118 protein-coding genes, 4 tRNA genes and 5 pseudogenes (2 of these 127 only partly in view) are annotated in these 110,389 nt (G+C 73.7%); 76 read left to right on the top strand and 51 right to left on the bottom strand.

From position 1 onward, the window contains the following. A protein-coding gene (locus tag ACQPYN_RS12545; protein ID WP_433037249.1) for an LLM class flavin-dependent oxidoreductase crosses the window boundary here: on the bottom strand, positions 1-407 show its start. It extends 775 nt beyond the left edge of the window; the window shows 407 of its 1,182 coding nt (coding positions 1-407); the start codon lies at positions 405-407; its stop codon lies beyond the left edge, outside the window. Positions 408-502: 95 nt separating this feature from the next. On the opposite strand from ACQPYN_RS12545, the gene ACQPYN_RS12550 reads away from it, so the two are divergent. From ACQPYN_RS12550 to ACQPYN_RS12560, 3 genes are read left to right on the top strand one after another with little or no spacing between them, the layout of a single operon-like run. Further along, positions 503-2,344 (top strand): thiamine pyrophosphate-requiring protein, encoded by a 1,842-nt coding sequence (locus ACQPYN_RS12550; protein ID WP_433038859.1) that lies wholly within the window; start codon positions 503-505, stop codon positions 2,342-2,344. Positions 2,345-2,376: 32 nt separating this feature from the next. Continuing rightward, the gene (locus tag ACQPYN_RS12555) at positions 2,377-3,687 is read left to right on the top strand and encodes an MFS transporter (RefSeq protein ID WP_433037251.1); all 1,311 of its coding nucleotides are present in this window, start codon (positions 2,377-2,379) and stop codon (positions 3,685-3,687) included. 10 nt (positions 3,688-3,697) lie between these two features. Next, positions 3,698-4,096: an FKBP-type peptidyl-prolyl cis-trans isomerase gene (locus tag ACQPYN_RS12560; protein WP_274192091.1), complete on the top strand. Its 399-nt coding sequence runs from the start codon at positions 3,698-3,700 to the stop codon at positions 4,094-4,096. On the opposite strand, the gene ACQPYN_RS12565 is transcribed toward ACQPYN_RS12560, so the two are convergent. The 6 genes and pseudogenes from ACQPYN_RS12565 to ACQPYN_RS12590 form a co-directional block, all read right to left on the bottom strand. Further along, the gene (locus ACQPYN_RS12565; RefSeq protein ID WP_433037254.1) at positions 4,083-4,325 is read right to left on the bottom strand and encodes a hypothetical protein; all 243 of its coding nucleotides are present in this window, start codon (positions 4,323-4,325) and stop codon (positions 4,083-4,085) included. The genes ACQPYN_RS12560 and ACQPYN_RS12565 overlap by 14 nt on opposite strands. Next, positions 4,322-6,442 carry an alpha/beta fold hydrolase gene (locus ACQPYN_RS12570; protein ID WP_433037256.1) on the bottom strand — a complete coding sequence of 707 codons (2,121 nt, stop codon included), beginning with the start codon at positions 6,440-6,442 and terminating at the stop codon, positions 4,322-4,324. Before ACQPYN_RS12570 ends, ACQPYN_RS12565 begins: the two co-directional genes overlap by 4 nt. A 29-nt stretch (positions 6,443-6,471) precedes the next feature. Further along, positions 6,472-7,527 carry a methyltransferase domain-containing protein gene (locus ACQPYN_RS12575; RefSeq protein WP_433037258.1) on the bottom strand — a complete coding sequence of 352 codons (1,056 nt, stop codon included), beginning with the start codon at positions 7,525-7,527 and terminating at the stop codon, positions 6,472-6,474. A gap of 79 nt (positions 7,528-7,606) precedes the next feature. Continuing rightward, the gene (locus ACQPYN_RS12580) at positions 7,607-8,839 is read right to left on the bottom strand and encodes a hypothetical protein (RefSeq protein WP_433039189.1); all 1,233 of its coding nucleotides are present in this window, start codon (positions 8,837-8,839) and stop codon (positions 7,607-7,609) included. Between the two features lie 692 nt (positions 8,840-9,531). After that, a pseudogene (locus ACQPYN_RS12585) lies at positions 9,532-10,779 on the bottom strand (AAA family ATPase); the annotation flags it as partial. A 92-nt stretch (positions 10,780-10,871) separates the two neighbouring features. Beyond that, entirely contained in the window at positions 10,872-12,200 is a 1,329-nt protein-coding gene (locus ACQPYN_RS12590) for an ATP-dependent 6-phosphofructokinase (RefSeq protein ID WP_433037260.1), read from the bottom strand. A gap of 182 nt (positions 12,201-12,382) precedes the next feature. Between ACQPYN_RS12590 and ACQPYN_RS12595 the strand changes: the two genes are divergently transcribed. Next, positions 12,383-12,838, top strand: a complete 456-nt coding sequence (locus tag ACQPYN_RS12595) for an SRPBCC family protein (protein ID WP_433037262.1) — start codon at positions 12,383-12,385, stop codon at positions 12,836-12,838. A 4-nt stretch (positions 12,839-12,842) separates the two neighbouring features. Here the strand turns inward: ACQPYN_RS12595 and ACQPYN_RS12600 are convergent, their stop codons facing one another. Together ACQPYN_RS12600 and ACQPYN_RS12605 are read right to left on the bottom strand one after the other, a co-directional pair. Continuing rightward, positions 12,843-13,160 carry an STAS domain-containing protein gene (locus tag ACQPYN_RS12600; protein WP_433037264.1) on the bottom strand — a complete coding sequence of 106 codons (318 nt, stop codon included), beginning with the start codon at positions 13,158-13,160 and terminating at the stop codon, positions 12,843-12,845. Beyond that, positions 13,157-14,758, bottom strand: coding sequence for an ATP-binding SpoIIE family protein phosphatase (locus tag ACQPYN_RS12605; RefSeq protein ID WP_433037265.1), 1,602 nt, complete (start codon positions 14,756-14,758; stop codon positions 13,157-13,159). The genes ACQPYN_RS12600 and ACQPYN_RS12605 overlap by 4 nt, the downstream gene beginning before the upstream one ends. Before the next feature lie 83 nt (positions 14,759-14,841). Here ACQPYN_RS12605 and ACQPYN_RS12610 point away from each other — a divergent pair, with 83 nt between their 5' ends. After that, the gene (locus tag ACQPYN_RS12610) at positions 14,842-15,693 is read left to right on the top strand and encodes an exodeoxyribonuclease III (protein ID WP_433037267.1); all 852 of its coding nucleotides are present in this window, start codon (positions 14,842-14,844) and stop codon (positions 15,691-15,693) included. Positions 15,694-15,699: 6 nt separating this feature from the next. On the opposite strand, the gene ACQPYN_RS12615 is transcribed toward ACQPYN_RS12610, so the two are convergent. Continuing rightward, positions 15,700-16,563 (bottom strand): NmrA family NAD(P)-binding protein, encoded by an 864-nt coding sequence (locus ACQPYN_RS12615; RefSeq protein ID WP_433037269.1) that lies wholly within the window; start codon positions 16,561-16,563, stop codon positions 15,700-15,702. 146 nt (positions 16,564-16,709) lie between these two features. Between ACQPYN_RS12615 and ACQPYN_RS12620 the strand changes: the two genes are divergently transcribed. Together ACQPYN_RS12620 and ACQPYN_RS12625 are read left to right on the top strand one after the other, a co-directional pair. Further along, positions 16,710-17,705: an AraC family transcriptional regulator gene (locus ACQPYN_RS12620; RefSeq protein ID WP_433037271.1), complete on the top strand. Its 996-nt coding sequence runs from the start codon at positions 16,710-16,712 to the stop codon at positions 17,703-17,705. 140 nt (positions 17,706-17,845) lie between these two features. Continuing rightward, positions 17,846-18,403 (top strand): MarR family transcriptional regulator, encoded by a 558-nt coding sequence (locus tag ACQPYN_RS12625; protein WP_433037273.1) that lies wholly within the window; start codon positions 17,846-17,848, stop codon positions 18,401-18,403. On the opposite strand, the gene ACQPYN_RS12630 is transcribed toward ACQPYN_RS12625, so the two are convergent. Continuing rightward, entirely contained in the window at positions 18,404-20,929 is a 2,526-nt protein-coding gene (locus ACQPYN_RS12630; protein WP_433037276.1) for a DEAD/DEAH box helicase, read from the bottom strand. It lies immediately after the preceding gene. 113 nt (positions 20,930-21,042) lie between these two features. On the opposite strand from ACQPYN_RS12630, the gene ACQPYN_RS12635 reads away from it, so the two are divergent. Next, entirely contained in the window at positions 21,043-21,690 is a 648-nt protein-coding gene (locus ACQPYN_RS12635; protein ID WP_433037279.1) for a TetR/AcrR family transcriptional regulator, read from the top strand. Here ACQPYN_RS12635 and ACQPYN_RS12640 read toward each other — a convergent pair. Beyond that, on the bottom strand, positions 21,687-22,514 hold the full coding sequence (locus tag ACQPYN_RS12640) for an alpha/beta fold hydrolase (RefSeq protein WP_433037282.1): 828 nt from the start codon (positions 22,512-22,514) through the stop codon (positions 21,687-21,689). The genes ACQPYN_RS12635 and ACQPYN_RS12640 overlap by 4 nt on opposite strands. Positions 22,515-22,630: 116 nt before the next feature. Here ACQPYN_RS12640 and ACQPYN_RS12645 point away from each other — a divergent pair, with 116 nt between their 5' ends. Further along, positions 22,631-23,029 (top strand): hypothetical protein, encoded by a 399-nt coding sequence (locus ACQPYN_RS12645; protein ID WP_274192107.1) that lies wholly within the window; start codon positions 22,631-22,633, stop codon positions 23,027-23,029. Here the strand turns inward: ACQPYN_RS12645 and ACQPYN_RS12650 are convergent. After that, complete coding sequence (locus ACQPYN_RS12650) at positions 23,008-23,259, bottom strand: hypothetical protein (RefSeq protein ID WP_328308651.1); 252 nt, start codon at positions 23,257-23,259, stop codon at positions 23,008-23,010. The two genes, ACQPYN_RS12645 and ACQPYN_RS12650, sit on opposite strands and share 22 nt — an antisense overlap. Before the next feature lie 143 nt (positions 23,260-23,402). Between ACQPYN_RS12650 and ACQPYN_RS12655 the strand changes: the two genes are divergently transcribed. From ACQPYN_RS12655 to ACQPYN_RS12670, 4 genes are all read left to right on the top strand, one after another. After that, positions 23,403-24,026 (top strand): class I SAM-dependent methyltransferase, encoded by a 624-nt coding sequence (locus ACQPYN_RS12655; protein WP_433037285.1) that lies wholly within the window; start codon positions 23,403-23,405, stop codon positions 24,024-24,026. Positions 24,027-24,093: 67 nt separating this feature from the next. Continuing rightward, positions 24,094-25,068, top strand: a complete 975-nt coding sequence (locus tag ACQPYN_RS12660; RefSeq protein ID WP_433037288.1) for an NADPH:quinone oxidoreductase family protein — start codon at positions 24,094-24,096, stop codon at positions 25,066-25,068. Positions 25,069-25,074: 6 nt separating this feature from the next. Further along, positions 25,075-25,875 carry an alpha/beta fold hydrolase gene (locus ACQPYN_RS12665; RefSeq protein WP_433037290.1) on the top strand — a complete coding sequence of 267 codons (801 nt, stop codon included), beginning with the start codon at positions 25,075-25,077 and terminating at the stop codon, positions 25,873-25,875. A 13-nt stretch (positions 25,876-25,888) separates the two neighbouring features. Next, a complete protein-coding gene (locus ACQPYN_RS12670) occupies positions 25,889-26,566 on the top strand; it encodes an AAA family ATPase (RefSeq protein WP_433037293.1) in 678 nt (225 codons plus the stop codon). Between the two features lie 21 nt (positions 26,567-26,587). On the opposite strand, the gene ACQPYN_RS12675 is transcribed toward ACQPYN_RS12670, so the two are convergent. The 6 genes from ACQPYN_RS12675 to ACQPYN_RS12700 form a co-directional block, all read right to left on the bottom strand. Then, positions 26,588-27,370, bottom strand: coding sequence for an IclR family transcriptional regulator (locus ACQPYN_RS12675; protein ID WP_433037296.1), 783 nt, complete (start codon positions 27,368-27,370; stop codon positions 26,588-26,590). A gap of 104 nt (positions 27,371-27,474) precedes the next feature. Then, the gene (locus ACQPYN_RS12680) at positions 27,475-27,615 is read right to left on the bottom strand and encodes a hypothetical protein (RefSeq protein ID WP_433037299.1); all 141 of its coding nucleotides are present in this window, start codon (positions 27,613-27,615) and stop codon (positions 27,475-27,477) included. Between the two features lie 85 nt (positions 27,616-27,700). Beyond that, positions 27,701-27,772: transfer RNA gene (locus tag ACQPYN_RS12685), tRNA-Val, on the bottom strand. Position 27,773: 1 nt separating this feature from the next. Beyond that, positions 27,774-27,845, bottom strand: a tRNA-Cys gene (locus ACQPYN_RS12690). Positions 27,846-27,903: 58 nt separating this feature from the next. Next, positions 27,904-27,976, bottom strand: a tRNA-Gly gene (locus ACQPYN_RS12695). A 96-nt stretch (positions 27,977-28,072) separates the two neighbouring features. Continuing rightward, positions 28,073-28,498 carry an SsgA family sporulation/cell division regulator gene (locus ACQPYN_RS12700; RefSeq protein WP_433037302.1) on the bottom strand — a complete coding sequence of 142 codons (426 nt, stop codon included), beginning with the start codon at positions 28,496-28,498 and terminating at the stop codon, positions 28,073-28,075. 301 nt (positions 28,499-28,799) lie between these two features. Between ACQPYN_RS12700 and ACQPYN_RS12705 the strand changes: the two genes are divergently transcribed. The 5 genes and pseudogenes from ACQPYN_RS12705 (at position 28,800) to ACQPYN_RS12725 (ending at position 30,823) form a co-directional block, all read left to right on the top strand. Further along, positions 28,800-29,372, top strand: coding sequence for an RNA polymerase sigma factor (locus ACQPYN_RS12705; protein WP_433037305.1), 573 nt, complete (start codon positions 28,800-28,802; stop codon positions 29,370-29,372). Next, positions 29,369-29,494 (top strand): annotated as a pseudogene (locus tag ACQPYN_RS12710) (hypothetical protein); the annotation flags it as partial. The gene ACQPYN_RS12705 and the pseudogene ACQPYN_RS12710, both read left to right, overlap by 4 nt. Before the next feature lie 263 nt (positions 29,495-29,757). After that, the gene (locus ACQPYN_RS12715) at positions 29,758-30,240 is read left to right on the top strand and encodes an anti-sigma factor domain-containing protein (protein ID WP_433038861.1); all 483 of its coding nucleotides are present in this window, start codon (positions 29,758-29,760) and stop codon (positions 30,238-30,240) included. Beyond that, positions 30,237-30,725, top strand: coding sequence for a TIGR02611 family protein (locus ACQPYN_RS12720; protein WP_433037307.1), 489 nt, complete (start codon positions 30,237-30,239; stop codon positions 30,723-30,725). Before ACQPYN_RS12715 ends, ACQPYN_RS12720 begins: the two co-directional genes overlap by 4 nt. Positions 30,726-30,751: 26 nt before the next feature. After that, positions 30,752-30,823, top strand: a tRNA-Val gene (locus ACQPYN_RS12725). Positions 30,824-30,917: 94 nt separating this feature from the next. Here ACQPYN_RS12725 and ACQPYN_RS12730 read toward each other — a convergent pair. From ACQPYN_RS12730 to ACQPYN_RS12760, 7 genes are all read right to left on the bottom strand, one after another. Further along, on the bottom strand, positions 30,918-32,138 hold the full coding sequence (locus ACQPYN_RS12730; RefSeq protein ID WP_433037309.1) for a tyrosine-type recombinase/integrase: 1,221 nt from the start codon (positions 32,136-32,138) through the stop codon (positions 30,918-30,920). Beyond that, positions 32,138-32,317 (bottom strand): excisionase family DNA-binding protein, encoded by a 180-nt coding sequence (locus ACQPYN_RS12735; protein WP_433037311.1) that lies wholly within the window; start codon positions 32,315-32,317, stop codon positions 32,138-32,140. The genes ACQPYN_RS12730 and ACQPYN_RS12735 overlap by 1 nt, the downstream gene beginning before the upstream one ends. Positions 32,318-32,320: 3 nt before the next feature. After that, positions 32,321-32,680 (bottom strand): hypothetical protein, encoded by a 360-nt coding sequence (locus ACQPYN_RS12740; RefSeq protein WP_433037314.1) that lies wholly within the window; start codon positions 32,678-32,680, stop codon positions 32,321-32,323. Next, positions 32,677-32,901, bottom strand: a complete 225-nt coding sequence (locus tag ACQPYN_RS12745) for a hypothetical protein (RefSeq protein WP_433037317.1) — start codon at positions 32,899-32,901, stop codon at positions 32,677-32,679. The genes ACQPYN_RS12740 and ACQPYN_RS12745 overlap by 4 nt, the downstream gene beginning before the upstream one ends. Beyond that, complete coding sequence (locus tag ACQPYN_RS12750) at positions 32,901-34,154, bottom strand: hypothetical protein (protein ID WP_433037320.1); 1,254 nt, start codon at positions 34,152-34,154, stop codon at positions 32,901-32,903. The genes ACQPYN_RS12745 and ACQPYN_RS12750 overlap by 1 nt, the downstream gene beginning before the upstream one ends. 205 nt (positions 34,155-34,359) lie before the next feature. Next, positions 34,360-34,728 (bottom strand): WhiB family transcriptional regulator, encoded by a 369-nt coding sequence (locus ACQPYN_RS12755; protein ID WP_433038863.1) that lies wholly within the window; start codon positions 34,726-34,728, stop codon positions 34,360-34,362. Then, a complete protein-coding gene (locus tag ACQPYN_RS12760) occupies positions 34,728-35,132 on the bottom strand; it encodes a hypothetical protein (RefSeq protein WP_433037323.1) in 405 nt (134 codons plus the stop codon). Before ACQPYN_RS12760 ends, ACQPYN_RS12755 begins: the two co-directional genes overlap by 1 nt. Positions 35,133-35,343: 211 nt before the next feature. Here ACQPYN_RS12760 and ACQPYN_RS12765 point away from each other — a divergent pair, with 211 nt between their 5' ends. From ACQPYN_RS12765 to ACQPYN_RS12780, 4 genes are all read left to right on the top strand, one after another. Then, positions 35,344-36,426 (top strand): hypothetical protein, encoded by a 1,083-nt coding sequence (locus tag ACQPYN_RS12765; RefSeq protein ID WP_433037325.1) that lies wholly within the window; start codon positions 35,344-35,346, stop codon positions 36,424-36,426. Next, complete coding sequence (locus ACQPYN_RS12770) at positions 36,410-37,165, top strand: class I SAM-dependent methyltransferase (protein ID WP_433037328.1); 756 nt, start codon at positions 36,410-36,412, stop codon at positions 37,163-37,165. The genes ACQPYN_RS12765 and ACQPYN_RS12770 overlap by 17 nt, the downstream gene beginning before the upstream one ends. Before the next feature lie 1,258 nt (positions 37,166-38,423). Further along, positions 38,424-39,131, top strand: a complete 708-nt coding sequence (locus ACQPYN_RS12775) for a hypothetical protein (RefSeq protein WP_433037331.1) — start codon at positions 38,424-38,426, stop codon at positions 39,129-39,131. 219 nt (positions 39,132-39,350) lie between these two features. Continuing rightward, on the top strand, positions 39,351-40,040 hold the full coding sequence (locus tag ACQPYN_RS12780) for a hypothetical protein (protein WP_433037333.1): 690 nt from the start codon (positions 39,351-39,353) through the stop codon (positions 40,038-40,040). 35 nt (positions 40,041-40,075) lie between these two features. On the opposite strand, the gene ACQPYN_RS12785 is transcribed toward ACQPYN_RS12780, so the two are convergent. Next, positions 40,076-41,326, bottom strand: a complete 1,251-nt coding sequence (locus ACQPYN_RS12785) for a hypothetical protein (protein ID WP_433037336.1) — start codon at positions 41,324-41,326, stop codon at positions 40,076-40,078. Positions 41,327-41,959: 633 nt separating this feature from the next. Between ACQPYN_RS12785 and ACQPYN_RS12790 the strand changes: the two genes are divergently transcribed. From ACQPYN_RS12790 to ACQPYN_RS12810, 5 genes are all read left to right on the top strand, one after another. Beyond that, positions 41,960-42,202, top strand: a complete 243-nt coding sequence (locus ACQPYN_RS12790) for an ANTAR domain-containing protein (RefSeq protein ID WP_433037338.1) — start codon at positions 41,960-41,962, stop codon at positions 42,200-42,202. A 339-nt stretch (positions 42,203-42,541) separates the two neighbouring features. Then, positions 42,542-42,892 carry a hypothetical protein gene (locus ACQPYN_RS12795; RefSeq protein ID WP_433037341.1) on the top strand — a complete coding sequence of 117 codons (351 nt, stop codon included), beginning with the start codon at positions 42,542-42,544 and terminating at the stop codon, positions 42,890-42,892. A gap of 583 nt (positions 42,893-43,475) precedes the next feature. After that, positions 43,476-43,688: an ANTAR domain-containing protein gene (locus ACQPYN_RS12800; protein ID WP_433037343.1), complete on the top strand. Its 213-nt coding sequence runs from the start codon at positions 43,476-43,478 to the stop codon at positions 43,686-43,688. 377 nt (positions 43,689-44,065) lie between these two features. After that, positions 44,066-44,794, top strand: coding sequence for an ANTAR domain-containing protein (locus ACQPYN_RS12805; RefSeq protein ID WP_433037345.1), 729 nt, complete (start codon positions 44,066-44,068; stop codon positions 44,792-44,794). Positions 44,795-45,376: 582 nt separating this feature from the next. After that, a complete protein-coding gene (locus tag ACQPYN_RS12810; protein WP_433037347.1) occupies positions 45,377-46,129 on the top strand; it encodes a GAF and ANTAR domain-containing protein in 753 nt (250 codons plus the stop codon). Positions 46,130-46,419: 290 nt separating this feature from the next. On the opposite strand, the gene ACQPYN_RS12815 is transcribed toward ACQPYN_RS12810, so the two are convergent. Together ACQPYN_RS12815 and ACQPYN_RS12820 are read right to left on the bottom strand one after the other, a co-directional pair. After that, positions 46,420-47,115: a hypothetical protein gene (locus tag ACQPYN_RS12815; protein WP_433037350.1), complete on the bottom strand. Its 696-nt coding sequence runs from the start codon at positions 47,113-47,115 to the stop codon at positions 46,420-46,422. Next, a complete protein-coding gene (locus ACQPYN_RS12820) occupies positions 47,112-47,330 on the bottom strand; it encodes a hypothetical protein (RefSeq protein ID WP_433037352.1) in 219 nt (72 codons plus the stop codon). The genes ACQPYN_RS12815 and ACQPYN_RS12820 overlap by 4 nt, the downstream gene beginning before the upstream one ends. A gap of 335 nt (positions 47,331-47,665) precedes the next feature. Here ACQPYN_RS12820 and ACQPYN_RS12825 point away from each other — a divergent pair, with 335 nt between their 5' ends. Then, positions 47,666-48,148, top strand: a complete 483-nt coding sequence (locus ACQPYN_RS12825) for an ANTAR domain-containing protein (protein ID WP_433037354.1) — start codon at positions 47,666-47,668, stop codon at positions 48,146-48,148. Positions 48,149-48,280: 132 nt separating this feature from the next. After that, positions 48,281-48,589, top strand: a complete 309-nt coding sequence (locus ACQPYN_RS12830) for a hypothetical protein (protein ID WP_433037357.1) — start codon at positions 48,281-48,283, stop codon at positions 48,587-48,589. A gap of 51 nt (positions 48,590-48,640) precedes the next feature. Here the strand turns inward: ACQPYN_RS12830 and rox are convergent, their stop codons facing one another. Both rox and ACQPYN_RS12840 read right to left on the bottom strand, forming a co-directional pair. Then, entirely contained in the window at positions 48,641-50,080 is a 1,440-nt protein-coding gene (gene rox, locus ACQPYN_RS12835; protein WP_433037358.1) for a rifampin monooxygenase, read from the bottom strand. A gap of 134 nt (positions 50,081-50,214) precedes the next feature. Next, positions 50,215-50,661, bottom strand: a complete 447-nt coding sequence (locus ACQPYN_RS12840) for a winged helix-turn-helix transcriptional regulator (RefSeq protein ID WP_433037360.1) — start codon at positions 50,659-50,661, stop codon at positions 50,215-50,217. A gap of 101 nt (positions 50,662-50,762) precedes the next feature. Between ACQPYN_RS12840 and ACQPYN_RS12845 the strand changes: the two genes are divergently transcribed. From ACQPYN_RS12845 to ACQPYN_RS12855, 3 genes are read left to right on the top strand one after another with little or no spacing between them, the layout of a single operon-like run. Continuing rightward, positions 50,763-51,152 carry a tautomerase family protein gene (locus ACQPYN_RS12845; protein ID WP_433037363.1) on the top strand — a complete coding sequence of 130 codons (390 nt, stop codon included), beginning with the start codon at positions 50,763-50,765 and terminating at the stop codon, positions 51,150-51,152. 41 nt (positions 51,153-51,193) lie between these two features. Beyond that, positions 51,194-51,484 (top strand): ArsR/SmtB family transcription factor, encoded by a 291-nt coding sequence (locus ACQPYN_RS12850; protein WP_433037366.1) that lies wholly within the window; start codon positions 51,194-51,196, stop codon positions 51,482-51,484. Continuing rightward, on the top strand, positions 51,481-51,873 hold the full coding sequence (locus ACQPYN_RS12855) for a VOC family protein (RefSeq protein WP_433037368.1): 393 nt from the start codon (positions 51,481-51,483) through the stop codon (positions 51,871-51,873). The genes ACQPYN_RS12850 and ACQPYN_RS12855 overlap by 4 nt, the downstream gene beginning before the upstream one ends. A 9-nt stretch (positions 51,874-51,882) precedes the next feature. On the opposite strand, the gene ACQPYN_RS12860 is transcribed toward ACQPYN_RS12855, so the two are convergent. Continuing rightward, on the bottom strand, positions 51,883-52,455 hold the full coding sequence (locus ACQPYN_RS12860) for a hypothetical protein (protein WP_433037370.1): 573 nt from the start codon (positions 52,453-52,455) through the stop codon (positions 51,883-51,885). 297 nt (positions 52,456-52,752) lie between these two features. On the opposite strand from ACQPYN_RS12860, the gene ACQPYN_RS12865 reads away from it, so the two are divergent. After that, a complete protein-coding gene (locus ACQPYN_RS12865) occupies positions 52,753-53,535 on the top strand; it encodes a GAF and ANTAR domain-containing protein (RefSeq protein WP_433037373.1) in 783 nt (260 codons plus the stop codon). Here the strand turns inward: ACQPYN_RS12865 and ACQPYN_RS12870 are convergent. Both ACQPYN_RS12870 and ACQPYN_RS12875 read right to left on the bottom strand, forming a co-directional pair. Next, positions 53,532-53,708, bottom strand: a complete 177-nt coding sequence (locus ACQPYN_RS12870) for a hypothetical protein (protein ID WP_433039190.1) — start codon at positions 53,706-53,708, stop codon at positions 53,532-53,534. The two genes, ACQPYN_RS12865 and ACQPYN_RS12870, sit on opposite strands and share 4 nt — an antisense overlap. An 83-nt stretch (positions 53,709-53,791) precedes the next feature. After that, positions 53,792-54,295, bottom strand: a pseudogene (locus ACQPYN_RS12875) (VOC family protein); the annotation flags it as partial. Between ACQPYN_RS12875 and ACQPYN_RS12880 the strand changes: the two are divergent. Further along, a complete protein-coding gene (locus ACQPYN_RS12880; RefSeq protein WP_433037376.1) occupies positions 54,285-54,524 on the top strand; it encodes a hypothetical protein in 240 nt (79 codons plus the stop codon). The pseudogene ACQPYN_RS12875 and the gene ACQPYN_RS12880 sit on opposite strands and share 11 nt — an antisense overlap. A gap of 10 nt (positions 54,525-54,534) precedes the next feature. Here ACQPYN_RS12880 and ACQPYN_RS12885 read toward each other — a convergent pair whose 3' ends face one another. Further along, positions 54,535-54,891 carry a MarR family winged helix-turn-helix transcriptional regulator gene (locus ACQPYN_RS12885; protein ID WP_433037379.1) on the bottom strand — a complete coding sequence of 119 codons (357 nt, stop codon included), beginning with the start codon at positions 54,889-54,891 and terminating at the stop codon, positions 54,535-54,537. A gap of 292 nt (positions 54,892-55,183) precedes the next feature. Here ACQPYN_RS12885 and ACQPYN_RS12890 point away from each other — a divergent pair, with 292 nt between their 5' ends. Continuing rightward, positions 55,184-55,834 (top strand): maleylpyruvate isomerase family mycothiol-dependent enzyme, encoded by a 651-nt coding sequence (locus ACQPYN_RS12890; protein WP_433037381.1) that lies wholly within the window; start codon positions 55,184-55,186, stop codon positions 55,832-55,834. Between the two features lie 13 nt (positions 55,835-55,847). On the opposite strand, the gene ACQPYN_RS12895 is transcribed toward ACQPYN_RS12890, so the two are convergent. The 7 genes from ACQPYN_RS12895 to ACQPYN_RS12925 form a co-directional block, all read right to left on the bottom strand. Continuing rightward, on the bottom strand, positions 55,848-56,684 hold the full coding sequence (locus ACQPYN_RS12895) for a hypothetical protein (protein ID WP_433037384.1): 837 nt from the start codon (positions 56,682-56,684) through the stop codon (positions 55,848-55,850). 41 nt (positions 56,685-56,725) lie between these two features. Continuing rightward, a complete protein-coding gene (locus ACQPYN_RS12900; protein WP_433037387.1) occupies positions 56,726-57,907 on the bottom strand; it encodes a hypothetical protein in 1,182 nt (393 codons plus the stop codon). Further along, on the bottom strand, positions 57,904-58,416 hold the full coding sequence (locus ACQPYN_RS12905) for a CvpA family protein (protein ID WP_433037390.1): 513 nt from the start codon (positions 58,414-58,416) through the stop codon (positions 57,904-57,906). Before ACQPYN_RS12905 ends, ACQPYN_RS12900 begins: the two co-directional genes overlap by 4 nt. Positions 58,417-58,544: 128 nt before the next feature. Continuing rightward, entirely contained in the window at positions 58,545-60,017 is a 1,473-nt protein-coding gene (locus tag ACQPYN_RS12910; RefSeq protein ID WP_433037393.1) for a lanthionine synthetase LanC family protein, read from the bottom strand. Next, positions 60,014-60,838, bottom strand: a complete 825-nt coding sequence (locus ACQPYN_RS12915) for a polysaccharide deacetylase family protein (RefSeq protein WP_433037396.1) — start codon at positions 60,836-60,838, stop codon at positions 60,014-60,016. Before ACQPYN_RS12915 ends, ACQPYN_RS12910 begins: the two co-directional genes overlap by 4 nt. A 6-nt stretch (positions 60,839-60,844) precedes the next feature. After that, the gene (locus ACQPYN_RS12920) at positions 60,845-61,024 is read right to left on the bottom strand and encodes a hypothetical protein (RefSeq protein WP_274197092.1); all 180 of its coding nucleotides are present in this window, start codon (positions 61,022-61,024) and stop codon (positions 60,845-60,847) included. A gap of 39 nt (positions 61,025-61,063) precedes the next feature. Beyond that, on the bottom strand, positions 61,064-62,359 hold the full coding sequence (locus ACQPYN_RS12925) for a glycosyltransferase (protein ID WP_433037399.1): 1,296 nt from the start codon (positions 62,357-62,359) through the stop codon (positions 61,064-61,066). Positions 62,360-62,630: 271 nt separating this feature from the next. Between ACQPYN_RS12925 and ACQPYN_RS12930 the strand changes: the two genes are divergently transcribed. Together ACQPYN_RS12930 and ACQPYN_RS12935 are read left to right on the top strand one after the other, a co-directional pair. After that, the gene (locus tag ACQPYN_RS12930) at positions 62,631-63,257 is read left to right on the top strand and encodes an MOSC domain-containing protein (protein ID WP_433037401.1); all 627 of its coding nucleotides are present in this window, start codon (positions 62,631-62,633) and stop codon (positions 63,255-63,257) included. A gap of 25 nt (positions 63,258-63,282) precedes the next feature. Then, positions 63,283-64,467: an MFS transporter gene (locus ACQPYN_RS12935; RefSeq protein WP_433037403.1), complete on the top strand. Its 1,185-nt coding sequence runs from the start codon at positions 63,283-63,285 to the stop codon at positions 64,465-64,467. Positions 64,468-64,499: 32 nt separating this feature from the next. On the opposite strand, the gene ACQPYN_RS12940 is transcribed toward ACQPYN_RS12935, so the two are convergent. Both ACQPYN_RS12940 and ACQPYN_RS12945 read right to left on the bottom strand, forming a co-directional pair. Next, complete coding sequence (locus ACQPYN_RS12940; protein ID WP_433037406.1) at positions 64,500-65,213, bottom strand: IclR family transcriptional regulator; 714 nt, start codon at positions 65,211-65,213, stop codon at positions 64,500-64,502. Then, entirely contained in the window at positions 65,210-65,677 is a 468-nt protein-coding gene (locus tag ACQPYN_RS12945; RefSeq protein WP_433037408.1) for a hypothetical protein, read from the bottom strand. The genes ACQPYN_RS12940 and ACQPYN_RS12945 overlap by 4 nt, the downstream gene beginning before the upstream one ends. A 74-nt stretch (positions 65,678-65,751) precedes the next feature. Between ACQPYN_RS12945 and ACQPYN_RS12950 the strand changes: the two genes are divergently transcribed. The 4 genes from ACQPYN_RS12950 to ACQPYN_RS12965 all read left to right on the top strand — a co-directional run bounded on the left by ACQPYN_RS12950 (position 65,752) and on the right by ACQPYN_RS12965 (position 69,582). Further along, complete coding sequence (locus ACQPYN_RS12950) at positions 65,752-66,837, top strand: mandelate racemase/muconate lactonizing enzyme family protein (RefSeq protein WP_433037410.1); 1,086 nt, start codon at positions 65,752-65,754, stop codon at positions 66,835-66,837. A 94-nt stretch (positions 66,838-66,931) separates the two neighbouring features. Continuing rightward, the gene (locus ACQPYN_RS12955) at positions 66,932-67,075 is read left to right on the top strand and encodes a hypothetical protein (protein WP_433037413.1); all 144 of its coding nucleotides are present in this window, start codon (positions 66,932-66,934) and stop codon (positions 67,073-67,075) included. Positions 67,076-67,086: 11 nt separating this feature from the next. Further along, positions 67,087-68,319, top strand: a complete 1,233-nt coding sequence (locus ACQPYN_RS12960; RefSeq protein ID WP_433037416.1) for an iron-containing alcohol dehydrogenase family protein — start codon at positions 67,087-67,089, stop codon at positions 68,317-68,319. Between the two features lie 111 nt (positions 68,320-68,430). Beyond that, on the top strand, positions 68,431-69,582 hold the full coding sequence (locus ACQPYN_RS12965; protein ID WP_433038865.1) for a fatty acid desaturase family protein: 1,152 nt from the start codon (positions 68,431-68,433) through the stop codon (positions 69,580-69,582). Between the two features lie 73 nt (positions 69,583-69,655). Here the strand turns inward: ACQPYN_RS12965 and ACQPYN_RS12970 are convergent, their stop codons facing one another. After that, positions 69,656-70,864 carry a PucR family transcriptional regulator gene (locus tag ACQPYN_RS12970; RefSeq protein ID WP_433037418.1) on the bottom strand — a complete coding sequence of 403 codons (1,209 nt, stop codon included), beginning with the start codon at positions 70,862-70,864 and terminating at the stop codon, positions 69,656-69,658. 150 nt (positions 70,865-71,014) lie between these two features. Between ACQPYN_RS12970 and ACQPYN_RS12975 the strand changes: the two genes are divergently transcribed. The 22 genes and pseudogenes from ACQPYN_RS12975 (at position 71,015) to ACQPYN_RS13080 (ending at position 92,544) form a co-directional block, all read left to right on the top strand. Continuing rightward, the gene (locus ACQPYN_RS12975; RefSeq protein WP_433037421.1) at positions 71,015-72,280 is read left to right on the top strand and encodes an alpha/beta hydrolase fold domain-containing protein; all 1,266 of its coding nucleotides are present in this window, start codon (positions 71,015-71,017) and stop codon (positions 72,278-72,280) included. A 38-nt stretch (positions 72,281-72,318) separates the two neighbouring features. After that, positions 72,319-74,409 (top strand): threonine--tRNA ligase, encoded by a 2,091-nt coding sequence (gene thrS / locus ACQPYN_RS12980; RefSeq protein WP_433037423.1) that lies wholly within the window; start codon positions 72,319-72,321, stop codon positions 74,407-74,409. Further along, positions 74,409-74,981 (top strand): HIT family protein, encoded by a 573-nt coding sequence (locus tag ACQPYN_RS12985; protein WP_433037425.1) that lies wholly within the window; start codon positions 74,409-74,411, stop codon positions 74,979-74,981. Before thrS ends, ACQPYN_RS12985 begins: the two co-directional genes overlap by 1 nt. Then, positions 74,978-75,634: a phosphatidylinositol phosphate synthase gene (gene pgsA, locus ACQPYN_RS12990; protein ID WP_433038867.1), complete on the top strand. Its 657-nt coding sequence runs from the start codon at positions 74,978-74,980 to the stop codon at positions 75,632-75,634. Before ACQPYN_RS12985 ends, pgsA begins: the two co-directional genes overlap by 4 nt. 59 nt (positions 75,635-75,693) lie before the next feature. Continuing rightward, a pseudogene (locus ACQPYN_RS12995) lies at positions 75,694-76,553 on the top strand (phosphatidylinositol mannoside acyltransferase). 121 nt (positions 76,554-76,674) lie between these two features. Then, positions 76,675-76,794: pseudogene (locus ACQPYN_RS13000) on the top strand (hypothetical protein); the annotation flags it as partial. 125 nt (positions 76,795-76,919) lie between these two features. Beyond that, positions 76,920-77,879 (top strand): ROK family protein, encoded by a 960-nt coding sequence (locus tag ACQPYN_RS13005; RefSeq protein WP_433037427.1) that lies wholly within the window; start codon positions 76,920-76,922, stop codon positions 77,877-77,879. Between the two features lie 324 nt (positions 77,880-78,203). Then, on the top strand, positions 78,204-78,980 hold the full coding sequence (gene otsB / locus ACQPYN_RS13010) for a trehalose-phosphatase (protein WP_433037429.1): 777 nt from the start codon (positions 78,204-78,206) through the stop codon (positions 78,978-78,980). Positions 78,981-79,044: 64 nt separating this feature from the next. Beyond that, the gene (locus ACQPYN_RS13015; protein ID WP_433037432.1) at positions 79,045-81,777 is read left to right on the top strand and encodes a glycoside hydrolase family 65 protein; all 2,733 of its coding nucleotides are present in this window, start codon (positions 79,045-79,047) and stop codon (positions 81,775-81,777) included. Further along, positions 81,774-82,523 (top strand): HAD family hydrolase, encoded by a 750-nt coding sequence (locus ACQPYN_RS13020; protein WP_433037435.1) that lies wholly within the window; start codon positions 81,774-81,776, stop codon positions 82,521-82,523. The genes ACQPYN_RS13015 and ACQPYN_RS13020 overlap by 4 nt, the downstream gene beginning before the upstream one ends. Beyond that, entirely contained in the window at positions 82,520-83,497 is a 978-nt protein-coding gene (locus ACQPYN_RS13025; protein WP_433037437.1) for an ROK family glucokinase, read from the top strand. The genes ACQPYN_RS13020 and ACQPYN_RS13025 overlap by 4 nt, the downstream gene beginning before the upstream one ends. Further along, positions 83,494-84,954: a sugar porter family MFS transporter gene (locus ACQPYN_RS13030; protein ID WP_433037440.1), complete on the top strand. Its 1,461-nt coding sequence runs from the start codon at positions 83,494-83,496 to the stop codon at positions 84,952-84,954. The genes ACQPYN_RS13025 and ACQPYN_RS13030 overlap by 4 nt, the downstream gene beginning before the upstream one ends. 32 nt (positions 84,955-84,986) lie before the next feature. Beyond that, complete coding sequence (locus ACQPYN_RS13035) at positions 84,987-85,256, top strand: hypothetical protein (RefSeq protein ID WP_433037443.1); 270 nt, start codon at positions 84,987-84,989, stop codon at positions 85,254-85,256. 164 nt (positions 85,257-85,420) lie between these two features. Further along, positions 85,421-86,611 carry a glycosyltransferase family 4 protein gene (locus ACQPYN_RS13040; RefSeq protein WP_433037446.1) on the top strand — a complete coding sequence of 397 codons (1,191 nt, stop codon included), beginning with the start codon at positions 85,421-85,423 and terminating at the stop codon, positions 86,609-86,611. Next, the gene (locus tag ACQPYN_RS13045) at positions 86,608-87,660 is read left to right on the top strand and encodes an NUDIX hydrolase (RefSeq protein ID WP_433037449.1); all 1,053 of its coding nucleotides are present in this window, start codon (positions 86,608-86,610) and stop codon (positions 87,658-87,660) included. Before ACQPYN_RS13040 ends, ACQPYN_RS13045 begins: the two co-directional genes overlap by 4 nt. A 120-nt stretch (positions 87,661-87,780) precedes the next feature. Further along, positions 87,781-88,683 carry a pyridoxal 5'-phosphate synthase lyase subunit PdxS gene (gene pdxS, locus ACQPYN_RS13050; RefSeq protein WP_328308553.1) on the top strand — a complete coding sequence of 301 codons (903 nt, stop codon included), beginning with the start codon at positions 87,781-87,783 and terminating at the stop codon, positions 88,681-88,683. Between the two features lie 312 nt (positions 88,684-88,995). Continuing rightward, positions 88,996-89,352 carry a hypothetical protein gene (locus ACQPYN_RS13055; RefSeq protein ID WP_433037452.1) on the top strand — a complete coding sequence of 119 codons (357 nt, stop codon included), beginning with the start codon at positions 88,996-88,998 and terminating at the stop codon, positions 89,350-89,352. 22 nt (positions 89,353-89,374) lie between these two features. Further along, positions 89,375-89,800, top strand: a complete 426-nt coding sequence (locus ACQPYN_RS13060) for a hypothetical protein (protein WP_433037455.1) — start codon at positions 89,375-89,377, stop codon at positions 89,798-89,800. A gap of 24 nt (positions 89,801-89,824) precedes the next feature. Beyond that, entirely contained in the window at positions 89,825-90,442 is a 618-nt protein-coding gene (gene pdxT, locus ACQPYN_RS13065) for a pyridoxal 5'-phosphate synthase glutaminase subunit PdxT (RefSeq protein WP_433037458.1), read from the top strand. A 44-nt stretch (positions 90,443-90,486) separates the two neighbouring features. Then, positions 90,487-90,996: an SRPBCC family protein gene (locus ACQPYN_RS13070; RefSeq protein ID WP_433037460.1), complete on the top strand. Its 510-nt coding sequence runs from the start codon at positions 90,487-90,489 to the stop codon at positions 90,994-90,996. A 1-nt stretch (position 90,997) separates the two neighbouring features. Then, on the top strand, positions 90,998-92,041 hold the full coding sequence (locus ACQPYN_RS13075; RefSeq protein WP_433037462.1) for an LLM class flavin-dependent oxidoreductase: 1,044 nt from the start codon (positions 90,998-91,000) through the stop codon (positions 92,039-92,041). Next, positions 92,038-92,544, top strand: a complete 507-nt coding sequence (locus ACQPYN_RS13080) for a winged helix-turn-helix transcriptional regulator (protein ID WP_433037465.1) — start codon at positions 92,038-92,040, stop codon at positions 92,542-92,544. The genes ACQPYN_RS13075 and ACQPYN_RS13080 overlap by 4 nt, the downstream gene beginning before the upstream one ends. Before the next feature lie 7 nt (positions 92,545-92,551). On the opposite strand, the gene ACQPYN_RS13085 is transcribed toward ACQPYN_RS13080, so the two are convergent. The 3 genes from ACQPYN_RS13085 to ACQPYN_RS13095 all read right to left on the bottom strand — a co-directional run bounded on the left by ACQPYN_RS13085 (position 92,552) and on the right by ACQPYN_RS13095 (position 95,038). After that, a complete protein-coding gene (locus tag ACQPYN_RS13085) occupies positions 92,552-93,025 on the bottom strand; it encodes an SRPBCC family protein (RefSeq protein WP_433037468.1) in 474 nt (157 codons plus the stop codon). A gap of 53 nt (positions 93,026-93,078) precedes the next feature. Next, complete coding sequence (locus ACQPYN_RS13090) at positions 93,079-94,473, bottom strand: PQQ-dependent sugar dehydrogenase (RefSeq protein WP_433037471.1); 1,395 nt, start codon at positions 94,471-94,473, stop codon at positions 93,079-93,081. Between the two features lie 70 nt (positions 94,474-94,543). Next, on the bottom strand, positions 94,544-95,038 hold the full coding sequence (locus tag ACQPYN_RS13095) for a PaaI family thioesterase (protein ID WP_433037474.1): 495 nt from the start codon (positions 95,036-95,038) through the stop codon (positions 94,544-94,546). A 195-nt stretch (positions 95,039-95,233) separates the two neighbouring features. Here ACQPYN_RS13095 and ACQPYN_RS13100 point away from each other — a divergent pair, with 195 nt between their 5' ends. The 3 genes from ACQPYN_RS13100 to ACQPYN_RS13110 are packed head-to-tail and all read left to right on the top strand — an operon-like array spanning position 95,234 to position 97,492. Then, positions 95,234-95,995 (top strand): YebC/PmpR family DNA-binding transcriptional regulator, encoded by a 762-nt coding sequence (locus tag ACQPYN_RS13100; RefSeq protein WP_274191823.1) that lies wholly within the window; start codon positions 95,234-95,236, stop codon positions 95,993-95,995. A 4-nt stretch (positions 95,996-95,999) separates the two neighbouring features. Next, positions 96,000-96,500 carry a GNAT family N-acetyltransferase gene (locus ACQPYN_RS13105; RefSeq protein WP_433037476.1) on the top strand — a complete coding sequence of 167 codons (501 nt, stop codon included), beginning with the start codon at positions 96,000-96,002 and terminating at the stop codon, positions 96,498-96,500. 2 nt (positions 96,501-96,502) lie between these two features. Then, positions 96,503-97,492, top strand: coding sequence for an endonuclease/exonuclease/phosphatase family protein (locus ACQPYN_RS13110; protein WP_433037479.1), 990 nt, complete (start codon positions 96,503-96,505; stop codon positions 97,490-97,492). Here the strand turns inward: ACQPYN_RS13110 and ACQPYN_RS13115 are convergent. Together ACQPYN_RS13115 and ACQPYN_RS13120 are read right to left on the bottom strand one after the other, a co-directional pair. Beyond that, positions 97,476-98,579 carry a winged helix DNA-binding domain-containing protein gene (locus ACQPYN_RS13115; RefSeq protein WP_433037481.1) on the bottom strand — a complete coding sequence of 368 codons (1,104 nt, stop codon included), beginning with the start codon at positions 98,577-98,579 and terminating at the stop codon, positions 97,476-97,478. The genes ACQPYN_RS13110 and ACQPYN_RS13115 overlap by 17 nt on opposite strands. Continuing rightward, entirely contained in the window at positions 98,576-98,842 is a 267-nt protein-coding gene (locus ACQPYN_RS13120) for an acylphosphatase (protein ID WP_433037483.1), read from the bottom strand. The genes ACQPYN_RS13115 and ACQPYN_RS13120 overlap by 4 nt, the downstream gene beginning before the upstream one ends. Positions 98,843-98,886: 44 nt before the next feature. On the opposite strand from ACQPYN_RS13120, the gene ACQPYN_RS13125 reads away from it, so the two are divergent. Further along, positions 98,887-99,495, top strand: coding sequence for an alpha-ketoglutarate-dependent dioxygenase AlkB (locus tag ACQPYN_RS13125; protein ID WP_433037486.1), 609 nt, complete (start codon positions 98,887-98,889; stop codon positions 99,493-99,495). A gap of 7 nt (positions 99,496-99,502) precedes the next feature. On the opposite strand, the gene ACQPYN_RS13130 is transcribed toward ACQPYN_RS13125, so the two are convergent. Continuing rightward, positions 99,503-99,970 carry a nuclear transport factor 2 family protein gene (locus ACQPYN_RS13130; protein WP_433037489.1) on the bottom strand — a complete coding sequence of 156 codons (468 nt, stop codon included), beginning with the start codon at positions 99,968-99,970 and terminating at the stop codon, positions 99,503-99,505. Positions 99,971-100,136: 166 nt separating this feature from the next. Between ACQPYN_RS13130 and ruvC the strand changes: the two genes are divergently transcribed. From ruvC to ACQPYN_RS13175, 9 genes are all read left to right on the top strand, one after another. After that, the gene (ruvC, locus tag ACQPYN_RS13135) at positions 100,137-100,703 is read left to right on the top strand and encodes a crossover junction endodeoxyribonuclease RuvC (protein WP_433037492.1); all 567 of its coding nucleotides are present in this window, start codon (positions 100,137-100,139) and stop codon (positions 100,701-100,703) included. A gap of 319 nt (positions 100,704-101,022) precedes the next feature. After that, a complete protein-coding gene (locus tag ACQPYN_RS13140) occupies positions 101,023-101,517 on the top strand; it encodes a hypothetical protein (protein WP_433037494.1) in 495 nt (164 codons plus the stop codon). Positions 101,518-101,709: 192 nt separating this feature from the next. After that, complete coding sequence (gene ruvA, locus ACQPYN_RS13145; protein WP_433037496.1) at positions 101,710-102,315, top strand: Holliday junction branch migration protein RuvA; 606 nt, start codon at positions 101,710-101,712, stop codon at positions 102,313-102,315. Next, the gene (ruvB, locus tag ACQPYN_RS13150) at positions 102,312-103,397 is read left to right on the top strand and encodes a Holliday junction branch migration DNA helicase RuvB (RefSeq protein ID WP_433037498.1); all 1,086 of its coding nucleotides are present in this window, start codon (positions 102,312-102,314) and stop codon (positions 103,395-103,397) included. Before ruvA ends, ruvB begins: the two co-directional genes overlap by 4 nt. Before the next feature lie 67 nt (positions 103,398-103,464). After that, entirely contained in the window at positions 103,465-103,911 is a 447-nt protein-coding gene (gene yajC / locus ACQPYN_RS13155) for a preprotein translocase subunit YajC (protein ID WP_433037500.1), read from the top strand. A 730-nt stretch (positions 103,912-104,641) separates the two neighbouring features. Next, on the top strand, positions 104,642-105,790 hold the full coding sequence (gene secD / locus ACQPYN_RS13160) for a protein translocase subunit SecD (RefSeq protein WP_433037502.1): 1,149 nt from the start codon (positions 104,642-104,644) through the stop codon (positions 105,788-105,790). Continuing rightward, positions 105,787-107,268 (top strand): protein translocase subunit SecF, encoded by a 1,482-nt coding sequence (gene secF / locus ACQPYN_RS13165; RefSeq protein WP_433037504.1) that lies wholly within the window; start codon positions 105,787-105,789, stop codon positions 107,266-107,268. Before secD ends, secF begins: the two co-directional genes overlap by 4 nt. Then, positions 107,265-107,837 (top strand): adenine phosphoribosyltransferase, encoded by a 573-nt coding sequence (locus ACQPYN_RS13170; protein ID WP_433037506.1) that lies wholly within the window; start codon positions 107,265-107,267, stop codon positions 107,835-107,837. Before secF ends, ACQPYN_RS13170 begins: the two co-directional genes overlap by 4 nt. Before the next feature lie 158 nt (positions 107,838-107,995). Beyond that, positions 107,996-110,389, top strand: partial view of a RelA/SpoT family protein gene (locus ACQPYN_RS13175; protein ID WP_433037508.1) — the 5' portion only. The gene runs 105 nt beyond the window's last position; the window shows 2,394 of its 2,499 coding nt (coding positions 1-2,394); the start codon lies at positions 107,996-107,998; its stop codon lies off the right edge, out of view.

Here is a 110,389-nt window from a genome sequence, read left to right on the forward strand (position 1 = left end):
TCGAGGTTGACGTCGAGCAGCTCACGCGTGTCGGTGGGGTTCAGGCCGATCATCGCGGAGTCCGACGGCAGCGAGCCCGGCCCGACGCCGAGCATCGTGCGGCCGCGCGTGAGGTGGTCGAGCAGCACCATCCGGTCGGCCACCCACAGGGGGTTGTGGTAGCTGACCGACGTCACCCCGGTGCCGAGCTTGATGTTCTTCGTGCGCTCCGCCGCCGCCGCGATGAAGATCTCCGGCGAGGCGATGATCTCGGTGCCGGCCGAGTGGTGCTCGCCGATCCACGCCTCGTCGATCCCGAGCCGGTCGAGGTGCTCGACCAGCTCCAGGTCGCGCTGCAGCGCGAGCGTGGGGTTGATGCCCGCGGGGTGGAAGGGGGCCAGGAACGTGCCGAAGCGCAACCTGCTCACCGGTGCGTCTCCTCTGCGATCGGGGTGTCGTGGGGGTCGACACGATGACGCTACGCATGACTCGTGTCACACGTCGATGCCTGCGCCGCCCCCACATGCCGCCGTGCCGCACCGGGGAGCCTCGGGGCGTGAGTGCACCCAGGAACGTCGCAGAGCACGTGCTCGACCGTCTGGCGCAGTGGGGCGTCCACCGCTTCTACGGCTATCCCGGCGACGGCATCGGCGGGTTCTTCACCGCGCTGCCCGAGCGTGAGGACGCGGAGTTCGTCCAGGTCCGGCACGAGGAGACCGCGGCGTTCGCCGCCTGCGCCGACGTGAAGTACGGGGGCTCGGCGATCGGCTGCTGCGCGGTCACCGGCGGGCCCGGCGCCATCCACGCGCTCAACGGCCTCTACGACGCGAAGCTCGACCACCAGCCCGTCGTCGCCCTGCTCGGGCACACCGCGCAGACCGCGCAGGGCGGCGGCTACTACCAGGAGGTCGACCTCGGGGCCCTGTTCTCCGACGTCGCGGGCTACCTCGCCGAGGTGAAGGACCCGAGCCAGGTCCGGCACGTCGTCGACCGCGCCTGCCGCACCGCGCTCGCCGACCGCACGGTCTCGGTGATCATCCTGCCCTCCGACGTGCTCGAGAAGGCCGCGGTGCCCGAGCCGCCGGACGCCCACGGCTACTACCACACCTCGGCGGTCCCCTCGTCCGCGATCACGACCCCGCCGGAGTCCGCGCTCGACGCCGCGGCGGAGGTGCTGAACGCGGGGGAGAAGGTCGCGATCCTCGCCGGCGCGGGGGCGCTCGGTGCCTCCACCGAGCTGACGGAGGTCGCCAACGCGCTCGGCGCCGGGATGGCCACGGCCCTGCTCGGCAAGGGCGTCGTCGACGAGCGCTCGCCCTGGAACACCGGCGCGATCGGGCTGCTGGGGACCACGGCGTCCTACCACCTGATGCGCGAGTGCGACACGCTGCTGATCGTCGGCTCGACGATGCCCTACACCGAGTACTACCCGGCGCCCGGCGATGCGCGCGCGGTGCAGATCGACGTCGACGGATCCCGCTGCGGCATCCGCTACGACACCGAGGTCAACCTCACCGGCGACGCCGCCCCGACGCTCGCCGCCCTGCTGCCACGGCTGCGCGAGCGGACCGAGCACACGTGGCGCGCCCGCGTCGAGCGCTGGACCGCCGCCTGGGACGACTACTCGGTCCAGCGCGCCCACGCCCACACGAGCGCGCTCAATCCCGAGCTCGTCGTCCGCGAGCTCTCCGACCGCCTGCCCGACGACGCGCTGCTCGCCGTCGACTGCGGCACCGCCACCTCCTGGTACGCCCGCGACGTCACGCTGCGCGGGCGCCAGTACGGGTCGCTCTCGGGGACGTTGCTGTCGATGGGCGGCGGCATGCCGTACGCGATCGCCGCGAAGAACGCCCACCCCGACCGTCCCGTGGTCGCGCTGATCGGCGACGGCGCGATGCAGATGAACGGGGTCAACGAGCTGATCACCGTGCAGCGCTACTGGCAGACCTGGAGCGACCCGCGGTTCGTCGTCCTCGTCCTGTCCAACGACGACCTGTCCTACGTGTCCTGGGAGACCCGCGGGATGCTCGGCGAGGCCCCGGACCCGCAGTCGCAGTCCCTGCCCGACGTCCCCTACGCCGACTGGGCCCGCCTGCTGGGCCTCGGCGGCGAGACCCTCACCGACCGCGCCGCGATCGGCGGGACGTGGGACCGCGCGCTGGCCGCCGACCGGCCGTTCGTCGTCGACGCGAAGGTCGACAAGGACATCCCGCTGGTGCCGCCGCACGTGACCATCCAGCAGGCCCTCAACACCGCCCGCTCCCAGCTCGCCGACGGCGACGCCCTCGCGATCATCGCCAACGGCGTGAAGGAGACGGTCGGCGCCAAGGCCCGCTCCGTGCTCGGTCTTCCGCCCCGTGAGTGATATTCCCGGCTATAGCCGGGAATATCACTCACATGGCCAGCAGGGGAAAGGCGTTCGTCGCGTCCTTGTCGGGGACGTCGCTGGAGTACTACGACTTCGCGGTCTACGGCACCGCCTCGGCGCTCGTCTTCCCGCAGCTGTTCTTCCCCGGCTCGGATCCGCTGACCGGGACGCTGCTGGCCTTCACGACCTTCGCCGTCGGCTACATCTCGCGGCCGGTCGGCGGCTTCGTCTTCGGGCGCCTCGGCGACACGCTGGGCCGCAAGCGGGTCCTCGTCACCACGCTGCTGCTGATCGGGTTCGCGACCGTCCTCATCGGTCTGCTGCCGACCTACGAGACGATCGGGGTCACCGCGCCGATCGTGCTCGTGCTGCTCCGCTTCGCGCAGGGCGTCGGGGTCGGCGGCGAGTGGGGGAGCGCGGTCCTGCTCTCCGGGGAGTTCGGTGATCCCCGCAGGCGCGGCTTCTGGTCGTCGGCAGCCCAGATCGGCCCGCCCGCGGGCAACCTGCTGGCCAACGGCGTGTTCGCCGTGCTCGCCGCGACGCTCACCGGCGACCAGCTGCTCGACTGGGGCTGGCGGGTCGCGTTCCTGCTCTCGGCGCTGCTCGTCGCGTTCGGCCTCTGGATCCGTCTCACGCTCGAGGACACCCCGGTGTTCCGTGCGCTGCAGGCGTCGGGGGAGACGTCGGCGACCCCGATCCGCGAGGTCATCCGGACCCAGCCGCGCGGGCTGGTCGCGGCGATCCTCTCGCGCCTCGGGCCCGACGTCTCGTACTCGCTGCTGACCGTCTACGTGCTCACCTACGCGACCCGCACCGCCGGCTTCGAGCGTGCGCAGGTGCTCTCCGCGGTGCTCATGGGCTCGGCCCTCCAGCTCGGCCTCGTGCCGGCGTTCGGCGCGCTGTCCGACCGGATCAACCGGCGCCTGGTGTCGGCGGTCGCCGTCGTCGGCGCCGGGATCTGGGTGTTCGTGCTCTTCCCGGCGGTCGCGTCGGGGTCGTTCGGCCTGCTGGTGCTCGGCGTCGTCGGCGGTCTCGTCCTGCACGCGGCGGCGTACGGGCCGCAGGCCGCGTTCATCACCGAGCAGTTCTCCCCGCGGCTGCGTTCCTCCGGCTCCTCGCTGGGCTACACCGTCGCCGGCGTCCTCGGCGGCGCCGTCGCCCCGCTGCTGCTCACCTCGCTGCAGGCGGACCTCGGCTGGGCCGCCGCCGCGGCCTACGTCGCGTTCGCGTGCGTGCTGTCGGTCGTCGGCCTCGCCCTCGGCCGCGACCACGACCCGCGCGAGGACGAGGAGCTGGCCTCGGCGGCCGCCCCTGCGGAGGCGGCGGCCGATCGCCCGTAGGGTCGCCACCATGGCGGTCACCGTGGACAACACCGACGACCTGACCCGCGCCCCGGGCGCGGCGGTCACCCCCGACACCCTGCCGAACGACCTCGACATCACCGATCTCGTCATCGGTGGCGGGGCCGAGGCCGGACCGCGCGACACCGTGCAGGTCCAGTACCAGGGCATCCGCGTCTCGGACTCCGGCGAGTTCGACTCCTCGTGGGGCCGCGGCGGCACGCCGGTCGAGTTCCCGCTGAACGGCGTGATCGACGGCTTCAAGCTCGGCATCTCCGGGATGCGCGAGGGTGGCCGGCGCGTGCTCGTCGTCCCGCCGCACCAGGGCTACGGCGCCCGGGGCGTGCCGCCGGTGATCCCGGCGAACGCGCACCTCGTGTTCGTCGTGGACCTCGTCAAGGTGAACTAGCGGCCGGCCTGGCCAGGATGTCGGCGGCGAGCCGGGGGATGAGCGCGTCGCTCGTCATCCGGTAGCCGAACTCGGCGTAGGCCAGCAGCTCGCGGTGCACCAGGTCGCCGAGCGGCCCGGGCAGCGCGCGCCGGGCGTGCTCGGCGGCGGCGCGCAACTTCGAGCGCTGGTGGGCGGCGAGGGCGATCGCATCACCGGGGAGCCGGGTGGCGGGCGTCCCGGGGGTCACGGCAGTGGTCGTGACGTCTCCGTGAGGGGTCGGTCGAGCAGGGACGCGAGCAGCTCCGCGGCCCTCGCGGCACCGTCGCCCGCGATCGGGGCGGACCGGACGGGGGTGGCGAGCGCCTCCGCGATCGCCGCGGCGATGGACTCCGGGGTCGAGGTCGCGTAGTCCATCCGCGTCCCCGCGCCGAGCCGGTCGAGCCGGTGCGGCACGTGGATCTGCTGCTCGAAGTGGTGGGCCAGCGGGAAGTACAGGAACGGGCGGCCCGCCTCGGCGAGCTCCATCGTCGTGGTGAGCCCGCCCTGCACGACGGCGACGTCGCAGGCCGCGAGCATCCGCTCGAGGTCGGGCACGTGCCCGTGGACCTCCACGCCGTCGGGCACCGCCACGCTCGCCGGGTCGATGCGAGGACCGGTCACGAGCACCATCCGCAGCCCCGGCACCCGCTCCCGGGCGCACGGGTACGCGGCGGCGACCCGACGCAGGAGGGCGGTGCCGACCCCCGAGCCGCCGACGGTCACCACACAGACCGACTCGTCGTCCCGCCACCCGAGCTCGGCCCGCAGACGCTCGCGGTCCCGCGGCGGCCCGGCCGTCGACACCCACCCCGCGAACGCGAAGTGCTCGCGCGTCCAGTCGCGGACCGTGGGCAGCCCGGGTCCGAGCGGACACGTCACCAGATCCTCGGGCTCGCCGACGAACACCGACCGGTCGCGCAACCGCGGGTAGCGGGCGACGTGCTCGACCATCTCGGCGTTGTAGTCGGCGGTCAGCGCCGCCTCCGCGGGGCCGCCGTCGGGCACCGGGAGCCAGCCGACGAAGTCGGTCAGCCAGGCGTAGGGCGACCGCTTGAGCTCCGGGTTCTCGTGCAGGAAGTGGTCGATCTCCCAGCCCTCGTCGGCGATGACGAGGTCGTAGTGCGCCGCGTCGACGACGTCGTGGAAGACGTGGAAGTTCGCCAGCAGGATCTCGTCCATCCGCCGGATCGCCCGGAAGGCGTGCAGGTCGTGCTCCCCGGCCTCCGACTCGATGTGGGCGCTCTCCGTGGCGAGGCCTGCGCTCGCGGGGTGGAGCCGGTCGCGGGGGCCCAGCACGGTGGTGACGGGGTGCTGGGCGAGCCAGTCGATCGCGACGTCCGGGCACCGCTGCCGCAGGGCCTCCGCGATGGCGACGTCGCGGCGGGCGTGCCCGAGGCCGATCGGCGAGCTGACGAGCAGCACCCGGCGCTCCCGCGCGCGGGCCGGGACCCAGCTGACCCGCCCCGGCCGGGGCCCGGCGAGCGACCGGACGAAGTCGCGGATCAGCAGGTTGACCCGCACCGGGTCCCGCACGGTCGGGGCGTGGCCGCCGCCGGGGATCGAGACGAGCGAGCCGCCCGTCCACGCGGCGACGGCCACGCCGCCGGAGTACGGCGTGACGGCGTCCGCGTCGCCGTGCACGACGAGCACCGGGCAGCGCACCGCGCGGCAGATCGCCTCGGCGTCGGCCTCGGTCGGCTCGGCGATCCCCGGCACCGTGTCGATCAGGGTCTCCGGGTCGGTCTCGAGGCCCCAGCCCACGAGGTCCTCGAACTGCTTCGTCGAGTGCGGCTCGGGCACGACCCGGGACATGAAGAACTCGACCCAGCCCCGGAAGTCGGCCCGCCAGTAGTGCGCGTTGGCCTTCTCCCACCCCTCGTGGGTGTCGCGGACCTCGTCGAACCCCGGCGGCAGGGGCCACGGCAGCGCCGTCCCGATCGCGACGACACCGGCGACCCGCTCGGGGTGCCACGCCGCGAGCTGGAGCGCGTGGCGCGCGCCCATCGACAGCCCGACCGCCACGGCCCGGTCGGTCCCCGTGGCGTCGAGGACCGCCACGGCGTCCGCGATGTGCTCCCGGTCGAGGTGGGCGGCGGCGCCGCGCGGGCGGTCGGAGGTCCCGTTGCCCCGGCCGTCCACGGTGACCACCCGGAAGTGCCGCGCCAGGAACGGCACCTGCGCCTTCCACTGCCGCATGTGGACGATCGCCCACGACGTCAGCAGGAGCACCGTCGGCGCCCCCTCGGGCCCGTCGAACACCTCGTAGCCGATGGTCACGCCGTCGCGGACCACCGCGCCGACATCGTCCGGTTCTCTCGCGCGCACGTCGTCCCCCTTCGGCCGGTGCCCGGTGCCTACGGGCGGATCTCGTAGACGTGGTTGAACGGGGTCTGCGCGGCGATGCGGAACCGCGTGAACCCCGCGTCGGTGATGACCTGGCGCAGCGCCGCAGGGCCCGCCTGGGCGCCCAGGCTGTAGCCGCCCGGCTGGGAACGGCCGGCCGCGACGCAGATGAAGCTCGAGAACCCGTAGTAGACCCGGCTGACCGGGTTGAGGTTCTCGGCGAGCGAGTCGCCGGCGATCGGCTCGATCATCAGCCAGGTGCCGTCCGGGGCGAGCGTCTCCCGCACGTGGCGCGCGGCGGTGAGCGGGTCGCCCATGTCGTGCAGGCAGTCGAAGAACGTCACGAGGTCGTAGCCGGAGCCCGAGAACGTCTGGGCCGGCGCGGTCTCGAACGTCACGCGGTCGGCGACCCCGGCGTCGGCCGCGCGCTTGCGGGCCGTCTGGATCGACGCGTCGTGGTAGTCCGACCCGACGATCGTCGACGCCGGGTAGGCCTGCGCCATCAGCACCGTCGACGACCCGTGGCCGCAGCCGACGTCGGCGACACGCGCCCCGGCCTGCAGCTTCGCCTCGACGCCGTCGAGGGCCGGGATCCACTCGGCGACGAGGTGGGCGTTGTAGCCGGGGCGGAAGAACGTCTCGCAGCCGGCGAACACATCGTCGTCGTGCTCGTGCCACCCCATGCCCGCCCCGGAGCGGTAGATCTCGGTGATGCGGGGCTCGGCCCGCAGCGCCCCGAGGGCGAGGACGAACGCCCCGGGCAGGTAGACGGGTCCGTCGGGGTCGGTCAGGGCGAAGGCCTGCTCCTCGGTCATCGAGAAGGTCCCCGTCGCCGGCTCGTACTGGACGTAGCCGCCCGCGGCCTGCCCGGCGAGCCACTCGCTGATGTAGCGGGGTGTCGTGCCGGTCCGTTCGGCGAGCTCCTCGGCCGTCGCGGGCCCCTCGGCGAGCGCGCGGTAGAGCCCGAGCCGGTGGCCCACGACGATCCCGCCGGCCGCCATCGTGGCGCCGAGGTCGCCGACCACCTTGCCGATGAACTCCATCGCCTTGTCCATGTCCACGGCCATCGCTCGGCCCTCCTTCTCGCCCGGGGCTCCTCCCCGGGACGCGGCCACGATGACCGGGGCCGTTGCGCGCTCGTTGCGCCTACACCGGCGTCGGCGCCGCGCTCCCGACCGGCGCCGTGGCCCCGATCCGATCCACCCGCTCCGCCAGGTGGCGCCAGCCGTGCGCCCGCGCCGCAGCCCGCAGGGGCGCGAGCGTGCGGCGCGCGCGGGCGGGCCGGTCCCGCGCGATCCAGGCGCGGGCCACCGAGACGTAGGCGTCGGCGCCGAGCAGCCAGGCCGCCGCCGGCGGTGCCGTGACGCCGGCGAGCAGGCTGTCGGCCTCGACGAGGAGCGTGTCGTCGCCGTGCCGCGCCGCGATCTCGGCGAGCGGGGCGAGGCAGCGGACCCGGCAGGCCGCCGCGCCGTCGCGCCCGGCGAGCGCCAGACCGCGCCCGGCCACGGTCCGGGCCTCGGCGACGTCCTCGGTGCCCCCGCGCTCCAGGAGCGTCGCGGCGAGCAGGGAGCAGGCGGTGGGCGTCCACCACCGGTGCCCGGCCTCCCCGCACCGCGCCACCGCCCGCCGCCCGATGTGCAGGGCCTCGTCGAGGTCGCCCTCCAGCCGCGCGACCCAGCCGAGATGGGCGTGGAACCAGACGTCGTGGCCGCCGTACCCCGAGTGCTCCGTCACCGCGATCGCCTCCGCGATGCGCGCCCGCGCCTCGTCCCACCGGCCGGCGGCGACCGCCGGGAACGACCCCTCGAACACGACCCACTGCAGGAGCCCGCGGTCCTGGAGGCGCCGGGCGAGCGGCTCGAGCTCGTCGACCACCCCGGCGAGCTCGTCGACCATGCCCGCGTAGGCGTAGGCGGTCTTGAGGCCGTCGAGACCGACGAGCAGCGCCCGGTCGCCGCCGGTCTCGCGGGCGACGGTGACCGCGCGCCGGCCCTGGTCGAGGGCCTCGCCGAACCGCAGGTCGTTCGTCGCCAGGACCGCGAGGCGGCCGCGGAGGTCGGCCTCGGCCACGCGGTCCCCGAGCGTCGCGGCCCGCCGCAGGCCGCCGCGGAGGTACGTGACGCACTCGGCGGGCGGGATGCCCAGCGCGATCGGCACGTCGCCGCCCAGCTGGCGCAGCACCGCCATCTCGAGACGCCGGTCGCCGGCCTCGCGGGCCGCCTGCGCCGCGCTGCGCAGGTCGGTCCACGCCTCCTCGTGACGCTCGAGGCCCTCGCGGGCACCGGCGCGGGCCAGGAGCACCCGGCCGACGATCTCGAGGTCGGCGACGCGTTCGGCCGCGGCGAGCGCGCGGTCGTGCAGCGCCTCGGCGTCGCCCATCGCCCCCGGCGCGCGGCGGCCTCGCCGGCCAGGAGCAGGGCGCGCGCGGCCCGCGGCCAGTCCTCGGCCGCCGCGGCGTGGGCGCCGACCGCCTCCGGGGTCGCGGCCAGCAGGTCGGCCGCGCGCCGGTGGTGCAGGCGGCGCACGGGCGCGGGCGTGCTGGCGTGGAGCACCTCGTGCACCAGGTCGTTCGCGAACTCGTACGCCGCCCCGACCGGCACCAGCAGGCGCGCGTGGGCGGCCCGCTCGCACCGGCGGGCGATCTCGGGCACCGGGAGCTCCAGCAGGCCCGCGGCCACCTCGGGGTCGACCGTCGCCCCGAGGACGGCCCCGGCCCGCAGCAGCTCCTCGACCTCCGCCCCGAGGCGCCGGACGCGCGCGAGCACCGCGGCCTGGAGGGTCTCGGGCACGCCCACCTCGCCGGAGTCGAGCCCGCGCAGGGTCTCGACGACGAACAGCGGGTGCCCGCGGGTGCGGCGATGGATCGCCGGGGCCAGGTCGCGACGCCCGACCCGGTCGGCGAGCGCGGCGACCGCGGCGTGGTCCAGCGGGCCGAGGTCGAGGCGCTCGGCGACGTCGTCGAGGTGCGCGAGCGCCGTCACGCCCTCCTCGGCGCGCACCGTCGCGCACACGAGGAGCCGGGCGCCCCCGGGACGCAGGGCGAGGAAGTGCAGCAGCTCGACCGTGGCGAGGCCGGCGTTGTGCAGGTCGTCGATCACCAGCAGCAGCGGTGCGGTCGCGGTGACGTCGACGAGCAGGGCGGCGAGCGCGGCGAACACCCGGCGCGGCTCGGGGCGCTCGAGCGCCGGCGTCCCGTCGGGCACGAGGTCCGGGAACAGGGCCGCCAGCACCTGCGCGCGAGGACCGTGCACCGGCCACGACCCGGGGAGCGCCGCGAGCACCGGGCCGAGCGCGTCGACCAGGGGCTGCAGGAACAGCGAGCGCTCCGCGGCGTGGCAGCGCGCGGACGCGACCCGCCCGCCGGTGGCCGCGGCCAGCTCCGTGACCTCGGCGGCGAGCCGCGTCTTGCCGATCCCCGCCTCGCCGGCGAGCAGCACGAGCCCGGACCGCCCGCGGGTCGCGGCGTCCCAGCGTCGGGTCAGCCGGGCGATCTCGTCGGTGCGGCCCACGCAGTGGCGTGCGCCCGGCGGACCGGCCCGGGGCTCGGGTCCGTCCCGGCCGGTGCCCTGCTCCCGCAGGAGCGCGAGGTAGTCCTCCCGCGTCCGTGGGGCGGGTTCGACGCCGAGCTCGTCGGCGAGCTCGGTCCGCAGCCGGTGGTAGTGCTCGACGGCGCGCGAGGGCTCGCCGGCGAGCTGGTGGGCCCGCATGACCAGGCGGTGGGCCGTCTCGTCGAACCGGTCGGCGCCCACCGCGTCGGCCCCGGCCCGCCGGGCCCGGTCGGCGTCGCCCGTGCCCAGCGCGGCCCGCGCGTCGGTGTGGCGGGCGCGCCGGACCAGCTCGCGCCACTCCGCGCGGGCCGCCACGACCCAGGGCTCGTCGGCCTCCCCGGGCAGGGGCTCCCCGGTGCCCAGCAGTCCGAGAGCCCGGGCGGCGGCGCTCGCGGCGAGCCCGGCGGCCCCGCCGGCGAGCCGCCGGTCGGCCTCGTCGAGCAGGCGCGCGGCCTCGTCGAGGTCGACGGTGACGTCCGGGGCCGCGCCGAGGCGGTAGCCGGACCGGTCGCCCACCAGGATCTCGGGGTCCAGGCGGCTGCGGAGCCTGCTGACCAGCGTCGCCACGCCGGCCGCGGGGTGTCGCGGGGACCGGCCGGTTCTGCCGTCCCAGAGCTCCTCGGCGAGCTGGTCGCCGGTGAGCACCGCCGGTCGCCGGGCGGCGAGCAGCGCGAGCAGCCGTCGCTCCTTCGGGCTCCCGATGCGCAGCGCCTCGGGCGGCGAGCCCCGCTCCACGCGCAACGGACCGGCGAGCCGGACCGTGACACCCATCGCCACACTATGCGACCGCCGAGTCGCTGTGGCAACGGTCGCATCGCCCGTTCAGCGCAGCAAACGGGCGTAGTTCTGACTCGCAGTGACGGTCAGGCGCCGAACGTCGCGGGCTGGCCCGTCGCCTCGATCACCGACATCCACAGGTCGCCGTCCGGGTCGACCTGGTTGCGGTGCCCGGTGATCAGCGCCATCGGGATGTGCACGAACCGGCGGCGCCAGCGCACGACGACGGTCTCGGTGCGCCCGGCCATCCCGGCGTGCACGGCGGCGTGGGCGAGGCGGACGCAGTAGACGCTGTCGTAGGCGTTCGCGGCGACGCTGCGGATCGCGTAGCTCGGGTCGAGGTAGCGCACCGTCGGCGGGAGGTCGACCTCGGTCAGGTGCTCGGTGATCTTGTCCTTGAGGTAGAGCCCGATGTCGCCGAGCCTGGTGTTGCCCGACGCGTCGGTGGTCCCTTCCTCCTGCTCGAGCAGCTCCTGCCCGGCGCCCTCCGCGACCACGAGGACGACCTGGCCGTGACGGCGGACGTGGTCCTCGACGCGGCGCAGCACCCCGTCCGGCCCGTCGAGCACGAAGGGCACCTCGGGGATGAGCACGAAGTCGGCGTCGTTGTTGGACAGCGCCGCGTAGCAGGCGATGAAGCCGGAGTGCCGGCCCATGAGCTTGACGATGCCGACGCCGTTCTCGGCGGCCTGCGACTCGACGAACACCGACGCGATGAACTCCGTGGCCTGCGCGAACGCCGTCTGGAACCCGAAGCTCTGGTCGGTGTAGGGCAGGTCGTTGTCGATGGTCTTGGGGATGCCGATGACCGCGATGTCGAGGCCGCGCTCGTCGATGACGCTCGTCAGCTTCATCGCGCCGCGCATGCTGCCGTCGCCGCCGATGACGAACAGGACGTCGATCCCGAGCTCGACGAGGGTGTCGACCATCTCCCCGGGGTCCTGGTCGCCGCGCGAGCTGCCCAGGATCGTGCCGCCGTCGTTGTTGATGTCCCGGACGGCGTGCAGGTCGAGCTCGACGACGCGCTCGCGGTGCTTCGGCGTCAGGCCCGCGTAGCCGTTGCGGAAGCCGTAGATGTGCGCGACGCGGTAGTGCTCGGTGAGCTCCTGGACGATCCCGCGGATCACGTCGTTGAGCCCGGGGCACAGGCCGCCGCAGGTCACGATGCCGACGTTCGTGGCGTCGGGGTCGAAGAAGACCTTCCGGCGCGGCCCGGCCGCCTCGAGGCTGGGCAGCTGGTCGATGGGCACCCCGCGCTCCAGCAGCACGGAGACGGTGTCGTCCACGAGCACGCGGTCGTCCTCGTGGACGTAGTGCGGCGACGTGCGCTTGGTGGCCAGCATCTCCGCGAACGGCGAGTCGTAGCGGCAGTCACCGAGGCTGCGGACGCGCAGATCGTCGAGCTCGAGCGTCACGGCGGACCCCCCGGGGTCGTCGAGAGAACGGTCGGGACGGACTGCCCGCCACGCCGCGGGGCCTCGCCACGCTAACCCAGGACCGGGAACGATTCCGGCGCCGGGGAACAACCTCACGTGAGCAGCGGGGCGATCGTCCGACTACGGTGCGATCGTCCCGCTGCCGCCGTTCGGAGGAACCCATGGCCGACGACGTCGTCGTCACCCGCACCGTCGACGCCCCGCCCGAGCGGGTGTGGGAGCTCGTCGGGGACCCGGCGCGGATCGGGGACATCTCGCCGGAGTGCCACCGCGTCGACTGGGTCGGCGGCGCCACCGGGCCGGAGCCGGGTGCGCGGTTCAAGGGCCACAACCGCAAGGGCCTGCTCCGCTGGTCGACCGACGGCACCGTCGTCGAGTACGAGCCGCAGCGGGCCATCAGCTGGGACGTCTCGCTGCTCGGCCAGCCGGTCGCGCGCTGGGGCTTCCGGCTCGTCCCCGAGGGCGGGCGGACCCGCATCGAGCAGTACTGGCAGGACCGGCGCAGCCCGATCGCCAACGTCGTCGGCCGCGCCCGCGCGTGGGACGTGCCGGGGGCGAACCGCCGGGGCATGGAGCAGACGCTCGACACGGTCCGGCGCTCGGTCGAGCAGGGCTGACGGCTCAGCCGTCCAGCGCCGCCACGCCCTCGAAGCCCGAGAGCTGGAGCACCCGCCGGGTCAGCGAGCCCGGCGGGGCCAGCACGGACATCTCGATCTGCAGCACCTCGAGGCGCGCCCCCAGGGCGAACAGCACCCGCAGCCCCGCGCTGTCGAGGTAGGCGAGGTCGGCCAGGTCGAGCGTCACCGCCGAGGTCTCGTTCGTGATGGCCGCGGTCAGCTGCTCCTCGACCTCCAGCGCGTTCTCGAGGTCGATCTCGCCGCCCATGACGATGCGGACGGCCGAGCCCTCCGGGTGGACGACGACGGACGCGGCGGTCATCGGCTGCTCCCCGTGAGGTGACGTCGGAAGACGACGGTGGTGCCGCCGGGCCCGGCGGTCACGTCCATGTCGTCGCTGCACTGGCGGATCAGCGCGGTGCCCCGCCCGCGTTCCTGCCCGCGCGCCGGGCGCCATCGCCCGTTGTCGCGCACCGTCCCCACGACCGTCGCCCCCTCCAGCTCCATCTGCACGACCAGGGTCCCGCCGGCGGGCCCGTACGCGTGCTCCACGACGTTGGAGCACGCCTCGCCGGTGGCGACGAGGATGTCGGCCGCGTCCTCGGGCGACGCCCCGGCGGCGGCGAGCCACCGGCGGACCGAGGAGCGGACGTCGGACAGCGTGCGCGTCACGGCCGGGACGACGATGCTCAGCGGCACCACCGACGGCGTGCCGAGGCGGTGGGCGACGAGCATCGCCACGTCGTCGCCGACCGGGGTCGCGCCGATCATGCGGTGCAGCACCCCGCCGCACACCGACTCGGCCTCCTCGGCCCGCACGACCTCGCACAGCGCGTCCAGGCCCGCGTCGAGCGGGCTCCCGCGCCGTTCGACCAGACCGTCGGTGTAGAGGAAGAGCAGCCCGTGGTCCGGGAGATCGATCGTGGTGGTGCGCCGCGGGGGGCCGACCGACACCCCGACGGGCAGGTCGATCGGCACGTTGAGCAGCGCCGAGCGCTCCCCGGGCTGCGCGATGATCGGCGGCAGGTGGCCCGCGCTCGACAGCGACACCCGCTCCAGCGACGGCTCGAAGATCGCGTAGAGGACCGTCGCCATGACGTTCTCCTCGAAGTGCTGCACGTTGCCGTCCAGGCGCTCGAGGACCTCCGCGGGGTCGTCCTCCTCCAGGGCGAACGCGCGCAGGGCGCTGCGCAGGCGGCCCATGATCACGGCGGCCTGCAGCCCGCGCCCGACCACGTCCCCGATGACGACGCCGAGGCGCCCGGACGGCAGGGAGAAGACGTCGTACCAGTCGCCGCCGAGACCGCCCGCGTCGCCGGGGATGTACCGCGCCGCGAACTCGATGCCGGTGACCCGCGGCAGCGCGCCGGGCATGAGGCTGCGCTGGAGTGCCGACGCCGCCGCGCGGTCGAGGTCCGACAGGCGGGTGCGCGTGACCAGGGCGATCCGGTCGGCGGCGGTCTGCAGCAGGTCCGCGTCATCCATCGTGAAGCGCCTCGGTGTGAGGGTGCCGACGTGCAGGACGCCCAGGACCTCGCCCTCGGCGACCAGGGGCACCCCGAGCAGCGAGCGGATGTCCTTCTCCCGCAGGATCGGGTTGAGGACGTTCGAGTGGTCGACCTCGTCGATGATCACCGGCCGGCGCTCGGCGGCGATGCGCCCGGCGAACCCCTTGCCGACGGGGATGCGGACGCCCTGGCGCACCTCCTCCTCGATCCCGCGCGCGGCCGTGGCGACCAGATAGGTCGAGGAGGGATCCAGCAGGAGGACGGCTGAGGTGTCGGCGTCGAGCAGGGCACGCACCCGGTCGAGGAGCTCGTCGAGGAGATCGGCCACGTCCAGGTGCGCGAGCGTGGTGTCGGTGATCTGCTCGATCCGCCGCAGCCGGTCCTCGTTCGTCACGGGGGTGGTCGCGGGCATGCGGGAACGCTAGTACCCCGTCCGACCGCACGGAACGGACACCGTCCGGGTTCCCCCGGCCGCCGGATGGACGCCCGGCTAGCGTGGCGGGCGTGCGACTGGCCACCTGGAACGTGAACTCCGCCAAGGCCCGGGAGCCCCGGCTGCTGGACTGGCTCGACGAGCGAGCGCCCGACGTGGTCTGCCTGCAGGAGACCAAGCTGTCGGACGAGGCGTTCGCCGAGAGCTTCGCCGCCCCGCTGGCCGAGCGCGGTTACGCCGTCGCCCACCACGGGGAGGGCCGCTGGAACGGCGTGGCACTGCTGTCCCGGGTGGGGCTCGACGACGTCGTGGAGGGCCTGCCCGGCGCCCCCGGCTACCCCCACCAGGAGGCCCGCGCCGTCTCCGCCACCTGTGACGGCCTGCGGGTCACCTCGGTCTACGTGCCCAACGGCCGTGACCCCGACGACCCGCACTACGCCTACAAGCTCGAGTGGCTCGCGGCCCTGCGCGACCTCGTCGAGGCCGGCGAGCCGGACGCGACGGTGGTGGCGGGCGACTTCAACATCGCCCCCACCGACGAGGACATCTACTCCGTCGAGGCGTTCGCCGGGTCCACCCACGTCACCCCGCCCGAGCGCGAGGCGCTGGCGACGCTGATGAAGACCGGCCTGCACGACGTGATCCGCGAGCGCTGGCCCGACGACCGGGCGTTCAGCTACTGGGACTACCGCGGCGGCGCCTTCCACCAGGACCGCGGCATGCGCATCGACCTCGTGCTGGCGGGCGGCCCGGTCGCCGCGCGCCGGGCCGCCGCCTGGGTGGACCGCAAGGCCCGCAAGGGGACCGGTCCGTCCGACCACGCGCCGGTGATCGTCGACCTCGACGAGGCGCCGAACGGCGACCTCGGGCCGGTGGTCCCGCCGCCGTCGCTCGGGCGCACCCGCAAGAAGTAGCCCGCCTCACGCCACCGGGACGGCGCGGCGGGCCCACTCCTCGATCGTCGTGGGGGTCGCCAGCACACCGACCCCGTGGCGCCGCACGACGCCGCGGTTGAACGCCGCGTTCATCGCGAGGTTCTCCTCGGTGAGGTCCGCCGGCAGTCCCGCCTCGACGAGCACCGCGCGCATGACGTCCTCGGGCGGGCGCTCGTAGCGCAGCCCGGGCCGGCCGATCGCCGCGCCGAGCCGAGCGACGGCGTCGGGCACGGTGAGCTCCTCGGGTCCGGGCAGCTCGCGCACGCCGACGGCGTCCGGGTCGCGCAGCAGCGCCGCGGCGGCGTCGCCGATGTCGGCGGTGGCCACCATCGGCAGCGCGACCTCCGGGTCGATCGTGTCGTGGTGCACCCCGGTCGCGAGCATCGGCGCCAGCGCCGGCAGGAACGACTCGAAGAACAGGCCGGGCCGCAGGAGCACCACGGAGGCGTCGAGTGCGGCGAGCCGCTGCTCCTGCTCGTGGAGGGTCTCGAGGAAGCCGGTCCCGGCGGCCAGCTCGGCGCCGAGCGAGCTCAGCGCCACCACGTGGGGGACGCGGGCGTCGGCCAGCGCGCCCGCGATCGCGGTGCCCACCTGCTGCTGCTGGGCGCGGTAGCCCGGCGCGGCGAGGTCGAGGGGCATGAGGACGTAGGCGGCGTCCGCGCCGGCCAGCGCCCCCGTGAGCGCCGCCCGGTCGGTGATGTCGGCGACGTGCGGCTCGGCGCCGTGCGCGGCCGCGTCGGCGAGACGGCCGGCGTCGCGACCGACGGCCCGCACCGCCTCCCCGCCCTCGCGCAGCCGGCGCACGACGCGTCCGCCGGTGTTCCCGCTGGCCCCCAGGACAGTGATCATGATGGCGTCTCCTCCGTGCTCGGTGATCCGGTGCGTCCAACACTGGGCCGGTCCCGTCGGACGAACCATCGCCGTGGCGCCGGTTCTCCTGCTCGATCGTCCGATCTCGTGGACGATCAGCTCTCCGATGCCGGAGGCTGGGCACCGTGACCGTCCCGGCACCCGTACGACCGGCCCACCCGCCCTGGACCCCGTCCGACGCCGTGGGCGCGGCCCTGCACGTCCTGCGGATGAGCGGGACCTTCTACTGCTCGTCCGACCTGCGCGGGCCCTGGGGGCTGCGGCTGCCCGAGACGCCGGGCTGCCTGTGGTTCCACGTCGTGACCTCGGGGACCGCGACGATCGTCGTCGGCGACGACGTGGTGACGCTGTCCCCGTCCGACGTCGTGCTCCTGCCGCGCGGCGAGGGGCACGAGCTGCGCTCGACCGACCCGCCGCCCCGCTCGCCCGCGCCGAACGTCCTGACGCTTCCGCACACCTGGTACGGCGAGCGCTACGCGACGATCAGCTACGGCGGCGACGGCGCGCCGACCACCATGATCTGCGGCGCCGTCCGGCTCGAGCACCCGATGGCCGAGCGGCTCGTGGCCCTGATGCCGGACATCGTCCACGTGCCGGTCTCGCCGCTCACCGCGCGCCTGCACGACACGCTGCGGCTGATCGCGCTCGAGGTGGAGGAGACCCGGCCCGGCGGCGAGGCCGTGATCACCCGGCTCGCCGACGTCCTCGTCGTGCAGATGCTGCGGGCCTGGCTGTCGCACGACCCGTCGGCGCGCACGGGCTGGCTCGGCGCGCTCGCCGACCCCGACATCGGGCGCGCGCTCGCCCTCGTCCACGCCGACCCCGCTCACGAGTGGACCGTCGCCGGCCTCGCCCGCGAGCTCGCCCTGTCCCGGTCGACCTTCGCCGCGCGCTTCACCGCCCTGGTCGGCGAGCCGGTCATGGCCTACGTGACGCGCTGGCGGATGCTCGTCGCCCACGACCGCCTGCGGGCCGGCGACACCACCGTCGCCGCCGTCGCCGGCGCGATGGGCTACCGCTCCGAGGCCGCGTTCAGCCGCGCCTTCCGCCGCGTCGTCGGCACCTCGCCGGGCTCGGTGCGGCCGCGGGCCCGGGACGAGGTGGAGCTCCTCGGGGCCTGACCCCGCACGCGGAGACCGTGTCCCGAGGACACGGTGGGACGTCGCGGTCACCGACCCCGGCCAGACCGTGTCCTGAGGACACGGTTCGTCTTCGTCGGAACCGACCCCGGAGCGACGGACGGTCGGCGACGCTGGACGGCATGGGTCGGGCGGCCGAGGAGGAGGACGCGACGGACGAGCTCGTCACGCTGCTCCTCGACGACCTCGGTCCCGCCCTGCAGTGGTATCGCGACGAGGTGGCGCGGGCGGTGGGGTTGTCGCCGGGCGAGGTGCTGTGTCTCGAGGTGTGCCGGCGGCAGGGGTCGATGAGCAGCGGGCGCCTCGGCGAGCGGCTGGGCCTCACGCGCAGCGCGGTCGCCAAGATGCTGCGCCGGCTCGAAGAGGCCGGGCACGTCGCCCGGTCGTCCTCGCCGGACCACGAGCAGGAGATCGAGGTGGAGGTCCGGCCGCACGCGACCCGCGACGCCGTCCTCGACGCGCAGCGCCGGGCGTTGCGGCGCTCGCTGCGCGAGATGGTGGGGAACCAGGCGCTGCACGGCCGGAAGCACGCGATCGCCGCGACGGCGGTCGCCGGGGTGGCGACCGTCGTCTTCGCGCGCGCCCGGGCGATGGCCGACGCGACCATCGAGCGTCGGCTGCTCGCCGAGCGTCGTCGGGCCCGCGAAGCCGGGAACCCGACACCGTGGTGGGCCCGCTGACTACACCGTCGACATGGGCCCGGCGGCCGTGACGTGCACGGCCGCGGCGCCGAGCTCGTCGGAGGCGTCGAGGTCGACCTCGGCGGTGATGGCCCAGTCGTGGTCGCCCTCGGGGTCGTCGAGGACCTGCCGCACGTGCCAGGTCCGGCCCTGCACGGTGACGCGGTAGAACGCCGGGCCGCGCGCGTCGGGGCCGGAGCCGAGTGTCGGGTACTCGGCGAAGTAGGCCTCCATCGCGTCGGCCCACCAGTCGAGGGACGGTCCGTCGTCCTCGAGCGCCGCCAGGTCGGCGGGGGAGCGCCGGGCGAACAGCTCCACCCGGCGGAACATCTCGTTGCGCACCAGCACCCGGAACGCCCGCTCGTTGCGGGTCACCGGTGGCGGCCCCTGGTCGACGGGGCGGGCGTCGTCACCCGCGGCGTCGAGCTCGCTCGGGTTGGCGAGGTTCTCCCACTCGTCGAGCAGCGACGAGTCGGTCTGGCGCACCAGCTCGCCGAGCCAGGCGACGAGGTCGTCGATGTCCTCGGTGCGGGCGGCCTCGGGGATCGTCTGGCGCAGCGCGCGGAAGGCGTCGGTGAGGTAGCGCAGGACGAGACCCTCGGACCGGGCGATCTTGTAGTACGAGACGTACTCGGTGAAGTTCATGGCGCGCTCGTAGAGGTCGCGCACCACCGACTTCGGCGAGAGCTCGTGGTCGGCGACCCACGGGTGGCCGGTGCGGTAGGACTCGTAGGCGGCGCCGAGGAGTTCGGCCAGCGGCTTGGGCCAGGTGACGTCCTCGAGGAGCTCCATGCGCTCCTCGTACTCGATGCCCTCGGCCTTCATCGCCTGCACGGCCTCACCCCGGGCGGAGTTCTCCTGGGCGCGGAGGATCTGCTTCGGGTCGTCGAGGGTCGACTCGACCACCGAGACCATGTCGAGCGCGTAGGTCGGCGACTCCCGGTCGAGCAGGTCGAACGCGGCGAGCGCGAACGGCGAGAGCGGCTGGTTGAGTGCGAAGTCGACCTGGAGGTCGTCGACGAGCCGCACGGTCCGCCCGGACGCGTCGGGCTCGGGGAGGCGCTCCACGACGTCGGCCTCGAGCAGCCCGCGGAACAGGGCGATCGCCCGCAGGATCAGGCGGCGCTGGGTGGGGCGGTCGGCGTGGTTGTCCTCGAGCAGGTGGCGCATCGCGGCGAAGAAGTCCCCGGGGCGGGACGCGACCTGCAGGAGCATCGCCGTCGACACACGGAACTGGCTGGTCAGCGCCTCGGGCTGGGCCTCGATGAGCTTCTCGAGGGTCTTCTCCGACCACGAGACGAACCCCTCGGGCGGCTTCACCCGCACGACGCGCCGCTGCTTCTTGACGTCGTCGCCGGCCTTCGCGAGCCGCTTGGCGTTCTCCACCTCGTGCTCGGGGGCCTGGACGACGACGTAGCCGGCGACGTCGTGCCCCGCCCGTCCCGCGCGTCCGGCGACCTGGTGGAACTCGCGAGCCCGCAGGTGGCGCACCCGCTGGCCGTCGAACTTCGTCAGCGCGGTGAACAGCACGGTGCGGATCGGGACGTTGATCCCGACGCCGAGGGTGTCGGTGCCGCAGATGAGCTTGAGCAGCCCGGCCTGGGCGAGCGTCTCCACGAGGCGCCGGTACTTCGGCAGCATCCCGGCGTGGTGCACGCCGATGCCGTGGCGCACCAGCCGCGAGAGCGTCTTGCCGAAGCCGGCGGTGAAGCGGAACGCCCCGATGAGCTCGGCGATCCGCTCCTTCTCGGCCTTCGACGAGACGTTGAGGCTCATCAGGGCCTGCGCCTGCTCGATCGCTGCGGCCTGGGTGGTGTGCACGACGTACACCGGCGCCTGCTGCCCGGCGAGGAGCTCGGTGATCGTCTCGTGCAGTGGCGTGCGCGCGTAGCGGAAGGACAGCGGGACGGGGCGCTCGGTGTGCGCCACGACCGCGGTCTCGCGCCCCGTGCGCCGCGTCAGGTCCTCGGCGAAGAACGAGACGTCGCCGAGCGTCGCGGACATCAGCAGGAACTGCGCCTGGTGCAGCTCGATGATCGGCACCTGCCAGGCCCAGCCGCGCTCCGGGTCGGCGTAGTAGTGGAACTCGTCCATGACGACCTGGCCGACCTCGGCGCCGGGGCCCTCGCGCAGCGCCCAGTTCGCCAGCACCTCGGCGGTGCAGCAGATGACCGGCGCCTCCGGGTTCACCGCCGCGTCGCCGGTGAGCATCCCGACGTTGGCGTAGCCGAGCTGGGCGCCGAGGGCGAAAAACTTCTCCGAGACCAGCGCCTTGATCGGCGCCGTGTAGACGCTGCGCTCGCCGCGGGACATCGCGGTGACGTGGGCGCCGAGCGCGACCAGCGACTTCCCCGAGCCGGTGGGCGTGGAGAGGATCACGTTCGATCCCGAGACCAGCTCGATCAGCGCCTCGGACTGGGCCGGGTAGAGGTCGAGCCCGCGTTCGGAGGCCCAGCCCGCGAACCCCTCGTAGAGCTCGTCGGGATCCGCGCCGGGAGCGGGCAGGAGCGCCGTCGAGGTGGTCACCGGTCCATTGTCCGCGATCGCACCCGCACCCGGTGGACCGCGGCCGGGTTACGATCCGTCACCGCGGGACGGCGACCAGAGGGCCGTCCGTGGGGCGAGGAGGAGCGCGGCACGTGACCGAGGGTGGCGAGGTGGCGGCTGCGGCACCCCTCGGGCGGCGCGCAGCGACGAAGGCCCGGACCCGGGAGGCGCTCCTCGAGGCCGCGCGCCGGGTGTTCGCCGAACGCGGGTACGGCCCGGCGTCGGTCGAGGAGATCGCGAAGACCGCCGGGGTGTCGGTCGGGTCGGTCTACGTGCACTTCGCGAGCAAGGAGGCGCTGTTCACCGCGCTGGTCGAGGACCAGACCTCGGTGGCGGTGGACCTGAAGTCCACGATCGTCTCGGGCGACCCGGAGGAGACCTTCGCCGCGCTCGACCGCCTCGTCTCCGACGTCGCCGACTCCCGCGAGGAGGCCCTGCTCGACGCCGAGGTCTGGCTCTACGCGGTGCGGCACCCCGAGTTCGCCGATCGTCTCGCGGAGCACGAGGTGCGCCTCGCCCGCTTCGCCACCGATGTGCTCTCCCGCGACTGGGAGAACCTCGACCCGGCCGTGCGCGACGCCGTGCGGGACGACGAGTTCGTCGTCGTCGCGGCCGCGCTCTACCACGGGCTCATCCGGCTGCGGCGCGTCCTCGGGGAGGACGCCGTGCGGGCCGACCTCTTCAGCCGCGCCCTGCGCCTGATGCTGCGGCTCCCGCCCGCCGAGGAGCCCCGGAGCTAGCGAGACCCCGGCAGGACCGACCGCAGCACGGGCTCGAAGGCCACCGCGTCCTCGGCGAAGCCGATGTGGCCGCCGGGGAACAGCGTCGGCTCGAGGCCCAGCGCGTCGGCCAGCACCCGGGAGCTGCGGTCGCAGAGCTGGCCGGTGGAGTCCCGGCCGATGCCCACGACGATCCGCGGGCCGGCGCGGAGGGCCCGGATGTCCGGCCGGAAGTGCGTCGTCGGCCGCAGGAGGTGGGCGTTCTGGTAGTCGCCGTCGGCCCGAGCCGCCGGGTCGGGCTCACCACCGAAGATCATCTCGATCATCTCCTCGGGCATCTCGATGGCCGCGTTGGTGAGGAACGCCCGCCAGGAGCCGAGGTGATCGCCCGCGAACCAGCGTGCGATGACGACGTCCTCGCCGGCGTGGCGGTCGTCGCGGTCGGGGAGGAGCTCGACCAGGGGCGGCTCGTGGGCGACGACGGTGTCGACGAGGCCGGGGTGGTTCTCCGCGAGCGCCAGGGCGGTCACGGCGCCGCCGCTGGAGCCGAGGACGGTGACCGGTCCGCGCGCCCCGTCGGGGTCGACGTGCCGGATCAGGGCCGCGACGTCGTCCGCGCGCGTGGCCAGTGTCGGGGTGGCGTCGGGGTCGTCGACCCGGCTGCGGCCGATCCCGCGGGTGTCGGTGGTGAGCACCGTGTGGTCGACGGCGAGCAGGTCGGCGAGGCCCGCGAACGCGTCGGCGCCCATCGGCGTGCCGAGCAGCACCACGAGCGGGCCGTCGCCCCGCACCTCGTGGTGGAGCCGGGCCCCGGGGACGTCGAGGGCGGCGGTGAGGGTGGGCACGGGTGTCCTCCGGGGTGATCGCGGACGGCGGCGTGGGGACGTGTCGTGGGGGAGACCGACGCCGCGCCCGGAACTCATCGGTGGATGCCGATGATCGACGAGGGGTACACGAGGCCATGTCCTCCTCCCGCTCGCGACGTTCCCGCGACCTGACCTGGTTCCCCCGCCTGCTCGGCGTGGCCACCGCCGGCTACAGCGTGGCGATCATCGCCCGCCCCGAGCTGTTCACGAAGCCCACCGCGCTGCAGGCCGAGGGGGCGCCGCTGCCGACGGCCACCGCGATCGGGGTGCGTGCCCTCGGCGGGCGCGACCTCGCGTGCGGGCTGGCGATGGCCCTCGCCCCGGCGGGCAGGGCGCTGCGCACCGCCGTGGCCGTGCGGGTCGGGTCCGACGTCGTCGACCTGGTCCTGCTCGGGACGTCGCTGCCGGACAGCACGGCACGGGCCAAGGCGGCCGGCGTCGCGGGGGCGTGGGGCACGCTGTGCGCCCTGGGCTACCTCGCGGCAGGCGACTGATCGGCCGGCACCTCGCTGAGCCGCAGGTGGTAGACGCCGGCGGACGGGGTGAGCGGATGCAGGTCGTAGACGTGGACGACCTTCGGGCCGTCGTGGAGGTGGGTGTGCGTCACCGTCGGCAGCGGGGTGCCGTGGCGTGCCTCGCGCACCTCGACGCGTCCGTCGAGCGGACCCCCGACGTAGAGCAGCACGGCGTCCTCGTCGGCCGGCCCACCGGGCGGAACGGTCATGAGGACCTCCTCGGACGGCACGTCGGTCGGCGGTGCGGCTGTGAAGCCTGGGGCTGGGACGCCTGTGTCGGCGTGGCGTTCAGGGTAGGGAAAGCACGGGCCATCGCACAGCGTCTGCGCGGCGTCACTTTCCGGAGCCGGCGATGACCGCCGGTGACGGCATCCGGGACTGGACGACGCCCGGCCGACCTCCGCTGGTCCCCGAGGTCACCCTGCTGCTCGCCGAGGACATGCACCGCACGTGGTCGGCGATCGACGAGGAGGCGCCGCCGTTCTGGGCGTTCGCCTGGGTCGGCGGCCAGGCCCTCGCGCGCCACGTCCTCGACCACCCCGACCTCGTCCGGGGCCGCCGGGTGCTCGACCTCGCCTCGGGGTCGGGACTGGTCGCGATCGCCGCCCTGCGCGCGGGCGCCACCGCGGCGATCGCCTCGGACACCGACGCGCGGGCCCGCGCCGCGATCGTGCTCAACGCGCAGGCCAACGACGTCGAGATCGACGTGGTCGGCGACGTGCTGGACGCCGACGAGCCCCTCGACGTCGACCTCGTGCTCGCCGGCGACGTGTTCTACGAGCAGCCCATGGCCCGGCACGTCGAGCGCTTCTGCGACGAGGCGGTCGCGGCCGGCGTCGACGTCGTCGTCGGCGACCCCGGGCGCGAGTACCTGCCGCGGCGTCGCGTGACCGCGCTCGGGAGCTACGACGTCGTGGGGACCCTCGACCTCGAGGGCGGCGAGACGACCCGCACCACGGTCTACCGCTTCACCTGACATCCCCGCCGCGCTCCTGTAGAACCGTCACGGCTGACGGTCCCGTCGGCCGGAACGGGAGGTCGCGGTGCGCGCGGTACAGGTCGTCCGGCTCGACGGGCCGGACGCGGTGGAGGTCGCCGAGGTCGACGAGCCCACGGTCGGCGACGGCCAGGTGCTCATCGACGTGGAGGCGGCCGGCGTCGTCTTCCCCGACCTGCTGCTGTCCCGCGGCGAGTACCAGATGAAGCCCGACCTGCCCTTCCTGCTCGGCAGCGAGGTCGCGGGCACGGTGCGCGAGGCGCCGGACGGCTCCGGCTTCAGCGCCGGCGACCGCGTGGCCGCGATGCCGGTGCTCGGCGGGTTCGCCACGGCCGTCGCCGCCTCGACCGAGCTGGTGTTCCCGCTGCCCGACGCGGTGTCCTTCGACATCGGCGCCGGCCTGCCGATGAACTACCTGACCGCGCACTTCGTGCTCGAGACCCGCTGCCGCCTCGCCGAGGGCGAGACGGTGCTCGTGCACGGCGCCGCCGGCGGCGTGGGGGTCGCCTGCATCCAGTTCGCCAAGGCGCGCGGGGCGACGGTGATCGCCGTCGTGTCCTCCGAGGGCAAGGGCGAGGTCGCCCGGGCCGCCGGGGCCGACCACGCGGTGCTCGTCGAGGGGTTCAAGGACGCCGCCAAGGAGATCACCGGCGGCGCGGGCGTCGACGTCGTCGTCGACCCCGTCGGTGGCGACCGGTTCACCGACTCGCTGCGCTCCCTCGGCGACGACGGCCGTCTCGCGGTGGTCGGCTTCACCGCGGGCGACATCCCCACCGTCAAGGTCAACCGGCTGCTGCTGAACAACATCTCGGTCGTCGGCGCCGGCTGGGGGGCGTACGCCTCCAAGCGGACGGGCTTCATGCGCCGGCAGTGGGACGCGATGCTCGACGACATCGCGCAGGGGCGCCTCGCTCCGCCGATCAGCGCGACCTACCCGCTGGCCGAGGCGGCGTCGGCGATCAACGAGCTGGCCGAGCGGCGGGTCACCGGCAAGGTGATCGTCCACCCGCGGGAGCACTGAGGCGCCGTGGAGCTCGCGCACACCCGCACCGGGACCGGGGAGCCCGTGCTGCTCCTGCACGGGATCACGCACCGGCGTCAGGGCTGGGACCGCGTGGTGCCGCTGCTCGCGCAGGAGCGGGAGCTGTGGGCGGTCGACCTGCCGTCCCACGGCGACTCGCCCGATCTGCCCGGCGACTACGGCGGCGACATCGCCCCGCTCGCCGACGCGGTCGAGGCGTTCTGCGCCGCCCAGGGCCTCGACCGTCCCCACGCCGTCGGGAACTCGATGGGCGGCCTGGTCGCCCTCGAGCTCGCGGCGCGGGGCACGGTGCGGTCGGCGACCGCGCTCTCGCCCGCCGGGTTCTGGTCGCGGGCCGAGCGTGTGTACGCCCGCGCGATCCTCGGCGGGGCCCACGCCGCGCTGGCCGTGATCCCCTCGCAGCGCCTCGAGCGGATGCTCGCCACGCCGATCCTGCGCACCGCGCTGCTCGGCCTGCTGCTGGCCCACCCGTCGCGGATCGACCCCGTGGAGGTCGGCGCCGACCTCCAGGGCCTGAGCCACCCCCGCTCGTCGTTCGCGACGATGCTCGCCCACTTCGACACCTGGATCGCGCCGGCCCGCTCGGCCGTGCCGACGACGGTCGGCTGGGGCTCGCGGGACATGTTGCTGCCCCGCTGGCAGTCCGGGCGGCTGCGCCGCGCCCTGCCCGACGCCGCGGTCTACGTCCTGCCGGGCTGCGGGCACGTCCCGATGGGCGACGACCCCGCGCTCGTCGCCGACTTCATCCTCGCCGCGACGCGCCCGCGGGCGAGCCGCGCCGCCTGACGGGCCCCGCGGTGTGCCGACCCTCTTCCTGACCCGCGGGCTCCCCGCGTCGGGCAAGACGACCTGGGCGCGGGCACTGGTCGCCTCGCGCCGACCGGGTCGGATCGTGCGGGTCAACCGCGACGACCTGCGGCGCAGCATGGTCGACCCCGACTACGCGGCTCCGGTTGACGCGGTCGAGCGGATGATCTCCGCCGCGGAGCGCCGGCTGGTGCAGGGCATGCTGCAGGACGGGGTCGACGTCGTCGTCGACGCCACGAACCTGCGCGCGGCCGTGGCGCGGGGCTGGCTGGCGCTGGCCGAGGAGTGCGGGGCGGACTGGCACGTCGAGGACGTCGTCGCCGACCTCGAGGAGTGCGTGCGCCGCGACGCCGCGCGCCCGGAGCGCGAGCGTGTGGGGGAGGAGCGGCTGCGCGACCTGCACGCCCGCTTCGTGGATCCCGCGACCGGGCGCCTGCCGCCGCTCGCCCCGCCGCGTCGTCCCCTCCCGGAGGCCGAACCGTGCCAGCATGGACCCGTGGCCCACGAGAACGAGTGGTACTTCTGCCTCAAGCACCATCAGGTGGAGCCGTGGGACGGCTGCCGCGCCGCCGATCGCCTCGGTCCCTATCCCGACAAGGAGACCGCCGCGCACGCGCTCGAGATCGCCGAGCAGCGCAACAAGGCGGCGGACAAGTACGACGAGAGCTGATCCCTGCGGCGCCGGGCCCGGCTACCGGTACCAGCGCCGGTGGGCGGTGCGGGCGACGTCGGTGACGTCCGCGGCGAGCCGGTCGAGCCCGTCGCGCAGCCGCGCGGCGGGCAGCGACACCGCGATCGCGGCGCTCACCCGCCCGCCGGGATCGGCGATCGGGGCGCACACGCACGCGAAGCCCGCGGCGTACTCCTCGCGGTCGACCGCGTAGCCGTCGCGCCGCACGCGCGCGAGCTCGGCGTCGTAGGCGTCGGGCGAGGTGATCGTCGCGGGCGTGTAGGCCCGCCAGCGGCCCGGGTCCAGGCGGGCGCGGCGACCGGGGCGGTGCGCCACGAGGACCTTGCTGACCGCCAGGGCGTGCGCCATCGACGGCGGGATCCGCGCCGGGAGCTCGGGGACGAGCCCGAGACCCTGGTGCCCGCGGAGGTCGACGACGTCGATGTGGTCGTCGTCGGCCCACTCGACGAGGTAGGTCCAGGCGCGGGTGCGCCGGTAGAGATCGCTGACGGCGTCCGAGAGGACCTCGGGCAGGTCGCGCCGCGGCGCGGTCGGGACGGGCCGGAGGCGGTAGCCGCCGGCGGCCGTGCGCTCCACGTGGCCGGCCCGGAGCAGTCCCTGGACGACCGGGGTGCTCGGACGCCCGAGGTGGCCGCTCAGATCGGCGAGATCGACACCTTCGGGATGGGCGGCCAGCATGCGCAGGACACGGAGCGTGCCGGGCGCGACGAGACCGGAGGTCCCGGAGGTGGATCGTTCGGTCCGCATGTCGCCCGACCGGGGGAGCGGCACATCGATCGTCACGTCGAGTGATCTTAGAGAACCGGACAACGAGAAGGAACCGAGCTTCCCTGAGGGAAGCCTGGCACGTTCCCGAGCCGGTCGACCCCGAGCCGGTCGATCTCGAGCTAGTCGACCTCGAGCCGGGCGCCGCAGGACGGGCACCGCGTGGGCGGATCCTCGTCGGCCAGCCGCCCGCACTCGGCGCAGACCCGGTGCATCCAGCAGGCCGGGTCGCCGCCCAGGTCGTCGTCGGGCACATCGGTCACGGTGACCTCCCCGGGAATTCGGCACCGGACATGCAGAAAGCCCTGGCCGTCGACCATTCCAGGTCGCTGACCAGGGCTTCTGGGGTGGGCGATACTGGGATTGAACCAGTGACCCCTACCGTGTCAAGGTAGTGCTCTCCCACTGAGCTAATCGCCCGAGGCGCAGGCGGGAATCGAACCCGCGTACAGGGCTTTGCAGGCCCTTGCCTAAGCCACTCGGCCACTGCGCCAGGCATCCGGAGGTCGTCCGGCTCACCCTGGAGAAGTTGATGCCGAGGAGCCCTCCCGAGCGGACGACGGGACTCGAACCCGCGACCCTCACCTTGGCAAGGTGATGCGCTACCAGCTGCGCTACGTCCGCGTGTGGCCGGCGGGTTTCGGGGTTCCGGACCCGCCGTTGCCGACGAAGAGAACACTACTGCACCGTGCGCCCCCCGCTTCCCGCGGGGGGGGTCCGTCAGCTCGGATCGCTCGAGAGCAGCAGGCCCAGCGCGTGCTCCAGATCCAGCCAGTCGTCCTCGGCACCCGGGGCGACGATCTCGTGGGTGCGGGCGAGGAACTCCGACACCTCACGGCTCGCGGCACGGAAGGTGGCGTGGCCCGAGGGGGAGCTGAGCTCGATCTCGATCGACTCGGCGTCACCGTCGGAGGGGCGGATGCGGACGTCTCCCGCGCCCGAGGTGCCGAGCAGTCCCTCGGTGAGGAGGTCCCGCGAGAACACCCACTCCACCCATCCGGCGCGGCCCGTGCGGAACGCGGCCTGCACGGCGTACGGGTCGCGAGTGTCGTAACGCATCTCGACCTGGACGGGCACGGGCGGGTTCGGCGGACCGACGAGGTCGAAGACCGCCGTCGAGCGGATCGTCGTGTGGTCGTTGAGCATGTGGCTGCCTTTCGCACGCTGCTGTCGTTCGGGGAAACGACTGGCAAGCGACCCTGTGACGGCGGTTCACCCGGCTCACGCATGCATCACACCGGACGGGCAACCAATGGGCGACTTACCCGGTTCGGTTCCGTAACGAACCACCCACCCCGGCCGGGCGTCCGTGATTGCCCCGGGAGCACTAGCCTGACGCCTGTCTGACCCGGACATACACACCCGAGGAGAGGGTCGCCCAGTGACGGACGCGTCGCGAGGAGTCCCGGAGGCGGCTCCGGAGCGTGACGACGACGGTCTTGTTGGTGTGACCGATGCCACATTGCTCGAACAGATCGGCGAGCGCAGTGCGGACGCCCTCGCGCAGCTCTACGACCGGTTCGGACGCCCCGCGTACTCCCTGGCCCGTCGTATCTGTGTGGACGAGTCGCTGGCGGAGGACGTGGTGCAGGAAGCGTTCCTCGTGGTGTGGCGGGACCCCGGACGGTTCGACCCGGACCGCGGCGCGGTCTCGAGCTGGTTGCTGACCCTCGTGCACCACCGCGCCGTCGACGCGGTGCGGCGCGAGGCGACCCGCCGCAAGCGGACCGTGCCGCCCAGCCCCGACGGCGAGGAGTGGAACGTCCCGCCCGGGCCGGGCGCCGACCAGGCTGCCCTCGGGGCGGTCGTCGCCGGGAAGGTGCGTGACGCGCTCGGTCAGCTGCCGGCCGACCAGCGCGAGGCGCTCGCCCTGGCGTACTTCGGCGGCTACACCCAGCGCGAGGTGGCGAGCCTCGTCGGGATACCGCTGGGCACGGTGAAGTCCCGGATGTTCGCCGGGACCCAGAAGCTGCGGGCCCTCCTGGGCCCGCACGTCGAGGTGGACGAGGAGGGACGATGAGCGACAGGGCCGTCCCCGACTCCCACACCGGCGCCCACGACGCCCTCGCGGTGGGCTGGGCGCTGCACACCCTCGACCACGAGGAGGAGGCGGACTTCGCCGCCCACCTCGAGACCTGCCCGACCTGTCGGCAGACGGTCGACGAGACGCTGGAGACGCTCGGCGAGCTCGCCGAGGCCGTCGTCCCGGTGAGCCCGCCCCGCCACCTGCGTCGCCGGCTGCTCGACGCCGTGGCGGCCGAGTCGGCGGCGTCGGGCGAGGGCGTCGACCTGCCCGAGCTGACCGGCGCCCCGGTGGCGGAGCCGGCCGCTGCCGCGCCCGAGCCCGCCGCCGAGGAGCGGGAGGCGACCGTCGTGCCGCTCTCGCCGCGGCGGCGAGCCTCCCGCTGGCTCGCGGTGGCCGCGGTGGCCCTGGTCGTCGCGGCGGTCGGGGGCCTCGCCGTGGCCAACCAGTCCCTGCGCACCGAGCGCGACAACGCCGCCGCGGCGGCGGCCCAGGCCGAGCGCGACGCCTCCGTGGTCGACGTGCTCCGGGACGCGGGCACCCCGGCGTCACGCACGCGACGCTGGCCAGCCCCGACGGCGCGCTCGTCGGGCTCGTCGTCGACGACGGCAGCGGCGCCCGCGTGCTCACCAGCGGGCTCGGCGCCAACGGGGCCGACGAGGTCTACGTGCTCTGGGGCCTCGCCGACGGGACACCGCGGCCGCTGGGGACCTTCGACGTCACCCAGCAGACCCCGGCCGTGAGTTCCGTACCCTCGACGACGGCGGCGGTCCCGTTCGCCGGTTTCGCGGTGTCGATCGAGCCGGGCCGGACGGCGCCCGCCACGCCGACCCGAGTCGTCGCGAGTGGACAGGTGGGAACGTGAGCGAACCGGCCGAGCAGTCGACCGCGACCGCTGAGAAGGCGCCCACCGACGATCCGGCGACCGTCACCGCTCCGCCCCGACACCGCACCCTCCGCACGCGACTGCGGCACTTCCGCGCCCGCGTGCGCGGCAACCCGCGCGCCAACCTGATCTGGCGCATCGTCGTCGGCGTCCTCGGCGGCCTGGTCCTCGTCGCCGGCATCATCGCGATCCCGTACCCGGGCCCCGGCTGGCTGATCGTCTTCGCCGGCCTCGGCATCCTCGCCACCGAGTTCACCTGGGCCGGCCGGGTCCTGCGCTTCGCCCGGCACCACTACGACCGCTGGATGGCGTGGGTCGGACGGCAGAGCATCGTCGTCAAGTGCCTGCTCGGCCTGCTCACCTGCGCCATCGTCCTGGCGACCCTCTGGCTGCTCGGCGCCCCGTACCTCGTGGCCGAGCTGGTGGGCCTCGGGCACTGGACCTGGCTGCAGAGCCCGCTCTGATGATGGTCTAGTCTCGTCGAGGCCGCGGGCGATTAGCTCAGGGGTAGAGCGCTTCGTTCACACCGAAGAGGTCACTGGTTCGATACCAGTATCGCCCACGCACCAAGGCCCTGGTCACAGGCTCGCAAGAGCCGACGACCAGGGCCTTCGTCATGTCTGCCGAAGATCGATGCAGCAGGAATGCAGCAGCCATCAGCGGTCTCCCTCGTCGTCGGTGTCCTCGTCGTCGTCGCTGAGAGCGGCGAGGATGCGGTCGGTGTTGGCCGTCCGGCGGGTGTAGAGGTCGAGGGTCGTCGAGGCCCGCTCGTGGCCCATGACCCGCTGGACCATGTTCGGCGGGACGCCGTCGTCAACCAGCCACGTCGCGTATGAGTGGCGCAGGTCGTGGAAGCGCAGCCCGCCGTAGTGCCGGCGGGAGACCTCCATGACGGCCTGGTACTCGGTGCGCATCGTGATCTGGTCTTTCTCGCCGTCGCGGTCGGTCCAGCTCCCGACGAATCCGTCGTTGGCCCGCCGGACGTCGCCGATCATCCCGGCGCGCACGAGCGAAGGTCGCCAGACGCGGGCGCGGAACGCGGTGCGGCCGAGCGGTCCGTCGATCTCATTGGCGAAGACGGGCGAGGTCGGGGGAGTGGGCCACCGCTCGACGTGCTCGCCGATGAGTCGCCGCACCCAGGGCGGGAGCGGAATCTCGCGGCGGCCGGCGGCGGACTTCGGGAACGGCTTGAACGACCGGTGCCCGGCGACCTCCACCACGGTCCGGATCACCCGGAGCGTTCCGGCGTCGACGTCCAGGGCGTCGTCCATCAGCCCGGCCACTTCGCCCCAGCGGAGCCCGGCGCCGGCGGCGGTGGCGATCAGCGCTCGGTGGCGCTCGGGCACGACCGGGAGCAGCGTCCCGCGCAGCGCGGCCCGGCTGATGATCCGCTCGTCGGTGTCGGTCTTGCGGCGCTTCGGGATGCGAACGTCGAGGGCGGCGTTGAAGGCGATGAGCCGGTTACGCACCGCCGAGCCCAGCACGGCCGAGGTGAGTCGGTGGGCCTCGGCGACGGTGGCGCGTGAGCGGGTCCGGCCCATCTCGGTCACCCACGACTGGACCGACAGGTGGTCGATCTTGCCGAGCTGCCAGCGGCCCCATTGCGGGAGGACGTGAGTCCGCATCACCGACCTGTCGCGCGCCGAGGTCGTGTCCTCGGTGTTCCAGGACGCCATCCACGCCGCCGCGTGCTCGGCGAAGGTGGTCCGGCCTGCGTGCGGAGAGACGTAGACGCCACGGCTCTTGGCCGCCTCGGTCTCGGCAAGGAACGTGTCGGCGTCCTTCTTGGTGGGAAAGGTCTTGGACCGCTGGTAGCCGGCGGGGTCGCGCCAGAACACGCGCCACTTGCGGTTCTCGACCTTCTGGACCCAGCCCATCAGGCCGCGTCCTTCTCGCGTCCGTTGAGCCAAGCGTGAAAGCGCTCGCGGGGAATCAGCCAGCGCCGGCCCATCCGAACGGCGGGGATACGGCCCTCGCGGACCGCAAGGTACGTGGCGCTTCGAGCAGTGCCGAGAAGCCGTGCGACTTCCTCCACGCTGTAGGTCAGTTGTTCCATGGGTCAGTCCTCCGTGGTAATGCGGCCGAGGTGGCCGAGCTCGTTGTGGGCGCGGTCGAGGAAGGCCCCGACATCGGCGACCAGGCCGCGGGCATCGGTGAGGGCGCCGTGGGCGTGGCACAGCGCGACCGCCGGGTCGTGGCCGCGGTCGTCGAAGTAGCCGGCGGGGTCGGCCCGGCGGAGCTGATCGCTCAGGAAGTCGAGGAGCTGGCCGTGTCGGTGCACCAGGACGCCGACGTGGCCGACGACGTCGTAGGCGTCGTTGGCTGCGAACGGGGCCTGCATCGTGGCGTGGTTGGCCTCGCGGACGGTCTCGGCCGCTTCGGCGACACAGCCGGCGAGGCTGAGGGGCTTGTCGTTCATCGGGTCTCCTCGTGGAGGTTCGCGGCGCGGTCTGTGGCGGCGCCGAGCTGGTGGGCGAACTCGGCGGTGCCGCTGGTGACGGCCGGACCGAGGGTCGGGAAGGCGGCGAACACCAGCCCGGCGGTGAGCAGACCGGCGAACAGCGCGGGGGCGGTCTTGTGGCTCTTGACCAGCAGCGCGGTGACGAGCCCGGCGATCACGATCAGCGCGAAGAGGCTCATCAGGCGGCCCGCCCGGTGGTCTCGATGCGCTGGACGTACTCGCGGTAACCGCCGAGAAACGGCACCCGCATGCGGGTCAGCGGACGTCCGGGGCCAGAGACCAGAGCCACGCCCTTATCGGCAACGGCATGAGTGCCGGCATGCTCGCGGGCGTCCTCGCCGTGCAGCATCACCAGCGAGTCGGTCGGCACCGAGAACGAGATGCGCAGCCCGAACTGGTCGCGGACGTATCCGCCGCCCACGGCGGTGGCCTCGAAACGCTGGGCCAGCATCAGCACCCGGAGCCCGTACTTGCCTCCTTCGGCCACCATGGCCTTCACAGCCATGCGGATGCGTTGCCCGAGCGGGTTGGCCTTGCTCGACTGGGCGTCGGCGAGGTCGAGCAGCTGCGGGTACTCCTCCAGCACGCAGAGGATCACCGGGCAGTCGGCCCTGGTGGTGACTCGGTCGGTGTAACGGCCCATGCGGTCTCGCCGGCTGCGCATGACCCCGACGAGGCGGTCGAGGTGGTCGGCGTGGGCGGCCACGTCCTCGGCAGCCGATCCGGTGGACTGCCACTCGCGGTGTGCGGTGCCGTCCCACGGGCGGCCGAGCAGCAGGTCGGTGTGATCCACGCCGGCCACCAGGACGTCAGCGGCCGCGGCGAGCGAGGACAGCCACCCGTAACAGGCGGAGGTCTTCCCCGAGCGGGTCATGCCCTGCACCGCGACGTGCACCGCCTCAGAGATGGCATGCCCGAGGGTTGTGGCAGCCTCGTCGCGGCCCAGGAGAAGCCATTCGGTAGCCGAGCCCAGCGAGAACGGCGGCAACGCAAACCCATCGGAGAGCGGGTCGCGGTCCAGCAGCGTCACCTTCGCGTAGCGGCCGGCCAGCGGCTCGACGCGCAGACCCGCGCCGCCGAGGGACTCGGCGAGGCGTGCTCCTTGTTCGGCGATGTCGGCACAGCGCTGTCCGGGCATCAGCTCGACGGTGAACGTGACCGGCGGCCCGACGGTGACGTGGCGGACGTAGGGGGTGCGGACGAACAGGCCGGTGGGGGTGTCGATCCACTGGCAGACCCGCAGCGCTTCGCAGGCGTCGCGGAACTCCCAGCGCACGGCGGCGGCGTAGCGGGAGCACTCCTCGAGGTAGCGCCGCTCTTCGAACCAGGCGCGCCGGCGGTCGAGCAGCCGGCCCAGCCCGGAGCGGCGGCCGGCGTCGCCGTCGCAGACCGGCCGGCGAGGCGCGAGAGCGCCGTTGTGGTCGGTGGTCATCGCATCCTCCCCATGGAGCCGCGCCCGCGGGCGTCGTGGTTCTGGAACCGGCCGCCCTTGCCCCGACACATCGGGCAGCGGCCGGACTTGGTCGTCCAGCCCTTGCGGCCCCAGCTGCGGTAGCGGGAGCGACCGGAGCCCTGGCATCCGGCGCACCAGTGGAAGCCGCCTGCCCTCCAACCGGGAGCGCGGAGCGGGCGGGGCATCAGGCCGCCCCCCGCTCGATGCAGGCCGGGCACACTTCGCCGTCGACCGCGGGCATCGGGAACAGCAGCGAGCACGCCGGGCACATCGGCTCGGCGTCGGCGACCGGATCGGGCACGCCTGCCAGGCGCAGCGGGCGCATCAGGCGACGCTCGCCCGGAGTGGTGGCCGCCCAGATGCCGTAGTCCTGACCGGAGTCCAGCGCCCAGGCCAAGCACTCACGCTGCACCGGGCAGAACCGGCACACCTGCCGGGCAGCGGCCACCTGCTCCTGCACCGCGGAGCTCTCGTCGAGGCCCTGGCCCTCGTCGGGTGGGAAGAACAGCTCCGGGTCCTGGCTGCGGCAGGAGCCGCGGGTCTGCCAGCGCATCACGCCGCCTCACCCTCGGACGAGCGCCGGGTCGGGCGCGGGGCCGAGACCGCGGCGGGGGCGATGGCGTCGGCGGTGAAGGAGACCTCGACGCCCTTGCCGCCGTTGCGGGCCTGACGAACCTTCGCGTTCAGACCGGGCAGCTCCACTGGCGAGTAGGGCACCAGCTCCGGCACTTCGTGCGAGGCCACCCGGACCCCGTGCAGCTCGTGACGGCCGTCGCGGCCGGTCGGCAGCATCACGTCGTAGATCCGCACTGGCGCGTTGGTGGCCTCGTCGATCAGCGGCTGGCCCGAGGAGCGGCGGCCGTTCGGGCCGTCCTCCCAGCGCTCCATGGTCTGCGCGTGGCCCGTGGCGATGGCCTGCATCTGTCCGGTGTCGATCGGCGCGTTGAATTCGAACATTTCTTCGCCATCCCCTCTGTGTGTCACCGCCGTATGCGGCGACAGAAACAGCTTGGGATGCGGCCCCTTAATGCGTCACCTACGCTTCCCTGTACGCCCGCGGCCCGATTCGACGGGAGCCACTTGCGCGCACGCAAACACCCTTGTTCCGCGCGGTCGTCTTGTCTAGAATAGAGACAGTTGCTCGCCCGCGAATTTGAGGATCACGGCTATGGCTGTCGCACCGAAATCCTTGGCGCGGATCGCCGAGTCGTCCGGCTTCGGAATGGCTGACGTCGCGTTTCTCGCCGGACTCGACGAGAGCACCGTGTGTCGGCTCTGGGACAACCCGGACTGGCTCGATCGCGTCAAGGGCAGCTCGCTGCAGGCCATCGTGGCGGTCGTGCCTGGAGTCGGTGAGTACGTCCTGGGCTACTCGCTCGCAGACCGTCGCAACAGGCTCGCCGACCGTCTCAGCGCCCAGGACGTCGAGGTCGACACCCGGGCCTTCCGTCGGCTCGTCCAGGAGCGCCGGGTCCCCGAGCAGTACCTGAGCAACGCACTCGACACCGCCGCGTGCGTGATGGACGGGGATATCCGGCAGGCCGCCGCTCACCTGGCCCGCTTCTGGGGCCGGGAGCAGGATTACGCGCTCGGCTTCGTGTTCGGCACGAACGACAGCGATGCTCTGCTGGTCGACGCCGGCCCGCTCGTCGCAGCAGCTTCGACCATGGTCGATCAGCTCAGCGGTCGCTCGAATTCGTTCCACGCGATCGTGGCGCAGGCCAACCTGATGCACCACATCTCGCGGAGCACCGGAGAGCCGGCGAGCGTCGAGGCCGGGGAGGTCAGCCGCAACACCGCACTCGCGTTCCGCAGCTCAGTGATCGGCCAGATCATGGCGACCAACGACGCCGACCTGGCCGCCGGCTACAGCCGGTCAGTGAAGTCCTCCCCGCTACTGGCGATGGTCGAGGACTGGGCGTTCCCCACCTACACGCACGACGCCAAGCCCACACCCGACTTCTCCCTGCCGCGGTCCCTGCTGCTCCGACACACGGCAGACGAGGTGATCCGCGAGGTCGAGGGCTACAACGACGCGTACCTGATCTACCTCGCGAAGACGTCTATCCCGACGATCGTGGGCCGCGACGAGACGTTCGGACTCCGCCGCGACGACCTCCGTGCGTCGCTGCGAGCGCGCCGTGAGCGGGTCTCTCTGCCGGAGGCGGCAACCGCCTGCGACGCTATCCTCACGGAGCTTGAGGGCACGGCGAGCGTTCGCGGAGGCAGCAGCTTTGACCAGCAGTGGTAGCGGGTCCGACACCTACGCGCAGAATGCCGACTTCTGGGTCAAGATCATCCGCGAGGGTCTGGACCGCTACCGCACCGAGCTGACGAACGATGCGGTGCTCGACGCCGTCGCCCCGTGCGAGGGTCTCGACGTGCTCGACGCCGGCTGCGGCGAGGGCTACATGGGTCGGCTCCTCGCTGAGCGAGGAGCGCGGGTCGTCGGTGTCGATATCTCCGACTCTCTGATCACCGCTGCCAGAGCGCACGAGGACGCTGAGCGCCTGGGCCTGCGGTACACGGTCGCGAGCCTCGAAGACCTTCCAGAGCCGGACGACAGCTTCGACCTCGTCGTCTGCAATCACGTCCTGAGCGATGTGGCAGACCCAGGACGGGCGCTCGTTGAGTTAGGACGGGTTCTTCGCCCGGGCGGGAGGCTTGTCGCGCTCATGCTTCATCCCTGCTTCTACACAGCTCACGCCGAACGCGATGCCTCGGGCTCCATTCCCGTGTCGACCTACTTCACGGAACGAACCATCTCGCAGCCTTTCAACGTGGCCGGCATTGAGTCTCCCGACGAGGTTCATATGAACTTTCGTCCGCTGGAGTTCTATGCCGCGGCGCTCACTGCAGCGGGCTTCTTGATCGCAGGCCTGAATGAGCCGCACCCGTCCGCACAGCGAATTCAGTCCGACGAGTGGTGGCGAAACAATTTCAAGAAGCCGCTATTCCTGCTGATCACTGCTATCCGCGCCGGACAGTAATCACTCCTCCTCTACTTGACCACCGAGAATCGGCGGAACTGTCGCATCGTCTCGGGTCAAGCTCCGCTCGCACGAGGCGTACCACGTCCGAGGGGAATCCGAGCTGCTTCCGTCGAGGAGTTCAGTGGAGGCAACCACGAGGCGAAGCCATAAGCGATCGAGGTAAGTCTTTGTTGCGATGCGAACCCCAAAGCTTCCGCCGCTGCTCAGTCGCACCGCCGGCTGGTCTCCGACTGCAACATCTCGACCCAAGCGGACCCCTGGCGCCAGGCGGCAGCTACCAGTTGCCTCCTCGACGATCGGCCTGACTTCGTAGATGCCGCGCGCTTCTGTCACCTTGACGCGGAGAATCCACTCCCCGAGTTTGTCGGCCTTTTCGAGTGTGATCCGCAAAGCCGGCGCGTCTTGGTCATCCCGCAGTCCCTGCGAGATGCTGACTTGTTCCGCTGCGTACCGGGCCTGCGATCGCGCGACCGCGAGGGACTGCTGTGCCGCGTCTGCGCTGTCTCGTCCAGCACGGGCCGCCCGTGCTGCCGACATCGCAGCCCAAGCGCTCAGTCCTGCTGATACGACAAGAGCGACAAGCGCAATCACGTCCCCGACATCCATCGTCCCCCCCCAACATCTCCTAGGCCGGCTCCTCCGGGTGCGGCGGGGCGTCGGCGAGGCCCTGCGCGAACGGCGGCCCGTCCGCGGGGACCGGGTCGTCAGGCGGTCGAGGTGGGACCGGAAGCCCCGCGGACCTGAGTCGAAGCAACGCCTCATGCGCGGCAGCGTCCAGCGACTGGCCCGCTGGTACGTAACGGATCGCGCCGACCAACGTGGCATGCAGGTCGTCGTAGTTCGGACCTTTGGCCGACCCGGCTCTCCTCGTGACCTCGTCCTCGCTCACAGCGACGAGAGAGTACCTACCGGCGCTGAGCAGCTATATGGTGATGGCCCTTAGCTGTCGGAGGTGTGCCAAGGGCCGAACCCGAGAGTCCGCGCCCCAGTAGTCGCCGCCACTGCCCGCCGTCGTCGTCGCGGGTCGTCGGCCAGGGCACCCGCAGCCCACGCGCCGCCCACGACGCGCCGCGCAGGAACCCGACGGTGACGATGTTGTTCGCGACCCCGATCTCCAGCCGTGGCGTGCAGGCCGCGATCGTGATCGGGCTGGGGCTCTACACCGCGTACAACGTTGCGGCGACAGTGGCGTCGTTTCCCGCCGGGCACCTGCAAGCTAGAAGACCCCGACGCCAGGGCGCCCAAGTTCTAGCCCGTGCCCGCCGGACCCGACGGAGGACAACCCTTGTCATTTGCACTTCCGGCCATTCTTACCGGCGTCTTCACGCTAATCGGCGGCCTAGGTGGCGTGCTCCTAACTGGCTCCATCAATAGACGGAACGAAGTGGCAAAGCAGAGGCGAGAGGACGATCGTCGTTGGCTGGAAGACCGACGCAAGTTATACGCCGAGTACTTAGGATTGGCGGAAGATCTCTTGCAGGAGATTGACGGGACCGCGATCTTTCTCGCCTACGATCAGAACGCCGGTGCGCCGAGCGAGGAAGATAAACAGCTCGTCGACCAAGGCGTCTTTGAGTTCCGGGTGCGACTGGATGAGGAGTTGGAGCCGGCACTGCGACAAGTACAGCTAATCGCGTCGGCGGATGTGGTGGACCTTGCTGGCCGAGTCTCGGCGGCCCTCTCGGAGGTCGCAGAGGAGTCGGCTTCGGACGGCTATTTCATGGATCACGTACCGTGGTGGTTCAAGACCCAGGAAATGATCCACTTCATGCGGAACGCCATGCGGGAGGAACTCGGAATCAGTGCACTACCTAGCGGGCATCTTCACCCAGGGATGAACCGCGAGGACAAGGAATGGCCCTGGCTCCCGGCGGAGCAATACAAGTCTGCGTATGCCAAGAAGGGTACTCGTCGTCCAGGCGCAACAAGAGAAGACGAGGAAGGTGTCAGCCAGACCAGTTGATCCCCGCCCGTAGCAGGGGGATATGCTCAGCGAATGACGCCAAGTGGGCACAGGCCTCCTCACAGTGCGTTCCGTGGGACTAGTAGTGCTCCCGAGCCAGTGCACAAGACACCGTTAGATGATACTCCGCCGCTTTCGCTAACGCGGCTATCGGAATCCGGACAGCTTGGGGTGGTTCGGGACTCTCTTGCTCTTGTCGCGCTGCTCCTATTACCTGCCATGGGCCTTCGCGCGGTTGTGGTTGCGAACTTTGAGCTGTCTACCGCCCGTGCAATCGTACAATTCACGCCACCCACGACTTTCGCGGCGATCATATTCGTCGATATCTCGATCGCTCTGTCGGTCCTGTTCGGTGCTGTTGCCGCGTTCTACGTAGGGCGACTGATTCGCGACAGGCCACCATTCTGGATCGGCATGGCGGGACTGCTCACGATCGTGGCTATACTCCTGACCCTGCCGATGTTCTACACGAATATTCTAATCGTTGGAGTCATGCAGGCCGTGATTTTTCTCGGTGCGGTCTTCGCCGGCATCGACCCAGACGTCGAGTATGATCCGAACGGGTCGCCGGCCGGGCGGCGCGCATGGTATTACGACGCGATCCACAAACGAGGTTTCGTCGTGACAATCCTTGCGGTAGTTGTTCTCGGCGCGGTCGCCACTAGAGGGATGTGGCTCGCGCCGGAGGCCCTCGTGACAAGGAGTCAAGGGCCGATCACGGTCTTTGTTCTGAGTGAAACTCCCACTGAAGTCGTATATTACGAACGAGATGAGCGTGGTGTTCTGCGGATGCCGAAGTCGAACATCATTTACCGACAGTTTTGCTCAAACGGGCCAGAGTATTCAGAGGCTGAGTTTCAACTTGGCGCCTCCGTCGAACCTCTACCGCTTTGCCCACCTAAGAACTGACTGTTCGCTCTGATGCCAGCCGCCGGCCAGCCATCTCACGGGTTGAGAGGTCGCGGGCACTTCGATTGCGGGTCGTCGATCCAGTCGAGACTGCGACCGCTGAGCCATACACGGGCTGCATCCAGACCACCGTCCTCGGCAACCGCCAACAGCTCTGACCCAAGCCCTGAGCGCTCGACGCAAGCCCACGCGTCCCCGCTCAGCCCGAGGCGGACCTCCGCGTCGAGGTCCTCCGTGGCGATGTCCTCGTCGGTCGCCTCGGTACCTAACCCGGCGAGCTTGCGTAGGTCGCGGCGGCCGGTGGACCAGGTGAGCTGGCGCCGGCCTTCGCTAGCCTTCTCCCACTCCCACCACCGCGCTAGCGAGGATTCTTCGTAGGTGTCGACGGCGTCCGCGAGGAGCTGCATCGGGGTCCGGCCGCCTGCGCGCCGACCTTCCTTGCGGTGTGAGCCGGTGACCTCGTGGGCGATCTTGGTGAAGTAGTCGGCCAGGTCGCCGTCGCCGAGCTGCACCCGGCGCAGGTCCCAGCCGTGTTCTTCGGAGGCGTCGAAGCCCTTGCGTTCCAACGCCGCGCGCCAGCGGGAGAACATGCGCGCGCCGACCGAGCCGGCGACGAGCTCGGCGGAGACCTGCTCGCCGAAGCAGAGCAAGGCGTGGATGTGGACGTGCCAACCATTGTCGCCGTCGGTGACCTCCACGACCCGCGCCCAGCCGAGCAGGCCGCCGAACAGCTCCTGGTCGCTCTGCCATGCCCCGCCGGACGTGACCCGTGCCCAGGCGTCGGACAGGACGTCCCAGCAGCCGCGGGCCTGACGCAGGGTCTGCTCCTCGATGGCCTCGGCCTCCGCTTCGCGCTCGTCGAAGTTCCAGTGGTTGGCGTTGGCCGCTTCGTAGCTCGCCCGGTTCTCCTCGAGGTGTCGCAGCCGGGCGCGCTCATCCTTGGTTAGGCCGAGCCGGTCTGCTCGAGCGTGGCGCATGGTCAGCGTGAGCAGGAACGCCGAGCCGCCGGCCTCGTCGACCGCGCGCATCACCTTGGACAGCTCGTCAGCCCGCCGAGTGGCGATCTTTGCGGCACACTGCGGGCACGCCCACACAGAACCGCACGACGCGAGCCCGGAGTAGCCGGCCGACCGGGAGCCGTCTTCGCCCCTCGTGAGCGCGAGGGTGACCCCGCCGTCGGGGTCGAGCGGCGTGCCGCAGTTCCGTACGCGCCTCAGGCTCGTGATGGGCCGCAGCTGCGACCGGCGGGCCCAGCGGGTGTCGCGTCGGTGCTGGGCCTTCGCCACCCGCTCACCCGGGGTCAGGCGCTCGTTGGCTCCCCGGCGCTGCCTGGTCTTGTGAAGACCTGTTCGCCCATTACTGAAGACCTGTTCGCCCATTACCGAGAACCCGCCCGCTCACCGGGCACCACCAGCGGTCACGTCCGGCGCTGGCGCGCCGGGGGTGGCCGGCCCTTCCGGGCCGGCCACGCTCTCACTCCTGACTTCGTCCCGTGCCGCGCGGCCGGCCCCCGGGCCGCCCACCACGGCGGCGGCAGCGAGGCCCTGGACCATGGCGGCGACCGGAAGCAGGACGAGCCTCCGGCGGGAAGGGCGCTCCGCCCCTTCACCCAGGGCACCGACCTCAGGAGAGCCCCCGACAGCAACCGAGCCGGCGGCAGGGGAGAGGTGGTGGTCGGGGCGGGGCCTCACCCACGACGACGCGCCGGAGGGCTGCCAGACCGCCCGCACAGCCGCAAGCACCACCAGGAGCCACAGCCGGCGGTTCAGGACGACCGGGGTGCTTGCACCCGCACGGGCGGCCCGGCAGGGCAGAGCCCGCGCCGCCGAGGGAGAGACCCCGAGGCCACACGATCGGAGCTGGACGGATCGCACCGAGTCGAGCACCGTGGAGCGGTCAGAATCGGCCAAGACCCCGCCGTGCGCTACGCCAAGGCAGCCACGACGAGAGGCGGATCGATGGACGCGTTTGTGGGCTACGAGCTGACGTGGCACGAGGACGACGAGCTCCACCAGGCCGAGGGGATGCTCTCGGCGCGACTCGGTATCAGCATTGACGAGGCCGTGGCCGCGATCGAGCGACGGGCGAAGGCCTCGCGATTGCCTGTGCACGACGCCGCTAGCAACATGCTCGATGAGGCACGAGCCGCGGTACTGAACTGAGGTTTCCTCGATCACGGCGGAGCGTCGCGCCGGCTGGCTAGCACCGCCCGCTCGCCGCGGCTCGTTGTGACCGCACAACCGGACGCATCGTGAGGTGTTTGTGATGGTTTGGGCGAGATCATGAGCGACGACCGGGAACGTCCTACGTCCCTCACGGGAGAAGCTGTCGTCGAGACGGTCCTTCACCGCCGACACACAACGCCCGACAACGATGCAAACCCCCAGGAGGGGAACGCCCATCTCGACGCCCGACACCGAGCTGCCGACGCCCGAGACGGAGCCGCCAACGAACGAGACAGGGCCGCCGACGCTCGGGAAAGAGCCGCCAACACTCGCGACATGGCCGCCGACGAGAGGGAGGTCGAGGCCGACCAACGAGAGGTCCGCGCCGACGAGCGTGAACAGCAGGCCGACGCGCGAGAGACCCGGGCTGACACTCGCGAGGCGTCTTTCGACGAGCTGGCGCGAGCCAGCAGCTTGCCGGTCATAGACCGCTTCGCCCGCGCCAACGCCACGCTGGACCGCAGCACCGAATCCGTGGCCCGCTCCAAAGATCGTATCGACCGCAGCCGCGAGGCGCTGAATCGCGAGCGTCGGCAAGCGCGCCGAGAGCAAGGCGAGATCGACCGTGAGGCCGACGCGTCGGTCGGCCCGAGCAGAAGAGCCGGCGACGACACACGAGATGGCTAGAACTGGACCCCGCACACGCGCTGAACGCGGCGGCCGGGACCTGGCGTTCTCAGGCGTTGTACCGGGTCGTCGGTGACCCGTACTGCACGGACCGCGGAACCACGACGGAACAGGATCGCGCGCATTAGCACTGCGAGAGACCGTTTCCGCTGGTAGCGGCAGCAACGACCAAGATCGCCTGAGGTCCTGCGCAAGGACCTTGTGAATGCCTGTCACGGGGCGCGGAGGAGTAGCGCATCGAGCCGACAGGCAACGGGCAGACGTGCCCTTCTGGTTCAGCTGGCGGTTCACGACGAGAGGGGCGCGTGCACCCGCATGGGCGCCCGGGATGGACAGAACCCGCGGCGCCGAGGGAGAGACCCCGAGCACGCGTCCGGGTGGGCAGGACGGGTCTGTGCGCACCAGTGTCTCGAGGGTCCCGCAGTGGTGCAGGACAACGGTGTCCACCAAGCGAGCACATGTACGCGCTGGTTGGACCTGTACAGCATGCGAGTCGGCCCTCACCCTTGACGACGCACGCGTCGGCCCTGCCCCCGCCGTCGACGTCCTCATCAGTTGAGGTCGACGAGCGAGAGGAGACTGCGTGGACCCCCTGGACCCCGAGCAGTTCGACGATGTCGTCCACCAGGCAGAAGGTGTGCTCGCTGCGCGCCTCGGGGTGTCGGTCGACCAGGCGGCGATGATCCTCCTCGTTCGCGCGGAGAGCCGCGGACTCTCCCTCGGCTGGATTGCCGACGAGGTGCTCGCCCCACAACTCGCCGCGCCGTCGGACCCGAACATCGCTGGGACGTGCTGAGCGCGGACCCCGCACTGATCACGGGTGCGAACGGCGTGACCCTCACCCCCGGTCACGTTCATGCGCCCGGAAGAGGCGTCCCCGCCCGCTGAGCCCCCCGGCGGGCGGGGACGCCGTTCACCGAGGTCCCTGCTCGCTGACCGGGGTGCACGCCACTTGGTGAGACGTGGCCCTCGCCGGTTCTTCGCGCGAGGTGATCCGGGGCGCAGGGGGCCGGCGAGTCCGATGTCATCTGGTCTGCCCGGCGAAGGGCTCAGCCGGCGGTGGTGACCTGCACCGACGTACACGTAACGTAGCCGCAGGCCAACAGCTCGCCCCAGCCCCCGGCGCGCCGCCCGTCCGGGCGCTGTGACGACTGCGGAGGGTGAATTCGCACGATGACCGTGAGCAGCAACGACGACCTGGTCACCGCGATGCGACGTGCTGTCGAACGGCTGGTCGAGCACGGCGCGAAGCACGACCAGGACGAAATGCTGAACCGCATCGTCGAGGCCGCCGTCGAGACCGTTCCCTGTGCCACCGGCGGGGGCATCACCCGCACCGAGGCCGGCAAGGTAAGCACGAGTCACTCGTCCGACGACCAGAGCCGCCGCGTCGACGACCTCCAGGCGGAACTCCACGAGGGGCCGTGCGTCAGCGCAGCAGACGAGCCCCCACCCAGCGGCATCTTCGTCGCCCACGACCTGGCCGGCCCAGACAGGGAACGCTGGCCTCGGTTCGCCCCGCGCGCGGTGGAGCTCGGTGTCCGGTCGGTGTTGTCGATCTCGTTGTCGGTCACCCGCCGCTGGCGCTCGTCGCTCAACTTCTACTCGGACAGCCCCGACGTCTTCGACGACCACGCGAGCCTGACCGCCGGACTGTTCGGCCTGCAGGCCGCCACCCTGCTCTACGGCGCCGACCGCGCCGCCGGCCTCAACCAGGCCCTGCAGACCCGCGACGTCATCGGCCAGGCCAAAGGCATCCTCATGGAGCGCTTCGACGTCACCGACGACGCCGCCTTCCAGATGCTGGTCAGCTCGTCGCAGGACACCAACATGAAGCTCCACGACGTCGCCCACTGGCTCGCCCACGAGCGAGGCCAGCGCAACACCGTCGCCCCCAAGTGAGGTCTCCGCTGCAAGTCCAGCGGTTTCGACGTTGAGAACCATCGGGCAGACTGAGCAAACCGGATCACGCAATGAACCGGTACTCGGTTCACCAAAGCAGCCGTGCGGGTCGGCCCAGGCCCCCGTTGCGGTCCCCGCAGGTGAGGCCTGGGTCGATGCCGATTGACCCGACCGGCATTCCTGGTGGCCTACCTGGTGTTCGCGTTCCCCCTCGCCGAGGTCGGGAAGAGAACCCGAGCACGGTCCATGGGACGCGAGAAGGAGCCAGTTGGACCGCGAACGGCTCCCGATCACCTCCGGCGAGCCGCTGGGCGCACTGCGAGACCGAGACCGGTCGAGCTGCGTCCGTCCCACGTACCGTCGGCGGTGCGGGTCGAAATCTCGGTCCGTTCTCGGACATGGGTGCCCGTCCCTCGCGAGGGTGCGCGCCCGGTGGTCCCGCTCCACATGTGCGTCCTGAACCACCGGACTGAGGTGGAGGGTAGAGCGCAGCGCATGGCGCTTCGGCTCTACCTGTTCGGCACACGGTCGTCGTGCTGCCGGCTGTGTCCCCACCGCAAGTCTCGAAGGTGGGACCGCTTCATGGACCCGGATCAGTCCGACGAGCTCGTCGTTGCTCTGCGCCACGCTGCCCAGCGGCTGGACGTCCACCACAGCATCTACGACCTCGAGGTCACGCTGGCCCAGATCGTCGCCTCCGCCGTCGACACCGTCCCGGGGGTGGACGCCGGCAGCATCTCCCTGTGCCGCGGCGGCCTGGTCGAGACGCGTCACCCCACGAGCAGGGAGATCGAGAAGCTGGACCGGGCACAGAGCGACCTCGACGAAGGGCCGTGCATGACCGCCCTGAACGATCCCGCGGGCGACGGTGTCGTGCTGGCCAGGGACCTTGCCGGCGACGACGCCCTCCGGTGGCCACGGTTCGCTCCGCGGGCCGTGGAGTCCGGGTACCGGTCGCTGATGTCCACCCAGCTCTCCGCGGACGAGCACCTCCGCGCGGCGCTGAACCTCTACTCGGCCGCCCCGAACGCGTTCGACGAGCAGGCCCGGAGGGTCGCCGGGCTCTTCGGGGTCCAGGCCGCCCTGATGCTCTACGGCAGCCATCACGCGAGCCACCTCAGCCGCGCCCTCGAGACCCGCCTGGTGATCGAGCAGGCCAAGGGCTATCTCGCCCGGCACCACCGCGTGAGTCCCGAGGAAGCCTTCAGAATCCTCCGCGCCTACGCCCGCGGGAGTCAGCGGCGTCTCACCGCCGTCGCCGACGACGTCGTGCGCAGAGGACTCGACCTCGATTGCGCCCGAGGGGAACGCGATGTCGGATCTGGCGCCGGTTGATACACCGACAGCCACTGCGCCGACCGGGGCCAAGACACGCCACCGGCTGCCAACGCCAAGGACAAGACCAATGCAGCATCCAGGCAGCATGAGCAACGAGAAGTGCCCCCCATCAGCCGGACGCTGCATCACGAAACAGCAGGTCAAGCCGTACGCGGGAGTACGAGACGGGGCTTGATGGATGAGCAGAGGCTCATTCACACCGAAGAGGTCACTGGTTCGATACCAGTATCGCCCACGCACCGAGGCCCTGGTCACAGGCTCGCACGAGCCGCCGACCAGGGCCTTCGTCATGCCGGGCGAAGATCGGTGCGGCGTCCGGACGCCGTGGCCTCGGGTGCGGTGACCCAGAGCATCCACATCCCGTGGATCAGGAACCCGAGCAGCGGGAACGCCGGGGTGATCCAGGACCCGGGAGCGAACCCGGCGAGCAAGAACCTCCCGAACTCGTAGGCGGCTGCTCCGACGAGGTAGGTCGTCACGTTGGCGGCGAACCACCACATCCACCGCGTGGTGTCGGCGCGCAACGCGGTCGCCTGGGAGAGCCCGATGAGCGGGCCGAGCACGAGGGCCTGGACGAAGCCGTTCTTGAAGACGGCGAGTGTGTCCCCGCCCTGGGCCAGGATGTCCACCGCCTCGGGTGCGATCGCCAGCAGCCACACGATCAGCGCCGGCACGAACGTCGCGGTGACCCACTGACGCCGGGTCAGGGTCGGCATGCGGGTCACGAGAAGCCGCCACTGCCAGCGTCCGAGGACGACACCGTGCAGGCCTGCTCCGAGCACCGCGACGACGAGCACTCCCAGCACGCGGTGCTGCTCGGCCAGGCTCCTGGTGACGCTCGACGCGACCGTCTCGAGGACGATGCCGCCGGCAACGATGATGATGTAGGCCGCCGCGTTGACGGCGATCCAGGTGGCCAGGAGGCGCCCGTCCCACCATCGAAGGCGATCCCGCGCTGTGCCGTCGGCCGTCCTGGACGTCACGGCGACTCCCGGACCTCGGTGGCCCGCTCCGGCCCGCCCGATGGGGCTCCGGCCGCTGTCTGTCGTGCTCGCGTGTCGCACCAGTACTCGATGCAGGTGCCCGCCGGCGCCGCGACGTCATGCAGCGGCGGGGCCGCCCGGCGCACGTCGGCGATCGCCGTCGCCCCGACCGTGGTGGCGTCGCGGTCCACACCAGCACGGAGCACTCCGGTCATCTCGGCAGAGTCCTCGGCTGCCCGGCCCCGCCGCATCACCCTGACCAGATGAGGGTGGAGCAGGGCAGCGGATCGCCGTGGATCGGCGGCACGACGCCGTCACGGGGCGCTTGCACCGGCACGAACGGCCCGGCAGGTCAGAGCCCCGCGCCACCGAGGGAGACCCCGAAGCCGACCCGTGTGTCGATGACGTCGGAGTGGCGACCCGGACGAACCCCGCGGCGACGGCTGGACCATCGAGGCGACCCGGACCACACTCGGGAGCGAGAGCGTCGGCCCGGTCCCTGTCGTAGATCACTCTCGTGTAGGTCGAGAGCCCGGGCCGACGAGGTCCCATGGCTGACCACGAGCTGAACCCAGGCGACTGGCGCGACATCCAGGTGCTGCGGGCCCAAGGCGTCCTGGCGGAGGTGCACCTCGTGGACCTCGATGAGGCCGACCAGGGTTTGCGGGCGTACGCCGACGCGACCGGGATCCCACTGCACGATGTGGCCCGGCACGTCTGTGACCGGGACCTGGCCGTCGACCGCGAGCTGTGCGTCACGGCCCGACACCGCGCCGAGCAAGCTGAGCTCCTGGCGCGGTCGGAGAACTCCATCGAGCTGGCTCGGAAGGCCTACCTGCGTCTCGCCGAGACGGCTGAGGCCCTCGCCCGCACCTATGACCGCATCGCCGACAGGCGCGAGACGGGCGCCCGCCACGCCGGCGCCACCGATCCCCGTGAGCGAGCGCGGATCACCCGTCGGAGGGCCGACGCCGAACGGCGAGACGCGCAGGAGCTCCGTCGAGCCGCCGAACCGCCCCCCGGGACGCCCTGAGACGGCGGCCGGTCGTGACGTGATCCGACGGTGTCCGGTGCCGGAAGGGTGTCGGGCCTCGTTCCTGCGTCAGGGGCTCCACCGGCTCCCGGGAGTCTTGGCTCCCCGGCGACCTCTCGGGATTCTGAGGGGATGAGCGACGCCAGCTACGCGACCATCGCGACCTTCGGCAGAGACCTGACCCGAGAGGCCATCAGCCGGCAGGGCCTGCACGAGTTCATCGTCCCGGGGGTGCGCCGGCACGGTGGCGTCGTGAGCGGGCACTGGATGATGGATCGCGAGGCCCGAGAAAGCGTTGCTGTCGTCACCTTCACCTCCCGCGAGGCCGCCGAGGCCTTCCGTCGGGAGGTGGCCGACAACGCCGAGAACCAGGCCGCGGCCGGTCTGGAGCTGCGGCAGATCAGGCTCGTCGAGGTCGAAGCGAGCTTCCTCAGCCCGTGACACGACACCGACCTCCGTATGTGACGAGACGTGCTCGGCCGGGTCGTCGCGTCAGCGCATCTCCGTCGCGGTCGGAGCGCCGAACCACCGGGCCAGCGGCCCGCGCAGATCCTCCTGGTCGTCACCGACCCACGCGATGTACCCGTCGGGGCGCAGCAGGACCGCGGGCACGTCCAGCTCCTCGCTGGTCTCGACGACGTGGTCGACGCGATCCGCGTGTCCCGCCACCGAGAGCCTGCCGGTCTGGTCGAGCAGCAGCCCGCGGCCCCGGTGCATCAGGGCGTAGAGACGACCCCGGCCGAGCGGGATGTCGCGCAGACGCCGGCCCAGCAGCGGGTGATGCCCGCCGACGTCGTAGCGGATGCCGATCGCGGTGATCTTCTCGACCAGATGCCGGTTCACGTCCTCGAACTCGATCAGCTCCGTCATCAGCCGCCGTACCGCCTGGGGACCGGGGTCGGTCGACATCAGCTCCATCTGGGCGCGGGTGTTGACGAGGACGTCGGCGGCCACGGGGTGCCGCTCGCTCTCGTAGCTGTCGAGCAGCCCGTCCGGGGCCCGGCCGCCGATCTCGGCGGCCAGCTTCCACCCGAGGTTGAACGCGTCCTGGATGCCGAGGTTGAGGCCCTGCCCTCCGGTCGGCGGGTGGACGTGCGCCGCGTCGCCGGCCAGGAACACCCGTCCGACCCGGTAGCGCTCGGCCTGCCGGGTGGCGTCGCCGAAGCGGGAGAGCCAGCGCGGCGAGTGCACGCCGAAGTCGGTGCCGGCGGTGGCCCGGAGCTGCCGGCGGAACTCGTCGAGGGTCGGCGGGGTCGAGCGGTCCTCGCTCACGCCGTCCGCGGGCACGACGACGCGGTACGTCCCGTTGCCGAGGGGCCCGAGGCCGAAGCGGGACTGGGTCGCGCGGATCCCCGCCACCACCGAGGCGACCTCGTCCTGCGGGGTGGTCACCTCCATCTCGCCGAGCAGCGTCTCGACCGAGGCGGGCTCGCCGGGGAAGGCGACGCCGAGCAGCTTGCGCACCGGGCTGCGGCCGCCGTCGCAGCCGACGAGGTAGCGGGCCCGCAGCCGCCTGCCGTCCGCCAGCACGGCGGTCACCCCCTCGTCGTCCTGCTCCAGACCGGCCAGGGCGCAGCCCCGCCGGACCTCGGCGCCGAGCTCGACGGCGTGCTCGGACAGGAGGCGGTCCGTGTCGGGCTGCTGGATGCCCAGGACGTAGGGGTGGGCGGTGTCGAGCCGCTCCGGCGGCGGGGCGGGGAGGGCGGCGAAGAAGCCGCGGATCGGGTGCGTCGTCCCCAGCTCCAGGAACCGCTCCAGCAGGCCCCGCTGGTCCATCACCTCGATGCTGCGCGCGTGCAGCCCGAGCGAGCGGACGACCGGGGTGGGTTCCGCGTCCTTCTCCAGGACGAGGACCCGGACGTCGTGCAGGCGCAGCTCGGCGGCGAGCACCATCCCCGTCGGTCCACCGCCGACGATGATCACGTCGATCACGAGGTCTCCCGGTTTCGGCAGGTCAGGATCTCGGCAGGTCAGGGCACGAGCCGGGAGAGTGTGCGGAACGACCCGGGCCTTGCCGCAAGCCCCGTCGGCCGCGATACGTTGAGGTGGGGAGAGGGACGCCCGCCCTACCAGGCCCCGGGCTCGAGCTCCGCGGTCATCTCCCGCCAGGCGATCGGCTCCGCGCAGTGGCTGCAGGTCACGCGCGCCTCGGCCGGGTGTCCGCACGTGCGGTGGATCAGGCGCACCGGGGCGACGTCGTTCTTGTACGTGTCGCCCCAGCTCATCAGCGTCACGAGGACCGGGTAGAGATCGGCGCCCTTGCGGGTGAGGCGGTACTCGTGGCGCGGCGGGCTGTCCTGGTACGGAACGCGGTCCAGCACGCCCTCCGCGGTGAGCAGCCGGAGCCGGTCGTTGAGGACGTTGCTGCCGATGCCCAGCTTGTCGCGGAAGTGGTCGTAGCGGCGCTCCCCGCGGAAGCACTCGCGCAGGATCATCATCGTCCAGCGCTCGCCGATCACCGACCACGTGCGGGCCACCGAGCAGTAGACGTCCTGCAGATCGTCGTGCTTCACGCGCACCAGGGTAGGACACGTTTCGAGTCCCAGCAGGTTGCGCGCTCGCCGGAGCTCTGTCACGGTCGGACTCGAATCGAGTCCGACCCATGGAGGATGACGTGCCCTTCTATCAGTTCACCGTGCCCACCGGCGGAGCGACGCTGCAGCACAAGGCCGAGGTGGCCGCCGCGATGACCACGGTCCACGCCGAGGTCACCGGCGCCCCGGGGACCTACGTGCAGTGCTCGTTCACCGAGGTCGCGCCCGGCAGCGTGTTCGTCGCGGGCGAGGCGGTGGAGGGGCCCCGGATGGTCGGGCTGATCCGGTCCGGTCGCTCGCCCGAGGTGCGCGCCAAGCTCATCAACGGTCTCGCCGACGCCTGGTGCGCGATCACGGGCGACGCCAAGGAGGACCTCGGCATCTTCATCGTCGAGATCCCGGGCGCCAACGTGATGGAGGCCGGCGCCATCCTCCCCGAGAGCAGCGAGGACGTCGGCGCCATCCTGTGAGTCGTTGACAGGCAAGTCGTGACTTGCCTAATGTTCCGGCCGTGGGCGACGTCTTCAAGGCCCTGGCCGACCCCACCCGGCGCACGATCCTCGACGAGCTGACCGACCGTGACGGCCAGACGCTCTTCGAGCTCTGTGGCCGCCTGACGATGAAGCACGGGCTCAGCTCGACGCGGCAGGCGATCTCGCAGCACCTCGACGTGCTGGAGGCCGCCGGCCTCGTCGGGACCACGCGCGAGGGCCGGTACAAGTTCCACCACATCGACACCGGACCGCTGCGGACGATCGCCGAGCGCTGGCTCGCGGGGGACAGGGGAGAGGAACCGACGTGAGGATCCAGATGGCGAGCGTCTTCGTCGACGACCAGGAGAAGGCGCTGCGGTTCTACGTCGACGTCCTGGGCTTCGCCACGAAGCACGACATCCCGTTGGGCGGCGAGGACCGCTGGCTCACCGTGGTGTCCCCGGAGGACCCCGGCGGCACCGAGCTGCTGCTGGAGCCCAGCGGGCACCCGGCCGTGCAGCCCTTCAAGGACGCGCTCGTCGCCGACGGCATCCCGTTCACGCAGTTCACGGTCGACGACGTCAAGGTCGAGTACGACCGGCTGCGTGCTCTCGGCGTGACCTTCACCCAGGAGCCCGTCGACATGGGGCCGGTGACCACCGCCGTGCTCGACGACACCTGCGGCAACCTCATCCAGATCGTCCATCAGTCGGGGTAGGCGGCTGCCTCAGGTCGTGCCGTCGCTCTCCTGATCGAGGATCCGCTCGCGCAGCCCCGCGGCGAGGCCCGCGACGGTGAGCAGGTCGAGGAGCCCGCCGCCGACCCGGGCCAGGCGCACGCGGCGGACGCCCGCCATGCGGAACCGGAGATGGACCCGCGTGCCTGCCGCGCCCGCGGGTCGCAGCGCGATCGTCCAGCTGATCCGCAGGTCCCCGCGCGCGGACCGGTGGACGAGGACCTCCGGGGCCCGGTGGGTGACGATCTCGAAGGTGGCGCCCGGTCCGCCCCAGTCCGCGATGACGTCGCCCGGGCGCAGGGACGGGATCCCGGGGTCGAGGTGGCGCAGCGCCCGTCGCGAGCGGGGGACCAGCGTCTCCACCCGACGCGGGAGGTACCACCCGGCGCGGTCCTTGCCGAGCTGGTCGAACCACGGCCAGACGAGGTCGGGCGGGCCGGGGAGCGCGAAGCCACGGTCCATGACGACCTGGGCGGCGGGGACGAGGTCGTCGCCCGGCAGTGCGGCGGCGACCTCCGCCGCGGTCGGGCCGACGCCGAACTGCCCGTCCACCCGTCGGATCACCGCCTGACCGTCCCATCGCGGTCGACGGACTCCTGTGTCCGCCCCACGTGCCGTGTCCCGGATGACCGCCACACGCTGTACCAGTAAAGTAGCGGCGCCGCGGTCGAGCAGACGGCCGCTTCGTGGATCGGGGCGCAGGCACGGCCGGCGCTTGCCAGGTCTCTCCGCGCCGACGGTCGCCGGCACCCCGCCCGGGACGGGTCGTCGGCGCGCGCGTGACGAGACCGGCAGTGCGGCACGTCGTCCGGTGGCCGCCCCGCCTCTCTCGTCGCGACCGCAAAGGTGGGGGACCGCACGGTGCACCCGGGGCAGGCTGATCAGCTCGTCGTCGCTCTGCGCAGAGCAGCCCGGACCCTCCTGGACCGACGCAGCATCCGGGATCTCCCACAGACGCTGTCGGAGATCGTCTCGGCGGCCGTGGAGACGGTGCCCGGCGCGACCGCCGGCGGCCTGTCGGTGACGGAGGACGGGATCATCGACTCCCGCAACCCGACCAGCCGCGGCATCTCCGAGCTGGACCGCCTGCAGGGCGAGCTGCACGAGGGGCCCTGCGTCACCGCGCTCGAGTGCCCGGCCGAGGACGGCGCGGTGATCGCGGAGGACCTCGCGGGGGTCGACGCGCAGCGGTGGCCCCGGTTCGCGCCGGCGGCGGTGGCCGCGGGCTACCGTTCGATGCTCTCCACCCAGCTCACGACGAACGGGCGGATGCGCGCCGCGCTCAACCTCTACGCCGCCGAGCCGGGCGTGTTCGACTCCGAGGCGCGGCTGCTGGCGGGCCTGTTCGGTGTCCAGGCCGCGATGCTCGTGCACGGCAGCGAGCAGGCCGTCCACCTCAGCAGGGCCGTCGACAGCCGCGACGTCATCGGCCAGGCCAAGGGCGTCCTCATGGAACGCTTCGGGGTCGACGAGACCGAGGCTTTCCAGATGCTCGTCGAGTCCTCCCAGAGCACCAACCTCAAGCTCATCGACGTCGCCCGCTGGCTCCTCAGCGAGGTCGCGCGCCGGGGTGCCCCCCGCGGGTCCGCGGACCCCGCCGGGCTCGACGCCTCGTCGGTCGGACCGTCCCCGTCCGGCAGCTAGCTCTCCAGCACCACCGGGCCGCCGGGCGTCCGGAGCTCGGCGCGCAGGAGCAGCGGTCCGTCGGCGACGGTGACGCAGCCCCAGAGTCCGAGAGCCGCCAGCCGGCGGCGCAGCGCGGGCGCGTCCGGCGTGGCGAGGACCAGGCGCTCGAGCCGGACGCCGGCGTCGGGCATCCCGTCGGTGGGGTGGGCCCCGTCCCAGGCGATGAGGCTCGGTACGGCTCCGCCAACGCGTCCGCTGCCACCGCCGGGAGCGCACCGTCGGCGGGCACCGTGAGCGTCCACGACAGCGCGTCGCGGGAGAGCCGGAGCCGTTCGCCGTGGTCGTCGGGGCCGGGCGGGAGGACGGCGGGGCGGGCGACCCAGTGCAGCAGCCGCGGGCCGTCGGCGAGGCGCGCCCGGACGCCGGGGTCGTCCAGCCCGAACCAGCGGGGCCGGCCCGGTGCGGGGGCCTCGGGGTCGACGGCGATCAGCTCGAGATAGGTGCTCCCGCCCAGGCTCAGCAGCGCGTTGTGGGTGCCGAAGCCGGCGTGCCGACCGCCCGCTCCGAGCCGGACCCCGAGCTGCTCCTCGAGGGCCGGCACGCCGTGGTCGAGGTCGGTGGCGGCCACGACGAGGTGGTCGACGGCGGGTGTCGGGGGCACGGCGGCGACGGTACGGCGACGCTCGGAGTGAGGGCGGCGGCGCCGTGGTCCTCGCGTCGGCGGCCTGAGCGGGGTGCGGTCGGGACCGCCGCGTACGGTGCTCCGCATGCCGGGCATCGCGTGGCCGCCGAACGACACCGACCGGAATCGGTTCCTGTGTCGCCTCCAGGTCGCGATCTACGTCGCGGCCGCGCTGTACTTCGGGGCGTTCGCGCTGGCGACCGGGGCCTTCGTGCCATGGGCGATCTTCACGGTCGCGGTGGCCGCGGCGCTCGTGACGGGCGCGGCGATGCTGCTGATGAGGGCGCAGCGGCTGGAGGGTCAGCGCCGGGGTCCGGGGCGCTGAGCCGGGCGGATCAGCCGGACGGCCCCGCGGAGGCGACGGTCTCCCATCGCCGGGACAGGGCGTCCAGGTGGACCAGGAGCTGGTCGACATCGATGGCGTGCTCCGCCATCAGCTCCTGTTCGAGCTCGCGTGCCCGGCGGTGTACCCGGGCCAAGGCCTCCCGTCCGTCGTCGGTGAGCCCGAGCAGCTTGCGCCGCCCGTCCGCAGGCGCCTGCGTGCGCGCGATGAGTCCGCGGTCCTCGAGCCGCCGGCACACGTCCGCCATGGTGGAGCGGTCGAGCGCGACGGTGTGGGCCAGTGAGCCCTGATCGAGGTCCGGATGGGCGTCCACCGTGACGAGCACGGAGTACTGAGGTCCGGTGAGCACCGGATCGACCCTGCGGGCCCAGGCGGCCGTGTAGGCCTGGTGGAGGCGCCGGGCGAGATAGCCCGGCGCGTGGCGTATGGCGTCAGGGGTGGCTGGGCCACCCTCCGGAATCGTCCCGTCCCCCTCGCGTGACATTCGTCCACTCTGACACAACCGAGTGACACACAACTCGGTGTGACGTGCGAGTAGGGCGACGAGCGGTCGACCGATTCAGTTCACCGGACGTTCGGTCGGTTTTCGTCGACACGCACGGTAGCGCCGGGTGAGAGGGTCCCATCCCGTGGACGGCATCGTGGAATGGACACGCGCACAGGAGCGCGTCATCGACCTCGTGACGGGCCTGCCCGCGCCCCGTGCAGCGGCGACCGTGCCCGCGTGCCCGGACTGGACGGTCCGTGACCTGCTCTCGCACATGGTGGGCCTCGGGGCCGACGTCGTCGCCGGGGACGAGCCCGACGACCACAACGAGGCGTGGACCGCGCGCCAGGTCGAGGCCCGGCGCGACCGGGACATCGACGCGCTCGTGGCCGAGTGGCAGGGGCTCGCGGAGCCGTTGCGCGCCTGGATGGCCGAGCACGGCACCCGGCCGCTGGGTGACATCACGATCCACGAGCAGGACCTGCGGGGCGCGCTCGTCGTGCCCGGCGGGCAGGACACCCCGGCGATGGCTGCGATGCGCGAACGCTTCGCCGCGCGGTTCGCGGCCCGGCTCGACCCCGGGGCGCCCCCGATCGCGCTCGTCGGCGACGGGTGGTCGTGGGTGTCGGGGGAGGGCGAGCCGGCGGTCGAGGTCCGGGCGACGGACTTCGACCTCGCCCGCGCTCTCATGGCCCGGCGCTCCGCGGCCCAGCTGCGGGCGTGGACGGTGCGCGGGGATGTGGAGCCCTACCTGGACGCCTTCGCCACGCTCGGTGCGTTGCCGGACCGGGATCTCAGCGAGTAGCCCATCGATCAGCTCAGCGGGTCGCGCGAGGTGCCTGGCTCGGGAACAGCAGGCGCACGTCGTCGATCGTCACCAGCCGCAGGTGGATGACCTGCTCGACGACCGCGATGCGCCAGCCGCGCGTCTTGTCGTTGAGCCGCAGGCCCCTCAGCCAGCGCTGCGCGTGCCGGAAGGCCTCGCTCTGCGTCTTGGGGCTGGGCGCGGGGCGGCCCTCGGCGCGGTGCCACTCCGCGATCTGGTCGGCGTCGCCGTGCACCTCCCGCGACGTGCCCGCCCCGGCGGTCGCGGCGGCGATGAGCGTCGGCCCGCAGGCCGCGACCAGCACCGACCACCAGGTCTCCGCGGTGGGCAGCGAGGTGTCGATGGTGCGGCCGCCGGCGAGGCCCCCGCTGGTGGTCACGCCCGCGGCCGCGGTCGGGGCGAAGCGCAGCAGCGCCAGGGTCAGCTCCTGGCCGTCCGGGAACCACAGGCCCAGCGAGGAACGGTCGTCGCGCACGAGCAGGCCGTTGCCGGTGCGGATGCGGTCCTTGCCCGGGACGCCGGGCACGAACAGGGTCAGCAGGCCGCCGTGCCGCTGCCGGTTGATGATCAGGTAGGCGTCGTCGCGCACCTCGATCTCGACGGACAGGCGTGAGACGCGGTCGTCGGGGACCGCGACGTGCCGCGCGGCGCCCGCGCCCTCACCGGGCCGGCGGCCGGTGCCGTCGCCACGCCCGATCGTGACCCGCTCGCCCCAGGGGACCGACTGGGCGCGCTCGGTGCGGACGTCGAGGACGGTGAGGCCGCCGAGGGCCATGCGCGGGGTGCCGGGGGCGGGTGCCTGCGGAGCGCGGGCGACCGGTCGAGTCACGACACCTCCCGTCCACCGTGGGCGGGAGGGCCGTGCTGCCCCTAGCCGCCCCCGTCGCGGCGGGGTTCCGCCGGCCGACCCCAGGATACGCGGGGACGGGCCCGGGTCTCCTCGTCGCGCGGACCGCCGACGGGGGTGGGGGCACGGCCGCGTGTGGCGTCCCGGGCGGCGTCACGGGCCCTGTCGGCGACCCGCTGCACGAGCGTCGCGCCGGGTCGGGGTCCGGGCCGGGATCCGGCGGTCGGGGTGACGACGGTCGTCCGTGTCCCGGGCTTCCCGGTGTGCTTCTGGGTGTGCTCCTCGGTGTGCTCCTCGACGTACGGGGAGCGGGCACCGCCTGCTCCCCGGGACCCCCCGACGGTGTCCCGGGGAGCCCCGGCCGGCCCCCGCGCCTGAGCCGGCCGAGGTGGGGGCGGAAGAGCCCGCCCGGGCCGGCCGCCTGCCCGCGGCACGGCCGGGCGAGGCCCGGGTGAGGACGGCGGACGGCCGGAGCCGTCGGCCGCGATGCGGGGCGCGACGGGGGTCGCCGCGATGGCTGCCGCCGGCGGGGACGACAGCGACGACGGGGTCGGGTCCACCGCCGAGGTCGTCGCCACGGGTGTCGCGGCGGGCCGGGAGAAGGCCGCGGTGACGAGCACGCGCCCGACCGGGACGTCGGCCCCCGCGAGCAGGTGCAGGAAGGTGCGCTCGGCGAGGCGGCGCGCGTCGGTGTCGCGGGCGTGCTCGAGGTAGCCCGAGAGCAGCTCGTCGGCGAGCACCTCGAGCGGCCAGCGGGCGGCCACGTCGGCGAGGTCGTCGGGGTGGAACTCCACCCACAGGTGCGGGGCCGCGACGCGCTGGCCGCGCGGCGTCCACACCAGCGACTCCTCGGACGCGAGCCGGCGGGCGGCCGCACGGATGAGCCCGTCGCCGTGCACCCAAGGCCGGCCGAGCAGCCGGCGCACGGCCCGACGCACCCGGTCCGACGGGGTGGGCGGGGCGAGATCCGTCGTCGGCAGCGCCTCGAGCACCTCCGACGAGCCGTCGCCGCCGCGCGGACCGCGTCCGGTGGAGGAGACGACCATCCACGCCAGCCCGGCGGTGCCGGCGACGAGGACGAGCACGAGCAGGGCCATGACGAACGAGCCGGAGGCGATCCACGTCAGGAGCAGGAGGCCGACGGCGGCCGCGCCGATCAGGCGGGGCCAGGTGAGGGCGGAGCGGGCGTTCGTCATCGGGCTCATCGCGCACCCCCGGCGGCGAGCGTGGCGCTCCCGGAGGGGAGCAGCGTGAGCGGGTTCGGGAGGTGCGCGGCGGCGGCGCCGAGCACCGCGCTGTCGCGGGCCGCGTCGCCCAGCCCGGTGGGACCGAACGCGGACACGACCCCGACGGCCAGCACGAGCAGCATCAGCGCGAGGGCGCCGTGGGCGACGACGCCGAGGGCGCGGTCCGGCAGACCGGGCCGGCGGAACCCACCGCCGCGGCGGGCGGCGAGGGTCTCGCCGAGACGGCGGCCCACGCCCCAGCCGACGAGGGCGCCGACGAGCGCGGCGCCGATGATGATCGCCCCGCGCGAGACCGTCGCGTCGGGAGCGACGAGCAGCGGGACCAGCCAGCGGGCGAGCGCGCCGGCGATCAGCACGCCGGCCACGGCGCCGGCGGCGCGCAGGACGAGTCCGGTGCCGCCACGGCGCCAGCCGCGCAGCGCGGCGATCAGGACCACCGCGAGCACCACCAGGTCGACGACGGTCACGGGAGCCTCCTCGATGTCCCTGCATGTCCCGGGGTCGCACACACGACTCCGGCTGACATCGAGTCAACCCCCGCGGACACGGGCCCGGCGGCGGACGATCGGGAACTAATTTCCCGCCACGGGCCTGCCTACCCGGTGGCCGGGCCCTCCAGGGGCACGAGGACCTCCTGCATCCCGGGGCTGTCGACGGGACCGCCCGCGAGCCTGCTCAGGAAGCCGATCACGCCTGCGGAGCCCCAGTGCCACGAGGGCTCGCCGCCCAGGGTCCACGTCCCGTTCTGGCGGGTCGCGCCCCAGTGGCCGTCGGGGGTGGCGACGGCGAGCAGCCAGGCGCGGGCGTCGCGCGCCGCCGCGCCGAACTCGCCGTCGCGGGTCACGCGGCCCAGGGAGTCGAGGAACCAGCCGGTGCCCGCGGCGCCGCTGTTCGTCGAGGCGTGGACGGTCCGGCTGCCCTCGTACTCGGCCCACGCGAGGCCCACGGGCTCGTCGAGGGCGACGCTGACGAGCCACCGGCCCGCGCCGCGCGCCCGCTCGAGGTGGCGGGGGTCGCCGAGGATCGCGTGGGCCTGGAGCGACACCCAGCCGATCCCGGCCGCGCCCTCCTCCATGCCCGTGGCCCTGTTCGGGTTGTCCGGCGTCAGTGCCCCTGACCCGGCGCCGAGCAGCAGCGGCCACGTGAGGCCTCCGCCGGCGGGCTGCGCGGTGCGGTCGAGGAAGCCGAGCGCGGCCTCCGCGTCGCGGCGCCAGCGTTCGTCGCCGGTCGCCTGGTACATCCGCAGGAAGACGAACGCCGCGCCGGCGGTGCCCGAGAGGAACCCGGTGTTGCGCCTCGGCTCGTCGGCGCGCTCGGGCAGTCCGCCGTCGTCGTCGAGACGGCTGGACAGGTACGCCGCCCCGCCCGCGGCGTGCGCGGCGAGCTCCGGGTCGCCGGTGCGCTCGGCCATCACCGACAGCGCGTAGACGATCCCGGCCTGGCCCTCGCCCATGCCGTGGCGGTAGGAGGGCGGCTCGCTGCCGCCGTCGACCCAGGCCCACCGGCACATCCGCGGGCACGGCACGCCGTCGACGCCCTCGGCGCGGTCGAGCACCCAGCGCAGCGAGTCCCGGGCGCCCGCGCGATAGCGGTCGTCGCCGGTGGCGTCGCCCAGGCGCCACAGCACCTCGGCGACCCCGGCCGCGCCGTCGTCGAACGAGGTGTAGGCGCGGGCCGCCGGGCCGTCGGGGTTGACGTAGTCGGGCACCCGGCCGCCGCGTGAGGCGCCCAGCAGGAAGTCGCCCGCGGACCGGGCCCCGGCGAGGTGGCGCTCGCGGGCCGCCGGGTCGGGGGTGGCCGCGGCGAGCGCGAGGAGCCCGTGCGCGATCCCGGCCGCGCCGACGTCGCGGTCGGTCTGGCGGTTCGGTGCCTGGATGGCGCTGGTCCAGGCGAGGGCGCCGGGCGGCCCGTCGGCACCGAACGGGTCCGGCACACCGTCGGCGACGAGTCGGTCGGCGAATGCGTCCGGCAGCGGCGACGGCGTGGGTCCCGTGGGCTCCGCGGCGGGGGCGCGGGCGCAGGCGGCTGCGAGCAGGGCGACGGCCAGCACCAGGAGGATCCGCGTCATCGGGGGACGACGGCCGCGCGCGACCCCGAGTTGACCGCCGAGGGCGTCGGGGACGGGGCGACGACCCCGAAAGTGAAGCCGCGGGCGCGCAGCGCGTCGATGGCCCGGGGCAGGTACTCGAGCTGCGCGGGAGGGCAGCCGATCGTGTCGCCGGAGTCGTGCAGCAGGATCATCGCCTGGTCCACCGACTCGGTGAGCACGTAGTCGACGAGCGCGTCGGCGCCCGGGCACTGGAAATCGCCGGGCTTGTTCGACGTCCACTTCCAGTGGACCCCGTTCGACATCCCCAGGCGCGCGAGGGCCGCGTCACCGCCGGGGGAGGGCTGGCCGAACGGGTAGCGGAACAGCGTCGGACGCACCCCGGTGGCCTCGGTGAGCACCTCGTTCGTGCGCTGGATCTCGACCTCGGCCTCCTCGGGCGTCAGGTCCGGGAACCACGGGTGCTCCCAGGCGTGGTTGGCCACGACGTGGCCCTCGTCATGCACGCGGCGCACCAGCTCGGGGTGCTGCTCGGAGTGGTCGCCCTGCAGGAAGAAGGTGGCGGGCACCCGCTTGGCGGCCAGGACGTCGAGGATGTACGGCGTCAGCTGCGGCGACGGGCCGTCGTCGAAGGTGAGCGCGACGCGGGGCCCGGGGCGCGCCTCGGGCGAGGGCGGCAGCGCCTGGTCGAGCGCGGTCGGGACGTAGCGGGGGCCGGCGACGGTCTCGTCGGACGCCGTCCCGGCCACCGACGAGGCGACCGAGATCACCACGGTGCCGAGCAGCGCGAGCAGGAAGAAGAGCAGCGAGCGGACGTTGCGACGCCGGTCGTCGAAGGACACGCGACCTCAGCGGAACGGACGCAGGCTGCGGCGCACGATCCGCACCACGAGCAGCAGCGTGAACAGCACGGTCACCGCCATGAGCACCGCCGCGATGGCGTTGATGCCGGTGGCCGCGGCCAGCGCGAAGCCGGTGGTGCCGCCACCGACGGCGCTCGTGAGGTACATCGAGTGCTCGCCGTACATCCCGTCCTCTTCCCGATTCTCTCGACGATCCCGATCCGACTACCAGGCCTGGCGGCGGGCGTTGAGACACCGCCACGCCGAGACCACCGCACACAGCTCCAGGAAGAACCCGTAGAAGTCCTCGATCACCAGCACCGCGCACAGCACGACGTCGCGCCACCCGCGGTCGGGGACCCGCCACATGGACGTCATCCGCTCCAGCCACATCACGCCGAGCGGGATGAGCCCGATCAACGCGTACCGGAACGGGACCGCGTAGATGATCATCAGCGTGAGCATCGTCAGGAACAGCACGCGGAAGAACACGCTGAAGCCGAACAGGACGTAGGACAGGCAGTCCAGCCGCGTCGAGGTGGACCAGCCACGCTTGAGGCACTCGTCCATCCCGCCGCGTCCCCACCGCATGCGCTGCACCCAGAGCTCGCGGAACGAGGCGGGCGGGGTCGTGTAGACGTGCGCCTTGCGGGCGGCGGCCACGCGGAAGCCGCGGGCCTTGAGCTCCAGCGTCAGCGCGTAGTCCTCGATCAGCGACGTGCCGTCCCACGGCTCGCCGGCCTCGCGGTGGGCGGCCACGGCCTCGAGGGCGGCGTTGCGGTACATGGCGGCGGCGCCGCTGGCGACCGAGACCCGCCAGCGGCGCAGATCGCGCAGGTCGTCGTAGCGGGTGTACTCGAGGCGCTGGAGCCGCCAGACCAGGCCGCGGCCCGGCGTCGCCCAGTACCGGGCGCAGACCGCGCCGAGCACGGCGTTGCCGCGCAGCTCGTCGGCCATCGCCGCCACCGTGTCCGGCAGCAGCACGGTGTCGGCGTCCATGGTCAGCACGAGGTCGGCGCCGCGCGCCGTCTCGCGCCAGCCGTGGTTGAGCGCGCCGGCCTTCTTGTCCGGGTTGTGCGCCATCTCCACGACCGTCACCGGGTAGCGGCGGGCGATCTCGGCCGTGCGGTCGGTGCAGTTGTTGGCCACCACGACGACGTCGGCGATGTGCAGCCACTCGGGGACGTCCTGCGCGAGCAGGCCCTCCACCGTGGCCGCGATGCCCGCCTCCTCGTTGTGGGCCGGCACCAGGACGCTGACGGTGGTGACCGCCGTGGCGGCGGCCGTCGCGCGGCGGGTGCTGCGGCCCGTGCGGGGGGAGGCGGAGCCGCCCTCCGGCGCCGGGGCGGGCGCGGGCGCGATGGTGGTGCGCAGCGTGATGGTGGGCGCGTCGTGGTCCGAGGAGCGGCGGGCCGGGCGGGTGCGGACACCCACGGGACCGGTCACCGGGTCGGCGGGGCCGGAGCTGCGCGGCGACGTCGCGCCCGCTCGTCCGACCCGTACGGCCTGGCTGCTCGCCACGTCACCTCACTCGCGTCACCGTGTGCCCACGTCCGTGGTCGCTGCTCACCCGATCGGTGGGCGACCTGCCAGGGATACCGTACACAGACCGGATTTCGTTACACCATCGTGAGAAATCGGATGTCGCTTTGACGCCGGAGTGTCACTCACCTGCCCTTTCGTCGCCCCGATCGGCAGATGGCTGAGAGCCGGCTCCGGCGTTCGGCACAGCGACGGCGGCCGGGACGGCGGGCGTGAGCCGCCCCACCTCGTCGGGCCTACCGTGGGCGAGGTGATCGGCATCGAGATCGTCGGCTTCGTCGTCTCGAGCGGCCACGCCTACGAGGGACGCCCGGGCGACGGCCCCGTGACGGTGCCGACCGGCACGCCCGACCACATCGAGATCCGCGCCGGGTACGGGGTGGTGGGCGACCGCTACGCGGGGCAGGCCGCGCACCGCGACGCCGCGGTCACCGTGCTCGCGATCGAGGCGCTCGAGGCCGTCGCCACCGAGCTCGGTGTCCCGCCGTTCGATCCGGTCGCGGCCCGCCGCACGATCCTCACCCGCGGGCTGGACGTCGAGGCCCTGCGCTCCCGCGAGTTCGCCCTCGACTCCGGCGACGGGCCGGTGCGCCTCGGCGGGGGCCGGCCCGCGGCCCCGTGCGCCTGGATGGACGTGGTGCTCGCCCCGGGCGCGCACGCCGCCCTCCGCGGGCGCGCCGGGGTCCGGTGCGCGGCGCTGGGTTCGGGGACGCTGCGGGTGGGGCCGGCGACCGTGACCGTCCCGGACGGCGACGATCTCCTGGACGCGTCGCGGGCCGGCCTCCCGCGTCGGGCGCGCCGGCCGGCCGCGAACCGGACGTGTCGTGACGCTCCGGGCACGGCGACGGTGGCCTCGGTCTCGACCACGGGTCCGTGATCGCGTCCTGCGGCACGGTCGTGCGGTGAGCGCCGACGTCTCGACCGCCGAGTCCACCACCGGGATCGGGCGCGCCCGCACGCTGCTGCTCGCCGTGGTGTGCGGCGCCGCGGTGGCGAACATCTACTACGCGCAGCCCCTGCTGCACACGATCGGCGAGGAGTTCGGTGTCGGCAACGGCACCGCCGCGCTGCTCGTCACGGCGTCGCAGGTGGGGTACGCGCTCGCGCTCGCCTTCGTCGTCCCACTCGGTGACCTGCTGGAGCGCCGGCGGCTGGTGAGCCTGCTGCTGCTCGGCTGCGCCGTGGTGCTCGGGCTGGCCGCGGCGGCGCCGGGGTTCGCGCTGCTCGCCACGGCCGTCGCGCTGGTCGGGGTGACCTCCGCCGTCGCGCAGATCGCGGTGCCCCTGGCGGCGCAGCTGGCCGGCGACCACGAGCGCGGCCGCGTCGTCGGCACCGTGATGAGCGGCCTGCTGATCGGCATCCTCGGGGCGCGGACGGTCGCCGGGTTCGTGGCCGAGGCCGGCGGGTGGCGCTGGGTCTTCGCGCTCGCGGCGGGCGTCATGGTGGTGCTGGCCGTGGTGGTGCGCCTGGTGCTGCCGGTCGTCGCGCCCACGGAGGCGACGAGCTACCCGCGCCTGCTGGGCTCGGTGCTCGGGCTCGTGCGCCACGAGCCGGAGCTGCGCCGGCGCATGCTGCTGGGCGCGGTCGGCATGGGGTGCTTCACGATCCTGTGGACCTCGGCCGACTTCCTGCTCTCCGCGCCGCCCTACGGCTTCGGTCCGGCGGTCGTCGGCCTGTTCGGCCTCGCGGGCCTGGCGGGGGCGGCGATGGCGCCGCTCGCGGGCCGGCTCGCCGACCGCGGCCACGGTCGGCTCGTCGTCACCCTGGGGCTGGTGGTGCTCGTGGCCAGCTGGGCGCTGCTCGGGCTCGGCGGCGCGTCGATCGTGGCGCTGATCGCGGGCGTCGTCGTGCTCGACCTCGCCCAGCAGAGCCTGCAGATCAGCCACCAGAGCGTCATCTACGCGCTCGCCCCGCAGGCCCGCAGCCGCATCACCACCGCGTACATGACCTCGGTGTTCGTCGGCGGCACGCTGGCCTCGGCGGCGACGTCGATCGTCTACCCCGCGGGCGGCTGGATCGGCGTGTGCGTGCTCGGCGGCGCCGTCGCCCTCGTCGGCCTCGGCGTCTGGTTCCTGCCCCGTACGTGAGCGAAGTTCCCGGCTATAGCCGGGAACTTCGCTCACGGGGGAGACAGGCGCGCGGAGAGGTCGCTCGCGGCCGCGGCGGTGGCGGCGGCGTGGGCGGCGAGGTGGGGGCGCAGGCGCGGCGCGGGGCCGGACACGGTGAGCGCGGCGACGATCCCGCCGTGGAACCCGCGCACCGGAGCGGCCGCGCCGGCGAGCGTGGGGTCGAACTCGCCGTCCACCACGGCGTGGCCCGCGGCGCGCACCCGCGCCAGGACCTCGGGATCGGCGCCGACCGCCCGGGCGGCCGCCTCGTCGCGCTCGGAGAGCAGCACCCGGCCCGTGGACGTCGTCGCCGCCGGGATGTCGTCGACGTCGAAGCGCGCCCGGGCGGGCCCGCCGGCGGCGTCGGCGGTCAGCAGCGTGGCCACCCGGGCCCCGTGCAGGCGGCACAGCGACGCCTGCTCGCCGGTGCGCGCGGCGAGGGCGATCAGCGCGGGACGGGCCAGCGCGACCAGGCGGGCCTCGGTGGTGCGGGCGGCGAAGGCGTAGAGCCGCCAGCCGAGGGCGTAGCGCCGGCTCGCCGGGTCGCGCTCGACGAGGCCCTCCTCCTCGAGGGCGGCGAGGGCGCGCGAGACCTGGCTGGGCTGGCGCCCGGTCTCCTCGGCCACCCGCGCCACGCCGAGCCCGGCCGTCAGCGCCTCGGGCGAGGACAGCACGTCGAGCAGCTCCATGTCGCGGCGCAGGCCCGTCGAGCGGGGGCGGGTCATGCCGCCAGTCCCAGCATCGCCAGCGCCACGATCCCGCCGAGCGTCCAGGCCGCGGTGCGCCACCAGTTGGTGCGCGTGAGCCGGGCGTGCACGGCCGGGTCCCACCCCTGCCCCAGCCGCTGGTGGCACGGCACCGACACGGCGACGGTCACGGCCACCGTGGCGGCCCCGCACAGCCCCGCCGCGAGCGCGAGCACGAACGGGACGCCGGGCGGCCGCCACACGAGCAGCACCGCGCACGTCAGCCCCTGCACCGCCCAGGGCCCGCTGACCAGCAGGCCCATGATCCGCGTGTGCCGGTCGTGGACCGTCACCCAGTCGCCTCCGACCATGTGGGCGAACCCGGGGTAGACGAGCAGCTGGATCACCCAGACCAGCCCGACGCAGAACCAGACGGCGGCGAGGTGCAGGCCCAGCACGGCCGTCCCCAGCAGACCCGTCCCCAGCAGCGGAGTTGCGCTCACCGCACGGATTCTTGCCCCCTCCGTCGCCGGCTCCTCTACTGACCCACGCCGGACCGCGAGGGGGACAGGCCGACGTGAAGATCACCGACATCCGTCTCGAGCACCGCGAGACCGTCCTCGACCCGCCCTGCCACGCCGCCTGGGACCCCGAGCCCCGCACCCGGTTCGACGCGACGATCGTCCGCGTCGAGACCGACGAGGGCGTCGTCGGCGTGGGCTCGGGCGACACCATGGCCGGGTTCGACGCCCACCGCGAGCTCTTCCTCGGCAGCGACCCGCTCGCCACCGAGCTCCAGGTGCGCCGCATCGAGTCGATCGGCTTCCACGCCGGGCGGTTCTGGCCGCTCGAGTCCGCGATCTGGGACATCGTCGGCCAGGTCGCCGGCCTCCCCGTGGCCACGCTCTTCGGCGGCGTCACCGACCGCGTGCCCGTCTACGCGTCCTGGTGCTCCGAGCAGCCGCCCGGGCGCCGGGCGGAGGACGCCCACCGGCTGGTGGAGGACGGCATCCGGGCGGTCAAGATCCGGGCCCACCCACAGCGGCTGCGGCAGGGTGTCGCGGCCGTCGCCGCGGTCCGCGAGGCCGTCGGCGACCGGCTCGACATCATGGTCGACCTCAACCAGGCCTGGCGGATGGGCGGCGACGTCACCGAGCCGCTCGAGCTCGCCGAGGTCCGGCGGGTCGTCCGGCGCCTCGCCGAGTACGACGTCGCCTGGGTCGAGGAGCCGCTGCCCTACGCCGACGTCGACGGGCACCGCCTGCTGCGCGCGGACAACCCGGGCGTGCGGATCGCGGCGGGGGAGATGCTGGACTCGCTGCCGCAGACCCTGGCGCTCCTCGAGGCCGACGCGCTGGACGTCTACCAGGCCGACGTGGTGCTCGCCCTCGGGATGACGCGGTCCCGCCAGCTCGCCGAGGCCGCCCGCGCGCGGCACCGCCGCTTCACCCCGCACACCTGGACCAACGGCCTGGGCCTGCTCGCGAACCTGCACGTCGCCGCGGGCGTCGGTGCCGGGCCCTACCTGGAGTTCCCCGACGACCCGGCCGGCGGCTGGACCCCGGAGCGTCGCGACTTCCTGCTCGCCGAGCCGCTGCGCCCCGACCCCGACGGCATGCTCGTCGTGCCCGAGGCGCCCGGGCTGGGCGCCGTGCTCGCCTGACGGGCACCCCCGAGACGGCGGTCCCGGCTCTGACCCCCCCTCGGAGCCGGGGCCGCCACCCACAGAGAAGCCGCACACCCGCAGGAGGAGTCCCGTGACCGGCACGGCCGACCGCACCGACGTCCACGCCCCCTGCGCCGGCGTGGCCGCCGGCACCGCGTTCCTGTCCGGCCCCGGGCCGGTCGTCGACTTCGGGCCCGGCGCGGTGGCCCGAATCCCGCGCACCTCGCCGCGCTGACCGCGCGGCGGGTGCTCGTGGTCACCGACCCCGGCCTGCGCGCAGCCGGGGTCGTGGACGCCGTCGTCGGGCCGCTCGCCGCGTCCGGCGCGGTGGTCGAGGTGTTCGACGCGGTGCGCGGCAACCCCACGGTGGCCGTCGTCGAGGACGGCGCCGAGCACGCCCGGGCCCTGGGCCTCGACGCGGTGCTCGCGCTCGGGGGCGGGTCGAGCCTCGACGCCGCCAAGGGGATCGCGCTGCTCGCGCCGTCGCCCGGCGCCCGGGCCGACGGCAGCGGGGTGACGCCCGCGGCGGGGCTCCCGCTCGTGGCCGTCCCCACCACGGCGGGCACGGGGGCCGAGACGAACGGCTTCGGGGTGCTCGAGGACCCCGCGAATCGGCAGAAGGTCTACTGCGGCGACGCGAGCGTCGTGCCCCGGGTCGCCGTGCTCGACCCGGAGCTGACCCTCGGCCTGCCTGCCGCGGCCACCGCCGCGACCGGCGTCGACGCGCTGGTGCACGGCATCGAGTCGCTGGCCTCGCGCGGCCGGGACCCGATGTCCGAGGCGTTCGCCGCCGAGGCCGTCCGCCGGGCGTGGGTGTGGCTGCCGGTGGCGGTGGCCGACGGGAGCGACCCGCGGGCGCGCGCCGAGATGCTCGTCGCGGCGCACCTGGCCGGGCAGGCGCTCACGCGCAGCGGACTGGGCCTGGTGCACGGGCTCGCGCACGCCCTGAGCCTGCACACCGGCGCGGTGCACGGGCCGGCCCTGGCCGCCGTGCTGCCCGAGGTCGTGGCGTGGTCGCTCGACGCCGACCCCGCGGGGTGGGGACGCGCCGCCGAAGCTGCCGGCCTGCCCGGGCCCGCCGCCCTGCCCGACGCGCTGGGGGCCTGCTCGAGCAGGTCGACACGCGGGTCTCGGTGGCCGACCTGGGTGCGGCCCCCGACGACCGCGAGGCCCTGGCGCGCACGGCCCTGGCCGACCCGGTCAGCCGCAACGCGCCTCGGCACCCGGCGTCGGTGGCCGAGCTCGTGGAGCTGCTCGGCCGCTGCTGACACGCGGTCGCGAGCCACCCGGACGTGGGCGAGGTCACGGATCCGGGCTCCTGGTGGCGGTGTGGGGCCCGGCTTTGAGGTCATGCAACAGGTTTCGCCCCGGAGTCCTCACTCCTCGCGTAGCCCGTGCGTCGGCGCGGTCCCTACCGTCGGGGTAGTGATCAGCAGCGGGCCGACGGGCGCTCGCCCAGCTCCCCCCGGACTCCCGTAGGACAGAGGAGGCCTCGTGACCACCCTCGAGACCATTCCCGAGCACATCACCCGCATCAACCAGGCCAAGACGCCGATGGGTCCCGGCCGCCCCGGGGCCAGCACCGCGCACATCACGCCGTCGACCGAGCACCTGTCGACCGAGGACATCGAACGCCTCGGCGCCGAGCTCGAGGTCCTGCGTGACCAGGTCATGTCGTCGCTCGGCGACGACGACGCGCGCTACATCCGCCGCGTCATCCGGACCCAGCGTGGCCTCGAGGCGGCGGGACGCGTCCTGCTGCTCGGCGCGTTGTTCCCGCCGGCGTTCGTGGTCGGCACCGCGTCGCTCGCCCTGGCCAAGATCCTCGAGAACATGGAGATCGGCCACAACGTCCTGCACGGCCAGTGGGACTGGATGCGCGACCCGGAGATCAACTCCACCACCTGGGAGTGGGACCACGTCTCCACCGCCCGGAGCTGGCAGCAGACCCACAACTACCTGCACCACACGTACACCAACGTGCACGGCAAGGACCGGGACATCGGCTACAACGTGCTGCGGGTCGACCCCGACCAGCCGTGGGAGCCCATCTACCTGTTCCAGACCTTCACCAACGCCGGCCTCGCCATGATCTTCGAGTGGGGCATCGCGGCCTTCGACCTCGAGATCGACCAGGTCCAGCGCGGCGAGAAGACCTGGGCCGAGAAGATGCCCGAGCTCAAGGCGATGGGCCGCAAGGCCGGCAAGCAGGCCCTCAAGGACTTCGTGGTCTTCCCCGCGCTGTCCGGGCCCTCGTTCGTCCCGGCGCTGGTGGGCGGCCTGCTCGCCAACCTCGTCCGCAACGTCTGGTCGCACGCGGTGATCTTCTGCGGTCACTTCCCCGTCGAGGTGGAGACCTTCGACGAGGAGCGGCTGGAGAACGAGACGCAGGCCGAGTGGTACGTGCGTCAGATGCTGGGCTCGGCCAACATCGAGGGCTCGAAGCTCCTGCACATCATGACCGGGAACCTCTCGCACCAGATCGAGCACCACCTCTTCCCGGACATGCCCTCGAACCGCTACGGCACCATCGCGCCGCAGGTGCGCGACCTGTGCCGCCGCTACGGGCTGCCGTACCACGCGGGCCCGATGTGGAAGCAGTACGGCGGCGTGCTCGCCAAGATCGCCCGCCTGTCGTTCCCCGGCGGCCACAAGGGCCTCGCCAAGCGGCGCCTGCGGGCGCTGCCGTTCGGCCGCCGGCGCGCCGAGTCCCTCGACGCCGCCGCCCCGGCCGCCGCCTGAGGCACCTCTGGTCGCAGCGAACGCGCTGTTCGCTGCTTCTAGGCGCACGAAGTCCCCGTTCGCGCCGGGTGGCTCAGCCCTCCGCGAGGGCGGGCCCCCCGGCGCGCAGGGCGAGGGCGACCTCGAGGCGGCCCACCGGGTCGTCCAGCACCCCGGCGAACGCCTCCTTGAGGCGCGCGAGCCGGTAGCGCACGGTCTGCGGGTGCACGTGCAGGCGCGTGGCGGCCTCGCCGACGTCGCCGTGCGCGTCGAGCCAGGCCGTCAGCGTCGTCACCGCGCGGTCGCGGGCCGCCGACGTCATGCGCCGCAGGGGCTCGAGGCGCTGGGCCACGAGGTCGGCGGTGAGCGTGACGTCGGCGTGCAGGAGCAGGGCGAGCAGGTGGTCCTCGGAGCGCACGAGGCCCTCGTCGCCCAGGTGGCCCTCGAGGTGCAGGGCCCAGGTCGCGCGGGCGCGGGTGACGGTGCGTGGCACCTGGTCGGGCTCCACCGTCGGCCCGAGCACCGCCGTCGTGCCGCGCAGCGCGTCGGCCACGACCTCGAGCCGCCCCGGCCCCTCGGGATCGGGGAGGAAGACGACGCCCAGGCGGTCGACGACCGACCCCGCGACGTCCGGGGGCAGGCGCCGGCACACCAGCGGCAGCGACTCCTCGCTGGTCACCAGCGCCGCGACCGTCTTGGGCGTCGACCAGCCCGCCTCGCGGGCGAGCGCCTCGAGCTCGGCGCCCTCGGGGGCGGGTGTGCGGCACAGACGCTCGACGAGGGCGTGCTGTCGCGCCTGGCGTGATCCCGCGGCCAGCGACTGCTCGTAGGCGTAGCCCGAGACGGACGCCGCGGCGAGCTGCTCGATGTAGGCGAAGAGGGCCTCGGCGAGGCGGAAGATCGACTCCGCTTCGAGCCCGTGCTCGCCGCTCGTGCCCGCGATGCGGCGCCAGAGCACCCGCGAGCCGATGCGGTAGGCGCTCTGCAGGGCGTCCATGGTGCGGCCGTGGCGGTGCTCGACGCGGCCGAGCTCGAAGTAGACGGTGGTGTCCGGCAGGGCGGCGTCGGTGCCGAGCAGGTCGAGGAACTGGTCGAGGGCCACGGAGACCCCGAGCCGGATGCGCCGGCCGAACTCGCCGTTCATCGACAGCGCGTACTCGGCGACCTCGGCGCGCACCTCGGCGATGATCTCGTCGCCGGCGCCGAGCACCACGGGGCGCAGCCGGTCGCGGGCCGTGTCGGGGACGTCGGCCCACGGGTGCCGTCGCGGGGCGTCCGACGCCGCGCACACACCGTCGCTCACGCGCCCAGTGTCGCAGGATCGGGCGAAGACGCCAGGAGGGACGACGGCGGGCCGCGTCACCATCTGTCCCGTCGCGGGCCGGCCGTGTCGTGCGCGACTCGCCCGGGCCGTGGCGCGGGGCCCGGTCCGGGGGAGGGCCAGGATGGTGGGGTGCACCGGTCCGCGCAGGCGCTCCTCGCGGCGCTCCGGGCACCCGGCGCCCGGACGGCGCTCGCGGTCGGCGCGCTCGCCGCCCTGGTCGCGGGCGCGGGCCTGCGGCCGCTGACCCGGCGCTGGCCGGCGGCGGTCCTGGGCAGCCTGCTGTCCTCGACGGCCACCGAGACCCCGCGCGCCACGGCCGTGCTCCTCGGCTCGGTGGCCGGTGTCGCGGCCCGCCGCGGGGCGCTGTGGCACCCCGCGGGGCAGGCGGGGCTCGCCGTGACCGCGGGTGCGGTCGGGGTGCTGCTCACCCTGGACCGCCGGGCGCGCGCGGACTCCGAGGTCCTCGCCGAGGCGCTGCGCGCCGAGATCGGCCCCGTGGAGCTCCCGGCGCGGGCCGGCGTCGTGCGCTCCGTGCTCGCGCGCCACCGATACGCGACGGTCCGCGACGTCGCCTACGGCCCGGACCCGGTGGCGAACCTGCTCGACGTCTGGCGCGACCCGCTGCTGCCCGCCGACGCCCGGGCGCCGGTGCTGCTGCAGATCCACGGCGGGGCGTGGTCGTCGGGCAGCAAGGCCGCCGACGCCCACCCGCTGATGGCCCACATGGTCGAGCGCGGCTGGGTGTGCGTCAGCGTCGACTACCGCCTCGGGCCCGCCGAGCGCTGGCCCGCGCAGATCGTCGACGTCAAGCGCGCGCTGGCCTGGACCCGCGCCCACATCGCCGACCACGGCGGCGACCCGGCCCGCATCGCGATCACGGGCGGGTCGTCCGGCGCCCACCTCGCGGCGCTCGCCGCGCTCACCCCCGGGGCCTGGCAGCCCGGGTTCCCCGACGCCGACACGTCGGTCGCCGCCGCCGTCTGCCTCTACGGCATCTACGACCTGACCAGCGACGACGGCAGCGGCACCCTCGACGAGCTCCTGGCCGAGACGATGATGCCGACCGCGCTGGGCGAGGACGCCCACCCGTACGTGGCCGCCTCCCCGGCGGCGCGCGTGCACCCCGACGCCCCGCCGTTCATGGTCCTGCACGGCTCCGCCGACGCGATCGTCGTGCCCGCGCAGAGCCGCGCGTTCGTCAGCCGGCTGCGGGCGGTGTCGGAGGCGCCGGTGGTGCACGCCGAGCTCGCGCACGCCCAGCACGGCTTCGACCTCGTGCCCACCCCCCGCACCCTCGCCGCCGTACGGGCGATCGCGGCCTTCCTGGAGGCGGTGGTGGGGCGGGGGACGCCCCGCTCGGGCCGGGCGGACACGGTGGTCGCGGGCGCTCGATAAGCTCGACGGACCACCCTCGATGTTTCGGAGAGTCCGCCGTGTCCTCGCCCGCCCCGCCCCGCCCCGCCGTCGCCGACAGCGTCCGGGTGACGGCGGGCACCACCGCCGGCCAGGCCGTCCGCGACGCCGGGCTGCCGCTCACCGGGCACGAGGCCGTGATCGTCGTCCGGGCCCCCGACGGCGTGCTCAAGGACCTCGCCTGGGCGCCCGAGGAGGACGTCGACGTCGCACCGGTGCCGGCGGACACCGAGGACGGCCGCGCCGTGATCCGGCACTCGGCGGCGCACGTGCTCGCCCAGGCGGTGCAGCAGCTCTTCCCGGACGCCAAGCTCGGGATCGGGCCGCCGATCGCCGACGGCTTCTACTACGACTTCGCGGTCGAGCGGCCGTTCACGCCCGAGGACCTCGAGGCCCTCGAGAAGGCGATGCGCAAGATCGTCAAGGCCAAGCAGCGGTTCGTGCGCCGCGAGTACGCCTCGCTCGACGCCGCCCGCGAGGAGCTGGCGGGCGAGCCGTTCAAGCTCGAGCTGGTCGACCTCAAGGGCACCGACGCCGACCAGGACTCCGAGATCATGGAGGTCGGGGCCGGCGAGCTCACCGCCTACGACAACGTGCACGCCCACACGGGCGAGCGCGTCTGGGGCGACCTGTGCCGGGGCCCGCACATCCCGACCACCGGGTACATCCCGGCGTTCAAGGTGCTGCGCTCCGCGGCGGCCTACTGGCGCGGCGACCAGCGCAACGCCCAGCTGCAGCGCATCTACGGGACGGCCTGGGAGTCGCAGGAGGCGCAGGACGCCTACCTCGAGCGCGTCGCGGAGGCCGAGCGCCGCGACCACCGCCGCCTCGGCGCCGAGCTCGACCTGTTCAGCTTCCCCGACGAGATCGGCTCCGGGCTCGCGGTGTTCCACCCCAAGGGCGGGATCATCCGCAAGGAGCTGGAGGACTACTCCCGCCAGCGCCACACCGAGGCCGGCTACGAGTTCGTCAACACCCCGCACGCCACCAAGGGCGAGCTGTTCCAGACGTCGGGTCACCTCGACTGGTACCGCGAGGGCATGTTCCCGGCCATGCACCTCGACGAGGAGCGCGCCGAGGACGGCACGGTCAAGCGTCAGGGCATCGACTACTACCTCAAGCCGATGAACTGCCCGATGCACAACCTGATCTACCGGGCGCGCGGGCGGTCCTACCGCGAGCTGCCGCTGCGCCTGTTCGAGTTCGGGACGGTCTACCGCTACGAGAAGTCCGGCGTGGTGCACGGCCTGACCCGCGCGCGGGGCTTCACCCAGGACGACGCGCACATCTACTGCACCCGCGAGCAGATGGCCGGCGAGATCACCTCGCTGCTGACGTTCGTCCTCGACCTGCTGCGCGACTACGGCCTCGAGGACTTCTACCTCGAGCTCTCCACCCGCAACCCGGAGAAGTCGATCGGGACCGACCAGGAGTGGGAGGACGCCACCGACGCGCTGCGCGAGGCGGCCTCGAACTTCGGGCTCGACCTCGTCGACGACCCGGGCGGCGCCGCGTTCTACGCGCCGAAGATCAGCGTGCAGGCCCGGGACGCCATCGGGCGGTACTGGCAGATGTCGACCATCCAGGTCGACCTGATGCTGCCCGACCGCTTCGAGCTCGAGTACACCGCGAGCGACGGCAGCAGGCAGCGGCCGGTGATGATCCACCGCGCGCTGTTCGGGTCGATCGAGCGCTTCTTCGGGGTGCTCACCGAGCACTACGCCGGCGCGTTCCCGGCCTGGCTGGCGCCGGTGCAGGTCGTCGGCATCCCGGTGTCCGGCGACCAGGCGGAGTACGTCGCGCAGATCGCCGACCGTCTGCGCGCCGAGGGGCTGCGCGTCGACGTCGACGACTCCGACGACCGGATGCAGAAGAAGATCCGGAACCACACGCTGCAGAAGGTGCCGTTCCTGCTGCTCGCAGGGGGGAAGGATGCCGACGCTTCGGGCGAGCGAAGCGACGGGACCCGATGGAACGGGGCGGTCTCGTTCCGGTTCCGCGACGGGTCGCAGCGCAACGGGGTGCCGGTCGACGAGGCCGTCGCCGCCGTCGTCGACTGGGTCCGCCGCCGCGAGAACGTCTCACCCGACGCGGAGAAGTTCCTGCCCTGATGAGCGGTGACGCAGCGCCGGAGATCGCGGAGTCCGGGGATCTCGACGAGCTCCGGGGCGCCGGGACCCCCGACGGGTTCCGGCGCCTCTGGGCGCCGCACCGGATGGCCTACATCGCGGGCGCGGCCGGTACCGGCGAGGAGTCCGGGCAGTGTCCGCTGTGCCGGATCCCGACCCTCGACGACGACGACGGCCTGGTGCTGCACCGCGGCGAGCGCGTCTACGCCGTGCTCAACCTGCACCCGTACAACCCCGGGCACCTCATGGTCGTGCCGTACCGCCACGTCGCGGGCCTCGACGAGCTGGACCTCGAGGAGTCGGCCGAGCTCGTCGCGGTGACCCAGCAGGCGGTGCGGGCCCTGCGCACGGTCGCGGCCCCGCACGGGTTCAACGTCGGGATCAACCTCGGGCACGTGGCGGGCGGCTCGCTGGCCGACCACCTGCACCAGCACGTCGTCCCGCGCTGGGGCGGCGACGCCAACTTCATCACCGTCATCGGCCAGACGAAGGTGATCCCGCAGCTGCTCGCCGAGACACGGTCCGTCCTGTCCGCGGCGTGGCCCTCGCCATGATCAACCAGTGGGCCCGCGCCGCGATCAAGGGCGTGGTCGAGCCCACCGCGTCCTGGCTGGTCCGGCGCGGCGTGCACCCCGACGCGGTCACCGTGTTCGGCACCGTGGCCTCCACCGCCTCGGCGCTGTGGCTCATCCCGACCGGGCACCTCCTCGCGGCGTCGATCGTCGTCGCCGTCTTCGCGCTGCTCGACGTCCTCGACGGCGCGATGGCCCGCGCGCGGGGGGTGACGAGTCCCTTCGGGGGCGTGCTCGACTCCGTCGGCGACCGCCTCGTCGACGGCGCGGTCTTCGCCGGCATCACCTGGTGGGCGTTCACCCAGGACCGGCCCCTGCTCGCGGGCCTCGCTCTGGCCTGCCTCATCACCGGCCAGCTGATCTCCTACATCAAGGCCCGCGCCGAGGCCGCGGGCCTGCGGGCCGACGGCGGCCTGGTGGAACGCGCCGAGCGCCTGATCCTCGGGCTCGCCGGTGTCGGGCTCACCGGGATCGGCGTGCCCTACGCGCTCGACGTCGCGCTGTGGCTGCTCACGATCGGCTCGGTGATCACCGTCGGCCAGCGCATCGTGGCGGTGTGGCACAGCGCGCGCGAGCAGTACGGCGCGGCGACGGGCGTCACCGACCATCCCGAGAACTCCGAGGGGACCGCGTGACCGAGACCGCGACCGAGACCTCGCCGTCCGTCGTCACCCCCGCGCAGCGCGCCGCCGAACTGGGCTACGCGGCGGGGTGGGGGCTGGTGCGTGCGGTACCCGAGCCGGTGGCGCGCTGGGCGTTCGCCGCGGGCGCCGACCTGGCCGCGCGCCGCGGCGGACCGGGGTGCGCCGGCTGCGCTCGAACCTCGCGCGCGTCCGTCCCGACGCCGGCGCCGACGAGCTCGACGCCCTCACCGCGGCGGCCGTGCGCTCCTACGCGCGGTACTGGCGCGAGGCGTTCCGGCTGCCGGGGATGGACCACGAGGCGCTGGTCCGCAAGCCCGTGGTGTACGGCCAGGAGCATCTCGACGCCGCGCTCGCGACCGGGCGCGGGGCGGTCGTGGCGCTGACCCACTCCGGCAACTGGGACATGGCGGGCCTCTGGCTCGTCGCCCACTCCGGGCGCTTCACCACCGTCGCCGAGCGCCTGCGCCCCGAGTCGCTCTACGAGCGCTTCGTCGCCTACCGCGAGTCCCTCGGCATGGAGATCCTGCCGATGACCGGCGGCGACTCCCCGGTGCGCGGGCTCGTGCGGGCGCTGCGCGAGGGACGGGTCGTCTGCCTCGTCGCCGACCGCGACCTCTCCGCCCACGGCGTGCCGGTGACGTTCTTCGGCGGGCGGGCGACGATGCCGCCCGGCCCGGCGGCGCTCGCCGCGAGCACCGGCGCGGCGCTGCTGCCGGTGGGGCTGTGGTTCACCGAGGACCCGGGGGACGGCTCGGGGGAGGGGTGGGGGTTCCGCATCCACCCGCCGGTCCCGGTGCCCGACCGTGCCGCCGTCCCGGCCGCGACCCAGGCGGTCGCCGACCACTTCGCCGCCGAGATCGCCGAGCACCCCGCCGACTGGCACATGCTCCAGCGCGTCTGGCGCGACTGAGCCGGCCGTCCCACCGGCCCCGCCCGACTCCTCCGTCCCACCGGTGCACCCGGTGGTGATCGCTGCTCCGTTCGCAGGAAGCGTGACGTGGAGCACACGCTGGCGGTTTATCGTTCATCTCATGAACACGGGCCCGCGACCGGGATCGCCGTCCGGTCTGCGCGACGCGAACCGTCGCCGCGTGGTGGACGCCGTCCGCGCCGGCGGCGCGCCGACGCAGGCGGAGATCGCCGGGGCCACGGGGCTCGCGCCGGCCACGGTGTCGAACATCGTGCGGGACCTCGGCGCCGCGGGCCTGCTCACGGCGGGTGACGAGGTGCGTGCGGGGAGGCGCGTCCGCGCGGTCCGGCTCGTCCGCGGGGCGGGGTGGTCGCCGGCATCGACGTCGGGCACCGGCACCTGCGGGTCGCCCTGGCCGACGTCGCCGACCCGTCCGCGGCCGCCGGGCACCCGGGTCCGCCCGGGCGCTCCGAGCTGCGGGCGGACCTGCCCGACTACCACGGCGTCGCCGAGGGCCTGGCGACCGCGGCGAGCCTGATCGACGAGGCGCTCGCGCAGGCCGGCGTCCGGCGCGAGGCGTTGCGCGGCGCGGTGGTCGGGCTGCCGGCGCCGGTCGACCGCGCCACGGGTGCGGTGGGGGCCTCCGGCGTGCTCCCGGGGTGGATCGGCGTGCCGGTGGCCGGTCGGGTGTCCGAGCACCTCGGGGTCCCGAGCTGGGTCGACAACGACGCCACCCTCGGCACCCTCGCCGAGCAGCGCTGGGGGGCGTTGCGCGAGGTCCGGGACGGAGTGTTCCTCAAACTCTCGGACGGTGTCGGCGCCGGGCTGGTGCTCGACGGGCGGCTCTACCGGGGCCCCGACGGCACCGCGGGCGAGATCGGCCACGTCGCCGTCGACCCGGGTGACCGCCACGCCGCGGTGTGCCGGTGCGGGCACCGCGGGTGCCTCGAGACGGTGGTGTCCACGCGCACCGTCACCGCGCTGCTCGAGCCGCTCGTCGGCGGCCCGCTAACCGTCGCCGAGATGGTCGCGCTCGCCCGCGACGGCGACGCCCCAGCCCGCCGCGTCCTCGCCGACACCGGGCACCACGTCGGGGCCGCCCTCGCCGGCTTCTGCACCGTGCTCACGCCGCGGCGCATCGTCGTCGGCGGCGAGCTCGCCCAGGCCGGCGACCTCCTGCTCGGCCCCCTCCACGCCGCGCTCGAGGCCGCCGCGCTCCCCGGGACCACCCGCACGGCGGACGTCGTCGTCGCCGAGCTCGCCGAGCACGCCCCGGTGCTCGGCGCCCTCGCCCTCGCCCTCGACCGGGCCACCACCGCGCCCTGAGGGCCGGGGTCCACCACCCCCCTGCGCACGCCGCGGTCACAGCCCGACACCCGGTGGTGCGGACGTGTCGACTCCACGTGGCGCGAGCCCGTCGCGTCCGCGAAGATCGCGCCGCTGTGTTCATCCGTTGACGACGTCATGGACGCCGCCCTAGCCTTGTGGTTCGCATCACATGACAACGGCGCCCGGAGATTGCGGAGGCCCCTGGTGACGGTGTCTGACGACAACGGTCGAGCTCCCCTATCGGCGTACTCCTCCCATCGCTCCGTCTCCGGCGCGACCACGACGGCGGATCGGTTACCGCACGCGCTGGACGCCCCCGAGGTGGCCGAGCGCCTGCACGGTCGCCGACCCGCGGTCTTCCTCGACTACGACGGCGTCCTGACGCCGATCGTGCCGCGTCCCGAGGACGCGATCATGAGCGACGACATGCGCGACATCGTGCGGGCGCTCGCGCAGCGCTGCTCGGTGTGCGTGGTGTCCGGACGGGACCGCGCGGTGGTGTCCGAGCTGATGGGCGTCGACGACCTGATCGTCGCCGGCAGCCACGGCTTCGACATCTACGACCCGGCCCGCGGACCGATCGTCCACGAGGCGTCCCAGGGCTGGGAGGGTCTCGTCGCCGAGGTCACCGAGCGGGTCCGCGCCGCGGCGGACGACATCCCGGGGACGCTCGTGGAGCCCAAGCACGCGTCGGTGGCGCTGCACGACCGCCACGTCGCCGACGCCGACCGCCCTCGGGTGGCCGCGCTCGTCGAGGCCGTGCTGGCCGAGCACCCGGGCGAGCTGCGGGTGACGCCCGGCAAGTTCGTCCACGAGATCCAGCCGAAGATCGACTGGAACAAGGGCAAGGCCGTCGAGCACCTCCTGGACGTCCTCGACCTCGACCACCCCGACATCGTCCCGATCTACCTCGGCGACGACGTCACCGACGAGGACGCGTTCCGGGCGCTCGTCGCCCGCGCCGACGCCGGTCGCCCGGCAGGCGTCGGCATCCTCGTGATCGACCCGGAGGACGCCCCGTCCCGCGACACGTCGGCGACCGCGGTCCTGGCCACGGTCGACGAGGTCGGCCGCTTCCTCGACGGCCTGGCTCGATGAGCCCGATGAGCGAGACGATCCCGCTGATCACCCCGCTGCCCGCTCCCGGAGTACGGAGACGATCGTGACCACGACCGACCAGACGCCCTCGACCACCGAGACCACGGGGAGCGCCCGCACGACCCCGACCGGCGAGGTCCTGCCCGGCGGGGCGGTCGCCGACGACTTCACGATCACCTGGACCGGGGTCGTCCCCGACGACGAGGGTCTGCGCGAGGCCCTGACCAGCACCGGCAACGGCTACTTCTGCACCCGCGGTGCCGCGGAGTGGGAGGACACCGAGGCCCCGGTGCACTACGCCGGCACCTACGCGCACGGCGGCTTCAACCGCGAGACGACGATCCTCGGTGGCCGCCCGGTCCTCAACGAGGACCTCGTCAACCTCCCGAACTGGCTCGTCCTCAAGTTGCGCATCGAGGGCGAGGAGGCGATCGACCTCTCCAACGTCGAGGTGCTGGAGTACACGCACACCTACGACGTGCGCACCGCGACGGTCGGCCGGGTGTTCCGGTTCCGCGACCGCAACGGCCGCGAGACCACCCTGCGCAGCCGCCGGTTCGTCTCGATGGCCCACAGCCACCAGGCGGCGATGGAGTGGACGCTCACCGCCGAGAACTGGTCGGGGCGCATCGGCATCGTCTCGGCGATCGACGGCCGCGTCGACAACACCATGGTCGCCCGCTACCGCGACCTCGAGGGCCGCCACCTCGACCCGGTCACCCCCCGCACGTTCGGGCCCGAGGTCATCGCGCTCAAGGTGCGCACCCGCCAGTCGAACCTCTACGTCTCGGAGGCCGCGCGCACCCGGATCTACCGCGGGCGGGGCCGCGGCTGGGAGAAGGTCGACCCGGCGCGCACGTTGCACCAGATGAACGACTACATCCAGCAGGTGCTCGACCTCGACATCACCGAGGGCGAGACCGTGCGGGTGGAGAAGATCGTCTCGTTCTTCACCAGCCACGACAACGCGATCACCGAGACCCTCACCGCCGCCGGCCGGCACGTCGAGCGCTACCCGGACTTCGCGGGCTGCTTCGCCGAGCACGTCGACGCCTGGGAGGAGTACTGGGACGTCTGCGACATCGAGCTGCCGCGCGAGCCGACCATCCAGCTGCTCCTGCGCTTCCACATGGCCCACGTGCTGCAGGTCTGCTCGCGGCACACGGCCCGCCACGACGCCGGTGTCCCCGCCCGCGGGCTCAACGGCGAGGCCTACCGCGGGCACGTGTTCTGGGACGAGCTCTACGTCTACCCGTTCCTCAACTACCGGCTCCCGGAGATCACGCGCGGGCTGCTGATGTACCGCTACCGGCGTCTCGCCGAGGCCCGCGAGGCCGCGCGCGCCGAGGGCTACGCCGGTGCGATGTTCCCGTGGCAGTCGGGCAGCGACGGCACCGAGGAGACGCAGGTCGTCCACCTCAACCCGCTCTCGGGCACCTGGGACCCGGACCACTCGCACAACCAGCGCCACGTCAACGCCGCGATCTTCTACAACGTCTGGCAGTACTACCAGGCCACCGACGACCTGGAGTTCCTGCGCGACTACGGCGCCGAGCTGATGCTCGAGATCGCGCGGTTCTGGGGCTCGATCGCCCACAAGAACCCGAACACCGGGCGCTACGAGATCCACGGCGTGATGGGGCCCGACGAGTTCCACGAGCGCTACCCCGGCGCCGAGGCGGGCGGGCTGCGCAACAACGCCTACACCAACGTCATGGTCGCCTGGATCTGCGCGACCGCGCCGAAGGTGCTGGCCCTGCTGCCCAAGAGCCGCCGCCGCGCCCTGCGCAGCAGGCTCGGGATCACCGACGACGAGATCGCGCGCTGGTCGGAGATGTGCACGTCGATGACGGTGCCGACCCACCGCGACGACGACGGCCACCCGGTGATCACGCAGTTCGAGGGCTACGCGGACCTCGCCGAGCTCGACTGGGACGGCTACCGGGCGAAGCACAAGAACATCCAGCGGATGGACCGCATCCTCAAGGCCGAGGGTGACGACCCCGACCACTACAAGCTCGCCAAGCAGGCCGACGCGGTCATGCTGTTCTTCCTGTTCGGCGACGACGAGCTGCGCGAGATCTTCTCCCGCCTCGGCTACGACGCGATCGCCGACGACAAGGACCTCGCGCGGCGCACCATCGCCTACTACGACCGGCGCACCTCGCACGGATCGACGCTCTCGCTCGTCGCGCACGCCGCGGTGCTCGCCGGCATCGACCCCGAGAGCTCCTGGGAGCGCTTCCTCGTCGCCGTCGAGTCCGACATCGGCGACGTGCAGGGCGGCACCACCAAGGAGGGCATCCACATGGGGGTGATGTCGGGGACCCTCGACCTCCTCCAGCGGGCCTACCTCGGTGCCGGCGCCCGCGACGGCGTGCTGACCTTCGACCCGCGGCTCACCCTGCGCCTCGACGGCCTCGCACTCTCGCTGGTATTCCAGGGCACGACGCTGCGGGTGTCGGTGGGCGCCGGGGAGCTCACCGTCGCCGTGCAGTCCGAGGGCTTCAGCCACCCGGTGCGCATCGGGCTCGGCGGCGAGGTCCGCGAGCTCGGCGCCGGGCAGGAGTGGACGGTCCCGCTCGACGGCGAGGGACGCATCGCACCCCGCAACGCGGTCGGGGCGACGTCCGGCGGCACAGCGTCGACCGCAGCGTCCACCGGCTCGTCCTCCGCAGCGTCCTCCGGGGCGGCGACACCCACCCCCACCGTCGCGGACGGCACCCCGCAGAGCTCGAGCACGACCGTCACCGGTACCTCCGACGGCGGCCACGACCACGGAGGGAACGGCGCATGAGCGGCTACACAGGAGCGATCTTCGACGTGGACGGCGTCCTCGTCGACTCCCCCCACGAGGAGGCCTGGCGCGAGTCGCTGCGCGAGCTCATGGCGGGCCCGTGGGCCGACATCGCCGGGCAGACGAGCTACTCCCCGGAGAAGTTCACGCCCGCGCTCTACCACGAGCGCATGTCGGGCAAGCCCCGCACGGCCGGGGCGACGGCGGCGCTCGAGTACTTCGGCGTGCCCGACATCGACCGCCGCGTGAAGGAGTACGGCGAGCACAAGCAGGAGATGATCATCCGGCTGATCTCCGAGGGCCGGTTCTCGGCCTACGACGACGCCGTGCGCTTCGTGCTCGCCGTCCGGAACTCGGGCATCCCGGTCGCGGCGGCGTCGTCGTCGAAGAACGCCAAGATGTTCCTCGAGAAGATCGACCTGTCCCGCTTCGGCGGCACCGGCAACCTGCACCAGGTGTTCGACGTCGACGTCTCGGGCCGCGACTTCGCCCACGGCAAGCCGGACCCCGAGATCTTCCTGACCGCCGCGCGGGAGCTCGGCGTCGAGCCCGGGAGCGCGTTCGTCGCCGAGGACGCTGTCAACGGCATCCAGGCCGCGAAGGCCGGGGGGTTCGGGGCCCTCGGGGTGTCGCGCGCCGACGACGTCGACGCGCTCGCGGCCGAGGGCGCCGACGTCGTCGTCACCGACATGGGCGAGATCGACCTGTCCGCGCTCGGGCGGGGCGAGCTGGTGAGGACGTCATGAGCGGGCTGACCGTCGGCGTCGACGTCGGCGGCACCAAGATCGCGGCGGGCGTGGTCGACGAGGCCGGCAAGCTCATCGCCTCGACCCGTCGCGAGACCCCGGCCACCGACACCCACCTGGTGCTCGAGGCCATCGCCGACGCCGTCCGCGAGCTGGGCAGCCACCACCAGATCGACGCCGTCGGCATCGGCGCGGCCGGCTTCGTCGACGCGGGACGGGCGAAGGTCCTCTTCGCGCCGAACCTGGCCTGGCGCGACGAGGACCTGAAGGGCGAGCTCACCTCGCAGCTCGGGCTACCGGTGGTGGTGGAGAACGACGCCAACGCCGTCGCGTGGGCCGAGTCCCGCTTCGGCGCGGGCCGCGACCACGACGACCTCGTCGCGATCACCATCGGCACCGGGATCGGCGGCGGGCTGATCTCGTCGGGCCGGCTGCTGCGCGGCGGCTACGGGGTGGCGGCGGAGATCGGCCACATCACGATGGTCCCGTACGGCCGCCGCTGCGGCTGCGGGCTGCAGGGTTGCTGGGAGCAGTACGGCTCCGGGCGGGCGCTGGTCACCGAGGCGCGGGAGATCGCGCGGCACTCGCCGGCGTTCGCGTCCGGGCTGCTCGCGATGGCCGGGGGCGACCCGGAGGCCATCACCGGCGAGATGGTGACGGCCTGCGCCCAGCAGGGGGACGTCGGAGGCCTGCACTGCTTCGACGAGATCGGCCGTTGGATCGGGCTGGGCCTCGCCCAGCTCGCTGCCGTGCTCGACCCGACGCTCTTCGTCCTCGGCGGCGGCGTCTCCGCCGCGGGGGACCTGCTGCGCGAGCGGGTCGAGGCGATGTTCCGGGGGAACCTCACCGGACGCGGGCACCGGCCCGTCGCCGAGGTGCGGCTCGCCGAGCTGGGTTGGGAATCCGGGATGGTCGGCGCCGCCGATCTCGCCCGGACTAATGACGACACATCCGTTCCGGGGAGTGATCGATGAGCACCGCAGGATCAGCATCAGGGGCGGACGCGCCCGGCTCACGGGAGAAGACGACCGCCAAGGCGATCCTCATCTCCATCGTCGCCGCCGTCGGCGGCTTCCTCTTCGGCTTCGACTCCAGTGTCATCAACGGCGCCGTCGACGCCCTGAACGACCAGTTCGGCCTGCAGGACAGCCCACTGCTGTCCGGCTTTGCCGTGGCCTGCGCCCTCCTGGGCTCGGCCGCCGGTGCCTGGTTCGCCGGCCCCGCCGCCGACAGGTACGGCCGCGTGCGCGTCATGCTCATCGCCGCCGCGCTGTTCGCGATCAGCTCCATCGGGTCCGGCCTGGCGTTCGCCGTCTGGGACCTCATCATCTGGCGCATCCTCGCCGGCGTCGGCATCGGCATCGCCTCGGTGATCGCCCCCGCCTACATCGCCGAGATCGCGCCCGCCCACATCCGCGGGCGGCTCGCGTCGCTCCAGCAGATGGCCATCGTGCTCGGCATCTTCGTCGCCCTGCTCTCCGACGCCCTGCTCGCGGGCGTCGCCGGGGGCGCCGCCGAGACGTTCTGGCTGGGGCTCCCGGCGTGGCGCTGGATGTTCCTCGTCGGCGTCATCCCGTCGGTCATCTACGCAGTCCTCGCCCTGCGCATCCCCGAGTCGCCGCGCTACCTCGTGGCCAAGGGACGCATGGAGGAGGCCGGCCGGGTCCTCGCCCAGGTGCTCGGACAGCCGGTCGAGTCGGTCCAGGCCAAGGTCCGCGAGATCGCCGTGACGCTCGAGCGCGAGGAGAAGCCCAGCCTGCGCGACCTGCGCGGTCACGCGGCGGGCCTGCGCCCGATCGTCTGGGTCGGCATCCTGCTGTCGGTCTTCCAGCAGTTCGTCGGCATCAACGTGATCTTCTACTACTCGACGACGCTCTGGCAGGCCGTCGGGTTCTCCGAGAGCGACTCGTTCCTCGCGTCGGTCATCAACTCGCTGGTGAACGTGCTCGCGACGGTCGTCGCGATCCTCATCGTCGACCGCGTCGGCCGGAAGCCGATGCTGCTCGGCGGCTCGGCCGGCATGGTCGTGACGCTGGGGATCATGGCGGTCGCGTTCTCGCAGGCGATCATCACGGTCGGCGCGGACGGCTCCGAGGAGCCGAGCCTGCCCGGGCCGTGGGGCCCGATCGCGCTGGTCGCGGCGAACCTCTACGTGGTGGCGTTCGCGGTCTCGTGGGGCCCGGTCGTCTGGGTGCTGCTCGGTGAGATGTTCCCGAACTGGCTGCGTGCCGCCGCGCTGTCCGTGGCGGCCGCCGCGCAGTGGCTTGCGAACTTCCTCGTCACGGTCACGTTCCAGTCCCTCGCCGACGTCGGCCTGACCCTGGCCTACGGGCTCTACGCCTTCTTCGCCCTCCTGTCGTTCCTGTTCGTCAGCAAGTACGTGCAGGAGACCAAGGGCAAGGAGCTGGAGGACATGCTCGCGCCGCAGTGATTTGCGGTGGACCGGGGCAGGACGATCAGGGGATGGATCTCCTGATCGACCTGCCCTGCCGCCGCCTGCGCCTCGTCCTCGACGAGGGCTCCGACCGCGTCGCCCTGCTCGCCGAGCTCCGGTCCCGCCGCGGTGCGGACCCTCCGCGCTGCCTCGCCGACCCGGGCCGCCCCTGCGGCCCGGGTCGGCCGTGCGCGTTCTCCTCCCGCCGCGACCGGGCTCCGCGCCGGCCGCCGGAGTCCGATCCGCAGCGAACGCGCTGTTCGCTGCTTCTCTGCGTCGGAACTCCCCGTTCGCGGTGACAACGGGTCGGCAAGGGGCACGTTGCGCATGACCATCGGGAGGCGTCGCCTGCGGAACGTGCCCGTCGTGCTCCCGACGCCGCGGCGTCCGGCGCCGACGTGGAACCCCCGCTCGTGCGGCGGCAGATCACCGGCGCGAGGGCCCCAGTAGGCTCGGTTCCCTGATGCGCATCGGGATCGTGTGTCCGTACTCGCTGGACGTGGCCGGCGGGGTCCAGGCCCACGTCCTCGACCTCGCGCGGGCGCTGACCGGTCTCGGGCACCTTGTCGACGTCCTGGCGCCCGCGGGGTCGGACACCCCGGTGCCCGACGGGGTCACGCGCGCCGGGAAGTCGCTGGGCATCCCGTACAACGGCTCGGTCGCGCGGCTGACGTTCGGGCCGGTGTCGTTGGCGCGGGTGCGCCGCTGGCTGCGCGAGGGCGACTTCGACGTCCTGCACGTCCACGAGCCCACCGCGCCGAGCCTGTCGTTCCTCGCGCTGATGGTCGCCGAGGGTCCGGTCGTCGCCACCTTCCACACGTCGACGCCGCGCTCGCGCACCATGACGTTCTTCGAGCCCCTGCTGCGCCCGCTGCTCGAGCGGGTCACGGCGCGGATCGCGGTCTCGCCGCTCGCCCGCCAGGTCTACGTCGAGCACCTCGGCGGCGACGCCGTCGAGATCCCCAACGGCGTCGACGTCGCGGCGTTCGCCGACGCGCCCCCGCTGCCCGGATACGCGGGACACGGCAACGGCGCGACCGTCGGCTTCGTCGGCCGCTACACCGAGCCGCGCAAGGGGATGCCCCTGCTGCTCGACGCCCTGCGCCCGCTGGTCGCCCGCCGCCCGGACCTGCGGCTCGTGGTGGTCGGGCGCGGCGACGAGGACGAACTGCGCCGGCAGGCGGGCCCGGAGCTCGCGGACCGCATCGACCTGCTCGGCGCGGTCGACGAGGCGACGAAGACGTCGATGCTCGCCTCGGTCGACCTGCTCGCCATGCCCAACACGGGCGGCGAGAGCTTCGGGGTCGTGCTGGCCGAGGGCATGGCGGCCGGGGCCCCGGTGGTCGCGAGCGACATCGAGGCCTTCCGCCGCGTGCTCGGCGAACCCCCCGCGGGCGTCGTCGTGCCGTCGGGCGACGTCGACGCCTGGAGCGCCGCCGTCGGCGCGCTGCTCGACGACCCGGCGCGCCGCGACGCCCTGCGTGCGGCGGGCAGCGCGCGGGTCGCGGCGTTCGACTGGTCGGTGGTCGCGGCCGCCGTTCTGAGGGTGTACGAGGTCGCCGTGGCCGCCGATCCGCGCCGTGTCGCGCCCGGCGGCCGGCTCGGTGCCCGGGCGCAGTCCGGCGCGGAGGCCGAACTACCGTCGTCGTCGTGACCCTCCTCGGTGTTACCGGCGTGCTGGTGGTCCTCGTCGTCCTCGCGGTCCTCCTCGTGGTCGTCGTGACGGCCGGGGTGCTGGTGGCCCGGGCGCGTCGGCTGGACCGGCTGCACGTGCGCACCGACGCCGCCGCGGCGGCGCTCGCGGCCGTGCTCGACCGGCGGGCCGCCGTGGTGCGGGCGATCGCCGCCACCGCCGGGCCGGTGGCGCTCACCGACCCGGACCGCCGGGCCCTGCGCGCGGCCGCCCGGGCGGTCGCCGCGACGCGGGCGGCCTCCGACGGCGGGCTCGACGCGGAGCGCGAGGCGGCCGAGAGCGACCTGACCCGGGCCCTCGGCGCCCTCGACACCGCCGCGCTGCCCGCCGACCTCGCCGCCGAGCTGGCCGACGCCCACGTCCGCGTCTCGGTCGCCCGCCGGGTGCACAACGACGCGGTGCGCGACACGCGTGCCCTGCGCGGTCGGCGGATGGTGCGCTGGCTGCACCTGGCCGGCACGGCGCCGGCACCGCGCTACTTCGAGATCGCCGAGCCGGGACCGGACGGCGCCACCGCGACGCCGCCGGCGATGCGGACGGCCCAGGACGCGGTCCGGGTGATCGTCGTGGACGGTGACGCCCGCGTGCTCCTCTTCCAGGGGATCGACCCGGCGCGCCCGGCCGAAGCGTTCTGGTTCGCCCCCGGCGGGGGCGTCGAGCCGGGGGAGGAGCCGGTGAAGGCCGCCGTCCGGACGGTCGGCGAGGAGACCGGGCTCGACGTCGACCCGGCCGCCGTCCAGGGCCCGCTCTGGGTGCGCCAGGTGGTCTTCGAGGCCGACGGCACGACGTATGCCGGGCGCGAGCTCTTCCACGCCGTGCACGTCCCGACCGGCGACATCGACACCAGCGCCTTCACCGAGCACGAGGCCCGGACGGTGCGCGGACACCGCTGGTGGACCCCGGCCGAGCTGGCCGTGACGCTCGACGTCGTCCACCCGCACCAGCTCCCCGATCTGCTCGCGGACCCCCGGGCCCTCGAGCCGGGCGGGGTCCCGCTCGCCATCCACTAGCCCCGCACGGCGTCGGTGGTCCGCGCCGAGCGTGCACCGCATCACGACGGGCACCCCCACGACGGGCCGTACCATCGCGTCCACGCCCGCATCGTCGTAGGAATCCCCGGAGGACCCACCGTGACCAGGCCCGAACCCGCCACCGCCGTCGGCACCGGAGGGGTCAAGCGCGGCCTCGCGGACATGCTCAAGGGCGGCGTGATCATGGACGTGGTCACGCCCGAGCAGGCGAAGATCGCCGAGGACGCGGGCGCCGTGGCCGTCATGGCCCTCGAGCGCGTGCCGGCCGACATCCGCGCCGACGGCGGCGTGGCCCGCATGTCCGACCCCGACATGGTGCGCGGCATCGTCGAGGCCGTCTCGATCCCGGTGATGGCCAAGGCCCGCATCGGGCACTTCGTCGAGGCCCAGGTGCTGCAGTCGCTCGGCGTGGACTACGTCGACGAGTCCGAGGTGCTCACCCCGGCCGACGAGGCGCACCACATCGACAAGTGGGCGTTCACCGTCCCCTTCGTCTGCGGCGCGACCAACCTCGGCGAGGCCCTGCGGCGTCTCGGCGAGGGCGCGGCGATGATCCGCTCGAAGGGCGAGGCCGGCACCGGCAACGTCGTCGAGGCGACGCGGCACATGCGGGCGATCCGGTCCGAGATCCGGGCGCTGTCGCGGATGGACCCGCAGGAGCTCTACGCCGCGGCGAAGGAGCTGCGGGCGCCGGTGGCGCTCGTGCAGGAGGTGGCCGAGTCCGGCCGCCTGCCGGTCGTGCTGTTCACCGCCGGCGGCATCGCGACCCCGGCCGACGCGGCGATGATGATGCAGCTCGGGGCCGAGGGCGTGTTCGTCGGCTCGGGCATCTTCAAGTCCGGCGACCCCGCCCGGCGCGCCGAGGCGATCGTGCGGGCGACGACCTTCCACGACGACCCCGACGTGATCGCGAAGGTCTCGGCCGGGCTCGGCGAGGCGATGGTCGGGCGCACCACCGCCGACATGCCCGAGCACGAGCGGCTCGCCACGCGCGGCTGGTGAGGCTCACACCAAGATCACGACGCGGCGTGGGACGATCCGGGCGATGACCGCGTCGGACGGGTCCCCGCGTCGCCTGGTCGGGCTGCGGCCGACCGGGCCGGGACGTGACGGCTCGGACCGCTCGGACGGGTCCGGGGGCACCGACGGCTCCGACGCCGACGCCGACGCCCGCACTGAGACGATGCGGGCGACCCCGTCAGCCCCGCCCCCGCCCCAGCCCCAGCCCCAGCCCCAGCAGGCGCCCGCCCCCGCCGCCCCGCGTCCCGGGAGCGCGAGGAGGAGGACGTCGAGCCGCCGGCGCAGCGCAACGGCATGGGGACGCCGGCGCTGGTGCTCGGCCTGCTCGCCGCGGCGACGTGCTGGACCGGCTGGGCCGGGGTGGTGCTCGGCCTGCCCGCGGTCGTCGCCGGGTTCCTCGGCGCCCGCCGCGCGTTCCGGAACCTCGCCACCGACGGTGCCGCGTCGCTCGGTGGGCTCGTCGCCGGGCTGGTCGGGCTGGTCGTGGGCGCCGTGATCGTGTGGCCGACGCTGTTCGGCACCGGGGGCTTCGGCGACGGGCTGACCCTCGACCAGTGCATGGCCCAGTCCAGTACGGCCCGCGAGATGCACATGTGCAAGTCCCAGCACCTCGCCGAGTTCAACGAGCGCTACCCGAACGCCGCCGAGTAGGGCGCGATGGCACGATCGCGCCATGACGTCCGCTCCGCCGCCCGCGCGCGAGGACCGCGACCAGCGTGAGCGCGACGGCGGCCTCGGCACCGCCGCGCTCGCCCTCGGGCTGCTCGCCGTCGGCACCTGCTGGCTCGGGTGGCCGGGCCTCGTCCTGGGGCTGCTCGGGGTGGTCGTGGGGTTCATCGGGTCCCGTCGCGCGTTCCACGACCGGCACCGCAGCGGCGCGATGTCGCTCAGCGGCTTCGTGCTCGCCCTGATCGGCCTGATCGTCGGCGCGTGGCTCGTCGTGCCGGGCCTGCTCGGCGTCGGCACCTTCGGCGAGGGCCTCACCCTCGACGAGTGCATGGCCCAGGCCCAGGGGCAGCAGGAGGAGCGCATGTGCGCCTCCCAGCACCTCGACGAGTACCGCGCCCGCTACGGCGATCCCGGCGGCACCGGCGGGTAGCTCCGGCGCTCCTAGACTGGAGGCGTGAGCGCACCCGTCGGCGTCCTGGCCCTCCAGGGCAACATCCCCGAGCACCTCGACGCGCTGCGCGCCTGCGGCGCCGAGGCCGTCCCGGTGCGCCGGCCCTCCGAGCTCGCGGAGGTCGCGGGCCTGGTGCTGCCCGGCGGCGAGTCGACGACGCTGTCCAAGCTCCTCGAGGCCGTCGAGCTGCTCGAGCCGCTGCGTGAGCGCCTGCGCGCCGGGATGCCGGCCTTCGGCTCCTGCGCGGGCATGATCCTGCTCGCGCGCGAGGCCATCGACGCCCGGCCCGACCAGCACCAGCTGGGCGCCCTCGACATCACCGTGCGCCGCAACGCGTTCGGCCGGCAGGTGGCGTCGTTCGAGTCCGACCTGGCGGTCACCGGGATCGCGGGCGGCCCCGTGCGCGCGGTGTTCATCCGCGCCCCGTGGGTGGAGTCGACGGGCCGCGGTGTCGAGGTGCTGGCCCGCGTGCCGGGCAGCGTCGCGGGCCCGGCGTCGGGCAAGGTCGTCGCCGTGCGCCAGGGCCCGGTGATGGCGACGGCGTTCCACCCCGAGCAGACCGGCGACGCCCGCCTGCACGACCTCTTCCTGCGCCGGGTCCGCGAGACCGTCCGCGCCTGATCGCTGGATATCGCCGAGCGACCCAGCGGCGATAGGCTCCTGTGATGCGCTACGCCGAGGGCCCCACCGTCGAGGCCACCGTCCACGTCGCCGCGCCGCCCGCGCAGGTCTGGCCGCTCGTCCGGGACATCCAGTTCGTCGCCGACACCTCCGAGGAGCTGCAGGAGGCGCACTGGCTGCCCGCACCCGAGGGACCGGCCGAGGGCGAGGCGCCGGCGGTCGGCCACCGCTTCCGGGGTCGCAACTCCCACCCGCAGGGTGGGGAGTGGGAGACGGTCTCGACCGTCGTGGAGTGCGACGAGGAGCGCCGCTTCTCCTGGGCCGTGATGGACACCGAGAACCCGAGCGCGATCTGGCTCTTCACCCTCACGCCGGTCGAGGGCGGCACCGAGCTGCGGCAGTGGGCGCGGATGGGTCCCGGTCCGTCGAACCTCACCACGGTCATCGAGAGGATGCCCGACAAGGAGGACCGCATCGTCGCCCACCGGTGCCGGGAGTGGCAGCAGAGCATCGAGCGCACGCTGGCCGGGATCAAGGAACGCGCGGAGTCCTGAGGTGCGCACCGCCACCACGATCGAGGCCTCCGGGGCGCCGTGGGGTGAGACGGTCGACTTCGTCGTCGAGGCCGAGCGGCTCGGTCTCGACGTGTGCTGGGTGGCCGAGGCCTGGGGCTCCGACGCCCCGTCCCCGCTCGGCTACATCGCGGCCCGGACCGACCGGATGCTGCTGGGGTCCGGCGTCGTCCAGGTCGGCACGCGCTCCCCGGCCCTGATCGCCCAGACCGCGCTGACGCTGCAGGAGATGTCGCAGGGGCGCTTCCTGCTGGGGCTGGGCAGCTCGGGTCCCCAGGTCCTCGAGGGCCTGCACGGGGTGCCGTTCGCGCACCCGCTGGGACGGATGCGCGAGACCGTCGAGGTCGTCCGCCGCGTCATGGCGGGGGAGAAGGTGACCCACGACGGGCGTCACGTGCGGCTCCCGCTGCCCGGGGGCGAGGCGCGCCCGATGCGGGTGTCGGTGACGTCGGACCACCGCGTGCCGATCTACCTCGCGACGCTCTCGCCGCGGATGCTGCGGCTCACCGGCGAGGTCGCCGACGGCTGGCTGGGCACGAGCTTCGTCCCCGAGGGGGCGTCGACCTCGCTCGAGGCGCTGGCCGAGGGGGCCGCCGCGAGCGGACGCACGCTCGCCGACCTCGACCTCTGCCAGGGCGCCGAGGTCGCCTTCACCGACGACCCCGGCCGGATCGACGCGATGCTCGACGAGCGCCGGGCGGGCCTCGCGTTCAGCCTCGGCGGCATGGGCTCGGCGAGCCGGAACTTCTACCGCGACGCCTACGCCCGCCAGGGCTACGAGGAGGTCGCGGCCGAGGTGCACGCGCTGTGGCAGGCGGGCCGCCGGGACGACGCGGCGCGGGCGGTGCCGCGGGCGATGGTCGCGGCGACGACGCTGATCGGGACGCCGGACGTGGTGCGCGAGCGGCTGGCCGCGTGGCGCGGCGCCGGGATCACCACGGTCCGGCTCTACCCGGCGGGGGAGACGCTCGGCGAGCGGCTGGACACCCTGGCGCGGGCGATCGGGCTGGTGAGGGAGGTCGGATGACGGAGCCGGCAGGAACGACGCTTCCCTGGCGGGAGCGCGACAGCGCCACGTGCTCCATCGCGCGCACCATGGCGGTGCTCGGCGAGCCGTGGACGGTGCTCGTCGTCCGCGACCTCCTGCACGGGGTGCGCCGCTTCGACGAGCTGGTCGCGCACCTCGGGATCGCGCGCACGGTGCTCGCCCGGCGCCTGGCGGTGCTGGTGGACGCGGGGCTGGTGGAGACCTCGGAGTACCGCGAGCCGGGCCGTCGGGCGCGGCGGGAGTACCGGCTCACCCGGGCCGGGCACGACCTGCGTCCGGTGCTGCTCGCGCTGATGACCTGGGGCGACGCCCATCTCGACGGCGGCGCGGGGCCGCCGGTCGTCGTGCGTCACGACGGCTGCGGGGCGCCGGTGCACCTCGTCGAGGAGTGCGCCGAGGGCCACCGCCTCGCCGCGTCGGACCGGGTGCGCAGCACCCCGGGCCCCGGGGCCCGTCCCGCCCCCGTCGGGACGGACCCCTGACCTCGGCTCAGGACGCCGCGCCGGCCACGTTGTCGATGGTCGTCGTCATCTGCTCCTCGGTGACCATCGGGAAGAAACCGCGGAACGACTCGTCCTGCACACCGCTCCAGTCGTAGACCTGGGTGACCTCGGTGCCGTTGCCCGAGGGCTCGAGCTTCCAGGTCCAGACGTGGCCCTTCGCCGTGACGTCGCCGAGCTTGTCGGTGTAGCCGTCGAGCGGGTGGAGCTGCGGCGCCCAGGCGATCTCGCGGTTCTCCTGGTAGGAGGTGACCGTGTTCAGCATCTGGTAGTCGCCGAGCGCGTCGTTGTACATGTTCATGACGAACTGGTCGCCGACGTCGCTGACCTCGCCGCGGCCGTCGACGCCCTTGAGCATGCCGGCGCCGTCGAACTCGTGGTGGCGGGCCGGCGTGGCCAGCAGCGAGAAGAGCTGCTCGGGCTTGGCGTCGACGGTCCTGGTCACGGTGATCTGATCGCTCATGGGGGTGTCCTGCCCCACACGGCCGCCCGGCAAACGGTTGGGCACGACCGAAGTCAGCGACCGGGGGGTGCCAGGCGGTAGACCGCGCCCGCCTCGTCGTCGGTGACGTACACGGCGCCGTCGGGGCCGGGGACCGCCGCGACCGGCCGTCCCCACCGCGACCCGTCGGGCGCCTGGAAGCCGCCGACGAGGGTGCGCTGGCCGCCGAGGTCGCCGCTGCGCCACGGGTAGAACGACACCTCGGGCGCGCGGGGCGACTGCCGGTTCCACGAGCCGTGAACCCCCACCAGCGCGCCCTGCCCGTAGGGCGCGGGCAGCGTCGCGCCGAAGGCGAGGCCGAGCGGGGCCGAGTGGGCGCCCATCGTCTGCTCGATCGGCGTGAGGGTCCCGCAGTCGAGCGCGCGGCCGTCGGGGTTGGTCTCGGCGTCGGCCACGAACGGCGGGTCGGAGGGGTCGACGGCGCTGCCCGGGACACCGGGCGCGACGTCGGGGTCCGGGTTGCAGTACGGCCAGCCCAGGTCGCGGCCCGGGGTGAGCCGGGCGAGCTCCTCCGGCGGGTGGTCGTCGACGTAGTCGGGGATGACCCGGCCGCGGGCCGACCCGTCGTCCTCGCCGTAGGGCCGGTCGTAGGGGAACGGGATGTTGTCGCGGTTGTTCACCGCGGTCCAGACCGCCCCGTCCGGGGCGACGGCGAGGCCCGTGCCGTTGCGGACGCCGCGGGCGAAGGGCTCGGGCGCACCGCCGCCCGGCGGCACGCGCAGGATCGACGCCCGCTGCGGGTCGGCCTCGCGGTCCTGGGGCGAGACGTTGCCCGTCGAGCCCACCGAGATGTAGACCGAGCCGTCCTGACCGACGGCGACGCTCTTGAGCGCGTGGGCGTATGCGCCGCCCAGCTCCGGGCTCCGCGCGTCGGGGAGGTCGTCGACGACGGTCGTCGGCGTGCCCAGGGCCGGGCCCTCGTAGGGGTACGAGCGCACCGCGTTGCTCTCGGCGACGTAGAGGGTGCTGCCGACGAACGTCATCCCGTGCGGCTGGGTCAGGCCGGACGCCAGCGTCGTGGTCGTCGGCCCGTCCGGTCCCGGGACGAGGCGGACGATCTCGCCGGCGCCGGGCCGCGAGACGAGCAGGGCGCCGTCGGGGGCGAACACGGCCATCCGCGCGGAGTCCACGCGCGCCCAGACCGCGATCGACCAGCCGTCCGGGATCAGGGCCTGGCGGGGCGCGTCGAACGGGGCCCCGGCATCCCCCGGGGGCACCGTCACCGGCGAGGCCACGAGGCCCTGGGTCGCGGCGCCCGCCGGGGCGGGGCCCGGTCCGGCGGCCGGCACGACGGCGTCCCCGTCACCCCCGGGTGGCGGGGGAGCGGCGGCGCCCCCGCACGCGACGGCGAGGGCCAGGAGGGCGACCGTGGCGCCCGCGACCAGGGATCGCGCGAGGCGATGCGGCATGCGGCGAGCCCATCACACGCCGCCGTCCCCCGCGCGCCAGGGTGGGGGAGCGTGCGGGGGCGTCAGGGCGTCAGCCGCGCAGGATGAGGCAGCTCGACGTGCCCTCGGCGACGAGGCGGCCGGCGCCGTCGAGCAGCTCGGCGCGGGCGAGCGCGGTGCTGCGCCCGGAGTGCACGACGTGGCCGACGGCGCGGGCGGTGCCCGAGTCGGCGGTGAGGCGGCGCAGGAACTTCACCGACAGGTCGAGGCTCGTGTAGCCGACGCCGGCCTCGAGCGTGCTGTGCACGGCGCACCCGAGCGCGGAGTCGAGCAGGGTCGCGTAGATCCCGCCGTGCACCGAGCCGATCGGGTTGTAGTGGTACTCGGCGGGCTCGACGGTGAACACGACGCGCCCGCGCTCCACGGACTCCACGGCGGCCCCGACGAGGGTCATGATCGGCGGCGGCGGGAGCGTCCCGTCCGCCATGGCGGCCAGGAACGACAGGCCGTTGCGCTCGGTCGCCGCCGCGGCGAGCGTCCGGGGGTCGGACCAGGTGTGGGTGCGCTCGCGCGTGGTGACGTCCATGCTGCTCCCTGGGTAGCGGAAGGAAACTCAGGCCGGGAATCCGCACCGTACCGTCCCGTCGCCGCGGGTGGGACCTCACCTAGACTGGATCGCCAGGAGCGTGTGCGGCGCGAGCCGCCACCTGCGCCGGCCGGGGTCCGCCCCGGGAGCGGCGCCCGCGGTCGAGGACACGCGCGAGACGAAGGGCGGGAAGCGATGAGCGGCCACTCCAAGTGGGCGACCACGAAGCACAAGAAGGCCGCGATCGACGCGAAGCGCGGCAAGATGTTCGCCAAGATGATCAAGAACATCGAGGTCGCGGCCCGCACCGGCGGCGGCGACCCGGCCGGCAACCCGACGCTCTACGACGCCATCCAGAAGGCGAAGAAGACCTCGGTGCCCAACGACAACATCGACCGCGCCGTCAAGCGCGGGTCGGGCGCCGAGGCGGGCGGGGCCGACTACCAGGCCATCACGTACGAGGGCTACGCCCCCGGCGGCGTCGCGGTGCTCGTCGAGTGCCTCACCGACAACAAGAACCGCGCCGCCGGCGAGGTGCGCACCGCCATGAACCGCAACGGCGGCGCGATGGCCGACCCGGGCTCGGTGGCCTACCTGTTCAACCGCAAGGGCGTCATCATCGTCCCCAAGGAGCAGTCCGGCGGCGCGCTGTCGGAGGACGACCTGCTGCTCGCCGTGCTCGAGGCCGGCGCCGAGGAGGTCAACGACTACGGCGAGAGCTTCGAGGTGCTCACCGAGTCGAACGACCTCGTCGCCGTCCGCACCGCGCTGCAGGAGGCGGACATCGACTACGACTCCTCCGAGGTGTCGTTCGTGCCGTCGATGAACGTCGAGGTCGACGCCGACGGGGCCCGCAAGGTCCTGCGGATCATCGACGCGCTCGAGGACTCCGACGACGTCCAGAACGTCTACTCGAACTTCGACGCGTCCGACGAGGTCATGGCCGAGGTCGGCTGACCGGGTGCCGCCCACCGCTCCCTGCGTCGTCGCCCCGCTCGCCGCGGGCGACGCGGGGGAGGCCCTGACCGTGCAGTACGCGGCCTACCTCGCCGAGGCGCGCCGCTACGGCACCACGGAGATCCCGCCGCTGCGGGAGACGGTCGCGGAGCTGGCGGCCGACCTGGAGCGGCCCGACGTGCGCGCGTTCGGCGCCTGGGCCGGCGCGCGGCTGATCGGGTCGGTGCGTCTGCGCGGCGACCGCGTCGGCACCGGGACGGGGTGCGCCGAGCTGGCCCGCTACTCGGTCGCGCCCGACGCCCAGGGCCACGGCGTCGGCCGCGCGCTGCTCGAGCGCGCGCACGCCGAGCTGGCCGCCGGTGACGTCACCTGGCTCGTCACGGGCGCCCGCAGCGAGGAGAACCTGCGGCTCTACCGCCGCGCCGGCTACGAGGAGACCGGCCGGCTCGTCGACAGCGCCGGCGTCGAGCTGCTGCGCCTCGAGCGGCCGGCGCCCGGGTCCTAGGCGTGTCCCGGTTCCTCGACGGCATCCTCCTGCTCGGCGCGGTGCTCGTCGCGCTGTGGGTGCCGTTCTGGTGGTGGGGGGCGCCCGGGTCGCCGATCGCCTTCGCGCTCCTGTCCGGGACGCCGGTGGTCGCGGTGGTCGCGATCGTGGTCGCGGTGCTCGCGCTCGTCCGGCGACGCTGGGCGGCCGGCGTGGTGGCGCTCGCCGCGGCCGTGGTGCTCGGGGCGATCGTCGTGCCGCGGGCCCTCGACGACGGCGACCCGGTGGTCGCCGCCGGCCCGGGGAGCACGCCGGTGGTCGTGGCGACGGTGAACATGCAGTTCGGGCGGGCCGACCCGGCGGCGGTGGTGGCGCTGGCCCGCGACCGTCGTGTCGACGTCCTGGGCCTGCAGGAGATCACCCCGGAGGCCGAGCAGCGTCTCGCGGCCGCGGGCCTGCGGGCGGAGCTGCCGTTCACGGAGTCGGCGGCGCGACGGGGCGCGGGCGGCACCGCGCTCGTCTCCCGCCACCCGCTCGCCCCCTCCGGGCTGGTGCTGCGGCCGGGAGTCTTCTCGCAGGTCACGGCCCGGGTCCTCGCGCCGAGCGGGCCGGTCGACGTCGTCGTCGCGCACCCGTCGGCGCCGGTGTTCCGGGACGACCCCGGGGGATGGGCGCGCGAGATCGCCGAGCTCCCGGGCCCGGCGCCGGTCGGGGGACCGCCCCGGCTGGTGATCGGCGACCTCAACGCGACGCTCGACCACCGCCCGCTGCGCGCGCTGCTGGCACCCGGGACGTGGCGCGACGCGGCGTCCGCGGTCGGCGGCGGGCTGCGGGGCACGTGGCCCACCGACTCCACGCTGCCGCCGTTCGCGGCCATCGACCACGTCCTCGTCTCCGGGCCGATCTCGGCCGTCGAGGTGAGCACGCAGGAGCTGCCGTCGACCGACCACGCCGGGCTGGTCGCCACCCTGCTGGTGCGCGACGGCCGGAGCCCTCTCACCCCCGGAGCGTGAGCGGGCGCCCGAGGATCCGGCTCCAGACCGCGCGCTCGTCCTCGAGCGCCCCGTCGGGCAGCGGGGTGCCGAAGGGCGTGACCTCGAGCCGGTCGTCGTCGGCGCGCCAGGTGCCCACCACCCGGCCGGCGTCGAGCACGACCGGCGCGATCCACCCGGCGGCGCGGCTGACCTCGCCGCGGTGCGCGGTCGGGACGAGGTCGGGGTCGCCGGTGCCGGCGCCGAGGACGTAGGGGTCGAAGGGGCCCAGGAGACGCAGTCCCGGCCCCGCGGCCCCGAGCTCGTCGACGTCCTCGGCCCGCGCGTAGCGGGTCTCGCCGTCGACGCCGACCTCGGCGAGCGCGCCGTCCGCGACGAGGTCGGCGAACCACGCCCGCAGCCGCTTCTTCGGCGTGGCGCCGCGCAGGAGCCAGGCGTCGAAGGCCGTCGCGGTCGCCGGCCCGTGGGCGGCGAGGAACGCGGGGACGACCTCGCGGGCGGCCTCGTCGGGGTCCGGGAGCCCGGGCCAGTCCGGGACCAGCGTGCGCGGGTGCGCGAACGTCACCCGCGACCCGGCGGGTGGGCCGTGGCAGAGCAGCCCCTGCCAGGCCAGCGGCTTGAGCACCGCACCCCAGCCGGAGCCGAGCGACTCGGCGAGTCCCTCCTCCCGGCTGTGGGCGACGAGGGCCGCGACGAGCTCCTCGCGGGTCAGGACGGCGTCGGCGAGCACCTCGGCGACGGCGGCCTCGAGGGCCTCCATCTGCGCGGCCGTGGCGAACTCGCGCTGCCAGGAGCCCTTGTCCCAGGTGCGGGCCGCCGCGAGGAGCGCCAGGACGGCGGGCGCCTGGTCGGCGGCGAGGAGGTGCAGCGTCCCGCGCAGCGACCAGGTCCGGATCAGCGTGCCCGTGGCCAGGGCGGCGTCGACGGCGCCGTCGTCCGCGGTGCCGTCGGCCGTGCGCACGGCGACGGCCTGCGCGGCGGCCGACGGGACCTGCGCCTGCACCCCGACGAGGCGCCGGGCGATCGCGGTGGGATCGGTGCCGTCGCGGCGGGCGACGTGCTGGCGGCGCAGGCGGAAGGCGCGGACCTGGCCCGCGGTGACGTTCACGCCTGGTCGAAGGAGCGCAGCCCCTGCGGCTCGGTGTCGGTGACGTCGACGCCGGTCACCTGCGCCTGCGACGGGCCCTCGTGCGCCCAGGCGATCATGCGCTCGACGGCGTCGTCGTCACCCTCGACGACCATCTCGACCGAGCCGTCGTCGCGGTTGCGCACCCACCCGGCGACACCGAGATCGCCCGCGGTGTCCTGCGCGCTCTGACGGAAGAAGACTCCCTGCACCTGCCCCTGGACGACGATGTGCTTGCTCGCCACCGAGACCTCCCCCTTCGCTCGAACATGTGTTCTACTCGTGGGCGATGACCGCCGCGTGGACGCCCTCGCTGTTCGGCGGGGGCGAGCCCGCTCCCGATCCGACGGTCGTCCCGCGCCGCATCGTCCTGGACGACACGTCGTGGGTCGATCTCGCCCCCGCCTGGCTCACCGGCGCCGACGCCTGGTTCGACGCGATCGTCGCCGAGGCGCCGTGGAATCAGCGGCGGCGCCGGATGTACGACCAGGACGTGATGGAGCCGCGGCTGACCTGCGGATGGCGTGTCCCCGAGGCGCCCGACCCCGCGCCGGCCGTCGCCGGGGCGCTCACGGCGCGGTACGGCGTGCGCTTCGACCGCGTCGCGGCCAACTACTACCGCCACGGCGAGGACTCGGTGGCCTGGCACGGCGACCGCGTCCGCTACACCCACGAGGCGCCCATCGTCGCGATCGTGTCGCTCGGGGCCCCACGGCGGTTCGGCCTGCGGCCCGTGGGCGGCGGGCCGTCGACGCGGCTGACCGTCGCGGGCGGCGACCTGCTCGTCATGGGCGGGCGCTGCCAGCACGACTGGCAGCACACGGTGCCGAAGTGGCCCGGCGCCGGCCCGCGGGTGAGCGTCACCTTCCGGCACGACGACCCGGGGCCGCGACCCTGACCAGGCCCTAGATCGGGATCTCGCTCGTGTCCCCGTCGGCGCGCGTCCCGTGGATCCGGCGCTGGTCCTCGGTGATCCGCAGGTCGTTGATGCTCGCCTCCCGTCGGGCCATGAGGCCGTTGGGGGCGAACTCCCAGTTCTCGTTGCCGTAGCTGCGCCACCACTGGCCGTCCTCGTCGCGGCACTCGTACTGGAAACGCACCGCGATCCGGTGGCCGCCGTAGGTCCACAGCGCCTTGCGCAGCGCGTAGTCGTGCTCGCGCTCCCACTTGCGGGTCAGGAACCCGATGACCTCGTCGCGGCCGGTGACCCACTCGTCGCGGTTCCGCCAGACGGTGTCCACCGTGTACGCGAGCGCCACCTTCTCCGGGTCGCGGGTGTTCCAGCCGTTCTCGGCGGCCAGCACCTTCGCGCGTGCCGACTCCTCGTCGAACGGCGGGAAGGGCGGGCGGGGCTCCTCGGTCGGGCTGCTCACGGTGGTCCTCCTCGCGGGGGTGCGGCTCGGGTCAGCATGCCGCACGATCCCGGCGTTGATCACCAGCGCGAGAAGACACCGCCCGACCGGCGGGGCACCGCGGGACACGCCGGGGGACGGGGACGAGAGCCGGTCGGCGGGCCGGCGCCCCGTAGCGTCGCGACCCATGCGGGTACTGGGCGTCGACCCCGGGCTGACGCGCTGTGGTCTCGGCGTCGTCGAGGGCTCCGGCGGGCGGTCCGTGCGCGCCGTGGCCGTGGACGTGGTGCGCACGCCGCCCGAGGCGGAGGTGGCGCAGCGGCTGGCGGCGGTCGCCGACGCGGTCGAGGCCTGGATCGCCGAGCACCGGCCCGACGTCGTGGCCGTCGAGCGCGTGTTCGCCCAGCACAACGTGCGCACGGTGATGGGGACGGCGCAGGTCAGCGGGGTCGTCGCGCTGGTCGCCGGACGCGCGGGCCTGCCGGTCGCGTTCCACACGCCGAGCGAGGTGAAGGCGGCGGTCACCGGTTCGGGACGCGCGGGCAAGGAGCAGGTGACGGCGATGGTGACCCGGGTGCTCTCGCTCGGCGTCGCCCCGCGCCCCGCCGACGCCGCCGACGCCCTCGCCCTGGCCGTCTGCCACTGCTGGCGCGCTCCGATGATCGCCCGCATGGCCGAGGCCGAGGCCCGCGCCGCCGAGGTCGCGAAGCACCACCGCGCCCGCCTCGCCGCCGCGCGCAAGGCCGCCCGTTGACCCTGGCGCACGTCCTCTCCGCCGACGGCACGCGGATCGCGGTGGAGACCGTCGGCGAGGGCCCGCCGCTGGTGCTCACGACCGGTGCCCTGCAGGACCGGGCGAGCGTCCGCCTGCTCGCCGAGACCCTCGCCGACCGGGCCACCGTCCACACCTGGGACCGCCGGGGACGCGGCGACTCGGGCGGCGCGCCCGACCCCGAGGTCGACCCCTCGGGCCGGACGGCGAGGCGCTGGTCGCGGCCGAGGTCGCCGACCTCGCCGCCGTCGTCGCCCACGCCGGTGGACCCCCGGCCCACTACGCGCACTCCGCGGGCGCGGTGCTGGTCCTCGAGGCGGTGCTGCGCGGGGTGCCGGCCCGGCGGGTCGTCGCCCACGAACCGCCGTGGCGCCTCGCGACCGACGACCCGTCCCCGCGCCACGACCTGGCCGCCGCCACGATGGCGGCCCTGCGCGACGGCCGCCCCGACGACGCCGCGGCGGTGTTCCTCGGCGGCTTCCCGGCGGCCGCGCCCGCACCGGTCGAGCGCCTGCGGGCCACCCCGTTCTGGGCGCGGACCGTCGCGCTCGCCCCGTCGTTGCCCCACGACGTCGCCCTCGTCGTCCGCGACGCCCTGCCGAGCGACCGGCTCGCGGCGCTGCGCACACCCCTGCTCGCCCTCGACGGCGGCGCGAGCCCGGCCTGGGTGACCGAGGCCGTCGCCGCCCTGGCCGCCGCGGTGCCCGGTGCGGAGCACCGCACGATGCCCGGCCAGGAGCATTTCGTCCTCCCGTCGGTGCTCGCCCCGGTGCTGGCGGACCACCTGACGGGATGAGCTCTCCAGAACGATCTCCCGAGAGTGCCGTGAGCGTCCCCGCACCGGCGGCACTCCCGAGAGATCGTTCTGGAGAGGTCGTCCGTCCCCGACGGTCGGCCCGGGACGTGGGCGCGGCGTTGCGCGGCGGTGTCGGAGGTGCCCGGTAGCCTTCGAACGCGTGTTCGCCACGAGGGTCGGGAGGGTCGTGCGGTGATCTCGTCGGTGCGGGGGGAGGTCCTGGGCCTCGGGCTCGACCACGCCGTGGTCGAGGTCGGGGGTGTGGGGCTGGCCGTGCAGGCGACGCCCAACACGCTGGCCCGCCTGCGCCGCGGGCAGCAGGCCCGCCTCGACACGGCGCTGGTGGTGCGCGAGGACTCGCTGACGCTCTTCGGGTTCGCCGACGCCTCCGAGCGCGAGATGTTCCTGCTGCTCCAGACGGTGTCCGGGGTGGGGCCGCGCGTCGCGCTGGCGACGCTGGCGGTGCTCGACCCGGCGGCCCTGAGCCACGCACTGGCCGACGGCAACCTCACGACGCTCATGAGCGTGCCGGGCATCGGGCGCAAGGGCGCCGAGCGCCTGGTGGTCGAGCTGCGCGACAAGGTCGCCCCGCCGAGCGCCGCGGACGCCGACGGGACGCCCGCTTCGGCCGTGGCGGCGGGGACGCTGCGCGACCAGGTGGTCGAGGCACTGGTCGGCCTCGGCTTCGCCGCCAAGCCCGCCGAGAAGGCCGTCGACGAGGTGCTCGGCGGCCCGTCCGGCCCGGACGACTCCTCCGGTGTCCTGCGCGCCGCGCTCTCCAGGCTCGGGCCGCGATGAGCGAGCACGACCTGGAGGCCAGCCTCGAGCGGGCGCTCGCGAGCACGCCCGCCGACGGCGAGAGCGACCTCGAGAACAAGCTCCGCCCCGCCCGGCTCGCCGAGTTCATCGGTCAGCCCCGGGTCCGCGAGCAGCTCGACCTCGTGCTCCGCGGCGCGCTGGGCCGCGGGAGCCCGCCGGACCACGTGCTGCTCTCGGGTCCGCCCGGCCTGGGCAAGACCAGCCTCGCGATGATCATCGGTGCGGAGCTGGGCAGTCCCGTGCGCATCACGTCCGGCCCGGCCCTGGAGCGCGCGGGCGATCTCGCCGCCATGCTCTCCAACCTCGTCGAGGGCGACGTCCTGTTCATCGACGAGATCCACCGCATGGCCCGGCCCGCGGAGGAGATGCTCTACCTCGCGATGGAGGACTTCCGCGTCGACGTCGTGGTGGGCAAGGGCCCTGGCGCCACGTCCATCCCGCTCGACGTCGCCCCGTTCACGCTGGTGGGCGCCACCACCCGGGCCGGCGCGCTCACCGGCCCGCTGCGCGACCGCTTCGGCTTCACCGGGCACATGGAGTTCTACGAGCCCGAGGATCTCGAGCTCGTGGTCCGGCGCAGCGCGCAGATCCTCGACGTCGACCTGCGCCCCGACGGCGGCCGCGAGATCGCCCACCGCTCCCGGGGCACGCCCCGCATCGCCAACCGCCTGCTGCGCCGGGTGCGCGACTACGCCGAGGTCCGCGCCGACGGCGCGGTGACGCGCGACGTCGCCCGGGCGGCGCTGGCCGTCTACGACGTCGACGAGCTCGGCCTCGACCGTCTCGACCGCGCGGTCCTCAGCGCGCTGGTGCGCAGCTTCCACGGCGGGCCGGTCGGCGTGTCCACGCTGGCCGTGGCCGTGGGGGAGGAGCCGGGCACGGTCGAGGAGGTCTGCGAGCCCTACCTCGTGCGGGCGGGGATGCTCGCCCGCACGCCGCGCGGGCGCGTGGCGACGCCCGCCGCGTGGCGTCATCTCGGCCAGGAACCGCCCGCCACCGGCGCGGACAGCACCGACGATCCCGGGGACGACCCACGGGGCCAGGGCACGTTGTTCGGCTGAGCTGGCAGACTCGGAACCGGACATGCGCGGGTCGCACGAGGGTCACCCGCCCGGTGGACGGAGAACCATGGATCTCATCTTCCCCCTGCTCATCCTGTTCATGATCGGTCTGGTGTTCATGTCCAGCCGGCAGCGCAAGAAGCAGGAGAACCAGCAGAAGAGCCTTCAGGGCAGCCTGAACGTCGGCGACGTGGTCGTGATGACCAGCGGCGTGAGCGGCACGATCGTCGACGTCGACGACGAGCGCACCATCGACCTCGAGATCGCCCCGGACGTCGTCACCACCTGGCTGCGCGCCGCCGTGCGCGAGAAGCTCGTGGCTCCGGAGGACCCCGAGGTCGTCGAGGACCTGGACGAGTCGGACGACGTCGTGCCCCAGTCGTCGATCCCGACCGAGAGCACCCCGGTCGTCGACGCCGGCACCAACGGCACCCACGTCACGGAGACGAACTCCGACATCAAGGACGCGAAGGCCGACTCGACGGACAACGTCTCGTCGCCGCGCTCCTCCTGATCCGACCGGGGCGGGCCGCCGCCGGGCGCGCCGGGTCCGGCGCCTACCCTCGCGGCGAGCCCCTCCCCGGCTGACCGACCCGAGCATCTGGAGCAACGCAGCGTGGCCCCTCCGACCGTCCGATTCTCGCCCGGGCGCTACCTGGCCGCCTTCGTCGTGCTGGTGGCCGCGCTCTACGGACTGGTCTTCTTCACCGGGGACGGGTCGCCGACGCCCAAGCTCGGCATCGACCTCCAGGGCGGCACCCGGGTCACGCTGACCGCGCGCACCGAGACCGGCGCCGCGCCGACGCCCGACCAGCTCAACCTGGCGCGCCAGATCATCGACCAGCGCGTCAACGGGCTCGGCGTCAGCGGCGCCGAGGTGGTGCAGGACGGCAACAACCTCGTCATCACGGTGCCCGGCCAGGAGGGCGACCAGGCGCGCTCGCTCGGCCAGACGGCGCGGCTGTACTTCCGCCCCGTGCTCGGCGGACCGATCCCGGCGGGCCCCCAACCGGGTCAGCCGGGGCAGCCGGGAGCCACGGCGCCGGGAGCACCCGGCGGGCCGACCGGCGCCGGCACGCCCGGCCAGGCCCCCGCCGGACAGAGCGTGCCGCTCGACGGCCTCCGGCAGCAGCCCCGGTTCCGACGCCACCCCGGGCGGCGACCCGGGCGCGACGTCGCAGGACCCGCGCCTGGCCCAGGCGATCGCCGAGGCGAAGGCGACGCGCCAGAGCGACGACCCGGCGGTGCAGGAGCAGGCGGCGCTGGCGCTGGACTGCGCCGTCGAAGACCCTCTGCGCGGCTACGACGACCCGGCGCGGCCCCTGGTCTCGTGCAACCGGGAGGGCACGGAGAAGTACCTGCTCGGGCCCGCGATCCTCTCGGGCACCGACGTCGCGAGCGCGCAGCCGAACCCCAACCCCCAGGGCGTCGGCTGGATCATCAACCTCGCGTTCAAGGGCGGCCAGGCCGCGAACACGTGGGCCGACTACACCAGCGCGAACGTCAACAACTCGAACGCCGTCGTCCTCGACTCGCAGGTCGTCTCCGCGCTGCGGATCGTCCAGCCCCTGCTCGACGGCAACGCGCAGATCTCCGGCAACTTCAACCAGGCGTCGGCCACCGACTTCGCGAACGTCCTGCGCTACGGCTCGCTGCCCCTGTCGTTCGACACGTCCGAGGCGCAGACCGTGTCGGCGACGCTCGGGCTGGCGTCGCTGCAGGCCGGGCTGATCGCGGGCATCGTGGGCCTGGCGCTGGTGTTCCTCTACTCGCTCTTCTACTACCGCGCGCTCGGCGTGCTGACGATCCTGTCGCTCATCCTGTCCGGGCTCGTCGTCTACGCCGTCCTCGTGCTGCTCGGGCGGGGGATCGGCTTCACCCTCGACCTCGCCGGTGTCGCCGGCTTCATCGTCGCCATCGGCATCACGGCGGACTCGTTCGTGATCTTCTTCGAACGGATCAAGGACGAGGTCCGCGACGGGCGCAGCTTCCGGTCCGCGGTACCCCGCGGATGGGTCCGGGCCCGACGCACGATCCTCTCCGGCGACGCCGTGAGCTTCCTGGCGGCGGTGGTGCTCTACGTCCTCGCCGTCGGCCAGGTGAAGGGCTTCGCGTTCACGCTGGGCATGTCCACCGTCCTCGACCTGGTCGTGGTGTTCCTCGTGACCCACCCGCTGCTCGCCCTCGCGTCCAACTCGCGGCTGTTCGCCAGCCCCGCGTGGTCCGGTCTGGGGGAAGCGGTGCGCCATGCCCCGCGACCCGGTGGCGGTCCCCCACGCGCGGGCGGGCGGCGCCCGGCCGGGAGCGGGACGGGGACCCGCGGGGGCTCCAGCCGCCCGGGATCCCGCACCGCGCCGGGCCGTGACCGCGCCGGACGTGGGGGTGCCCGATGACCCGGTCCACCAGCGGCCCGAACAACCGCCGCACCGACGCCGTCACCAGCGGTGACACGAACCGACCCGCGGGCCGCGGCAACGGCCGCGCGGGCGGGCGCCGCCGCGCCGAGGACGCCCCGCCCGGGGACGAGGTCCGGGACGACCCGAGGGACGACGTGAGGGACGACCTGGGGGACGACCAGGCCGACGACGGGACGGACCTCGACGACGACCCGACCGGCGAGGCCGCCGCCGACGCCCCCGAGGAGCGGGACGACGGCGCCCGCCCGCGGCGCCGCAGCCGGCTCGACTCGCTCTACCGCGGCAACGGTGGCATCGACATCGTCGGGCGCTCCAAGACCTGGTACGCGGTCTTCGGCGTCGCGCTGATCATCTGCATCCTGTCGATGGTGATCCGGGGCTTCAACTTCGGCATCGACTTCGAGGGCGGCACGAGCGTCCAGATGCCGGCCGTCGGGGCGAACGGCCCGATCGCGACGCAGCAGGTCGAGCAGGCCTACACCCAGGCGGTCGGCCTCGAGGCGACCTCCGTGCAGAGCGCGGGCCAGGGCGCCTCCTCGACGATCATCATCCGCTCGGAGCGCCTGGACGTCGCGCAGGTCATCGCCCTGCGCCAGACGCTCTTCGAGCGGTTCCAGCCGCTGGGGACGTCCGGGGCGCCCGACCAGAACGCGATCTCCGACAGCGCGGTGAGTGCCAGCTGGGGCGGCGAGATCACGCGGCAGGCGGGCATCGCGCTCGTCGTCTTCCTCGTGCTCGTGACGATCTACCTGTCGTTCTACTTCGAGCGACGGATGGCGCTCGCGGCGCTGATCGCCCTCGCGAACGACATCATCATCACCGCGGGCGTCTACTCGCTGGTCGGCTTCGAGGTCTCGCCGGCCACGGTCATCGGCCTGCTGACGATCCTCGGCTTCTCGCTCTACGACACGGTCGTCGTGTTCGACAAGGTCCGGGAGAACACCCGCGGCCTGCTCGGCCTCACGAGACGCACGTACGCCGAGGCCGCGAACCTCGCGGTCAACCAGACGCTCATGCGATCGCTGAACACCTCGCTGATCGCGGCGCTCCCGCTGATCGGGCTGTTCGTCGTCGGCGTGGTGCTGCTCGGGGTCGGCGTGCTCGGCGACCTCGCGCTCGTCCAGCTCGTCGGCACCATCGTCGGTGCCGCGTCGTCGGTGCTGCTCGCGACGCCGATCGTGGTCGACCTCGCGATGCGCGACAAGCGCTGGGCCGCGCAGGCCGAGAAGGTCGCGGCCCGCCGGGCCAAGAACGCCCGGCGCACCGAGGGCGGGGACGGCGCCGGGGCGGCCGCGAACGGCCCGTCCACCGACGTCCTCGACACCCGCCAGGTCGCCGCGGCCGGTGCCCGGAGCTCGGGCGCCCGCGACGGCGACGGCCGGGCCGCAGCTCCGCGTCCCGGTGCCCGTCCCACGGGCCGCAGCGGGCGCCCGTCGGGCAAGCGCCGCAGGTGAGCACCGCGAGCGACGCACCCGACGACGACCGTGCCGATCTCGACGTGACCGATCTCGACCTGGTGGCGAGCCTGCTGCGCGAGGTCCCCGACTTCCCGACGCCCGGCATCCGGTTCTGGGACCTCACCGGGCTGCTCGCCGACGGGCCGGGGCTCGCCGCGACCACCCGGCTGCTGGCGGCCCCGGCGGCGCGCACCGGCGTCGACGTCGTCGTCGGCATCGAGGCGCGCGGCTTCCTGCTCGGCGCGGCCGTGGCCCACTCGCTGGGCGTGGGCGTCGTCGCCGTGCGCAAGGAGGGCAAGCTGCCCGCGGTCGCCGCGCGGCGGACCTACGACCTCGAGTACGGCTCCGCCACCCTCGAGCTACCCGCCGACGTGCTCCACCCGGGCACGCGGGTGCTGCTCGTCGACGACGTCCTCGCCACCGGCGGCACCGCGGCCGCGGCGTGCCAGCTGGTCGAGGGCGCCGGCGCGGTCGTCGCGGCGTTCTCGGTGGTGCTCGAGCTGCCGGCCCTCGAGGGCCGCGCGCGCCTGGGCGGCCACGACGTCCACGCGCTGCTCGCGCGCTGACCGGCGCTCCACCGACCACTGACCGACCGCCCGGCGCGCGCCCGGGTCGTCACGGGCCCGGGTGGGCCGCCGTCCTCCACGCGTACCGATCGTGGACGACCGATCGTCCGATCGGGCCGCCGGCGACCGGACACCCCGCCGATGCCGGGATATCCTGGATGGATTCCGGACACGGGTGGGCGCAGGCCCCGCCCGTCGGTCGGAGGGGAAGGGGACGACGCGTGAGCCAGCACGTCGACGCCACGGGCACACCGCTGGCCACCGAACCCGCCCCGTCGGACGGCACCGACGACGACCGGGGCACGCGCGAGGACGCGGTCCTCGAGTCCGCAGGCCTCTCGCCGGCCCCGCCGGTCAGCGCCACCCGCCCGCCCTCGGCGACGCGCCGGGTGCGCGCCCGCATCGCCCGCCGGATCACCGCCCAGCGCTCGGGCGTGGTCAAGCCGGTGCTCGAGCCGCTGGCCGCGGTGCACCGCGAGCTCCACCCGTCGGCCGACATGGCCACGCTGCAGCGCGCCTACGACATCGCCGAGCGCTCGCACGACGGGCAGATGCGCAAGAGCGGCGACCCGTACATCACGCACCCGCTGGCGGTCGCGACGATCCTCGGCGAGCTCGGGATGGACACGACCACGCTGGTCGCAGCGCTGCTGCACGACACCGTCGAGGACACCGACTACTCGCTCGAGAAGCTCGCCTCCGACTTCGGCGCCGAGGTCTCGCACCTCGTCGACGGCGTCACCAAGCTCGACAAGGTCCAGCTCGGCGCCGCGGCCGAGGCGGAGACGATCCGCAAGATGGTCGTGGCGATGGCGCGCGACCCGCGCGTGCTCGTCATCAAGCTGGCCGACCGGCTGCACAACATGCGCACGATGCGCTTCCTCAAGCCGGAGAAGCAGGCCAAGAAGGCCCGCGAGACCCTCGAGGTGCTCGCGCCGCTGGCCCACCGGCTGGGGATGTCGACGGTCAAGTGGGAGCTCGAGGACCTCGCGTTCGCGATCCTGCACCCGAAGCGCTACGACGAGATCGTCCGTCTCGTCGCCGACCGCGCGCCCAGCCGCGACACCTACCTGCGCTCGGTGATCGACGAGGTGTCCGGCCAGCTCACCGAGGCCCGGGTGAAGGCCGAGGTGCTCGGGCGGCCGAAGCACTACTACTCGATCTACCAGAAGATGATCGTCAAGGGTAAGGACTTCGACGACATCCACGACCTCGTCGGCGTGCGCGTGCTCGTCGAGGACGTGCGCGACTGCTACGCCGCGATGGGCATGGTGCACGCGCTGTGGCAGCCGATGCCCGGGCGGTTCAAGGACTACATCGCCCAGCCGCGGTTCGGCGTCTACCAGTCGCTGCACACCACCGTGATCGGGCCGGACGGGCAGCCGCTCGAGGTGCAGATCCGCACCCACGACATGCACCGCACCGCCGAGTACGGCATCGCGGCGCACTGGCGCTACAAGGAGACCCCCAAGGGGACCCACAAGAGCTCCTCGAACGGCTCGAACGGCGACGGCACCCTCGAGCTCGACGAGATGGCGTGGATGCGCCAGCTGCTGGACTGGCAGCGGGAGGCGGCGGACCCGGGGGAGTTCCTCGAGTCGCTGCGCTACGACCTCGCCACCCGCGAGATCTTCGTGTTCACGCCGAAGGGCGACGTCATCACGCTGCCCAGCGGGTCGACGCCGGTCGACCTCGCCTACGCGGTGCACACCGAGGTCGGCAACCGGTGCATCGGCAGCCGGGTCAACGGCCGGCTGGTCGCCCTCGAGCGCGAGCTCGAGAACGGCGAGGTCGTCGAGATCTTCACGTCGAAGGCCGAGGGCGCCGGCCCGTCGCGCGACTGGCTGGGCTTCGTCGCCTCGCCACGGGCCAAGCAGAAGATCAAGCAGTGGTTCGCCAAGGAACGCCGCGAGGAGGCGATCGAGGGCGGCAAGGAGGCCATCACCCGCGAGGCGCGGCGCACCGGCCTGCCGCTGCAGCGCCTCGTCTCGGGCGACTCCATGGGCGCCCTGGCCCACGAACTGCGCTACGCCGACGTCTCCGCGCTCTACGCCGCGGTCGGCGAGCACCACGTCTCGGCGCGCCACGTCGTCCAGCGGCTCGTGGCGCTGCTCGGTGGGGTCGAGCAGAACGAGGAGGAGCTGGCCGACCGCGCCACGCCCTCCACGGTCCAGCGCCGGCGCGGCACCGGCGACGTCGGCGTCGTCATCGACGACATGGACGACTCCGCCGGCGACGTCTGGATCAAGCTGGCGCGCTGCTGCACGCCGGTGCCCGGCGACGGCATCCTGGGGTTCGTCACCCGCGGCGGCGGCGTCAGCGTGCACCGCACCGACTGCACCAACGCCGACGAGCTGCGCAGCGAGCCCGAGCGTCTGGTCAACGTGCACTGGGCGTCGTCGTCCAGCGCGCTGTTCCTCGTCGCGATCCAGGCCGAGGCCCTCGACCGGCACCGGCTGCTCTCCGACATCACCAAGGTGCTGGCCGACGAGAAGGTCAACATCCTCTCCGCGTCGGTCACCACCTCGCGCGACCGCGTGGCCGTCAGCCGC

It is taken from the genome of Actinomycetospora sp. CA-053990, from assembly GCF_050948445.1.
Taxonomy (GTDB): Bacteria; Actinomycetota; Actinomycetes; order Mycobacteriales; family Pseudonocardiaceae; genus Actinomycetospora; species Actinomycetospora callitridis.

What these genes read in the sequence shown, in the direction of transcription:
- ACQPYN_RS12560 (WP_274192091.1), top strand. Translation starts at nt 3,698, where the DNA reads ATGGCGGTCACCGTGGACAACACCGACGACCTGACCCGCGCCCCGGGC.
- ACQPYN_RS12575 (WP_433037258.1), bottom strand. Translation starts at nt 7,527, where the DNA reads ATGGCCGTGGACATGGACAAGGCGATGGAGTTCATCGGCAAGGTGGTC.
- ACQPYN_RS12795 (WP_433037341.1), top strand. Translation starts at nt 42,542, where the DNA reads ATGGCCGCCGACGAGAGGGAGGTCGAGGCCGACCAACGAGAGGTCCGC.
- ACQPYN_RS12555 (WP_433037251.1), top strand. Translation starts at nt 2,377, where the DNA reads ATGGCCAGCAGGGGAAAGGCGTTCGTCGCGTCCTTGTCGGGGACGTCG.
- ACQPYN_RS12745 (WP_433037317.1), bottom strand. Translation starts at nt 32,901, where the DNA reads ATGAGCCTCTTCGCGCTGATCGTGATCGCCGGGCTCGTCACCGCGCTG.
- ACQPYN_RS12605 (WP_433037265.1), bottom strand. Translation starts at nt 14,758, where the DNA reads ATGCCCGCGACCACCCCCGTGACGAACGAGGACCGGCTGCGGCGGATC.
- ACQPYN_RS12645 (WP_274192107.1), top strand. Translation starts at nt 22,631, where the DNA reads ATGTCCTCCTCCCGCTCGCGACGTTCCCGCGACCTGACCTGGTTCCCC.
- ACQPYN_RS12870 (WP_433039190.1), bottom strand. Translation starts at nt 53,708, where the DNA reads ATGCCCGACGCCGGCGTCCGGCTCGAGCGCCTGGTCCTCGCCACGCCG.
- ACQPYN_RS13040 (WP_433037446.1), top strand. Translation starts at nt 85,421, where the DNA reads ATGCGCATCGGGATCGTGTGTCCGTACTCGCTGGACGTGGCCGGCGGG.
- ACQPYN_RS12615 (WP_433037269.1), bottom strand. Translation starts at nt 16,563, where the DNA reads ATGATCACTGTCCTGGGGGCCAGCGGGAACACCGGCGGACGCGTCGTG.
- ACQPYN_RS12700 (WP_433037302.1), bottom strand. Translation starts at nt 28,498, where the DNA reads ATGCTCAACGACCACACGACGATCCGCTCGACGGCGGTCTTCGACCTC.
- ACQPYN_RS13055 (WP_433037452.1), top strand. Translation starts at nt 88,996, where the DNA reads ATGGGGACGCCGGCGCTGGTGCTCGGCCTGCTCGCCGCGGCGACGTGC.
- ACQPYN_RS12735 (WP_433037311.1), bottom strand. Translation starts at nt 32,317, where the DNA reads ATGGAACAACTGACCTACAGCGTGGAGGAAGTCGCACGGCTTCTCGGC.
- ACQPYN_RS12900 (WP_433037387.1), bottom strand. Translation starts at nt 57,907, where the DNA reads ATGAGCCCGATGACGAACGCCCGCTCCGCCCTCACCTGGCCCCGCCTG.
- ACQPYN_RS12750 (WP_433037320.1), bottom strand. Translation starts at nt 34,154, where the DNA reads ATGACCACCGACCACAACGGCGCTCTCGCGCCTCGCCGGCCGGTCTGC.
- ACQPYN_RS12760 (WP_433037323.1), bottom strand. Translation starts at nt 35,132, where the DNA reads ATGTTCGAATTCAACGCGCCGATCGACACCGGACAGATGCAGGCCATC.
- ACQPYN_RS13020 (WP_433037435.1), top strand. Translation starts at nt 81,774, where the DNA reads ATGAGCGGCTACACAGGAGCGATCTTCGACGTGGACGGCGTCCTCGTC.
- ACQPYN_RS12830 (WP_433037357.1), top strand. Translation starts at nt 48,281, where the DNA reads ATGAGCGACGCCAGCTACGCGACCATCGCGACCTTCGGCAGAGACCTG.
- ACQPYN_RS12940 (WP_433037406.1), bottom strand. Translation starts at nt 65,213, where the DNA reads ATGACCCGCCCCCGCTCGACGGGCCTGCGCCGCGACATGGAGCTGCTC.
- ACQPYN_RS12880 (WP_433037376.1), top strand. Translation starts at nt 54,285, where the DNA reads ATGCCGGGCATCGCGTGGCCGCCGAACGACACCGACCGGAATCGGTTC.
- ACQPYN_RS12825 (WP_433037354.1), top strand. Translation starts at nt 47,666, where the DNA reads ATGGCTGACCACGAGCTGAACCCAGGCGACTGGCGCGACATCCAGGTG.
- ACQPYN_RS12600 (WP_433037264.1), bottom strand. Translation starts at nt 13,160, where the DNA reads ATGACCGCCGCGTCCGTCGTCGTCCACCCGGAGGGCTCGGCCGTCCGC.
- ACQPYN_RS12805 (WP_433037345.1), top strand. Translation starts at nt 44,066, where the DNA reads ATGACCGTGAGCAGCAACGACGACCTGGTCACCGCGATGCGACGTGCT.
- ACQPYN_RS12755 (WP_433038863.1), bottom strand. Translation starts at nt 34,728, where the DNA reads ATGCGCTGGCAGACCCGCGGCTCCTGCCGCAGCCAGGACCCGGAGCTG.
- ACQPYN_RS12910 (WP_433037393.1), bottom strand. Translation starts at nt 60,017, where the DNA reads ATGACGCGGATCCTCCTGGTGCTGGCCGTCGCCCTGCTCGCAGCCGCC.
- ACQPYN_RS12550 (WP_433038859.1), top strand. Translation starts at nt 503, where the DNA reads ATGCCGCCGTGCCGCACCGGGGAGCCTCGGGGCGTGAGTGCACCCAGG.
- ACQPYN_RS13060 (WP_433037455.1), top strand. Translation starts at nt 89,375, where the DNA reads ATGACGTCCGCTCCGCCGCCCGCGCGCGAGGACCGCGACCAGCGTGAG.
- ACQPYN_RS13030 (WP_433037440.1), top strand. Translation starts at nt 83,494, where the DNA reads ATGAGCACCGCAGGATCAGCATCAGGGGCGGACGCGCCCGGCTCACGG.
- ACQPYN_RS13095 (WP_433037474.1), bottom strand. Translation starts at nt 95,038, where the DNA reads ATGGACGTCACCACGCGCGAGCGCACCCACACCTGGTCCGACCCCCGG.
- ACQPYN_RS13080 (WP_433037465.1), top strand. Translation starts at nt 92,038, where the DNA reads ATGACGGAGCCGGCAGGAACGACGCTTCCCTGGCGGGAGCGCGACAGC.
- ACQPYN_RS12625 (WP_433037273.1), top strand. Translation starts at nt 17,846, where the DNA reads ATGGGTCGGGCGGCCGAGGAGGAGGACGCGACGGACGAGCTCGTCACG.
- ACQPYN_RS12740 (WP_433037314.1), bottom strand. Translation starts at nt 32,680, where the DNA reads ATGAACGACAAGCCCCTCAGCCTCGCCGGCTGTGTCGCCGAAGCGGCC.
- ACQPYN_RS13125 (WP_433037486.1), top strand. Translation starts at nt 98,887, where the DNA reads ATGACCGCCGCGTGGACGCCCTCGCTGTTCGGCGGGGGCGAGCCCGCT.
- ACQPYN_RS12650 (WP_328308651.1), bottom strand. Translation starts at nt 23,259, where the DNA reads ATGACCGTTCCGCCCGGTGGGCCGGCCGACGAGGACGCCGTGCTGCTC.
- ACQPYN_RS12595 (WP_433037262.1), top strand. Translation starts at nt 12,383, where the DNA reads ATGGCCGACGACGTCGTCGTCACCCGCACCGTCGACGCCCCGCCCGAG.
- ACQPYN_RS13085 (WP_433037468.1), bottom strand. Translation starts at nt 93,025, where the DNA reads ATGAGCGATCAGATCACCGTGACCAGGACCGTCGACGCCAAGCCCGAG.
- ACQPYN_RS12780 (WP_433037333.1), top strand. Translation starts at nt 39,351, where the DNA reads ATGGGCCTTCGCGCGGTTGTGGTTGCGAACTTTGAGCTGTCTACCGCC.
- ACQPYN_RS12985 (WP_433037425.1), top strand. Translation starts at nt 74,409, where the DNA reads ATGAGCGGTGACGCAGCGCCGGAGATCGCGGAGTCCGGGGATCTCGAC.
- ruvB (WP_433037498.1), top strand. Translation starts at nt 102,312, where the DNA reads ATGAGCGAGCACGACCTGGAGGCCAGCCTCGAGCGGGCGCTCGCGAGC.
- ACQPYN_RS13090 (WP_433037471.1), bottom strand. Translation starts at nt 94,473, where the DNA reads ATGCCGCATCGCCTCGCGCGATCCCTGGTCGCGGGCGCCACGGTCGCC.
- yajC (WP_433037500.1), top strand. Translation starts at nt 103,465, where the DNA reads ATGGATCTCATCTTCCCCCTGCTCATCCTGTTCATGATCGGTCTGGTG.
- ACQPYN_RS12810 (WP_433037347.1), top strand. Translation starts at nt 45,377, where the DNA reads ATGGACCCGGATCAGTCCGACGAGCTCGTCGTTGCTCTGCGCCACGCT.
- ACQPYN_RS12655 (WP_433037285.1), top strand. Translation starts at nt 23,403, where the DNA reads ATGACCGCCGGTGACGGCATCCGGGACTGGACGACGCCCGGCCGACCT.
- ACQPYN_RS12920 (WP_274197092.1), bottom strand. Translation starts at nt 61,024, where the DNA reads ATGTACGGCGAGCACTCGATGTACCTCACGAGCGCCGTCGGTGGCGGC.
- ACQPYN_RS13100 (WP_274191823.1), top strand. Translation starts at nt 95,234, where the DNA reads ATGAGCGGCCACTCCAAGTGGGCGACCACGAAGCACAAGAAGGCCGCG.
- ACQPYN_RS12765 (WP_433037325.1), top strand. Translation starts at nt 35,344, where the DNA reads ATGGCTGTCGCACCGAAATCCTTGGCGCGGATCGCCGAGTCGTCCGGC.
- ACQPYN_RS12580 (WP_433039189.1), bottom strand. Translation starts at nt 8,839, where the DNA reads ATGGGCGACGCCGAGGCGCTGCACGACCGCGCGCTCGCCGCGGCCGAA.
- ACQPYN_RS13035 (WP_433037443.1), top strand. Translation starts at nt 84,987, where the DNA reads ATGGATCTCCTGATCGACCTGCCCTGCCGCCGCCTGCGCCTCGTCCTC.
- ACQPYN_RS12820 (WP_433037352.1), bottom strand. Translation starts at nt 47,330, where the DNA reads ATGACCGGAGTGCTCCGTGCTGGTGTGGACCGCGACGCCACCACGGTC.
- pgsA (WP_433038867.1), top strand. Translation starts at nt 74,978, where the DNA reads ATGATCAACCAGTGGGCCCGCGCCGCGATCAAGGGCGTGGTCGAGCCC.
- ruvC (WP_433037492.1), top strand. Translation starts at nt 100,137, where the DNA reads ATGCGGGTACTGGGCGTCGACCCCGGGCTGACGCGCTGTGGTCTCGGC.
- secF (WP_433037504.1), top strand. Translation starts at nt 105,787, where the DNA reads ATGACCCGGTCCACCAGCGGCCCGAACAACCGCCGCACCGACGCCGTC.
- ACQPYN_RS13025 (WP_433037437.1), top strand. Translation starts at nt 82,520, where the DNA reads ATGAGCGGGCTGACCGTCGGCGTCGACGTCGGCGGCACCAAGATCGCG.
- ACQPYN_RS12730 (WP_433037309.1), bottom strand. Translation starts at nt 32,138, where the DNA reads ATGGGCTGGGTCCAGAAGGTCGAGAACCGCAAGTGGCGCGTGTTCTGG.
- ACQPYN_RS13070 (WP_433037460.1), top strand. Translation starts at nt 90,487, where the DNA reads ATGCGCTACGCCGAGGGCCCCACCGTCGAGGCCACCGTCCACGTCGCC.